Below are 86,762 nucleotides of genomic sequence, written 5' to 3' on the forward strand. Positions count from 1 at the left end.
GAGCCCGCCCGCGCAGAGCCCGCCGGCTGAGGCGCCGCCCGCCGAGACGCCCCCGGAGCCGGCGCCGACCGAGCCCGCCCCACCGGGCGCGACCCCGGGGCAGCCGCCGGCCAACCCATCCGGGCCGCCCGCTGCGACTCCCGGCAAGCCAGGGGGCCCGCCGGCCAACCCACAGCGTCCGCCGGACAACCCACCGGACAACCCACCGGGCAACCCACACGGGAGCCCACCAGGCAACCCACCGGGCAACCCACACGGGAGCCCAACGGGCAACCCACACGGGAGCCCACCGGGCAACCCACACGGGAGCCCACCTGGCAACCCACACGGGAGCCCACCGGGCAACGCGCCGGGCGACTCCCCCGGGCGGCCGGGCGGAGCCCCGGGGTAGCCGGCCTGGGCCGTCGGTGAACGCACTTGCGTCTTCCTAGGCCGGCGAGGCCGTCCCGGGAGGCCGGCCGGCGCCCCGGCCGGCTGGGGGAGAGGATTCGACCCACCGCCTCGGTGGGTAGCGAAAGGGCATGAGCCTGCTCCGTCGCCTCGCCAGGCCCCTGCTCGCGTCGGCCTTCGTCGCCAACGGCCTCGACTCGCTCCGTCATCCGGGTCCGAAGGCCGCAGCCGTCAAGGACCTCGCGCCGAAGATCGCCGACGAGGTCGGCCTCGAGCAGCTGGACGCGGAGACGCTCGTGCGCGTCCACGGCGGTGCGCAGGTGGCGGCGGGGGGCCTCCTCGCGCTCGGCCGCCTGCCACGGACGTCCGCCCTCGTGCTCGCCGCGAGCGTCGTGTCGGGGGCGTTCACCACACACCGGTTCTGGGAGCAGCAGGATGCGACCGAGCGTGAGCGCCAGCAGACCCTGTTCCTCCACAACATGAGCCTGCTCGGCGGGCTGCTCATCGCCGCGGTCGACACGGAGGGCCGGCCCGGACTCGGTTGGCGAACGAAGCACACCGCCGAGCAGGCGAAGAAGGCCGCGCGCCGCGGGCGGCGGGAAGGCCGGCTGGCCGCGAAGGCGGCGGCGGGCAAGGCGAAGGGCAAGCTCGCTCGCTAGGCCGGACGGGCGACTAGACAGCCGGTCACGTCACGTGGTGCCCTCGGTCTGCTGCGGCGCCGCCTCGACAGGGCTCTCCAACCCGAGCTTCGAGCGGATCTCGCTGAGCCGCGCTTGGGCCTGGTTCGCGTTGACGGCGAGCTCGACCTCGCGCATCCGTCCCTCCACGGAACCCTTCTGGAGCTCGGCCATGCCTTTCGCCTTCGCGAGACGCGTCTCGATCTTGTCGCGAACCTCGTTCAGCGTCGGCACGTCCTCGCCGAAGGCCGCACCGACCGACTCCATGGCCTCGCTCATCTGCTCGGCCATCTTCGCCTGGTCGAGCTGGCTGAGAAGCTTCTGACGCTCCGCGAGGCGGCGTTGCAGCTCCAGCGCGTTCTGCTGGACCGCGGCCTTCGCGCGGTCGGCCGCCTCCGTCGAGCTCAGTACGAGCTCGCGCAGACCCTCGACGTCGGCCTCCTTGGCGATGAGCTGGTTGGCGAACGCCTCGGCGGTGGAGGTGAGCTCGGCGGCTCTGGCCGTGTCGCCACGGGCCTCGGCGTCCGCCGCCATGAGCAGGGCCTGCTGGGTCGTCTCGTTGAGCTTCTCGAGCTCGGTCATCGCCCGGTCGAGGTCCATCTCGGCCTTCTTCTGGTTCGCGATGACGCTCGCGGCGGTCTCACGGAGGCGCTTGTGCTGGTCGCGTGCCTCGGCGATCGCCTGCTCGATCTGGATCTTGGGGTCCGCCACCTCCTCGAACCGTCCGGTGAGCGCAGCGGCCATGTACCGCCACATCCGTCTCAGCAGCTTGCCCATGTCGTGTCCTCTCCAGGGTGGACCGGTGCGCCGCGGCGGAGGCGCCGCACGCATGGTAGGTCGTCGGCGCCGGCGCTGTCAGGACCTTCAACCTCCCGCGGTCTGGCCTGCCGTCTCGTCGAGACCGCGTCGGAGCGCCTCGAGCTCGACGACGAGGGCGTCGACGTCCGCGCCGAGGCCCCCGAGCTCCACGGGGTCGTCGACCCGCAGACCCAGCTCCACAGCCCGCGCCACCGTCTCGTCGAGGCGCGCCTCGAGCACCTGCAGCCGGTCCCGCGCCTCGCCGACGGCCCCGCTGATACGCCGGTAGGTCGCGATCTGGCCGTGCAGGGCGGCCGCGAGCCGCTCGTTCGTCTCGGAGGGCGGCGCGTCGGCGAGCCCGCGCAGCCGGCGGGCGACCTCCGCTTCGGGGACGAGCTGGCGCAGGGCCCGCTCGAGCTGCTGGCCGCGGTTGGCGATGCGCCAGCACTCCTCCACCGCGTCGTCGACGCGCGCGCCGATCTCCCGCAGGCGCTCGCGCAGGGGTCCGGCGTCCGCACCGGCGAGCGAGCGCTCGTACCGGGCACGCGCGTCGAGGGCTTCCTTCACGTACCAACGCCACGGCTCCCCCAGCCGGCGCGGGTCTATGTCGGTGGCGGTCCGCCTCTTGGCACGCGGCATCCGCAGTGCCACCCATCCGGCGTAGACGGCCGCACCGGCCCCGGCTGCGACCGCGGCGGGTGCCCCGGCGAGGATGGCCGCCGCCGCTCCCGCCCCGCCGAGCATGATCGACGACGGCGCGGTGATCGCCTCGGCGGTCCGCCGGGTGAGGAACCGGTCTCGAAAGCTCATGCCGCGGTCAGAAGTTGCTGATCACGGCGTCGAAGACGCGGTTGATCGCGGTGGGATCGCTCGAGTCGTAGGCCGCGGCGTCGGTGGCCTCGGCGATGCGCCGGAGCACCGCGAGGTCGGCGTCACCGCCGTAGGCGATCGGGAAGATCCGCACCGGACGGGTCTGCTGACCCTCCCCGCCCGCGCTCAGCGCGGCGAGCAGGCCCTCCAGATCCTCGTTGCGCGGGTCCTCGTTGCGGCCGTCTGACAGCACGACGACCGCGTTGATCTTCTCCGGGTCGTAGCTCGCGAGCAGGTCCTCGTAGGACGCCTGCGTGGCGGTGTACAGCGGCGTGCCAGCCACGGGGGTCAGGCTTTCGATCCGGCGCCGGAGCTCGTCGCGCTGCTGGCCGATCGGGGCGATCGGCACGAGGTCGAGGTAGTCGCGGTCCTGGTTCGGTCCGAGGCCGGTCGAGAAGACCCGCAGGCCAACCTCGTCGGTGTCCTTGAACTGCTCGAGCGCGTCGCCGGCGGCAGCCACCGCGAGGTCGAGCTTCGTGAGGGGTCTGCCGTCCTCCGTCGCGCCGGCCGCGTCGCCCATGGAACCCGACACGTCGATGGCGAGCAGGACCCGTGCGTCCTTGCGCTGCTCCTCCCAGCGGCGCAGCAGCTCGACCAGGACCGGCGGGTCGGGCACGGCGAGGGTGGTCTGCGGCTGCTGGGGGTCCACGCCGAGCTCAGCCGTCAAAGGTTCGCCGAGCGGCACCTCCGGGTTGCCGGGACGGAACCCGAACTCGAGCACGCGCGCCTGGTTCTCCGGGCGCATGACGTACTCCTCGAACCGCTCGGCGGCGGCACGCTGCTCGTCGCTGACCCATTCCGCGTCGAGGATGATGAACGGGTTGTCGCTGAACAGCGTGCCCTCCGTCGGGTACACCGCGACGAGCGGCACGCGCGGCGGCACGAGCTGCTCACCGGGTTCGAGGACGCCGTCGGGGTTGCCGCGGTTGTAGTTCACGATGCTGACCTCCTCGACCGCGACCGCCGAGGCGTAGGTCAGGGCGGTGCCGCGCGCGTCGTTGCGCGCGAGGTTGTTGAGGAACGTCAAGGTCGTGTCGCCGTAGTGGACGACGGCGGACTCCACCCCCTCGGAGAACGCCACGACCTCCGGCCGGGCGAGATCCTCGGTCGTGAGGTCACGGACTTTCCCGGTCGCCGCGTAGTACTGCGCGATGAGCGCAGACAGGCCCGACGTCGAGTAGTTCGGGTTCGTCTTGCCGAGGCGGAACGGGCCCCACTCGGGGTGCCCGAGCGATCCCCAGCCCTCGGGGTCACGCGACAGCGCGAGGATGTCGGCGTAGCCGATGGGGGTGTCGGGCCAGCCGAGCGCCTCGGCCATTGGCCGGGGCATCGCGATGACGAGCGGGGTGAGCATGAACGGCGCCGACTCGGGCGCCATGGGCGGCTGTCCCTCATCGGCGCGCAGCTGGTTGAGGATCACCCCCCACGAGCTCGACGCCGGGGACCAGACCACGGGGCGGCGACCTTCCCGCTCCTCGTCGGGCCAGCCGTCGGCGAGCAGCGCCATGGCCGCTCCTGAGGCCTTCGAGTAGGGGCGGACGAACACGCACCGCCCGTCGACCTCGGCGTCGTCGGAGCCGTTGAACGCCCGCGCGAGGTCGGAGATGAGGTCGATCTTCTCCGAGCTGACCGCCACCTCGACGGGAACGCAGTCGCCGGGGTCCTCCAGCCCCACGTCGCCGCCGTCGTCTTCCCCCGTCGGTGGGCCGAGGCCGCAGGCGCTGACCAGCAGCGCAAAGACCCCGAGCGTCGCGAGGAACCGCTGGAGCTTCATCCCCTCACCTCCGTCCACAGGGCCCGGAGCGCCTCGAGGGCGACGGGCGAGGGCACCGCCCGGCCGTCGGCGGCGCCCGGTTCCCAGTGCCCGTCCCCGAGCAGGGCGGGCACGTCCCTGGTGATCCGTTGCGCGACGCCGGCCGCGGTGCCGACGGGCACGGCGACGACCTCGGCGGCCACGGGCGGAACGCCCTCCTCCTCCCGCAGCCGCGTGGTGCGCGCGGCGGCGCGTTCCCTGAGGGAGGCGAGGTCTGCGCCGATGGCCCCGACGACGTCGAAGCGGGCCGGACCGAACTGCACCATCGCCTGGAGCGGCGAGCCGGTGGGCGCCTGGGTGAGGTCCCGCTGGAATGCGGCGAACCAGCTGAAGAAGCCGGGGTCCTCGAGGTCGCGGGTGCTGTAGTCGGTCCTGCCGAGCCGGCTCCCGGTGGCCTGGTGGAGGACGAGCAGCCCCTCGGCGCTGCGGCCGGGGTCGGCGTGACCCGGCTTCACCGGACCCCACCCGGCCTCCCCCCCGAGGTCCGCCCACGGGTCTCCGGCGACTTCGCCGACGCAGTCCCACGCCACCGGGTCGCACCGCTGGCGCAGCGCATCCGCCCGCTCCTCCCAGATCGCCAGGATGAGCGGCGAGTGGCCGAGCGCCGTGCTGTCCTCACCGAGCAGCGGCGGGAGCTGGGCCCGCTTTCGACGGTCGCGGGCCATCTGCGGCCAGGGCCGCAGCGTGAGCCAGGCGTCGACGTCCGGTGCGTCACCCGCCGCGAGCGCGTCGAGGGTCGCGCTCGCGTCCTCGACGCGCACGCGCAGGTCGTCCGCGGCGAGCGCATCGCACACCGTCCGCAGCTCGGTCACGCAGAGGACGGTCCCGGGCCCGCCGGCGCGCTGGTCGGCCGGGCCGCCCTGGCCAGCGCGGTCGCGCAGGGCCAGGGCGCCTACGACGAGCCCGACCGCGACGACCAGGGCGAGCAGCCGGCTCACCACCCGCGTGCCGCTTCGGACCGGCATCCCCTCACCGTGCCCAGGCTATCGGCGGCAGCTAGCCGGGGTGGCCGGGGAGCTCGTCGGGGAGGTCCCGGGCGGTGAGCGCGACGAGCTCCGCGTCGGTGGGCTCGCCCCTGGCGATCACCCGGCTCGCCTGGCGGGCGACCGCCTGCTCGAAGAGGTTGCGCGCCAGCCGCGCGTTGCCGAACCCGCGGCCGCGCGGTGCCCCGTCGAGCAGCCTGCGGGCCTTCTCCCGGGCTCCTCGCGACAGGCGGTAGTGATGCCGCTCGCCGAGCGCGTCGATGATCGCGAGCAGCTCGCCGGTCGTGTAGTCGGGGAAGTGGATGGTCTTGGGGAAGCGCGAACGCAGGCCAGGGTTGGCGTCGAGGAAGACGACCATCTCCTCGGTGTAGCCGGCGACGACGACGACGAGACGGTCCCGGCGGTCCTCCATGAGCTTCACCAGCGTGTCGATGGCCTCGTGGCCGAAGTCGCGCTGGTCACCGCGGGCGAGGGCGTGGGCCTCGTCGATGAGCAGCACCCCGCCGTCGGCCTCGCCGACCACCTCGGTGACCCGCTGCGCGGTCTGCCCGACGTAGCCGGCCACGAGCCCGGCACGGTCGGTCTCCACGAGATGACCGCGCTCGACGACGCCGAGGGCCCGGTAGATCCCGGCGAGCAGGCGCGCGACGGTCGTCTTGCCCGTGCCGGGGTTTCCGGTGAACACGAGGTGGCGGCTCTGCACCGCGACGGGCAGGCCCCGCGCGCGCCGCAGACGTTCGACCTGCAGGAGGTCGGCGACGGTGCGTACCTCGGCCTTCACCGCGGCGAGCCCGACGAGTCCGTCGAGCTCGGCGAGCAGCTCGTCGAGACCGCGTTCGGGCTCGCCGGGGTCGACCGTCCCGAGCGCGGGGGGCTGGCCTGAGCCGGCGTCGGAGGGGTCCGCGCCGGGCGACTCCCCCCGCGTGGGCGGCAGGAGCTCGAGGAGCATGCGGCGGTGGTCCTCGAGCGCCGCCAGCTCGAGAGCGCCGGTGTAGCCGTCGATGGAGACGGTTGCGTGCGCCACGTCCATCGCGAGGTCGTAGTAGCGGCGCGCCGCGTCGTTGCCCGCGCGCAGGTCCGCGTCACGCAGGAGGCTGAACAGCGTCGAGGGCACCTCGAGACGCTGCGCGGCGGTGTCGAGGAGCCCCTGACGGCGCAGGTCGGCGGGGGTGAGTCCCGCCAGCGACAGGACCGGACGGCCGGCGAACGTGTCGAGCAGCGCCCGCGCCTCGCCGTCGGTGACGATGCCGTCGGCGGCCACGAGCCCGGCGGCGAGCTGGAAGGCGTCGAGGACCACGTCGTCCTCCGCGGTGTCCCCGCTCGTGCCCGCGCGTTCCGCGAGGTCGCGCACGACCGGGGCGAGCGCGGTGACGAACGCGTCGACGGCGCCCCGCAGGCGGGCCGTCACCCGTGCCCCCCGGCCGCAAGGCGACCGTCGCCCGACTCCCTGTCGTCCACCTGCCCGCCCTCCTGGTCCGCGGTGAGCCTCAGCGTAGCGGCGGGCGCGCCGACGCCCGGGCGGCGCGACGCTCGCTGCGCGCGACGGCGGCTCCCGGTACCGTCGCCGGGTGAGCAACGCCGGACCGGGGCGATCGCGGAGGTGGGCGCCGGCGGTGCGCGTGCTCCTCGCGTTGGTGTTGATCGTGGCCGGCGTCGGCCACTTCCTCGCCCACGACGCCTACCTCAGGCTCATCCCACCGTGGTTGCCCGCCGGGCCGACGATCGTGTGGGTCACCGGCGTGGCGGAGATCGTCCTCGGTGTCGGCCTCCTCGCGCTGCCGCGGCGCCGTCGCGCGGTCGGGTGGGCGCTGGCGGCCTTCCTCGTCCTCGTCTTCCCCGGCAACGTCCACCAGGCTGTGGCCGGGATCGACGTCGGGGGCCTCGACACCCCTGTCGCGCGTTGGGTGCGGGTGCTCCTCCAGCCGCCGCTCATCGCCGTCGCCCTCTGGAGCACCGGTGCGTGGCCGCCGGCCCGGCGGCGCCCTACGGCACGTACTGCTCCTCGATCGCGGTGATGCGTCCGTCGGTGACGGTGACCCAGATCGCCGCCTGACCCGTGAGGAACCGGATGACGTCGACCGTCAGGGTGCGCGCGTCGACCTCGATGCCGTGCAGGTACACCGCGTGGCGGCCGTCTTCGAGCGTGGCCTCGGCGTCAGAAGCCACCGCCGGCGGGGTCGGGAGCGTCCATCTGGAGCCAGTGGTAGAACGCCTCGGGGTCCCATGGGCCCGCGCGCGCCGTGCGACGCATCGCCCCACCCCCATCTCACGTCCCCGCCGCCCGGCGCTCGCCGGGCGTCCCGCGTTGGCAGTGTCCCATGGAGGACACCAGCGTGTCAGGGCCGGTCGGCCAATGCTCTGCGGGTCTCCAAACCCGAGGGCGTGCCTCATCAGGCAGAAGCGCTGCCCGAGGAGGCTGTGCGGCCGGCCGTGCGCGCCTTCGCCGCAGCGGTGAACATGGGCGGCGGTGCGCGAAGAAGCGGTCTCGGGCTCACGAATGCGCCCGCCCGCTGCGCCGGCACGGGAGCGGGGGGAGCAGCGCGACGCCCCGGTGACGCCGTCGGTCCTCGGCCGGCTGTCGACCGGCGCCCGCACCGCTCACACGGTCAGGCTGCAGCGCCTGGCCGGAAACAACGCCGTCGCGGCACTGCTCGCGCCGACCGCCGGGGTCCAGCGCGCGTGCGCCGGCGGGGGCTCCTGCTCCTGCGAGGGACGCGACGAGGACCGGACGGGCGTGCAACGGATGGTCGTTCAGCGCAGCCCAGAGAACGAGCAGCGCCTCGCCGACGTCCAGGGCAAACCCATGTTCGCGCTTCTGCCCGCGCTCGCCGCGCTCGACGCCGCGGTGCTCGCCGACACCGCAGCGGGCGAGAAGGTCGGCGGACCTCGGCTCGTCGTCGCGATGGCGGCGGTGCGCGCGAAGGGGAGCTGGGCAGCGTTCGCCGCCGCCCATGCCGCGCGCCTGGCCGAGCTGCCGGCCGACCAGATCGGCGACGTCATGCGCTTCGTCGGCGCGCCGACGGAGGTCAAGGTCTACGGCGGCAAGGAGTTCGACGGCCGCTTCGACGCGTTCGTCGAGCCGGTGTCCGGCGCGATCACCCTGATCTTCAAGGCCAAGGTCGTCCCCGTCGAGGCCAACCCGCCGGCGAAGCAGGAGATCGCGACGTTCAAGACGGAGTTCAAGGCCACCGTCGAGTCGACCTGGTCAGGCAAGGGCACGGTGGCGCCCTCATGCCCCGTCCTCGGCACGAAGGCGTTCACGACGCGCGTCGTGGTGCACTTCGTCGACGGCGGCGAGCACCTGCCGATCACCCTGTACAACGCGAGCTACGCCTACGGCCGCGTCGAGACGGACAGGGCCACCGGCGCCCGCAGCGCGAAGCTCGACGCCGAGGCCTACAAGACCAGCAGGCGCGAGTCCTACGCGCGCGGTGGCGGCGTGCCGCCGATGGTGTCCGAGCAGTCCACCGCGGCCCACGAGTTCGGTCACGCGATCGGCCTCGACCACGTGCACTGCCCGGGCAGCGACCTGCGGTGCTACGGCATGACACCCGAGGAGCACGGCGACGTCATGGGCGGCGGCTCGAAGGTCCAGAAGATCACCGTGCCGGGCCCCGACGGCAAGCCGGTGATCCACGACGACTTCGCGCCCTTCGTCCGTATCGGCGAACGCTACGGCACGGACCTCTTCCCCGGCGCGCTGGCGACGAAGTGCAACAAATGGGAGAGCAAGGGCTCCTAGCCATCGCCAAGGGCCCCGGGATGTCCGGCGGTCCCGCCGCAAACGGGACCACCGGACATCCTCCTGCCCGTGCCGTCAGGGCCTTTAAGGCTGGCTGACGATCGCTGCCGTCAGAAGACGAGCGTGCAGGTTCCGCGCTCGTCCAGCGACTCCTCGCCGTCACGCAGGGTGTAGGTCGAGCGAACGCGCTCGACATCGCCGTGGGGACCCACGAAGGTGATGTTTATCTGGAAGCGTTCGAACTGCGGGTTCTCCCGCCAGTGCGCCGTCCCTCCGCCCTGCGCTCGGTACGTCGTCTCGCCGTCCGTTGCCTCGGCGTTGCGGAGCTGGATCGTCAAATGCCCGCCGCCGCGCTGCTCCTTTTCGCGGAACGTCACCTCGCCCGCCGAGAAGGAGAACTCACGGCCGTCGCAGAGGAATGTGGGCGGATCAGAATCGACCACAGGCTCGGTTTCCACGTGGGGCTTGCCTGCCCACGGTGGGCGTGCGGCGTGGGCGGGGAGCACCAACCCTCCCACGAGCGCGACCGTCAACAGCAACAGCAACGTCACACGGGACTTGCTCACCATCACAACGTCCTTCCCCCGATTTTCCAACCTCGGATGCACGTGGCGACCCGGGTCCTGGCGACACGCAAGGTACATCCACCACCTCCCCCGGTCCACGCCCTTTTTCTGCACGTGTGGTCGGCAGACGTCGCGCTTCGGCCGCGGTTTGCACGGCCGGCGACGGAGGAAGTTGGATCGCAGGGTTGGCGGCCGCCCTCGCCTTCGCGCGGAGCGGGCATGATGTGCGGCTCGTCGAGCGCGACGGCGCGCTTCGGCGGCCGACGCTGACGAGGCGTTCGGCACCTGGGAGCGCACGGGCGTCGCGCATTTCCGCCAGCCCCACGCCTTCCTGGGACTGGCCCACCAGCGGCTCCTCGAAGACGCGCCGGAGTCCTGCAGGCACTTCTCGACCCCGGCGCGATCGACAACCACCAGTACGCGCTCGTCGCCGGCGGGCCGTCGCCTTCCGACGGCGCCCGTGTCGATCTGCGCGCGCCGTGCGGTGTTCGAGATGGCCCTGCGACGAGCGGCGCAGGACCAGGCGAACGTCTCGCTGCTGCCGCACACCCGTGCCGCCGGGCTCGTAGGCAAGGCCGACCCTCGGCGCATCCCCGCGCGCGTGACCGGGGTGCGCACCGCGCACGGCCGCGCGTGGCGGGGCGACCTCGTCGTCGACCGCTCGGGCGGACCTCCCGGTCAGCGGGTGGCTGCGCGAGCTGGGCGCCGCTCCCGGCGTCGAGCGCACGTCCCCGTGTGGGCTGGTCTACTACGGCCGCCACTACCGCTTCCGTGCCGGCGTCGACATGCCCGCCGTCGCCACACTCCTTCGCGGCCCACGGGCAGAGATCGGCTACCTCGCCTACTCGGTGTTCGTCGAGGACAACCGCACGTTCGCGCTCGCGTTGATGATCCCGTCATGGGACCGCGAACTCCGCGTCCTGCGGCACGAATCGCCCTTCACGGCCGCGGCGCTTGGCATGACGACGCTCGTCGCGTGGGTGCACTCCGACCAGTCCGAGCCCATCACGCCGGTGGTGCCAATGGGTCAGCTGCAGAACCTTCACCGGTCGGTGGTCGCGGTGGCCAGACGCGTGAGCGACCCGGAGCTCCTCACCCGGGCACAACGCCTCGCCAGGGAGTCGCCACCGCCGCCCACCGGGGCGCCGACACGCGCACAGCTGCTGGCGGCCCTGCCCGACGTGTGACGCGCCGTCCCGGTCAGCCGTCGAGCACCTCCATGAGCTGCTCGACGGTGGGCGCCCCCCCGAACCCTGCGTCGGGGAGCCAGACACGGCAGGAAAGCCCGCTGGGCAGCGGGGGAGCCGGGAATGGATCGCGCCCGTCCACGAGCACGGTCGGCGAGCCTCGGAACGGCAGTTCGTCGCTCTGCTCGCCGGTGAGCACCCGCTGTCGGGTGATCACGACATCGGACCGGCCGAGCCGCGCGACCGCTTCGCGGACCCGAGCTTCCGCCGTCCGCCAGTGCGGGCAGCCGTCGAAGTAGAGGATGGTCACCTGCACCGTACGGGCACGCTCCTCATGGAAGGTACCCGACCGTAATCCTTCCCGCGCACGGGAAGGTCAAGTGCCGCACCGGAAGGGAGCGTTGCCATGCGGATCGGCGAGCTGGCCGACGTCACCGGCGTCACGACGAAGACCCTGCGCTACTACGAGGCTGCGGGCCTCTTGCGCTCCCCCCGACGGGCCGCAAACGGCTACCGCGACTACACGCGGGAAGCGGCCGGCCGCGTCGCATTCATCGGACAAGCCCAAGCCGCCGGGCTGACGCTGCGCCAGATCGGTGAGGTCCTCGCCGTCCGCGACGGCGGCCATCCCCCGTGCGCGCATGCGGCCGATCTCGTCGAGCAGCGCCTGGAGGAGCTGGAACGGCGTCTGCGCGAGCTGGAACGCACCCGCACGGCGCTGCGGACGCTCGTCGACGGCTCGCGGCCATCGATCCGGCGGACTGCGACCCCGGCGCCGTGTGCTCGGCCATCGCACCGCCGGCTCCCGTTGAGGCACCATGACGGCGTACGGGCTGCCGAGGATCCGTGCCCGTCGGCGCGCTCGTCCGCGGGGTGTCGGGACTACGTCGTCCCTGGGGTGACGCGGTCCCGACACCTCGCGGGCCTCAGCGCCGCTCGTACAGGCCTCGGACGTAGCCGGCCTGCCCGAGGTGCGCCATGGTGTCGCCGATGACGCTCACGAGACGCACGACGACGGTCACGGGCGGATCGAACGAGCGGTCGATGATGCGCGCGAGATCGGTGTCGTCGAGCGCCGCAAGTATCCCGAGCGTCCGCTCCGCGACCGCGTTCTGGTAGCCGACGCAGGCGTCCACCGACTCCGGCCGGACCCGCGCGACCTGTGCGCTCGTATGGCCGTAGCCGATGTCGTCGTCTCCCGGCTGCAGCCCGAACCGCGCGTGCCAGCCCTCCTCCCGCCAGACCTGCTCACGCTCCGCCATCTCGGCAAGGTGATCGTCCTGCACGCGGGTGAGATGCCACAGGAGCCACCCGATCGGGTTCGCATCCGGGTCGGGGCGCCAGAGGAGTGCAGACGCGTCGAGGCCGTCGGCGATCGCCTCGGTGTGGTCGCGGACGCGTGTGAATGCGTCGGTGAGGACAACCTTTGCGTCCACGGCACTCCTCTGCGGCGGGCTCTCCCCCGGTTCTACAGGTGAACCGCGACGAGGGGAATCCCTCGGCCGCCGTTCCACCGTCGAGCTACCCGGCGGGCGGAAAAACCGTTCGCCCTGTCCGGCTGGTCGAGCCGGCAGTCGCCGGCCCGGAGCGGGCGAGCCTGCCGGCCGATTGAGGCCCGTCCTTCAGCTGCACCCGCTCGTCGTGCCGCAGGACTCGCAGACGTGGCAGGAGCCGGCGCGCTGCATCTTGATGCCGCAGGTGAAGCACATCGGCGCGTCGCCGTAGAGGTCGTCGACGGGGACGGGGCGCTCGACCGGCAGGACCGTCTGGCCCTCGGCGTCGACGGTGGGCGTGTCGTTGCCCGCGTCCGCCGAGGGGTAGCCGGCGTTGAGCGCCGCGTTGCGCTCCTCCCTGGTGTAGATGTTGAGCTCGTGTCGCTTGTCGGTCGGCAGGTACTCGATCGCGAGGCGCCGGAAGATGTAGTCGACGATCGAGCTGGTGAACTTCACCTCCGGGTCGTCGGTCATGCCGGCCGGCTCGAAGCGCATGTTCGTGAACTTGCGCACGTACGCCTCGAGGGGCACGCCGTACTGCAGCCCCAGGCTCACGCTGATCGCGAACGCGTCCATCACCCCCGACAGGGTCGAGCCCTGCTTGCCGAGCTTGACGAAGATCTCCCCGAGCCCGTCGCCGGGGTACTCCCCCGCCGTCAGGTAGCCCTCGGCGTCGCCGACCTGGAACGAGATCGTCTGGCTCGGCCGCTGCTTCGGCAGCCGCCGGCGCACCATCCCGTGCGCCGCGGCCTCCTCGGTCGTGGACGCCGGCTCGGACTTCCTCTTGTCGATCGCCAGGGGCTGCGCGACCTTGCAGTTGTCGCGGTAGATCGCCAGCGCCTTCAGCCCGAGCTTCCACCCCGCGACGTAGATGCCCTCGACGTCGGCCACGGTCGCGGACTCGGGCAGGTTCACGGTGTTGTGGTTGACGATGCCGTTGCCCACGAACGCGTGGGTGGCCGGCACGGAGATGTCGTAGACGTCACGCTTGCCAGCGTCCTCGATCGACTCGACGGGGCTGAAGTGCAACCCGTCGTCGAGGACGGACTGCAGCCACGCCGGCAGCGTGACACCGGGCTCGGCCGCGAGCCGCTCCAGTGTGTGCCGCGTGACGTGCCGGGTGCGCTGGTCGCGGAGGAACCGCCAGCGATGCCGACCGGTGCCCTTCGCCTTGCTTCCTGGACGTCCCCTGGGGATCAGCTCGTACAGCTCACGCCCGCTGATGCCGGGCACGACGTCGGCGGTCGCGTGGGCGGACGGCTCCACCGGCAGCCGGGCAGCACGCGCCGCCTTCTCCGGCTCCGTGAAGGGCACCAGGCGAGCGAGCCGACCGGCGTGCCCGCCGACGGCGTACACCTCGTCGTAGGTCTTGTCGTACTCCGCGTCGTGCTTGCTGATGCGGCCGTGGACGACACCGAGGTTCGTGAGCACGGCCTGGAAGTCGTCGAGCAGCTGGGGCGCGTCGAGGCAGATCGCGAGCTTGGGCATCTGCGTCACCGAGGCGTACGCGTCCAGGAACAGCCCCTGGAGGAAGGCCAGCACCATGTGCCGTGGCGAGCGCAGGATCGCGTCGGGGATCCGCTTGGCTGAGGCACGCCGGCCGCAGCCGAGGTAGTCAAGGAACTCCACGGCCCGCTTGGAAGACACCATCACGCTGGGGCACCGGTGGCCATGGCCCGGCACGATCTTCGCCGGCAGGCCGAGCTCGCTCTCCCACGCGGCCTTCAGGCGCTCGAGCACGCTCGGGGCCGTGTTGGTGATGGAGATCGTCCAGGTGGAGCACGCCGTGTGCCCCTCCGCGGCGTAGGCGCCGAGGAGGAACGCGAGCTCCTCGGTCATCTCGTCGGGGACCGCGATGGGCTTCTGGCTGCCGTAGGCGGGACCGGGTGCGAAGTCGTCGAAGCGCACCGGCATCTGTGACCACCGTTCGGCGCCGTACTGCACGGCGACGTATTCCCCCGGCTGCACCTCGTCGAGGTAGCGCCAGAAGGGGCCGACCTCGGTGGCCACCATGACGCGGTGGTTCTCCGTCCCGGTCACGGCATGCCCCGAGCGCAGCGTCAGGCGGCGCACGTCGCGCTGGCCACCGAAGTAGAAGGCATCGGTTTTCTGGCCACCGCCGAGGGACGCGACCTCGCGCACCTCTGGACGGAAGCTGTCGGCTTCCTCTCCCCGGTGCAGGCTCGCGATGCGGATGAGGCCGTCCTCGGTGGGCAGCAGCGTCTCACCGGTGACGCACTTCGAGATTGCGCCAGAAATCCATGGCTGGGCCGCCGCCATCATGCGGATGTGTCCGCCCGGGGCGATCGACCGCTCCCCCATGGCGCAGTCGAAGACCGGCAGGTGCTCGTCGCGGAACGCCGGCGCGCCTTCAATGGTGGCGTGTTCGTCGATGTAGGCGACGATCGCCTCGACCTGCTCGGGCTGGTAGCCGAGCTTGGCCAGGGCAGCCGGCACGGTCTGGTTGACGATGCGCATCGTCCCCCCGCCGACGAGCTTCTTCATTTTCACCAGGCCGAGGTCGGGCTCGATCCCGGTAGTGTCGCAGTCCATCAGCAGGCCGATGGTGTTGTGGCTCACGAAGCCGTTGGCGAGGTAGGTCACGTTGTCGGGCACCGAAAGGTCATAGGTGAACTCGTCCTCCCCCAGCTCCGCCGACGCGACGGTGTCGTAGAAGAACGTGAGCAGGTGGCCGAGCTCCTCGTCACCGGTGCGCTCGTAGAGCTCGGTGGCCAGGGTGCGGCTGACCCGACCGCGCTGGACGCCCTGCAGCAGGTTGCTGCGCAGACGATCGTGGTCGGGGGCGAGCTGCTCCACCATCGCGCGGGTGAGCGGGATGTAGTCCTTGCGCGACGACTGCTGCGTCCTGGTGCAGTTGACCAGCGCGTTCTTGCGCCCGCTGATGAACCCGATGTCGGCAAGCCACGCCTCGTTGTAGCCGAGGTTCAGCAGCCGCAGGACAGCGAGCTCCGAGTCGCCCCACCCCGTGCGGTCGTTCTTGCGGGTGGTGGGGTAGCCGAGGGCGAGCAGGAGCGACTGGACGTCGCGGCTGAACGCATAGGACGTCGTCGACCAGCGCGGGTAGCCGAGGGTGACCGTCCCGTCAGCCTCGTACAGACCGCGGAGAAAGCTCGTGTAGACCGCGGCGTCGTTGCTGTACAGCACCGCCTCGGGAATGTGGGGGTGCCAGCCCTTGCCGACGTGGCCGTCGGCCGGTGAGTGCTTGGCGAACCCGCAGGCCTCCCACCAGTGCACAAGGCGCACCGAGTGGAACGCGACCTCCGTGTAGCCGGTCTGCTGGGAGACATGCGCTTCGAGGTTGAACAGCTCCTTGCCCAGCTGCGACAGGTGCTCGATGACATCGAAGTCCTCGGCCGCCACGCACAACCGGACGCCCCGGGAGTGCAGCGACCCGTCACCCATGAAATAGCCGACGAACTCCGCGAGCTCAGGCGTCATCGTCCTGGGGACCTCGGCGTGGTGCTCCCCTGTCCAGTCCAGATCCCCGCCCCCCGGCGAGCCTGCGGCTCGCCCTCTCCCCGAGGCCTCCGCGAGCGGCGGCAAGGGGACGCGCTGGGGCCAGCCGACGAGCTGATCGAGGGCCAGGGGCACGCGGTCACCCTCGGTGATCTCGCTGAACCGCTTCCACTGCCACTGACCGTCGGAGCCGACGACCTTGATGCGGTGCCGAGGCGTGCCCTGGATGCGGTACCCACGAGCAGTGTCGACGGTCACCACCGATTCGAGCCCGTTGACGTAGAACTTCGTAGCCTGGCGGGGACCGTCGTCGGTGGCGACGTCGATGTCGAGATCCTGCCACCGGTCACCACCCGGCTCGCCGAGCGACGAGAGACGGACCAGGCCGCGCTCCGTCGCGACGAGCGAGCCGCCGACCAGGCAGCCGGTGGGTGCGAGGACGCTGGCCTGGGCGTTGCGAATCCCATGCTCGGTGCCAAGGGCCAACGCATCGCCCCACGACTCCTTCGCGGCGGCGAGGATGTTGGCAGGGGCCAAGCGGGTGTCTATGGCGTTGGCGGCGTCCTTGTGCTTGGCGATGACCCGCAACATGCCGTCGCGGTCGGCCGCGTAGCCCTCGAACGGGCCCTGCACCTTGGCCAGCTCCGCCGACGTCCGGTAGGCGTGACCGGTCATGAGCGCGGTGATCGTCGACGCCCACGCCCGTCCCTCGTCGGAGTCGTAGGCCAGACCCTGGCTCATCAGCAGCCCACCGAGGTTGGCGTAGCCCAGACCCAGCTGGCGGTAGCGCCGCGCGTTCTCGGTAATGTTCTCGGTCGGGTAGCTGGAGTTGCCGACCATGATCTCCTGGGCGGTGAACACGATCTCCACGGCCCGCTTGAACGCCTCGACGTCGAAGACGCCATCGGTCTCGAACTTGCGCAGGTTCAGGCTCGCGAGGTTGCACGCGGAGTTGTCCAGGTGCATGTACTCGCTGCACGGGTTGGAGCCGTTGATCCGCCCCGCGTTGGGTGTGGTGTGCCAGTCGTTGATGGTCGTGTCGTACTGCACGCCCGGGTCGGCGCACTCCCAGGCCGCCTGCGCTATCTGGCGCATGAGCGCGCGGGCCTTGACGGTCTTGACGGTCTCGCCGGTGGTGACGGCCTTCAGCTCGAAGTCGGCGTCGGCCTCGACGGCACGCATGAACTCGTCGGTGACGCGCACCGAGTTGTTGGCGTTCTGGTACTGGATGGAGCCGGCGTCCTTGCCGTCGAGGTCCATGTCGAAGCCAGCGGCTGCCAGCGCACGCGCTTTGGACTCCTCGCGGCACTTGCACCAGATGAACTCCTCGATGTCGGGGTGGTCGACGTTGAGGATCACCATCTTCGCCGCTCTCCTCGTCGTACCCCCTGACTTGATCGTGCCGGCCGAGGCGTCAGCCCCGCGCATGAAGCTGACCGGTCCCGAGGCCTCGCCGCCACCGGCGAGGTGCTCCTGCGACGAGCGGATGCGCGACAGGTTCACACCGGCCCCGGACCCGCCCTTGAAGATCAGCCCTTCCTCGGTGTACCAGTTCAGGATCGAACTCATCGTGTCGTCGACCGACAGGATGTAGCACGCCGAGCATTGCTGGTTGCGTCCCGGCACGCCGACGTTGAACCACACCGGGGAGTTGAACGCGGCGCGCTGGGTGACGAGGATCGACTTCAGCTCCTCGTTGAACACCCGTGCGGAGCCGTCGTCGGCGAAGTAGCCGTCCTTGCGCCCCCACCCGGTGATCCGGTCGGCGACGCGGTCGATCATCTGGCGCACGCTGCGCTCACGCTCCGGCGAGCCGAGCGGTCCCCGGAAGTACTTCTGCGCCACGATCGTCGTCGCGTTCATCGACCAGGACTTCGGGAACTCCACGTCGCGCTGCTCGAAGGCGACCGCGCCGGTCTTCCAGTCCTTGATGACCGCGTCGCGCAGCTCCCAGTCGATCTCGTCGTAGGGATGCGTGCCCTCGTTGGTGAAGAAGCGGTCGATCTTCAGGCCCATGCCGTGACCGGAGGGCACCGCCCGGAGCTGCGCGTGCGTGGTTACCATGTTGCTCCCTCTTCGCCGGGACCGCGAAATCCCATGGGTGTAAGTACGGCGGTGAGACTTGCATGCCGAGGGCGGGACGTCAAGGAGGTGACATGCAGCCAAACGCTAGATGCGGACCTGACTTTCCGTGCCATACACTATATCTTGTGGTTGGCTCGATTGCGCGGCCGGCCAGGTCGCGGCACCGTAGCACCCGGCTCGAGCGCTGTCCTGGCTTCCCGTCACGCAGGCCATGTGGACAAGGCGCGGGGTTCTCCCCGGTCTGGGGAGGGACTTCCCAGGCCGGTGGAGGGCCTGTGGACGGTGCCGACGAAGCCGGTGGACGACGATCCACAGACTGTGTACAGGCCCGTGGACAACCCTTGGTGGAGCCCCGGGGAGCCGTCGGGGAATCCACACCAAAAAACTTGGAGACGCGACATGCGCTGTCCCTACTGCGGCATCGACGACGACCGCGTGATCGACTCGCGAGCGACCGAGGAGGGCGCGGCGGTGCGTCGCCGGCGCGAGTGCCGGGCGTGCACGCAGCGCTTCTCCACGTACGAGCGCGCCGAGCAGCTCAGCGTGTCGGTCCGCAAGCGCAACGGTGCGCTGGAGGCGTTCGACCGCCGCAAGGTCGCGGCCGGCATGGCGAAGGCGACGAAGAACCTCCCCGTTGACGACGCGGCACTCGACCGGGCCGTCGCCCGCGTCGAGGCCCGGCTCCTGTCCCTTCGCACCCGGGAGGTCGCGAGCGAGGCCGTCGGCGAGGAGGTGCTCGAGGCCCTGCGCCAGCTCGACCCCGTCGCCGCCGTGCGGTTCGCGAGCGTGTACAAGGGCTTTACCTCCCCCGAGGACTTCGCCCGCGAGCTCGCCGCCATGAACCCACGAGCCGACGATCCGGGCTGAGGGGACTCGTCTACTTCTCTCCTGCCGGCAGTCGCAGGACCATCCCGGGGATGAGGGCCCGCGGGTCCACGCCGTTTCTGGCGGCCACCTCGGCGGCGTAGGCGGTGCGGTCGGCACCCGCCGGCGCGTGCGCGTCGACGAGGTCCCACACGGTGTCCCCGGGCCCGACGACGACGGTCACGGGCTCGGCGAGCGGCGGCGACGGACGCCCCTCCTGCGACGCTCCGCCGCCCACGACGAAGGCTGCCGCACCCGCCAGCGCCGCGGCCACCACTATCCCGATGACGACGGCCGCCGCCAGCCGACCGCGCCGGTAGCGCACCGTCGGCGCCGGCCGACCTCGACCGCCCGGCACGTGCGCGGAGCGGGCACGGGAGGGCCCGGCGACGCGCCTCGGCGCCGCCACTGACCGCACCGGCGGCAGGACCGGGACGTCGAGCTCGCGTGCGACGGCGACCATCGTGCTCCTCCTGTCGTGGCTTGGCGTGGTGTGCCTGGGCCGGCTCCTCGCGGCGGCCCCTGAGGCCGGTCCGAGGCTCCGGCGTCGGGTGCTTGACCAGAACGGTCGTTCGAGTAGACTATGCCGAACAGATGTTCGTCTGTCAACGACCGGATCGAACTTTTGTTCGCCCCGCATCGCTAGCGCAAGCCCCGCAGCACGAGACTTCGCCGAAGGAGCGACCGTGGCCACGTCCCTCACCCCCCGCCAGCAGCGCGTCCTCGACGTCATCCGCGAGGCGGTCGAGACCCGCGGCTATCCGCCCAGCGTGCGCGAGATCGGCGAGGCCGTGGGGCTGCGGTCGGCGTCGAGCGTCCACTATCAGCTCGGCACCCTCGAGCGCCTCGGCTACCTGCGTCGCGACCCCACGCGCCCCCGCGCGATCGAGGTGCGCTTCGACCCGGAGTCTGAGCAGTCGATGCCCGCGCACGCGCCCGTGCGCCACGTCCCGGTCGTGGGAGAGATCGCCGCGGGTGCGCCGATCCTCGCGGACGAGCAGGTCGAGGAGCTCTACCCGCTGCCCCGCGACCTCGTCGGCGAAGGCACGTTGTTCATCCTGCGCGTTCGGGGAGAGTCCATGGTCCAGGCCGGCGTGCTGCCCGGCGACCTCATCGTCGTCCGCCAGCAGCCGACGGTCGAGCAGGGCGAGATGTGCGCGGCGCTCATCGACGGCGAGGCAACGGCGAAGTTCTTCCGGCGTACCCGCGCCGGCAAGGTCTTCCTCGACCCCGCGAACGAGGGCTACGACCCCATCCCCCTCACCGAGGAGCAGGACGCGGCGATCCTCGGCAAGGTCGTGGCGGTCCTCCGCAGTCTGTAGCGGACGCCGCTATAGCCGCCGCTGACCACGCCGGAGCATCGTTGCCCTGAGGTCGCGATGAACAAGGCGGTGACGCGACGCGCCGCACACGCGGGCAACGACAGCCGACGCTCCCCGGAACCGCTCCCGCGCTTTGTTGAAGTATCTACCACCATAGTTGAGATGTCAACCAGCGGGTACGCTTGGATCATGCAGCAGGTCCAGTGGCTCAACGAGCGCGAGGCGACCGCCTGGCGCGGCCTGCAGGCCATGCAGATGCGGCTGGAGGCCGCGCTGTCCCGGCAGCTGGCCGCAGAGTCGTCGCTGTCGCTGCAGGACTTCGTCGTCCTCGTCGCGCTGACCGACTATCCCGACGGCCGCCTGCGCGCGTTCGAGCTCGCCCGCACCCTGGGCTGGGACAAGACCCGGTTGAGCCACCACCTCAAGCGGATGCTCGACCGGGGGCTGGTCGACAAACAGGCCTGCCCGACCGACCGCCGCGGCTACTTCGTCGCCGTCACCGCACAAGGTCGCGAGGCGATCGAGGCCGCCGCCCCCGGTCACGTCGCCACGGTACGGCGCCTCTTCCTCGACCTCGTCGCCGACGACGAGCTCGAGACGATCATCCGCGTCACCACACGGGTGCTCGACCACCTGTCGCGGGAGCCGGACGGACAACCCTGAAAGCCCATCGGCGGCCTGCTCGCGCCGAGGCGCGCCCAAGGGCGTCGACGTCCTGCTCCCCCGACCGTGAACCTCCACCGCACCCCTACGGCGGCCGGCACTTCGGATCCAGGGGCACGGGTTCCCGACCCTCACGCTCGATGAAACCGTAACCTCGGACTAACGAATATCGGCGGGCCGTCCCGAGTTGGGCCTGGGTAGCTCAGCCCATGTAGACCAGTTCGGAAAGGCCGTCGGCGACCTCGGTGAGGACCTCCGACAAGTCTCGACGGACGACCGCCCAGCGCATCATGTCCTCGTTGGACACCCCACGGGTGTCAAGGCAGCCCGGTCACCCGGACACGAACAAGCCGAGGCGGACGGCCTCGGCCATGTTCGTGCGCACCTGCGCGCCCTGCGGGCCGTCCGGCAGGCCGTCTACGCGCAGCGCCTTGACCGCGTCGCCGGCTAGGCGGACTTCGGTCTCCAGGCCGGCGCGGTGAGCGACGAGGGCGAAGTGGTAGGCGGTCCAAACCCGGCTGGCGTCGTCGGCTGGGTCCTTTCCGGCGAAGAAGATCAGTTTGCGTCGGGTCATCGGCTCAATCTCCCTGCTCATGGTCGGACCCGCCCCCGTCGGCCACGTGCCAGGCGCAGTGGTGGGCGCGGCGTGTCTCGACGAGCGTCGGCTCAGCGTCGACGCACTCCGGGCGGCCCGGATCGCAGCGTCCGTACAGCTGGCACGGCTGCCCACCGGGCGGGAACGGGCCCGGGTCCTCGGGTGGGGCGGCGAGTTGTTCGGCGGCAGCCAGGAGCGCGCCCGTGTACGGGTGCAGCGGCCCGTCGACGACGTCCTCAGCATTACCCAGTTCGACGAGGCTGCCGGCGTAGATGACAGCGATGCGGTCGGCGACGTGTCGGGCGACGGCTAGGTCGTGGGTGACGAAGATGATTGCGCGGCCAGCGCGCATGCGCTCGATGAGTTCGAGGATTCCCGCTTGCAACGATACGTCCAGCATCGAAACCGGCTCGTCGGCGACAACCAGGCGCGGCTCGCCGACGAGCGCCCGGGCGAAGGCTACCCGCTGGCGCTGACCGCCGGACAGTTGGTGGGGGTAGCGGGCGAGGAACTCGGCGGCTGGGGTCAGCCGGACCTCCTCAAGGGCCTGCTCGACCCGCTCGCGCCTGCGCCGGCGGGGGACGTCAGCGATCGCGAGCGGCTCAGTGACGAGCCGTCCGACGGTCATGGCCGGATGCAACGACTGGTAGGGGTCTTGGAGGATGAAGTGCGTGCGACGGCGCAGTGCCCGGCGTTGCCGCGCACCGAGCGTGGTTAGGTCGCTGCCTTCGAACAGCACTTGCCCGTCGTCGGGCCGCTCCAGGCCTAGGGCGACGCGTCCAGCGGTGGATTTGCCCGCCCCGCTTTCCCCGACAAGGGCCAGAATCTCGCCCTCGCCCACGGAGAGGCTGACCCCACGCAGGGCCGTAGCTTCGACGCGGCCCCCTAGCAGGCCCTGTCGCGACCTGAACTTCTTCGTGACATGGCGGAACTCCACGACGGTGTCGATCATGGCCGCTCCAACAGGCAGGCAGAGCAATGACCTGGCTTGGCCTCGTACTCGTCGGGGTCGACACGCTGGCAATCGTCGAACGCCTCGGCGCAGCGGGGATGGAAGCGGCATCCAGTCGGCGGCCGGCGCAGGTCTGGGGGCAGGCCGGGAATTGGGGCGATGTCCCGGTCCGCCCCGCGCAGTTGCGGGCGGGCCTTGAGCAGCTGACGGGTGTACGGATGGCGGGGGTCGGCGACGACCTCCTTGGCCGGCCCGTCTTCCACGATGCGCCCGGCGTACATGACAAGCAGGTCATCGACGACCTGCCCCACCAGCGGCAGGTCGTGGGACACAAGCAGGATGGCGACGTCAAGGCGCTCCTGGAGCTCGAGGAGCAGACGGACTATGCGCGCCTGGGTGAGGACGTCGAGGCCAGTCAGCGGCTCGTCGGCGACGACCAGAGCCGGCTCGTTCGCGATAGCCATCGCGATCACGACCCTCTGCTTCATGCCGCCGCTCAGCTCGTGCGGATAGGCGGTCGCCTTGGCCGCGGACAGCCCGACGAGCTCGATCAACTCGTCGGCCCGAGCTGCGGCGTCGTCCGGCTCGCGGGTCAGAGCAGCTGCCTCGGCGATCTGACGGCGCACGGTGTAGGCCGGGTTGAGGGCGTTCATCGCGCTCTGCGGCACGAGGCTGACGACCCGGCCGCGCAACCTGCCGACCTCACCGGGGCGCATGGCCGTCAGCTGATGGCCGTCCAGCACGACGGTGCCTCCCACGATCGCCCCCGGATGCGGGATGAGCCCAGGCAGGGCCATCGCCAACGTCGTCTTGCCGCAGCCCGATTCCCCGACGAGCCCCACGAGCCTGCCGCGGCCCACGGTAAGGCTGATTCCGTCGACAGCCCGCACCGCTCCATCGGGAGTGTCGTAGTGGACGTGGAGGTCCCGAATGTCAAGCACTACCTGCGGATCGGCAGGCGCCGCCGGGCCCCGCGCTGCGTGCTCAGCGGCCCAGCGGCGACGGCGGACCGACCCCGAGCCGCCGGTGAGCCGGCGATCCCCCCATTCCTCGAAGGAGTAACCCACGAAGGCAAAACCGACGACGGTCGCCGTCAGCGCCAACCCCGGCGGTACGATCCACCATCTCCACGCCTCCGTGACGATAGCGTTGTGGGCGTTGGCGAAGAACAGCATGCTGCCCCAGCTGATGCGCTGGGGATCGCCAAGCCCCAGAAACGACAGGCTGGCTTCGATCATGATCGCGACGTTGGCCGAGCGGACGAACTGCGCGGCCGCCAGCGGCGCGGTGCGCGGCAGGATGTGGACGGCCAGTATCCGCAGGGTGGACGCACCCATCGCCTGGGCCGCCTGAACGTGTTCGTACTTCAACACCTTGAGCACCTGCGAACGCAGCACCCGGGCTGGCTGCGCCCAGATAACCGCGCCTATGACGAACACCGTCATGAACAGCCCGCGGCCGAGGAAGGCGGCGACGACAAGCACGAGCGGGATGAAGGGAAAGGCCAGCGTCAGGTCGACCGCGCGCATGAGCGCGGCATCGACCGTTCCGCCGAGGTAGCCGGCAAGCAAGGCAACGGTCAAGCCAACCGCGAGGGCGAACAGAGCGGCGAGCAGGCCGATCGTCAGCGACACCCGTGCGCCGAACACGAGTTGGGCAAACAGGTCGTGGCCGACGTCGTTCGTGCCCAGCAGGTGCTCGGCGCTTGGGCGCCGGTTCGGCAGACCGGCGCGTTCCTGCGGGCCATAGCGTGTCAGCGCCGGGGCGGCGGCCGCCGCGGCGAACAGCATGACCAGGATTGCTGCACCGGCGCTGCCGAGCACGCCCCCGGTGGTCCGCTCACGCCGAGGGGGTCGCCGCGGCTCGACGGTCTGCGGGGCGGTTTCCTGGGTCGTCATGGGCTCGCGAACGGCCTCCGCACCCGCGGGTCCAGCAGCGGGTAAAGCAGGTCGGCGACGAAGTTGGCCGCCAGCACGGTGACGGCCAGGACGAAGAACGTTCCCTGCAGCACTGGGTAGTCGCGGGCGAGGACGCTTTCATACAGCAGCCGGCCCAGACCTGGATAGGAGAACACCGTCTCGATCACGGTCGCGCCGCCGACGACTGTGCCCAGGTTGATCAGCGCCATTGTCGTCACCGGCAGCAGCGCGTTGCGTTCGGCGTGGCGGCGGACTTGCCGTTTGGTCAGGCCCTTGGCCTGAGCCATCAGGACATAGTCCTCGCGCAGCTCGGACACGAGGGCGGGCCGGGCGACGAGGTAGATGGTGCCGAGCATCGCCGCGGTCAAGGAGAGGGCCGGCAGGATCAGACGCCGGGCGACCTCAACCACAAGCTCCACCCCCTCCGTCGGCAGGGTGGGCACTGCCCCGAAGATAGGAAACCAGCCGAGGTGCACGGAGAACACCAGGATGAGCAACAGGCCGACGAAGAACGGGGGCATGGAGTCTATGAGCATGAACGTGCTCATGGTCGACACGTCGGTGGCCCGGCCGCGCTTCCACGCCGAGCGGAACCCGGCGGCGGTGCCGACCGCCACCGCCAACAGCGTCGAGGTGCCGACGAGCAGCAAGGTCCACGGCAAACGTTCCAAGACGATGTCGGTGACCGGCCGGGAGTAGCGGGCCGAGATGAGCAGATCGCCGCGGACCAGGCCGGCCAAGTACTCCCGGAACTGCACCGGCAGCGGCTCGTCGAGCCCGTAGCGGGCCAGGATGCGCTCGCGTTGCTCGGCGGTGATGGCCCCGGCCTGTTCGGGAGGGATGAGATAGTCCGTCACGTCCCCCGGTGCAAGGCGGGGAAGGGCGAAGTTCAACGCCGCGGCGGCGAACAGCACCAGCCCGTACTGAACGACGAGCCGGACAATCCGCCACGTCATTCGCAGTGGCTCCTATTCATATTCATCCGCGCCCCTGCGACGCAGGAACACCGCGGCGACGACAACCGCTATGACCAGCAGGGCAACAAGAACCCAGACCCAGGGCTGCCGAGCCGCCTCTTCAACTCCGGTGCCCAGCGGCCCCTCGCCGACGCCCGTGCCGGCGTACTCGGCCAGAAACGACCGCTTCGTCAGGGGGCTGTGGCCGAAGTCGGCGATCCAGCCTGCGTAGCCATCGGTGCGGTGAGCCCAGATGCCATCCGGGTACATGACCACGATCATCGGAACGTCCTCGGCGAGAATGCGCTGAGCCTCCGCCAGCAACTCGCGACGCTCGTCGAGGTCGCCGCTTTCACCGGCGCGGACGACGATCTCATCAAACTCTGGATTGGCGTAACTGGTCTGGGTCTCGCCGAAGCCGCGCTCCCCGGGGGTATGGAAGAAGTAGTACAAGGCGTCTGGATCCACGTGGGCGTGCGCCTCCAGACCGCCGACACGGATGTCGAAGTCGGCCTCCTGACCCGGCTCCGGCGCGCGGCGTCGCTGTCCGATCGTGGCCGGATCCAGCGCCTCGACCTCCAGGTCGATGCCGACCTCACTGACCTGCTCGGCCACGATCTGGGAGGTCCGGATGCCCTGCGGGTCAAAGCTGGACACGAGCACGGTGAACGCGAGAGGATCGCCGTCGGGCGTGAGTCTGATGCCGTCCCCGTTCATCTGGTCGTAGCCCGCTTCATCGAGCAAGTCCCGAGCCTGGTCCGGATCGAACTGGCGGATCTCCTCGTCGATCGCCCAAGGCGACTCCGGGTGCATGTAACTGTCCCGGCCCGGCTCGCCGTTGCCGAGGAGGACCGTCTCCACGATCTCCTCCCGGTCGATCGCCAGAGCGATCGCCTTGCGCAGCTGGGGGTCGTCGAGCGGCTCGCGGGGGGTGTTGAAGTACAGCTGGATGGACTGGAAGATTGTGCCGCGCAGCACCTCTATGTCGTCGGCGCGGTCGAACGCCTCGATGAGTTCGGTCGGCACGTTCTGAGAGACGTAGTCGACGTCGCCGGTTTGCAGCGCCGCGAACGCCGCTGCGGGCTCCTGGATGATCGGCATGACAAGTTCGTCGACGAGGGGGCGGCCCTGGAAGTAGTCGTCATTGGCCTCAAAGCGGTACTGCTGGTCGGAGACGATTTCGGCGACCCGGTACGGGCCGGTGCCGACGGGCAGCTCCTCTGTGAACGCACCGGGCTCGGCGACGTCCTCCCATTGGTGACGCGGCAGGATCGGCAGGTCCGCGCCGGGCATGATGCGGAACTGCCCGGCAGGGTGGGCGAAGTCCAAGCGGATGGTGTGGTCGTCGATGATTTCCGAATCCTCGTACAGCGGCATGTCCCCCACGTGGTGGGCGTAGCGGCCGGAGTCGGCTTCGTGCTCGACGTAGTACTCCATGCTGAACTGCACGTCGTCGGCGGTGAAAGGCGTGCCGTCGTGCCATGTGACATCGTCACGCAGGCTGACCGTCCAGGTCGTGTAGTCCTCCGACGGCTCGGCCGACTCGGCCAGCCACGGCTCAGGGTCGTCGCGCGCCTGCGACCAGAACAGCGAGTCGTAGACGAGGTGGACAAGGTCGTGGGTGTTCGGGAACGCCCCGAAACTATGCGTGAAAGGGGTGATGTTGTTCTCGAAGCCGTTGAGGCCGATGGTGACCCGTGACGTCTCCTCAGTGGACGCGGTCGGGGACAGCGCGAGCAGAAGACTCGAGACGAGGAGCGCGACAAGCATTCCACGGCTTCGCATTATCAGCCCTTCCCTGGGGACGGAGTGGTCGGACAAGGGGTCGGACGCCCAAGCGGTCGACCCGGCGGGCATGAGCGGCGATGATAGCCACTTCGCCTGTCCGACTGGTAGATGCCAGAAGCATCTATCGCGGGTCGGAAAGGGCAAGCACACGGGCGGCCGGGAGTCGCGTCGGCGTGTCTCCCTCTGCGCAAGGAATAGGGAGCGGCTCTACGGCTAATGCAGGGGCCGAAGTCATCGCGGTGCTTGCGCCCAACGCCATGAGGAAAACGCCCGCCGCAGAAGGGCGTGGATCGTCTTCCAGGACGAATCGGGGTTCTGGCTGATCCCCTCGGTGCGGCCCAGCTGGGCGCCGCGCGGGCAGACCCCGGTGCTGGCCACCGTTCAGCTGGAAGCCGCTGTCGATGGCCGCCGCCGTCTGCTACCGGCCCGACGGCAGCGACGCCACCCTGGCGTTCCGGCTGCGTGCCGGCGCCTACAACGACAAGAGCCTGATCGGCTTACTGGAGGAGCTGCACCGTCACCTGAACGGCGACAAGGTCACCCTGATCTGGGACGGACTGCCGTCGCACCGCAGCAAACGCATGAACGCGTGGGTCGCCTCCCAGCGCCGATGGCTGGTGGTCGAGCGCCTGCCCGCCTACGGCCACGAGCCCAACAGGTCGAACCGCTGTTGGGCAACCTCAAGAGCCGGCCTCATCATCAAGGAGCGCGACTACTTCGACACCGTGTCGTCGCCATGCCAGGTGGGGCGGGTTTCAGTGGACCGTGTCGCACCTCGCCGGCGCACCGACCTCCGTCGGCTTCGCCGGCTCCCGGTCGAGCCGGCCTCCTCGGTCGTCAACGTCATCGGCGGATTCCGACCGTACGATTCGGGCGTGACCGCCATGCTCTGCCCCGTCGTCGTCGGGCGTGACGCGCAGCTCCAGCGGTTGACCGCGCGGCTGGAGGAGGCTGCAGGGGGACGGGGCGGCGTCCTTGGGCTGCTCGGCGAGGCCGGAACCGGCAAGTCACGGCTGGTGAGGGAGGCACGCGCCGAGGCGCACGCGCGTGGCCTGCTGGTCTTGACCGGTCGGGCGGTTGCCCGAGCGACGCCGACGCCGCTGCGGCCCCTCGCCGAAGCGGTGCAGTCCGGTTTCCGCGACGCGGAGCCGCCGGGCGAACCGTCGCTCGCCCCGTTCCTGCCCGCGCTCGCCCAGCTCCACCCGGGCTGGTCCGCCGCCGGGGCGGCGCCCGGAACCGGCATCGTGCTCGCCGAGGCGCTCGTGCGGCTCCTGTCGAGCGCCGGCCGGGGACGCGGCTGCCTCCTGGAGCTGGAGGACCTCCACTGGGCCGACCCCGACACCCTGGAGATCCTCGGGTACCTCGCCGACCATCTCGACGACGCACCCGTCCTGGTGCTCGCCTCCGCGCGCAGCGCGGAGGGCACCGCAGGCGAGCGCGTGTTGCGCGCTATCGCCCAGCGGCAAGCCGCCGAGCTGCTGGAGACCGCCCGTCTCGGACCCGCGGATGTCGAGGCGATGGTTGCCGCCTGCCTCGGCGCCGACGTGGACCGGCACGTCACCGAGCTCGTGGAGGGTCGAGCCGAAGGGGTCCCGCTGTTCGTCGAGGAGCTCCTCGCCGCCTTCGTCGGGATGGGCGCGCTGCGCGCCGACGAGGGGGTCTGGCGGGTGGTGGGGCGGTTGGACGCAAGCGGCGCCGTCCCGACGACCTTCGCCGAGACCGTCGAGTCGCGCCTGGCCGCCATGCCACCCCCGGCACGCGACGTGCTCGCGGCTGCCGCGGCCCTGGGCCGGCGGTTCGACTGGCGGCTTCTGCCCGCCGCCACCGAGCTCGCCGAGCCGCGCGTGCTCGACGCGCTGCACGATGCGGTCGCCGTCCAGCTGCTCGAGGCGCAGGGCGACGGCTTCCGGTTCCGCCACGCGCTGGGGCGTGACGTGGTCCTCGCCGGGCTGCTGCCGCCGGCGCGCGCCGAGGTCGCGCGGCGCTGCCTGTCCGCGCTCGAGCAGGCGCATCCGAACCTGCCCGACGAGTGGTGCGAGGTCGCGGCAGGCCTGGCCGTGCAGGCCGGCGACGTCGCCGGCGCCGTCGGGCTGCTGCTCGAGTCGGCCCGGCGCGCGCTGCGCCACGGCGCCGTGCGCAGCGCAGCCCAGACGGCCGACCGCGCGCGGGAGCTGGCCGGCGGCGACGCGCAGCTGCGCTTGGCCGTCGACGAGGCGGCTGGTGAGGCCGCCGCCTTCGCCGGTGATCTGGACACCGCGACGGCGCTGCTCGGTGAGGTCCTCGCCGCGCTGGCGCGGACCGCGTCGAACGTCGGCCGCCGCGCGCGGCTGCATCTCGCCCTCGCACGCGCCGCTGTCGCTGCCGGGCGCTGGACGGTGGCGGAGCATCACGTCGACGCGGGCACGGCTCTGGCCGGCGCGCAGGGCGACCGCGGCGCCCTCGCCGAGGCGCTCGCCCTCGGATCACAGGTCGCCTTGGCGCAGGACAGGCTCGCGGACGCCGAGCGCCTGGCACGCGAGGCGGTCGCGCACGGTGAAGCCGGGGGGGCGCCGGGCGCGGTGTGCGAGGCGCACGAGGTCCTGGGCCGCTGCGCGCGCCTGCACGACCTGGAGATCGCGGAGGAACACTTCCAGGCCGCCCGGCGCACCGCCGAGGCCCACGGTCTACGGCTGTGGCGTGCGCGCGCCCTGCACGAGCTGGGCACCATCGACCTGTTCACCACGCTGCGCACCGACCGCCTCGAGGAGGCGCGGCAGGCGGCGGTCGATGCGGGCGCCGTGAGCACCGTGGCCCTGGCCGACCTGCATCTGACCTCGGTCGCGCTGGCGCACTGGCGCGCCGCCGACGCCTTCGAGGCGATCAACCGCTGCCTCGCCCTGGCGCGGCCGCTGCGGCTGGACACCTGCGGCATGGCGCTCATCCACCTCGCCTGCGCCCACGCCGCCGTCGGCGACGAACCGGCCATGGAGGCCGCCGTCGCCGAGGCGCTCGACGTCGCGGGTGACAGCCTGGACGTCGTTGCCGGCGTGCCGGGGCGCGCGCGCAGCATGCTGGCGCTTCGTCGGGGCGACTTCGTCGCGGCCCGGCGCTATCTGGAGGAGGCCGTCGATCTGCTGCGGCGGGCGCCCCGCTTCTTCCCCTTCCTCGGCGTCTGGGCGCTGCTCGCCACCGTCCAGGACGAGCGGTCAGGCCAGCAGGCGCGCGCCCACGCCGCAGCCGCACCGGGAGCGTCCTACGACGTCATCACCTGGCATCTGGCGCTCGGCGAGGCCGTGGACCTCGGCCGCGCCGGCCGCCGCGTGGAGGCCGAGAAGCTGTGGGCCGAGCGCATGGTGAACCCGCCACCGGTCACCCGGCTGGGTCCCTGGCTCGCCATCGCGCAGCTCGTCGTCGCCGGACCGGCCGCCCGGGACGGTTGGGGCGACCCCGAGCGCTGGCTGCGTGCCGCGCACGCCGACTTCCAGGAGCGCGACATGACCGAGCTCGCCTCGGCCTGCCGGGCGGCGTTGCGCGATATCGGTGCCCCGGCGCCCCGACCCACCCGCGCCGCGGCGGATGTCCCTGCGGCGCTGCGGGAGCACGGCGTCACCCCGCGGGAGGCCGAGGTCCTGGAGCTGGTCCGCCAGGGCATGACCAACCGGGAGATCGGCGCGCGGCTGCACCTGTCGCCTCGCACGGTGGACCGCCACGTCGCCAGCCTGCTGGCCAAGACCGGTGCCGCCGACCGCAGGGCGCTGTCGCGCATGGCGGGTGCGTAGGCGAGATTGGGTAGCGATCACCGATGTGCGGTCCGTGCCGCCGGGTGACCATCGGGGCCTTCCGAGGAAAGGAGCACCGATGTTCGTGACCGTTCTGCACACCGTGCACGACCCCGTGACGTTCCAGGAGCGGGGCCACGCGATGACCAGCCGCGTCCCGGCGGGCGTCCGCGTGCACCACTTCCTGCCGTCCACCGACCTGACCCGGGCGATCTGCCTGTGGGAGGGGCCGGCCGTCGCCGGCGTCAGCGCCCACGTCGACGCCAACCTCGGCGACGCTAGCAGCCAGGACTACTTCGTCGTCGCGGACGAGTACGCCCTCGGCCTGCCGACGCGGCAGGAGGTGGCCTGATGCAGCTGCGGACCGACGAGATCGCCGACGGCATCTACCGCATCTCGGCCTACATCCCCGACATCGCCCCGCCGGCGGGGTTCACGTTCAACCAGTTCCTCGTCGCCGCCGACGACCCGTTGCTGTACCACGCCGGCCACCGCGAGATGTACCCGCTCATCGCCGAGCAGGTGGCCCGCCTGGTGCCGCTCGAGCGTCTGCGGTGGGTGGCGTTCGGGCACGTCGAGGCGGACGAGTGCGGTGCCATGAACCGGTGGCTGGACGCCTCAGCGCGAGCCGAGGTCGCGCACCTCGAGATCGGCTGCGACCTGTCGCTGCGCGACATGGCCGACCGGCCGCCCCGCGCGGTCGAGGACGGCGAGGTCATCGACCTCGGCGGCAAGCGGGTGCGGTTCATCGCCACGCCGCACGTGCCGCACAACTGGGAGACGCAGGTCATCTTCGAGGAGACCACCGGCACGCTGTTCTGCGGTGACCTGCTCGCGCACATCGGTAATGTCGCGGCGCTGACCGAGTCCGACGTCGTCGAGCCGGCGATGCACACCGAGGAGATCTTCCACGGCAGCTCGCTGTCCGCCCATGGCGGAGCGACGATCCGCCGTCTCGCCGAGCTCGAGCCGGCCACATTGGCGCTGATGCACGGCGCGTCTTACACAGGGGACGCCGCCGGCGTCCTGCGCGACCTCGCGGCGGACCATGATCGGCGGGTTCTCGCGGCGCTCGAGGCGGGGCAACCCGCCGCCGGCAACGGCTGCCCGCCGCTCGTCGGACACACCCACTGATAAGGCGGTAAGGGGATGCTGCCCCAGCTCATCGACACGCCGGTTGACGACCGGGTGGCCGCCCGGCGACGCTGGGACGCCTGGCTCGAGGAGGTCCGACAGGTCGACGGGTGGCTGGGAGCCACCGGCGGAGTCGCCCCCGCCGGTGTGCTCGTCGTCGCCTGCCGCTTCGCCTCCGCCGAGCAGGCCAGAGGCCACGACCTCGCCGCGGCGTGGCAACCCGACGCCCCGGTCGAACAGACCGACGACGTGCACCTGCACGACACCGACCGCGCTGTTCGCGGCGTTCGGCGACATCTCGGTGGACGTCCGGCATGTGGTCGTGCGCGACCGCTTGGTCGTCTTCGAACTCGTTCTCGAAGCGACCCACGACGGTCCTCTGGAGGTCGGGGAGCCTGACCGCTCCCACCCACGAACGCCAGTGTCGAGCTTCCCATGGTGTGGGTGTTCGAGCTCGACGAGGACGGCGAATCCATGCGAGCCTTCCCGACGGAACGCGACCCTTTGGAAACGGCTGATCCCCACCATGTCGGTACGGTCCTTGCGGCGGAAGGCCGCATTGTGACCGGCCTCACCATTGCGGTATACGCCTTCGCTCCTCTGGTTCAGCGGCGACCGCAACCCTCGTATCCGCTGATACGGGGGCTTGCGCGAAGCGTGCTGAACGCATCAGTGATCAACAGTTCGAACAGGATGTAGCGGTCCGCTGGCGAGTAGGACGCGTGGGCCACGGCGAACTTGCGCAGCCTCGCATCTGTGACCATGCGAGCGGTCCCGCGTACCCGGAACTCTCCGCCGCCACCGTCGGGATCCTCGACCGCGCAATGCAGCGCGTACCTGCTTCCACGCGCAAGATCTTGCCCCTTCGGCGAGGTCGGCTCCATGAAGACGAACAGATGGCCGGGAGAGACGATCGGGGTGACCGGGTGGACACGCGGCGCCCCGGCGCCATCCACCGTCGCGAGGTAGGCGACACCCGAGGCCGTGAGTCGCCGGGTTGATAGCCGCCGGTATCGGTAGCCACCATTGATAGCCGCCGGTATCGGTAGCCACCATCGAGGGCCGAGGCGGCTCCCGTGACCCTCGTTGGCATGCGGGAGATCACCCGTCACCCGGCCAGGCGGCCCATGACACGGGCCCCAGTTGCCAACAAGCCATGTCGCAGTAGCGAGGCTGTTAGCCCCAGACGAGGATGTCCGGCTGGGTACGACCCATGGCGCCGGCGATGATCTGGAGATCGCCTGGGTCAGCGGTGAGCACACGTTGGCTCAGCGCGGCTCCGAGGAAGACAACGTGCGCGTCCACCACATCACTGCCGTCACTCCTTGCGAGCATGGCGCCCACGGCGCGGCCGTCGTCCAGGGCATGCACCTCGATGGCCTTGAGGACTGCGGCCAGTCGGGCCTGTCGAGCCCCGTCACGCCACACCTGCGCCACCACGGCCTCGGAGGTGTGCAAAGGCTCCCCGGCCCGTTCGGCTGCCGTGAGGAACACGCGGGCACGTTCCTCGTCACGGTCGACGGAGACGAACACGCCGGCGTCGAGGATCAACGCCCCAATCCGAAGCGCTCGATCGCCTCGATGACTGCCTCCTCATCCACCGCGCCGCGCGCAGCTGCCCACTCATCCAGCGCCTGCTGCAAAGCATCTTGCCGAGCCTGCTCAGCAGCGAGCCGACGGACGGCGTGGCGAATGGCACCGGACCGGCCGCCGAACCGCTCGGCGAGCTTGTCCAGCGCTGCTTCTTCCTCTGGGCTGAGCCGCACGGTGGTGGTCGCCATGAAAGGACGATAGCACGGGGCGTGCTACACATCACGGAGGGCGCCGCTGAGGCCGGCGACCATGCGCTCCTTCGCCGCGATGCTGTATCAGGCTGATCTCCTATGCGGGATGTGCGCATGGGGTGTGCGCCAGCGGAACGTTTCCGGGCCAGGGAGGCGTTGGTCGGCCCGGCCAGCGCCATCGCGCCCCAGCGCGTCCAACAGCGCCTCGGACACCTCCCGCACCGACGCCTCGCCGCGGATCGCGCCAAGCAACCGACGCATCATCCGCGGCGACGGCGGCGGCACGACCGCGGCCATGAGCCGGCCCAGCCGCCGGCGCCACCCCGCTGCCGCGGACCCCCAGACCCTCGCCGCCGTGACAACGGCTCGGCAGAGACGCCGCACCGACCGCAAGGAACCGCTGCCACCACGCACGATCCCGCGTCAACGGGCTTCCCGCGGACAGCACAAGGGTCGCATGGTGGCCCGCCTCAACGTTGCGATATCCGGCTCGCTCCAGTGGTTCAAGAGGCGGTCACACCTTCGTAGATCCGCCGGCATCGGTAGCTGGTCGCCGCAGGCGACCAAGCGGCCAGCCCTGCTTGCCTCGGGGCGACGGCGGCTCGGTGCGGCCTGTCGTGCGCACCCCAAGGGTACTCACCGCCGCGACGCCGCAGCCCGGCGACGGGGTGTGATCGGGAACGGCTCACACCGAGTCGGCGGCGCCCTCCCCTGCCAGGGCCGCCAGCCGCGGGGCCGCCTGCAGGTGCCCGGCGTCGCGGGCGAGCGCCAGCGCCCGTTCCGCGACGGCGGCGGCGTCGGGCCGACCGCGCGCCGCCGCCACCTCGGCCTGAGCGAGCCGCGCCTCGAAGTGGGCCAGCGGCGGCCCGACAGCCAGGGCCCGGGCCGCGAGCCCGGCGGCCGCGTCGACGTCGCCGACGGCCAGGCGCACCAGCGCCAGGCGGGTGCACGCCCAGCTGGTGAACAGCGGCCACCCGCGGGAGCGATCGAGGCTGTCGCGGAACGCCCGCTCGGCCGCCGCCAGCGCACCCGCCGCCTGGTGCGCCACCCCCAGGGCCCGCAGCGCCGCTGCGGTCCACGCGCCGTGGCCGATCGCCTCGGCGGTGGCGAGCGCCGCGGCCGCGGCCTCGACCGCGTCGTCGTGGCGACCGAGCGCCGCGAGCGCCTCGCCGCGATGCCACTGCGCGTAGGCGATGCCGTCGGGGGTCCCGAGCGCTCGGGCCCTCTCGAGCGCCTCGTCGCAGTCGTCGAGCCCCTCCTCGGGCCGGCCGAGGAACACGAGTCCGTGGCCACGGGTGGAGCGGGGGGTGATGACGCGCAGCAGGTCGCCGGCGTCGTCGAACAGCCGCGCGACCCGGTCGAAGGCGTCCAGGGCCTCCCGGTTGCGCCCGGCGAGGCAGGTGGCCATCGCGCGGGCGTCGAGGATGTCGGCGCAGCCGCGCGCGTCCCCCAGCGACCGGTACAGCCGCAGCGCTTCGTCGGAGCGCTCGCGCGCACGGGCGTCCCGTCCCACGTTCAGGTCGACGATCGCGCCCGCGTACAGGGCGTCGGCACGCGCGGCGGGGTCGCCGCCCGCTTCGGTGAGCGCGAGCCCGACGAGATCCTCGGCGCTGGTGAGGTCGTCGGCGCCGGCGGCGAGTCGCGCCTGGCGCGCCAGCCAGCGGGCCCGGGCGGGTCCGGCGGCCCCCAGGCGCAGCGCCGCGCGCAGGTCATCGAGCGCCTCCCGCACCGCCCCCCGCCGCGCCCGTCCCTCGGCCCGGACGGCGTGCAGGTCCGCGGTGAGCGCGACGGCCGGGTCCAGGGCGAGGCCGGCTGCGGCGAGGGCGACCGCCTCCGCGTCGGCGTGGCGCTCCAGGCGGCGGCGGGCCGCCGCCAGGTAGGCCGCCGCCGCAGGCTCGTGCTCGCCGGCGGCGGCGAGGTGTCGTGCCGGCTCGGCGGGGTCGGCGTCGCCGCAGGCGAGGGCGTCGGCGAGGCGGGCGTGCGCCAGGGCGCGGCGGCTGGCGGGCAGACCGTCGGCCACGCTGTCGGCGACGAGGTCGTGCGCCGGTTGCCACCCTCGCGCGCCGGGGCGCGCCAGCCCGGCGCCGTGGAGGCGGTCGAGCGCGTCGAAGACCTCGGCCTGCGGCAGCGCGGCGGCGGCTGCGAGCAGCTGCGGCGAGGCCGGGCGGCCGAGCAGCGCGAGGTGCTCCATCACCGCCTGCGCGGCAAGAGGCTGGCGCCCCAGCCGCCGGCGGACCACGCGGCGTTGGCCGGCGCGCGCGAGCGCTCGGACCGCGTCCTCGCCGAGCGCCCGCTCGGCGGTGGCTCGGTAGCGGCCGTCCCGTTCGCCGGTGACGTGGCCGGCGTCGGCCAGGCCGGCGAGCACCTCGTGGAGGGCGATCGGCGTGCCGTCGGTCTCCTCCCGCAGGACGTCGCCGAGCCAGTCGTCGTCGACGAGGGCCGTCACCGCCGACGGCGGCAGGGCCTGCAGCTCCAGCTGCACCACGGCGTGGTCACCGCGCGCGAGGTCGGCGAGCAGCTCCCCGAGCGCGTCGTCGACCTCCTCGGGTCGGTAGGCGAGGACGAGCCGCAGCGCCGGCACACGCCAGTGCAGGTGGCGCAGCGCGTCGAGGCTCGTGGCGTCGGCCCACTGCAGGTCGTCGAGCACCACCGCAGCCAGGCCTGCCTCGACCGCGGCGGCGAGCCGGCGCAGCGCCCGCTCCCGCTCCAGGGCCCGTCGGCTGTCAGGGCGGACGGCGGTGTCGGCGGCGTCGTCCGCAACCGGCTTCCCCCTGGGGGGCACGGTGTCGAGGAGCCGGTGCAGGAGCGCGCCGGCGATCTGGGCCTCGGCGGCGAAGGCCCGGGCGGACGCGACCGTCGCCGTGCTGCGGGCAGCCGCCTCGGCGAGCAGCCGCGACTTGCCCGTTCCGGAGGCGCCGGTGACCACGGCCACGCCGCCGTGACGCCGCAGGGCAGCGAGCAGCTCGCGCAGCTCCGCGTCGCGGCCGACGAACGGCAGGGGCGCCCGGTCGGGCTGCGCCGGCTTCGCCGGGGCCAGCCGGGGACCGGCGACGGGCAGCGCCCCGCGCAGCAGCTGGCGGTGCAGCTCGTCGGCGTGCGGTGACGGGTCCAGACCGACCTCCTCGGCGAGGCGACGGCGAAACGCTGCGTAGGCGCCGTCCGCACCGGCGGCGTCGCCCGCCGCGGCCAGCGCGCGCAGCACGAGCAGCGCCGAGCGCTCCCGCAGCGGTTCCGCGACCGCCGCCGCGGTGGCGTGGCTGACCGCGGCGGTCGCGTCTCTCAGCTCCAGCGCCGCCTCGGCGGCGCCCTCCCACGCCTCGAGCCGCAGCCGGCCGAGCCGGTCGCGGTAGGGCCGCGCCCACTCGGCGTCGCGGTCCTCCACGAGCGGCTCGCCGCGCCACCACCCCAGCGCCGCGGCGTAGCAGCGCGCCGCGGCCGCGGCCTCCCCTCGCCGCAGCGCCTGGTGACCGTGTTCGACACCCTGCTCGAACGCCTCCCCGTCGACCGCGCAGCGACCGTCGAGCGGGGCCTCCAGCGACGTCCCGGCCGCCACGACGAGCCACGGCGCACCGGTCGCCCGCCGGATGCGGCTGGTCAGCACGGCGAGGTTGGCGGCCGGGTCGGACGGTGGGGCGCCATCCCACAGCACCTCGACGAGCGCGTCCCTGGCCACCGGGACGCCGCGCTGCACCGCCAGGACGCGCAGCAGCCGCTGCGCGAGCCGGCCGCCGAACGCCGCGGGCGCGACCGGTCGCCCGGCGCGCTCCACGGCGAACGCGCCGAGCACCCGCAGTCGGAGCTCCGCGCCCTCCGCCACGTCCGCAACCACCTCGCAAGGGCTTCGCAATGCCGCGGATGCAGTATGACCCCGAGCTTCCTCCCACGGCAACGGGGACACCACGGATGGCCGCACCCACAGGCACCCAGGCGCACACCGACGGCGGTGTGCTGCGCTACCGGCCCGAGCAGCGGGCCGTGCAGGACCGCTTCGACAGCAGGCGGATCGCCGACCGGATCAACGAGCGGCTCGCCCGGGCGACGATCGACGACGCCGCCCGCGCCTTCATCGCCGCGTGCGACATGTGCTTCCTCGCGACCGCCGACGCCGACGGTGTGCCCACCTGCTCCTACAAGGGCGGGGACCCCGGCTTCGTCAAGGTCCTCGACGAGCGCACGCTCGCCCTACCCTCCTACGACGGCAACGGGATGTTCCTGTCGATCGGCAACGTCCTCGCCAACCCCGCCGTCGGGCTGCTGTTCGTCGACTTCGCCGGCGGCGGGCGGCTGCGTGTCCAGGGACGCGCCGCCGTGGAGGAGGGTCCGCTGCTGCGCTCGTGGACCGGCGCGCAGCTGGCGCTGCGGGTGACCGTCACCGCGGTCTTCCCCAACTGCAACCGCTACGTGCACCGGCTGGTGCCGGCGGAGCGGTCCCCGTACGTGCCCCGCCGGGGTCACCAGCCGCCCGTGCCGGGCTGGAAGCGCGCCGCCTGGGCGCACGACGCCCTGCCCGCCGCCGACCCAGCGCGCCGGGGCGGGTCATGAGCCACGTCGTCGTCGCCGCCGTGCAAGCCGCCCCGGTGTTCTGCGACCGGGACGCCACGATCGAGCGCTGCGTCGCGTTCGTCGCCGAGGCGGCGGAGGCCGGCGCGCGCCTCGTCGTCTTCCCGGAGTCGTTCGTGCCCGCCTACCCGGACTGGGTGTGGCGCACGCGTCCATGGAGCGCCGACGCGGCGGCGCTGCACGCCCGGCTGCTCGACCAGGCGGTCGAGGTGCCATCCCCAGCGCTGGACGCGGTGCGGGTCGCCGCTCGGCGCGCCGGCGCCCACGTCGTCCTCGGCGTGACCGAGCGGGAGCCGCACGGCGCCACGCTGTTCAACACGCTCCTGCACGTCGACGGGCGCGGCGACGTCGTCCTGCGCCACCGCAAGCTCGTCGCCACCGGTGCCGAACGGCTCGTCTGGGGCACCGGTGACGGGTCGACGCTGCAGGTCGTCGACACCCCGTTCGGCCGCGTCGCCGGGCTGATCTGCTGGGAGCTGTACATGCCCCTGGCCCGCTACGCCCTCTACGCCCAGGGCGTGGACGTGCTGGTCGCACCGACGTGGGACACCAGCGACGTGTGGGTGCCGACGCTGCGCCACGTCGCCAAGGAGGGCCGGGTCCACGTCGTCGGCGTCGCCCAGGCGATCAACGGCGCGGACCTGCCCGCCGCCGTGCCGGCACGCCACCTGTGGGGCGGGGCGGACGACTGGCTGTCCCGCGGGCTGTCCACGGTCGTCGACCCGTCCGGCAGCGTCCTCGCCGGTCCGCTCGAGGCGACCTCCGGGCTGCTCGTCGCCGCCATCGACGTGGGCGCGGGCCGGGCGGCCCGCGCCCAGTTCGACCCCGTCGGCCACTCCGCCCGCCCGGACGTCTTCCGCCTGCACGTCGATGCCACACCGAAACCGGCCGTCACACGGAGCGGCCGACCGCAACCCGGGAGGGATCCCATGGACATCGTCGAGCTCCACCGCCGCGCCTGCGAGCTGTTCGCCCGCCTGGTCCACGACGTCGGCGACGACCAGTGGAGCGCAGCCAGCCCCTGCGACGGCTGGGACGTGCGCGCGCTCGTCAACCACGTCGTGGCCGAGGACCGCTGGACCGCCCCTCTGCTGGACGGCGCGACCACGACCGAGGTCGGCGGTCGCTTCGACGGCGACCTGCTCGGCGACGACCCTGTCGGCGCCTGCGACGCCGCCACCAAGGAGGCCATCGCCGCGGCGGCGCGCACCGACCCGGGCCGGCCGGTGCACCTGTCGTTCGGCGACGTGCCCGCCCGCGAGTACCTCGGCCAGCTGTTCGCAGAGCACCTCGTCCACGCCTGGGACCTCGCCCGCGCGATCGGCGCCGACGGCGAGCTGCCGCCGGATCTCGTCACCGCGTGCGCCGACTGGTTCGCCGAGCGGGAGGAGGCCTACCGCGCCGCCGGGCACATCGGCCCGCGGCCACCCCTGCCCGAGACCGCCAGCCCCCAGCAGCGGCTGCTCGGCGCGTTCGGCCGCGCCGGCTGACCCGCGCCTCAGCAACCGACCGTCACCATCTACGAAGGAGGAAGCCCCATGACCGTCACCGAATCCCGCCCGACCGGACAGGACGTCGTCTACGCCCTCGAGGGCACCCTGCTGGAGGCCTGCTCCTGCGGGGTGCTGTGCCCCTGCTGGGTCGGCGAAGACCCCGACGGCGGGAGCTGCGACGCGTTCAACGCCTACCACTTCGACCGTGGGGTCATCCGCGGCGTCGACGTGGCCGGGTTGAACCTCGTCAACGTCGTGCACATCCCTGGCAACGTGCTGGCGCCGGGCAGCTGGCGAGTCGTGACGTTCATCGACGAACGCGCCACCGAGGAGCAGGCGACGGCGATCCTCGACGCCTACCAGGGTCGGCTCGGCGGGCCGCTGGCCGACCTCGCGGGCCTCGTCGGCGAGGTGCTGGCCGTCATCCGCGCCCCCATCGGCCACGAGCTCGTCGGCGGCACCGGCACGCTGCGCGTGGGCGACGCCCTGTCCGCGCGGATGCGCCCCTACACCGGCCCGGACGGCACGACCACGACGCTGCGCGACTCGCTGTTCTCGACCGTGCCGGGTTCGCCGGCGTACGTCGGCAAGGCCGACACCCACACCGTCAACCTGCCCGAGCACGGGATGGTGTGGTCCTTCACCGACCGCAACGCCATCCAGGCCGACTACCGGATCGCGTATGCCGGCGACGGATGAGCGCGCGCTGGCGGCCCGGCGCATCAACGTCGTCCTGTGGGGCGCGGTCGCCGCCGCCTGGCTCGTGGCCGTGGCTGCGGAGCGGCTCGGCGCCGCCTGGCTCGTCGACCACGAGGTCGTGGCGGGTCGGCTCGGCTCGGGCGCGCTGCTGCCGTTCCTGCTCGCCTGGCAGGTCATGCTCGCGGCCATGATGCTGCCGTCGGCCGTGCCGACGATCCGGCTGTTCGCGGCGATCGGGGGGCACCAGCCGCGGGCGGGGCGGGCGGTGGCGTCGTTCGTCGGCGGCTACGCGGCGGTGTGGACGGTGTTCGGCGCACTCGCGTTCACCGGTGACCTGCTCGTCCACGAGCTGGTCGCCGCCGGCGGCTGGCTCGCCGCCCGCCCGCAGCTGCTGGCAGCGGGGGTGCTCGGCGTCGCCGGCGCCTTCCAGCTGTCCGGGTTGAAGGACCGCTGCCTGGACCGTTGCCGGCACCCCGCCGGGTTCCTGCTGCCGCGCTACCGTCGCGGCGCGGCGGCGGCGTTCCGCATCGGCCGCCAGCACGGGCTGTTCTGCCTGGGCTGCTGCTGGGCGCTCATGCTCGTGATGTTCGCCGTCGGCAGCGCCGACCTGCGCTTGATGGCGGGCCTTGCCGCGCTGATGGCCTACGAGAAGACCGGCCGCCACGGCCGGGGAGTCGCCACCGCGGCCGGTGTCCTCCTGCTGGCCACAGCGGCCACCGTCGCGGTGGCAACCGGTGCCGGTTAGGCCTTCAATCAGTTGTGGCGTCTGCGCTGTATCAGCCCGAAGACCGGGTAGCCGCCGGTACCGGTACCTGGTCGCCGCCGCAGGTGCTCGGGCGGCCAGCCCTGCTTGGTCTCCTTGTCGATGCGGTCCCTCGGGTGCGCCCAAGGTCCGCGTTGGAGCACACCGAAGCGACTCGAAGCGCACCCGCGCGGCGTCGAACGCGGCCTCGCTGGCCCGCGCCGGCGCGCTCACCGCCCCTTGGCCAAGCGGGCCACCAGCGCCGCCCGGCCGGCGTCGCCCGCCTCGTCCACCCGGGCCTTCTCGGCGCGGTGCGGACTGTAGCCGTCCCTGCGGCCCGGCGATGGCAAGCCCGGCGTGTGTCCGGTCGACTCGATGAGGACCTGCGTGCCAACAGCCGGCGCCGTCACGGCGACCGCCATGAGAGGCTGTCAAGCGGCATAAAGGGTCCTACGGCACGCTGGCCTGACGAGCAACTGCTGCGCGGTTCGCGGTCGCCCGGCACGCTGATCGCCCCCGATCCGCCGCTCCGCCCGGAGTGGAACCCTCCGCCGGCCGGCCAGGTGCGGCCAGGGTTGGAAGGTTCGTCGCTGCGGAATAGGTGTCGATGAGAGCGGACGGGCCGCTCCGAGGAGGCAGGTATGACCATCGGTGGCAGCATCGCCTTGATCGTGATCGGCGCGATCCTCGCATTCGCGGTGGATTTCCACCTCGCCGGGATCAACATCGACGTGATCGGTTTCATCCTCATGATCGGCGGGGTTATCGGCCTCGTCCTGAGCCTCACCTACTTCCGCAGAACGGTTGGCCCCGTCGAGGGCGAGCGCGTCGTCGAACGGCGTCGCGACATCTACTAGAGCGAACGGCGCGGGCGCCCCGCGAGGGGTTGCCCGCGCCTCTCCAGGCCTCCCCGCTCGTCCCCACGCGTCAACGGCTCCGGAGCTCAGGCATGGACCCCCTCACCATCATCCTCATCATCTTGCTCATCCTCGTGCTCGTCGGCGGGTTCGGTTACGGCGGGGGCGCCTACCGCGGACCCGGGATAGGCCTCGGCACGATCCTGCTCATCATCATCATCGTGCTGCTCGTCACCTAGACGGCTCAGGCCGGCTCGTCCCCGTTGTCGGGACGCTCCGCCTGCCACGCCCCGTGGACGGTGAAGGGAGCAAGCGCGTCACCCGCGGAGCGTTCGACGTTGGCGACCAGCCACGTCCCCTCGGGCCGGTGCTCCTCCTTGAACACCTCACCCTCCCGGTGCGCCTGCGCGACGAGGGCCGCCTGCTCGTAGGGCACGAGCGCCTCGACGACCCGCCGATCCGGCGGGATCCGGCCGGCGACCGCGGTCGCCAGCGCCTCGATGCCCTCGCCGGTGACCGCCGAGGCGACGATCGCCGACGGGAACGTGCGTGCGAGGCCGGCGAGCTCGTCGCGGTCGGTCGCGTCCGCCTTGTTCAGCACCAGCAGACGCGCCATGTCGCCCGCGCCGATCTCGTCGAGGACCCGGTCGACGGCCAGGATCTGCGCCTCCACGTCGGGGTGGCTCGCGTCGACGACGTGCACGAGCAGGTCGGCGCGCAGCGTCTCCTCCAGCGTCGACTTGAAGGCCTCGACGAGCTGCGTCGGCAGCTTCTTCACGAACCCGACCGTGTCGGTCGCCACCGCGTGCCGTCCGTCCGGCAGGGCCATGCGGCGGGCTGTCGTGTCGAGGGTGGCGAACAGCTTGTCCGCGACGAGCACGTCCGCGCCGGTCAGCCGGTTGAGCAACGTCGACTTGCCCGCGTTCGTGTACCCGACGAGGGCGACGACCGGCACGGCGTGACGCTCGCGGTCCTTCGTCTTCAACCGCCGCGTGTCGGCGAACTCGGCGAGGTCGCGCTGCAGCTTCGTGATGCGCCGCATGATCTTGCGGCGGTCGACTTCGAGCTGGGTCTCGCCGGGTCCTCGGGTGCCGATGCCGGCGCCTCCGGCGACACGCCCGCCGGCCTGCCGCGACAGCGCCTGGCCCCAGCCGCGAAGCCTCGGGAGCAGGTAGCTCAGCTGCGCGAGCTCGACCTGGCCCTTGCCCTCACGGCTCGAGGCGTGCTGAGCGAAGATGTCGAGGATCACGATCGTGCGGTCGAGCACCTTCACGCCGAGGCGCTCCTCGAGGTTGCGCTGCTGAGCCGGGGTGAGCTCGTCGTCGAAGATCGCCGCGTCTGCGCTCACCGACCGTGCGAGGTCACGAAGCTCGGCGACCTTTCCGCTGCCCACGAACGTCGCCACGTCGGGCTGGTCGCGCTTCTGCACGATCCGCCCGACCGTCTCCGAGCCCGCGGTGTCGACGAGGAGCTCGAGCTCGTCGAGTGAGGCGTCGACCTCCCGCGACGTGGTACCGGTCCGGTGCAGCGCCACGAGCACCGCCCGCTCGACGGGCCGGAAGATCGCCACGCCCTCCTGGGGCGCCCCCTCCTCGACGCGCCGGGCCTCCGCACGGCGGCGGTCCGCTCGTGACAGCTCGAGGTGCTCGCCGTCGGCTTCGCTCATCGGCTGTCCAACCATTCGGGACGCAGCCGGCCCTCGGCGATCTCCACGGCGGGGCCGGTGATGAACATCCCCTCGTCGGTCCACTCCGCGGCGAGCTCACCGCCGGGGAGCACGACCGTCACCTTGCGGTCGGCCAGGTCGAGGAGGTGCGCGGCGGCCGCCATGGCCGAGGCGCCGGTCCCCGACGCCTGCGTCTCCCCGACGCCGCGCTCCCATATCCGCCCGACCACCCGGTCGCGGGAAGGCACGGAGATGAACTCCACGTTCGTGCCGCGCGGGAACGCGTCGTCGTGCTCGATGACCGGTCCCCAGGCAGCCACGGGGGCCTGCTCGACGTCGTCGACGACCACGACCGCATGGGGATTGCCCATGCACACCGTCGTCACCTCGGTGAAGCGTTGCTCGGTGGTGACGGCCAGCTCGCCGAGGCCGGGTATGCCGAGGGGCGGCGACCACGGGCAGCCGACGAGCCGCGCCGGGCTCACGTCGACCTTCTTCGGGCCCGTCGACATCGGCATTCCCATGGCGACCCGCACGGCGGCGACCGTGCCGTCGGGGTGCTGGGCGGCGACCATCACGGGCTTCACGCCGTCGCGGGTGTCGACGTGCACGACGTCCCCGGGCGCAAGCCCACGGTCGGCGACGTACTTCGCGACGCAGCGCACACCGTTGCCGCACATCTCGGCCACGGAGCCGTCGGCGTTCCAGTAGTCCATGAACACATCAGTGCCGTCGCGTCCCGGAGCGAGGCGGATGACGCCGTCCGCGCCGATCCCGGTGTGGCGGTCGCAGAGGCCCCGGACCAGGGCGGGCGAGAGCGCCAGCTCGTTGCCGAAGTCGGGCAGCAACACGAAGTCGTTGCCGGCACCGTGGGCCTTCACGAATCGCATCAGTCGGTCAGCACCTCACACGCGGAGGACGGAGCAACCCATCGTACCCGGGGGTCCTGGGCGAACCAGCGCATCTGGCGGGCGGCGTAGCGGCGGGTCCGGACGCGGATGCGCTCGACGGCGTCGCCGAGGGTGCCGGCCCCGGCGAGGTGGTCGAGCATCTCGGCGTAGCCGATCGCCTGGCGCGCGGTGGCGGACAGGGACCGGGAGGCGAGGCGCCGGCACTCGTCGACGAGCCCACCGGCGAGCATGGCGTCGACCCGGGCGACGATGCGCACGGCGAGCTCGGCGCGGGAGACCTCCAGGCCGACGACGCGCAGCCGCGGGTAGACCGACCGGTGCTGGTCCCAGGCGCGCCGCCACTCGCTGAAAGGCCGGCCGGTGAGGCGGTGCACCTCGAGCGCCCGGACGCTGCGGCGAAGGTTCGCCGGGTCGATGCGGGCAGCGGCGGCGGGGTCGACGGCGCGGAGGGCGGCGTAGGCGGCCGTGGCGTCACCGGCGAAGTCGCCCTCGACCGCCGCCCGCACCACCGGGTCCGTCGGGGGGAACTCGAGCGGGTCGACGACGGCGCGGAAGTACAGGCCCGACCCGCCCACGAGCAACGGCACGCGCCCCCGCCCGGCCACCGCGGCGATCGCCGCCCGCGCGGTCGCCTGAAACCACTCCACGGTGCAGTCCTGCTCCGGTTCGAGCAGGTCGACCATGTGGTGGGCGATCCGCGCGCGGTCCGCACGCGAGGGCTTCGCCGTCCCGACGTCCATCCCCCGGTAGACCGTGAACGCGTCCACGGTCACGATCTCCGCTCCGAGGCGCTCCGCCACCTCGAGCGCCACCGTGCTCTTGCCCGACGCGGTGGGGCCCACGAGGGCCAGCACGAGGTCCGGCGATGTCACGCGCCGTGTGCCACGAGGTAGCCGACGCCTCGGGGCGCCGAGTAGTGCCGCCGGACGAGGCCTATCTTCCCGCGCGCCAGGGCCCCGTGCAGGACCGCCATCGGTGCCCACCCGAGCGCGCCGACACGCTTGGCCTCGGCCGGTCCGAGGCGTGCGAGCCCGTCAAGGCGTCCGGAGGCGACGGTCTCGACGGCCTGGGCGTCCCAGTCGCGCGCCCCCTCGACGAGGGAGAGGGGGGAGCGCTCCTCCAGGCCCGCGGACAGGTCACCCGCCGCGAGGACGACCGCGCGCACGCCCGCCTCCGTCAGCGCCTCGGCAAGACCCGCACCGGTCGCCGCGAGGGCGTCGAACCCGGCGTTGCGCGGCACCGCCATCGGCACGAGTGGCCTCCCGCCACCGTGCAGCAGCGCGAGCACCGACAGGCCGAGCGGCAGGGCGTCCTCCCGGTACATCGGGTACTGGCTCACACGCGTGACGCCTTCCACCGCTGCCCGGTGGACGGGGACGGCGCGGGTGATGTCAGGACGGCCGACGCCGGCCAGCGTGGCGGTCCCCCCGTCGTACAGGCCCTGGCCGTGCAAGGAAGGTCCGGGCTCGGCGGCCGCGAGCAGCACCGTGGTGTCCGACAGGGGCAGGGCCTCCATCGCCGCGTCGACGGCGTCGCACACCCGCCCGACACCGGGTGGCAGCGAAGCGCTCACGCCCGGCACGAGCAGCGGCGCGGTGGGGATGATGGCGGCGCCGACGATCACCCCGGCTCACCGCGGGGATGCGCCGACGACCGGCAGGGGCCGCCGGCCTCCCCCCTCGCCCGGGGCCGGGGAGGCGGCGAGGCGGGCCGCCGGGGCCGCGACGACGAGGTGGGCGACCTTGCCGAGCAGGTAGTGCGACGCCGCATCGGTGACGACGGCCTCGACGAGCGCCCCGGGGCGTGCCTCGGGCGTGCGTGGGACGTGCACGAGCCGGTTCGTGCGGGTGCGCCCGCTCATACGCGACCCGTCCGTCTTCGACGGTCCCTCGATGAGCAGCTCGCGGCTGCAGCCGACCTCGCGGGCGTTCGCGGCGGCGGACAGCTCGCGGGTGAGCGCGGCAAGGCGCCGGTAGCGCTCGCCGACGACCGCCGGGTCGAGATGGCCTTCCAAGTCGACCGCGGCGGTCCCCGGACGCTTCGAGTATTCGAACGTGAACGCGGAATCGAACGCGGCCGCGCGGGTGACCGCCAGGGTGGCGGCGAAGTCCTGCTCGGTCTCACCGGGAAAGCCGACGATGATGTCGGTGGAGATGGCCACACCGGGGACCGTGCCACGAGCCTCCGCGACGAGGTCGAGGAAGCGCCGTGCCGAGTACGCGCGCTGCATGCGCTTCAGCACACGGTCGGATCCGGACTGCAGAGGCAGGTGCAGGTGCTCGCAGACGTTGCTGACGTCGCGCATCGCCGCGAACACGTCGGACGTGAAGTCCTTCGGGTGGGGGCTCGTGAACCGGACGCGGTGAAGCCCCTCGACGTCGCCGAGAGCGTGCAGGAGCTCGGCGAACAGCGTGCGGTTGCCCCGGCCGGGCCCCGCCCGCCCCGCGCGCGCGAGGTCGCGACCGTAGGAGTTGACGTTCTGGCCGAGCAGGGTGACCTCACGCACGCCGTCGTCGACGAGCGCGCGCACCTCGCCGACGATGTCGCCGAGCCGGCGGGACTTCTCCGGGCCTCGAAGGCTCGGGACGATGCAGAAGGTGCAGGTGTTGTTGCAGCCGATCGAGATCGACACCCAGGCATGGTGGGCCACCTCTCGCCGAGCCGGCAGTGCCGACGGGAAGGTCTCAGTGTGCTCGAGGATCTCGACCACCGGCAGAGACGACGAGTCCGCCTCGGCGAGCAGGGCGGGTAGCCGGGCGATGTTGTGGGTGCCGTAGACGACGTCGACCCAGGGAGCCCGCTCGGCGACGCGGGCCTGGTCCTTCTGCGCGAGGCAGCCGCCCACGACGACGGTCTTCGTGGGCTGCGCCTCCTTCAACGGCTTGAGGGAGGTGAGCTGCCCGTAGAGCTTGTTGTCGGCGTTCTCCCGGATCGCGCAGGTGTTGAAGAGCACGAGGCCGGCGTCCTCCGCAGACGCCGCCCGCCGGTACCCCATCGTCTCGAGGACGCCGGCGACGCGCTCGGAGTCGTGCTCGTTCATCTGGCACCCGAACGTGCGGATGAAGTAGCTGCGGGGCGACACCGGCGCCGGTGCGGTTGAGGAAGGGGTCATACGACGGACAAGGATACCGCCGCGCGGCTGGCTACTCGCCTGCGCGGCGCTGCCGGTAGCCGACGACGTCGGGCAGCCCGGATCCTTCGTCCTCGGGCTGGGCAACCTCCATGTCGCCACCGCGCCCCGCGGCGAACAGCAACGCGATGAGCCCGCCGAACACCGCCGCCGACACCCGGTGGACCGCGGCCATGCCGGCGAACGCGGCGACGAGCACGAGGTAGCCCACGAGCGCGCGCGCCGGGGAGCGGACGAGGAACAGGCCCAGCCCGACGACGAGCCCCGGCACGCCGATGAACAACCACGCCTGAAGGAGGCTCACCGCTCGGCTCCTGTCGTGGAGAGGGGGCTTTCCCCCGCACTGCGATCGGAGTAGGCTGAGCAGACTAGTCCGCGGAGGGTTGCGCCCTGCATTCGCGCTGGCCGCGCTGTAGACCATAGCGCAAGGGGGGGCGTGGGCGCGTGACCCGGACAAGGGAAGCTTCGTTTGATGAGGAGTCAGCTGAACCCCACTCCTGATAGGCCCGCTCCCCGGCTATCACCGAACCGCTCGTCAGTGGAGGAACCGTGGCGCACCCGAAGTTGACCCGCCGAGGAGATCCCCGGACGCTCCTTGCCGCCGGAACCGCCGCCGCCCTCCTCACCGGTCCCGCGGCGCTGGCGCCCGCCGCGGCGGCCGTGCCCGCCGACGAGGCGGACGAGGTCACCAGCGCCGTCGACTGCTGCGTTGAAGCGGCGCTGCCCGCGGCCGCCCCCGCGCCGGCGCCCCCTGCTGCCCCTGCGGCCGAGCCGGTGGCCACCACGGTTGTCCCCGACCCCATCGTCCAGGCCGTGGTCGGGCCGATCGAGAAGGTCGTCGACGACGTGCTGCAACGGACCCCCGTCGGCGGCGACATCGCCGAGCAGGCGCCCGCCGTGGTCGACACCGTCACCGAGGCGTTGCCCGCGGCGCCACTGCCCACGGACCCCCGGGGACTGCCCGCGACACCCCTCACTCCCCGCGCCGCGCCGGAGTCGGTCGGCACCGCCAACGCACCCGCCCCGCCGGTGCCCACGAGTGGTGCCTCCCAGGGAACGAGCACGTTCACGGTGCCGTTCCGCGCGCGGGGCGTTGCCACTGACACGACGGCGACCCGGCGGGTGCAGCCGTTCGCCGCTCCGGTGATGAGCGGGCCGATCTTCGCCGACCTGCCACGGGTCGCCGAGGAGTTCCTCGCCAGCAACGCGCCGTCCAGCTTCAGCAGCGACACCTTCAACGCGCTGCGTGGCGGACAGACCGGCACGGTGCCCGGGCCGGACGCGGCGAGCTGGCTGCTCGCGACCGCGGGGGGGATGCTGCTCCTGCTCGGCGCCGGCCACCTCCTGCACGCCCGCCAGCGCTACGTCGCCAGCGTCGCGCGGTAGCCGCACCAGGACCGGGCGGCGGGGGCCGCCCGCCGCCGCACGCGGCGCAGCCGGTACATCCCCCGTCCCTGAGGTACGCGTCACCACCTGGCCGGGCGTGGTCAGCGGCGGGGGGAGTCGATGTCGGCCGGTGTGGTGTCCGCGGGGTTCGCGCCGCGCCGGCCGAGCGGCTGGGGCTGGCCGACGGTCGTGTCGGTGACCGTCTGCCGTTCCGTCTCGGCGTTGATCTCCGCGCCGAGCAGGACGATGAAGGCCGTCAGCATGAGCCACAGCATCAGGACGATGATCCCGGCGAACGCGCCGTAGGTCTCACCGAAGTTGCCGAAGTTGTTCACGTAGAGCGTGAACAATGCCGACCCGATCAACCACAGGACCGTGGCGATCACCGCGCCGGGGGTGACCCACCGGAACTGCGCGTGGTCGCGGCCGGGCCCGTACTTGTAGACCACCGCGAGCGACCCGACCATCACCGCCGCCAGGACGACCCACTGCATCACCTGGACGGCGATGTGGAGCCCCTGCGGCAGGCCGAGGCGGTCGAGCAGCGGCGGCAGCACGGCGATCAGCGAGAGGCTGAACAGCAGGAACAGGATCGCGCCGACCGTGAGCAGGAGTGCGATGCCGCGCCTGATCGGGAACTTGCGGGTGTCGATCTCGTCGTAGGCGGCGGTGGCGCCCTCCATCAGGCCCGCCATGCCCCCAGAGGCACCCCAGAGGGCCAGCGCGACCGAGATCCCGAGCGCGACCGACAGGGTGGCGCGCCCGCTCTGGGCGACGTTCGCCACCTGGTCCTCGATGAGCTGCCCGGCGCCGCTCGGCAGGGCCTGCGTGAACGTCTGCGCCTGCTCGACCATCTGCTGGGGGTCGGCAACCAGCGCCCATATCGATATCGCCGCCACGATCCCGGGGAACAACGCGAGCAGCGCCTTGAAGGCGACCCCGCCCGCGAGGAGCGACAGGTGGTCGTCCTTGATCTCGTCCTTGACGCGCAGCGCGATGTCTTTCCAACCGGCCTTCGGGATCTCGGTCGGGCGCTGTGCGGCGTGGGCGTTCTGCTCTCGGCCCACGCGTGCCGACCATGGTGGGGGGGGTCGGATGCCGGTGCTGGTGTCTCGGCTTTCGTTCACGACGGATGCTCCTTTGCCGTTGTTTACGGTCATCGGCGGAGCGCTGCGATGAGCTCTTCCTTCGTCATGGCGGAGCGGCCGACGATCCCTCGGCCGGCGGCCAGCTCGCGCAGCTCCCGGAGTGAGCGCTCCTCGTAGCGGGCACGACCGCGCCCGGCCGCGCGGACCCGGCCACCGTCGCCGGTCCCAGCCTTCCTCGACGACCTCGGGGCCGAGGCGGGCGTGGGCGAAACGGGCTCGCTGGCACGGAGGGCGGCGACGAGCTGGGCCTTCGTCATCGTCGAGCGCCCGACGATCCCGCGCGCGACGGCGAGCTCGCGCAGCTCCCTGAGCGAGCGCTGCTCGTACGCCTCCCCGGCGGCCGCCGGCACGGGCGGTGCGCCGGCACCGTGGGCGGCGTCCTGGGCCTCGCCCTTCACCTCCTGGGCGGCGTCCCGGGCCTCGCCCTTCACCTCCCGGGCGGCGTCCCGGGCGTCGTCCTTCACCTCCTGCACCGCCTCCTGCGCCTGCCCCTTCACCTCCTGAAGGGCCTCCTGCGCCTCCTCCTTCAGGTCCTGTGCCAGTTCGGCGCCGGAGCTCACGAGCTCGTTCTTCGCGGGCGCCAGCAGCTCATCGAGCCGGCGCGCCGCACGCTCCTCCGCGCGGGTCGGCGGCATGAGTGAGCCGGCCACGGCGCCGAGGCCGAAGGCGATGAGACCGGCGGCCAGGGGGTTGCCCCTGAACTGCTGCCGGGCAGCCTGGCCGGAACGGCCGGCGGCCTGGTCGACGGTGCCCTTCAGCTCCGAGACCGTGACTCTCGCGTCCTCCACTGTCCCCCTGACGCCCCCCTTGGCGTCCCCGACGGTCCCCACGACGCTGCCCTTGGCGTCCTCGACGGTGCCCATGACGCTCGCCTTGGCGTCTTCCACCTTGCCCATGACGCTCGCCTTCGCGTCAGACAGCTTCGCCCTGGCCTGGTCCTTCGTCCGCTCGACGACCCGGCTGGGGGTGACGCGGTCCTCGATCTCCTCGAGCGTGACTTCCGCCGCCCGACGCGTGGCTTCGATCTCCTGTCGGATCTGGTCCGGGTCCTCAGTCATTGCGGATGCTCCCCTCTCCCGTGCCCGGTGTGCCTCCCGGCTCACGCTCGTGCGGCGTCCCCGACGTTCTCGGCGCGCCCGGCGGACTCGTCCCGCAGCTCCTCTGCGGCATCGCGGGCGTCCTCCTTGACCGCCTCGGCGGCCTCCGACGCAGTGCCCTTGACGTCCTCGATCTTGGTCTGCGCCTCCTGCCTGAGGTCCTGCGCCACCTCCTGGCCGGCTTGCTTGAGCTCCTGACCGACGGGCGCCAGGCGCTGCTTGAGGTCGCCGGAGATCTTCCGTTCGGGCTGCGTGTCGGGCAGGAGGGAGCCGATGAGCGCGCCGGCACCGAATGCGACGAGGCCGACGGCGAGCGGGTTGCCCTGGTAGTGGCGCCTGCCCTTCTCCTCGAGTTGGTCCACGCGCGCGCTGATGTCGCCCGTCACGTCCTCGAGGCGCGAGCCGCCCTGCGCAGACCCGGTCTCGTTGATGCGCATCACCTGTGGGCTGCCCATGACCCGGTCCCGGGCGCCGCCCCACGCGCCCCGCAGGCGCGCCGTGCCCCGCCCGCCGATCCGGCGTGGGGAAACGCGTTCTTCGATGCGGCCGATGGTCGCCTGGGCGCCCTCCCGCGCGTGGGCGATGTCGTGCCTCAGCTCCTGCGGTTCTTGATCCATTCCGCGTCCTCCTTCAGGGTCTCGATCGTCTGCTCGGGCTTGGGGTTGACGCGGTCGAGCTTCTCCTTGCCCTGGCGGAACAGGACACCGGCCACCACGGCGTAGATGACACCGACGACGAGGAACCCGACCCACACCGGCAGGAACTCCCCGAGCGCGAAGGCGAGCGCGAACGACAGCATGACCGCCGCCATGTAGCCGGCGCCCCCGGCGCCGCCCAGCGCCCCGGCGGCCTTGCCCGCCCGCCGGACCTCCTGTTTGATCTCGGTCTGGGCGAGCTCGATCTCCTTGCGGAAGAGCGTGCTCAGCTGGTTGAGCAGCGTCGACAGCAGCTCGGAGAGCGACTGGTCGTCGTCGCCGGAGGGGGGCGGCCCCGCGGGAGGGGCTGCTGAGGGAGGCGGTCCCGCGGGACGGCCGGAGGAGGCCGAGGTGTTGGCCTTCGGCAGTCTCGGAAGACGCCCGGATGGTGCGGACATCACCGCACCTCCGAACCGCGCACGGGAGCGCCGGTCTGGGCGCCGGTGCTCTCCAGCGCACGGGGTGACATCACCGTTCTCCGTGGCGCGCGGGTTGCACCGAGACGCTGGACCCGCTCGTCGAGGGCAGGGTCGGGCGCTCCGGGTGGGGTGGCCGGGATGGCGTCGGGCGTCCCCTCGGCACCGTCACTCGAGTCGGCTCGGGCGTTGCGCAGGAGCCGGCTCGTGAGCAGCCCCGCCGCCGCGGCACCGGCGAGGAACGCACCCGGGCGCCGCCTGGCGAACTGTTGGAGCTCCTCGATGCTGCCGCGGGCGCCGAGCTCGTCGATGCGCCCGGCGATCTCGATGAGCGTGCCGGAGACCTGGTGGACGTAGCGGTCCACGTCACCGGCCTCCTCCGTGCGGCCCTCGGCGAGGGCCCGCGCCTGCTCGCCGGCCCCCCGCAGGGCCTCGGCGAGCTTGTGCGCCTGCTGCTCGGCCTGCTCCTCCAGCTGAGACGCGGCCGACGACACGAGGTCCTGTGCGTGCACGCTCACGTCCTCCGCGACGCGACCGGCCTGCTCCTGGACGGTCTCGCCGACCGAGCGCGCCTCCTGGGCCGCCGACTCGGCGAGCTGCTGTCCCTCCTGCTTCGCGGCGCCCCCTACCTGCTTCGCCTTGCCCCCGTCGCGCCCGTTGCCCCCGGTGGTGCCGGCGGCGGCCGCTGGCGGCGAGAGTCGATCGTTCGTGGTCACCGCGATCACCTGTCCTTGTCGAGAAGTCGAGAAAGCCCGGTCGTCGTGCGGCGTAGAGGTTCCCGCTCGCCTGCCCGCGTAATCGGGCGTCACCGGATGGGTGTCAGCCAGGCCGGGCGGGGGCTTCCCCGCGCGCCGGCTTTCTCCCCGCAACCGTCACGGCGACCGCAACCTCCGCCTGCCGTTCAGCCGGGATGAGCCTGCCCATGACCTCGATGAGGTCGGGAGTGAACAGCGGGTAGCGAGCAGCGTCAGCAAGGCCGAACCCCCGGCGCGCGAGCCGCTCGACGCCAACAAACCCCACGTTGGTCATCTTCTGGGCGAAGACACGCTCCGCCAGTGCGCCGGACACTCACCCGGCCCACGCGGAGGGATGGGTGAGCACCTCCGCGGGCAGGTCCTCCTCACGAACGGTGAGGTCCGCGACGCACAACCGGCCACCGGGACGCAGGATGCGGTGCGCCTCGGCCAGCACCCGGCTCTTGCGCGCGGACAGGTTGATCGCCCCGTTCGAGATGACGACGTCCACCGAGCCGTCCGGCAAGGGCAGCGACTCCATCTCCCCTTGCCGGAACGTGACGTTGGCGACCCCGGCCTCGCGGGCGAACGCTTCGGCGCGCTCGACCATCTCCGCCAGGAGGTCGACGCCGACCACGCAACCGGCCGGGCCCACGAGACGGGCCGCGAGCAGGCTGTCGATCCCGGCGCCGCAGCCGATGTCGGCGACGACCTCCCCCTCCGCGAGCTCCGCCCACGCGACCGGGTTGCCCACGCCGAGCGCCCACTCCCGCGCGCCGGCGGGCAGCTCCGCGAGCTGCTCGTCGGTGTAGAAGCGCGTACCCGGTCCGCCAGGATCCTCCAGCGACCGGTAGGCGTCCGCGACGAGCTGGCGGATCTCGTCCCTGTACATGAGGTCCTTCGTCACGACGACCCCCCCTCGAGGGTGTCGAGGAAGCCGACGAGGTGCTCCTCCACGTCGCTCGGCAGCTGCGGACCGCGGGTCTGCTGGAGCATGTCGCGCAGCGCGGCGGTGAACTCAGCCTCACCGCAGCAGCGACGGCACAGCGCCAGGTGGGCGTCGACGCGGTCGCGTTCGGGCGCGTCGAGGTCCTTGTCGAGGTACTCCCAGAGCCGGCGGACCGCCTCGCTGCAGCTGATCATCGCGGAGCCCCCTCCGGGTCGGCGAGCAGGTCCCGTTCGGTGGCGTACTCCCAGAGCTCGCGTTCGAAGTGCTTGCGGCCGCGGTGGAGCCAGGACAGCACGGTGCCCTGCGCGACGCCGAACATGCGGGCGACCTGCTTCGTGGAGTGGCCCTCCATGTGGACGAGGACGAGCGGCGCGCGGTACTTCGGGTCGACGCGGTCAAGGACGTTCCAGACGTCGTCCTCGGAGAAGGAGTTGAGGAAGTCGAGGTGGACGCTGTCGGAGTACGGCCAGGGGTCTTCCTCGGCGATCTTGCGGTACAGCGAGTAGTCCGGCCGGGGGTCCACCGGCTCCTCGCGTGGCAAGCCGGCGTCCTTCCGGTAGCGGTCCCGGACGCAGTTGAGGAGGATCTGGCGGAACCAGGCGGGCGCCGCCTGCACGTCCCGGAGCCCGTCGAAGCCCCGGTGGGCTTTGATGAGGCACTCCTGGACGGTGTCCTCCGCCCGGTCGGGGCCCACGAGCCTGCGGGCGAGCGAGTACAGCCACGGCAGCTGCTCTCGGGCTACTGCCGTGAAGGTTGCTCGCTGGGCTTCAGCCACCGCGTCGGCCACGGCTCACGGGGGCGTGCAAGGTCACCGCGGGCTCGGCGTCGACGTGGACGGGCGGGGTCGCGGGGAACACCTTCGTTCTCGCCTTCGGTCGTGGATCGCTCAGCGTTGAGGACGAAACCACACCGTCGATTATTGCAGTCGGCGCACGGTGGCCGGCGGGTCACCGTGACGGGCGCGCCCTGCCGCGGGTAGGGGCCGTCCTGACCGAGGGGGGCCGATGGGTGCGTGAAGCACGCGAACTCCCGATCAGGCTTCGCCGTCGTGGAGGGGACGCAATAGGAGCCCGTCGCACGCGTCCTACCTCGTGAGCCCATCGACGGAGAGGAGACACCTGTGAAATCGAGCGGAACGGCGAACGCCCCGGCGCCGCGAACGACGCCGGTGAACCCCGACGCGCTGCGGGCGGAGGTGCGACGCAAGTACCGCGAGGTGGCGCACGACCCCGCCGGAGCCCACCACTTCCACACGGGCCGTGCCCTGGCCCGCCTCCTCGGCTACCCCGCCGAGGCGGTCGACGCGTTGCCCGAGCGGGCCGCCGAGTCCTTCGCCGGCATCGCGAACCCCTTCTCGCTGCGCCCGCTCGCCGAGGGAGAGCGGGTCGTCGACGTGGGCTCGGGTGCGGGGTTCGACAGCATCCTCGCCGCCCAGCAGGTCGGGCCCGGTGGTGCCGTCGTCGGCGTCGACATGACCGCCGAGATGCTCCGTAAGGCACGACGCAACGCCGCCGAGCTCGGGCTCGGCAACGTCGAGTTCAGAGAAGGGCTCGCCGAAGCCCTGCCCGTCGAGGACGGCTGGGCCGACGTCGCCATAGCCAACGGGGTGCTCAACCTCTGCGTCGACAAGCGGGTCGTGCTCGACGAGCTCAGCAGGGTGCTCACCCCCGGCGGCTGGCTGCAGTTCGGCGACATCGCCAACGCCACTCCCGTCCCCCCGGACTCCCTGGGGGACATCGACCTCTGGACCGGGTGAATCGCGGGCGGCCTGCCGTGCGCAGGCTGGCGGATGATCCTCGAGGAGGCCGGGTTCGTCGACGTGGCGATCGGCCCGCCGATCGACACCTTCGGGGGAGCGCGTGGTGAGGACCGGGCCCGCGCGTTCGGCGTGTACGGCTACGCGTTCCTGGCCCGCAGACCCTGACAGGACGTGACGCGCCGACGCCCAGGGTTGCGCCATCCAGACTGCGGGTAGCCCTTCCTGGGCTGGCTGGCTCCGGCGCGCGTGCGCCACACCGGGCCTACCTGCGAGACGCGGGTGCGAGAAGGGGGGTGCCATGCCGGACAGAGGCGGCCGGGGGTCGTCGGGTTCGCTCCTCCAGGGTGGACTGTGGATGCTCATCCTCGCGGTCCTGCTGTCGTGGTTGCCGATCCTGGGCCCGCTGATCGCGGGGTTCGTGGGAGGGCGCATGATCGGCGAGCAGACGCGTGCCCTCGGCGTCGCTCTCGTGCCTGCGGTGATCCTCGCAGGCGTGCTCTGGGCGATCCTCGCGGCGTTCGACCTTCCCGTGCTCGGAGCCGTCGCCGGTTTCGGCGCGCTCGTCGTCGTGGCGGTTCAGGAGCTGCCGCTGCTCCTGGGCGCATGGTTCGGGGCCGCCACGAACGCGGGCTCGAGAGCCGCTGCATGACGCGGCCGGCGCGACCGCCGGCCAGGTGATCGGGTCGCCGGTGGCGCGGACGGGCCCAAAGACCGTCAAGGGTTGCCTTCGATGCTGAGCACTTGACGGTTGGAGTCAGGTTAGTCCCACTCGCGGTCGAGGCCGCTCGCGGTGATGGCCGCGCGCCGTGCGAGCCCCTCGGAGTACCCACGGCGCGCGAGGAACCCGACGAGGCGGCGGGCGACCGCCTCGGGCTGCAGCGAGCCGGGTAGCTGCTGTGCCCGCCGCAGGGCCAGGTCGGTCGCGACCGCGAGGTCGTCGCGGTCGTCCAGCCGCGCGAGCGCCGCGTCGACGATCCCGTCGGGCACCTCGCGGCGGCGCAGCTCCCGACGCAGCCGGGCCTGCCCGTAGCCCCGTTGGCGTCCCCTGTCCTCGACCCACGCCGCGGCGAAGGCGACGTCGTCCACGGCACCCACCTGGCGAGCGCGCGCCAGGGCAGCATCGATCACGTCCCCCGCGAGCTCCTGACGCTCGAGCTTGGTGATGAGCTCCGCCTCGGTCTGCGGCCGGTTGGCCGTGCTCCGCAGCACGAAGGACAGGGCTTCGGCGACGGCCTTGTCGAACGGCCCCGATTCGGCCACCCTTTCGCCGGCCGCTCCGCCGCCCCCGGGGTGCTTGCCGGCCGGAGCTTCCGCCGCGCGTGGGCGGCAGCGCCCCGCGAGGCCGGGGGCGGGTTCGTGGCGGCTGGGCGCGTCGGTCATTTCCTCGAGGGACCGGCGGGGGCCTCCCCGGGTGATCCTTCGGTGCCGGTGACATCGGTGGGCACGAGCCCGAGTGCTTCGGTGACCTTCTTGTAGATCTCCGCGCAGACGTCGTCGTGCTCCTTGAGGAACTGCCGCGCGTTCTCCCGACCCTGCCCGAGCTGTTCGCCGTCGTAGGTGTACCAAGCGCCGGCCTTCTTCACGATGCCCTGGTCCACCCCGACGTCAAGGACCGAGCCCTCCTTCGAGATCCCCTCACCGAAGAGGATGTCGAACTCCGCCTGCCTGAAGGGGGGGGCGCAGTTGTGCACCACGACACCGTCGGCAACGAAGTTGTGCAGGTCCTCGACCTCGAGGTCGAAGGTGCGCTCCCATCGTGCCGGCGTCACCGCGCAGACACGGTCGTAGTACACATCCTCGGCCAGCGCTTCCCGCAGGTACGCGCTGTCGAGGGCGTCGGCGAGCCTCTCGATCCGCTCACGCCGCAGTCGGCGCACACCGAGCACTGCGCCGATGCCGCTCTGGGCACGGTCGGCGGGCACACCGACGAGGCGCGCGACGAGCCCTGCCGTCACCCCCTGCTGCTCGAGGTAGGCGTGGACCGGTGCGGTCCAGGCCGCCGAGAGGTACGCGGGCCGCGCACCCCGGTGGTGCCTCCGCGACTCCGGACGGGCGAGCTGCTCGGTAAGCGCCCTGCCCTTCGGCCCCCACATCGGCAGCGCGTCCGCGAAGCGACGGATGTTGTCGATCCCACTGACGCGAACCTGCCAGCAAGGCTCCGTTACCTCGCTACGGGAACCCGGCTTCTGGCGCGATGTCGGCTCCTGTTGCTGCACCGCGGTGGTGACACCCCAGCGCAGGAGCAGCCAGTGGATCTGCCACGCCAGCTGCTCGGAGGTCGTCGCGAAACCGCACCGGACACCATGGGTCTTCCTCGCGTCGATCCACCCGCTGGATTCCCAGATGCCGAAAAGGAGGTTGGCCACCACGTCCGCGGCGACATCGCCCGAGAAGAACGCCTCGGGGACTCGTCTGCCCGGCGCGAGGGGTTCCCGGGGCGCCTCGACCGCACGTCCCAGGCCGGCGGCGATCCGTGCGACGTCCTCCCGCATGGCCGGCTCGGCGTTGCGCAACGCCACCGGCGTCCTCCCGTCGAGATCGCGCTCGCCGATGAAGTAGCCGAGCATCCGCGCGTGGTCCGCCGGCACGGGCTCGCGGTCCCCGAAGGCCCCCGCGCGGCGGGGTCGCGCAACCCGATCGCCCACTGCCAGGTCACCCGCCGCTCGCCACCCGTTCTCGGTGAGGACCAGGTGGCCGGGGGTGACGCGGAGCTCCGTACCGTCACGCAGACGCAGGCCGATCACCTCCTGCTGCCCCTGGTCGAGCCGTGCACCCACGGCGCGCACGTGAAGTTCGCCACGCTTGTCGGCCGCCCACACCGACCCGCCCGCGCCCCGGTCGACGATGTCCTCAATCGGATGAGTGACGCCGGTGCTGGGGTCGAAGACGCGGGTCCCCGCGGCGACGCACTTGTTCTTCACGACCTTCACCCGCACGCGGTTGCCGACGAAGTCGGTGCCGTCCTTCAGCGATTCGATCCGCCGAACGTCGAGGCGCACCGAGGAGTAGAACTTCAGCGCACGACCGCCGGGTTGCGTCTCGGGACTGTTGTGCACCATGACCCCGTCGACGAAGTAGTTGTGCGTGCCCTCCACCTCGAGGTCGTACCGGTGGGCCGAGTCCGGGCGGGGCCTGCGCTCGATCGAGGTGACGGGCGTCGGCAGGAGGTCGTAGCGCTGCTCGGCGAAGACCGGTTCGACCCGGAACCGGCCGCGGTAGCGCGGAGGCAGCATGTGCGCCATCGACGGGTGGACGCAGGGCGCGATGAGCGCGTGGAGCTTCTCGGTTCCCTCGTGGTCGAACCGCAGGGTCGCCTCGCCCGCGTGCGCGGTCAGTCGGGAGGTGATGCCCCACACGTCGCGCAGGTGCTCGGCGAGGCGGGCCCGTGACGTTGCCTCGAGCGCCTCGACGCCGATGTCGACCCATTCCTGTCCCCCATCAGCGCCCAGCGCCAGCGACGCGCGGTCCATGTACCAGATGGCGAGGGACAGGGGGGTCAGGCGCTTCAGGTAGTCGTGGCTCAGCACCGTCCTGTCGCCGATGACGACGGCCTCACGAAGCCCCGCGAGCTCCGGCATGGAGGAGAGGGGGAAGTGCACCCCGCCCTGCAGGTGCGTGCCGCTGCTGAGGCCGAGGTTCGCGAAGAGCGACGCCTTCCACTCTTCGTAGGCGACGTGTGGGGGATCCTCACGCCAACGCAGGTGGGCACCGTGGCCGCTCGATGCGGGTGACAGCTCGCCGCCGCCCATCACCGCACCGAGCAGGACCTCCTGCTGGAAGTCGGAAAGGTGATGGGAAACGGCCTGCAGAACCCGGTCGCCCACCGCCAGCTCCTGCGCCTCCCGCCAGCCACCGGGGGTGCGGATCTGGTGGTTCGGCGTGCAGGAGAACTGCGCACTGCCCCCTTCTCGCGCCACGGTGAAGGCCAGGAAGTCCTCGGTCGGCCCGTTGTCGAACCAGTTCGTCACGCTCCGGGGGACGACCGCGCCGGCCTCGGGGTCGTAGGAGAGGACCTCGACGGGCATACGCTGCTCGACGATCGCCCCGATCTCCTCCTGCGTGCCGTCGGCGAGCGTCACCTTCGTGTCGGCGGTGAAGCAGCCGAACATCACCCCGACCTTCTCGCGGATCTGGTTGACGAAGACCGCGCAGGTCCGCGAGCGGTTGAGGGTGCCGGCGAGCTTGCGCAGCGCCTGGCTCATGAGCCGGGCCTGGAGCCCGACGTGGGTGTCACCCATCTCCCCTTCGATCTCCGCGCGCGGGGTCAGCGCGGCGACGGAGTCGACGACGAGGATGTCGATGGCGTTGGAGCGGATGAGCATGTCGGCGATCTCGAGCGCCTGCTCGCCGTTGTCGGGCTGCGAGACGAGCAACGCCTCGATGTCGACGCCGAGCGCCGACGCGTAGGAGGGGTCGAGCGCGTGCTCGGCGTCGATGAACGCCGCGATGCCGCCCGCCTTCTGCGCCTCGGCGATGGCGTGCAGCGCCACGGTCGTCTTCCCCGAGCTCTCGGGGCCGTATATCTCCACCACCCGGCCGCGTGGCAGGCCGCCGATGCCCAGAGCGAGGTCAAGGCTCAGCGCGCCGGTGGGGATGGAGGCGATCTTCATCTTCGCCTGCTCGTCCATGCGCATGACGGCGCCCTTGCCGAACTGCTTCTCGATCTGGCTGAGCGCCATGTCGAGGGCCTTGTCGCGCTCCATCGGGTTCCCTTCGGTCGTCGGGCGGTCGTCGACCCAACTCGTGAACACCGTAGCGGTGGGGTGTGACAGGCCGGGTGCATCGGCGGTCGCGGGTGTTGACAAGTGCGCGGATCGTACCGAACCCATGTTCGGTTGTCAGGCATCCTCCACCGTTCCGAGAGCGCACACGGCGCGAGCCCGCACCCGGGTTTCGCGCACACGCGGGATTCTTTGCGACCTGGCGGTCGCCGCGCGCGTCCCGGGAGGGGGCGGTTATGGCCGGTCGGGCGTGGGAGCCCGGCGCCGGGGTCAGGCCAGGCTCGCGGGGAAGCCGGTCAGGGAAGGGACGTGAGGAAGCCGGTCAGGGCCGCCTCGTAGCCGTCCCGGTCGGCATTCCAGGCGGAGACGTGTCCCGCGCCCGGCGCGCGCAGGTAGGTGATGAGGTCCGGTCGGGCCTCGGCGAGCAGGTCCGACGACGCCACAGGCACGACGGGGTCATGGGTGCCGTGGACGAGCAGCACCGGCGCGGTCCAGGCGTCCACCCGCCGGAGCTGGTCGAGCTCCCGGGGGTCGCTGCCGGCGCGTAGGTGGGTGGCGGCGAGGGTGAGGGGGACGACGACGCGGGGCAGCCGCATGCGCCGGGCGTGGTGGCGCAGGACGAGGCTCCAGTCCAGAACCGGCGCCTCGAGAACCACCCCGTCCACCGCCGGCGCAAGCGAGGAGCGGTGCAGCAGCTCCCCCACGATGGCCCCACCCATCGAGAAGCCGACGAGCACGATGCGGTCGGCTCCCGCGTCGCGGGCGAAGCGGACCGCCGCTTCGACGTCGACCCACTCGCGCGCCCCCATGCCGTTGCGTCCACCGCCTTCCTCGACGGCTCCCCGGTAGGTGACCGCAAGGCCCGTCCACCCCGCTGCGACGACGCTCGGCAGCGCGCGGAAGGCCTGGGCGCGCCGCGATCCACGGCCGTGCACGAAGAGCACCCAGTCGCGGTTGTCGGGGCGCCCGAACAGCCAGGCGCGCCGACCGGCGACCCCAGCCTGATCACCCACCGCCTTGGCGGCGCCAACCGGGTGGCCGACGAGCACGTCCGTCCAGGGCAGGCCGAGGCTGTCGGGGCGGTCGGGCCACGCGTAGGCGCACATCTCGGCCCGGGCTCCCGCGTGCGGACGCCCCTCGATCGGGGTCAGGGGCCGCTCTGCGGTCTCCGGCTCGTCCGCCGGCGCCGGCAGCACCCGCGCATACCCGCCCGGCCACCACAGGCCCCAGGTGCCTGCGAGGGCCGCCCCGGGCCCCCGCAGGCTCACCCAGTCGGTCCCGACCGCCCGGACGGTCACCGGCCACCTCCGGATCGTCGAGGGGGTCGTCGTCAGGGCGCGCGACGCCCACCAGCCGGTGGCGCCGGCGCCGGCCGCAGCAGCGGCGGCCGCCACCGACCCGGCACGCCACAGCACGCGTGCAGCCACCTGCGCGGGCCGTGGGGCGGGCAGGGCGGGCGCAGCCATGGCGCTCAGCCGCCCGCGAAGGTGCCCCGCCACATGGCGAGGAGCGACACGCCCCCCGCGTGTCGCTCCTTGCCCGCCATGTGTCCCGCCTGGGTGTGCTCCTAGTGGGTCAGTGTGCACCCCCCGAACGGGGGTGTCTACAGCAATCTTGATGAAAGGCCGCTGCGTGGGGGAGCAGCCGGTCGCGGCGTCCCGGCCACCCTCACCCCTGCAGCAGCCATGCCCCCCGGGGGCTGTACTCCGCGCCCGTGCGGCGCAGGCGAGAGCGCAGAAGGACGAGCCGCTCGACCTCCCAGCCCGACGGCGGCCCGTCGTAGGCGCCCGCGAGATCCCGCGGCAGGCGCGTGGTCCTGCCCGCGCGCGCGAGCGTGAGGTGCGCGTGGAACGGGCGCTCCTCGACGGACAGCCCGCCAGCGACCATCGCCTCCCGCAGCGCCGCGGCGACGGCATGCAGCCCGCGGCTGTCCTCCAGTGCCGCCCACAGCACCCCGTTGCCGAACATGCCGGCGCCGCCGGTGAGCCGCAGCGCGAACGGGCCCACGGAGCCGGCGGCCTCCGCGCACGCACCCTCGACGGAGCGGGCCCCCGCGTCGTCGACCCAGCCGACGAACTGGAGGGTGAGGTGGTAGGCGTTCGGCGCCACCCAGCGCGCCGCCGGCTGCCGCCGGCGCAGCGGCTCGGTGGCGGCGTCCACGGCGTCGCGCACGTGTGCGGGGACCTCCACCGCCACGAACAGCCGCATCGTCGTCTCGGCCACAGGTGTGCCCTACCCACCGGGGCCGGCGGCGACCTCGCCCAGGCGCCGGCGGAGCCCTTCGAGCGCGACGCTCGCCGCCCACTCCTGAAGCTCGGTGCGGCTGCGGCTCGGCAGGACGACGGTGCGCGTACAGGGTGGGGCGTCCGGCACGACCACCCCGACGCACACGGTGCCGACGTCGCGAACTCCCTGCGTCGCCGGCCCGGCCACGCCGACCACGCCGAGGCCGACGTCGGCGCCGAGGCGGTCACGCGCCCCGGCGGCGAGCGCCGCCGCCACCGGTTCGCTCACCGGGCCGTGGCGGGCGAGCAGGTCGCCGTTCACGCACGCCACGCCGGTCTTGGCCACCTCGGTGTAGGCCACGATGCCGCCGAGGAACCAGTCACTGGCTCCCGGCACGGTGACGAGCCTCGCCTGCACCCCCCCACCCGTGACCGACTCGGCGACCGCGAGCGTCCAGGCCGTCCGGCGCAGCTGGCGGGCGATGGCGTGCTCGATGCCCTCGTCGTCGAGGCCGACCACGCCCGCACCGAGGCGGTCGACGATCTCCTCCACGACGGGGTCGGTCAGGGCCCGGGCGGCCTCGCGCGAGGCGGCCTTCGCGGTCACCCGCACACGGGTCTCGCCGCGGGAGGCGAGGAACGCGATGGTGGGGCTGTCCTCCCGGTCGAGGCGCTCGACGAGGTCGCCGCACAGCTCGGCCACGCCGGACTCGCTCATGCCCGCGGTGCGCACAACCCTGCTCACGGTCGTCGCGAGCCCGCCCCGCTCGACGAGGTCGGGCACGACGTCGCGCTCGATCATCACCTCCATCTCCGCGGGCACGCCGGGGACGCAGTACACGAGGGCGCCGCCGACCTCGACGGCGAAGCCGGCGGCGGTGCCGACCGGGGAAAGCACGCGCGCCCCCGCGGGCAGGTCCGCCTGGCGGAGGTTGCTCGCCGGCATCTGCCGGCGCCCCCGCGCGAAGTGCTCCTCGAGGTAGGCCGCGAGCTCGGGGCGCCGTTCGAGCCGGACCCCCGCGTGCCGGGCGACCGCATCCCGTGTGACGTCGTCCTGGGTCGGTCCGAGACCGCCGGTGACGATCACCGCGTCGGCCCGCACCGCGGCGCCGCGCAGCTCCTCGACGATGCGCTCGACGTTGTCGCCGACTGTGGTGTGGCGGAACACGTCCACGCCGATCTCAGCGAGGCGGGCGGAGATCCAGCCGCTGTTCGTGTCGACGCTCTGCCCGAGCAGGAGCTCGCTGCCGACCGCGACGATCTCCGCGCGCAGGCCGTTTCGGTCGTCGCCACGCTCGGCGACGTGCCGGCTACACCCCACGGGCGCGCCGTTCACCTCGCACGGCGTACTCCACACCGCTCGCGACGGTGAGAACGACCGCCACCCAGAGCCCCGCGTCGGCCACGGCACCCGGCACGGGCGGCAGCAGGTACAGGGTGACCGCGATCACCTGCGAGACGGTCTTGGCCTTGCCCCACACGCTCGCGGGCATGACGACGTCGCGGCGGACGAGCCAGGTGCGCTGCGCGGTCACCGCCGCCTCCCGCACGACGATGACCCCGACGGCCCAGCTGGGCAGCTCGCCGATGGCGGCGAGCACCGCGAGGCTGCCGATGATGAGCACCTTGTCGGCGGCGGGGTCGGCGAGCTGCCCCCACCGCGTCGCCCCGAGCAGCCGGCGGGCGAGCCAGCCGTCGACGGAGTCGGTCAGCGCGGCGAACACGAAGATGCCGAGCGCCCACCACCGCGCGGTGTCGCCTTCGAGCGTGACGAGCCACGCGATGACCGGCATGAGCAGCACCCGCAGGAGGGTGAGCGCGTTCGCGGGGTTGAGGAGCATGGCGCGCCCCGCGGGCGTGGCACGCCCCGCGGGGACGGCGCGCTCCGCGGCGTCCAGCGCTGGACGCCGCCCGTCGCCCGCACCGTGCGCGGCTTCCCCGGCGTCGACCGCGTCGGGGTCCTCGAGCGGCTGTGGTGCGGTCACGACCGGCTCACGCCACCACGTCGACGTCGCACTCGGTGTCGCCGCCGGGACAGGTCACGACGACGACCTGTCCAGCCGAGCCGAGCCGGCCCTGGTCACGGCCGTTCGCCTCGACCGCGACGGCGCTCGCATCGCCGATGCGCAGCCGCACGAGATCCTGGCCCGTGAAGGTTCGCCGGAAGCCGCTCGACTGCACACCTTCTAGGACCGTGTCCCCGTCGACCTCGACGCGCATCCACGACACCTCCCCCGTCACCGCGACGACGACCTCGATGCCCTCCACCTCCGGGTCGGTGGGGTCGACCGTTGCCGGCGGCGACGGCGCCGTCGTGGTGGTGGGCGGCGTGGGGGACGCCGCCTCCGGCGTCTCCGCCGGTGCGGGGCCCCGCTCCCCCACCGTGTCGGGGTCGCCGCCGCGCCCGAGGAACATCCCGAGGCCCGCCAGCACGAGCAGCAGCGCCCCGGCCGCGACGACGATGACCGCAGGGCCGGACCGGCGCTCGGGTGGGAGCATCGGCCCAACCGGCTCGCGGACCGGCGCGGTGTCCTCGTCGCGCTCGTACTCGGCGCGGTAGGCCTCGAGCAGCGGCTCGGGGTCGAGGCTCAGGAACTTCGCATAGCTGCGCAGGAAGCCCTTGACGTAGACGCCGCCTCCGAGGGCGGCGAACTCCTCTTCCTCCAGCGCGGCGAGGTAGCTCTCGCGCACCCGGGTCTCCGCGGCCGCGTCGGCGAGTGTGCGCCCGTGTCGCCGCCGGGCCGCCCGCAGGGTCTCGCCGATCCCGGTCGCCATAGGACTGACAAGTATAGGAAGTGGGGACCTGCTCACGGGGCGCTGGCGAGGAGGTCGAGCACGTCGGTGGCCACCGCCTCGTCGCCATCGACGGTGAGGTGCTCGGCATCCACCCCCTGCCAGGCCCAGCGCTGCTCAGCCACGAGCGCGAGCGTGCGGGCGTCGGTCCTCACCACCGCGTCGGGACGGGCCGTGACCCGCGGGCCGTACTGGCGGCGGGCGAAGTCGATCCCCCACGTCAGTCGCCGTCCCCCGCCGGTGTCCACGACGACGCGCGCCACGCCGCTCGTGCGCCGCGCCCGCGGCAGGCCGACGTGCGGCAGGACGCTCAGCACCGAGAGGGCGAGGACGTCGCCGACGGCGTCCTCGACGGCAACCGGCTCTTGACGGCTGGTGGAGTCCGTGGCCCACGCCACGTCGCACTCGTGCACCCACTCGTCGAGCACGCGGCGGTAGGCGAAGAACAGCAGCGGCTGGCGGCCGAGCCAGCCGGGCATGGGCAGACGGCCGACCACGGTCGGCAGGCGATCGGCCACCGTTGCGAGCCGTTTCCCCCAACGCTCGAGCTCCTGGAGCAGCTCGGCCGGCTCCCGGTCGTCCCAGCGCGTGGCGTCGTCGCCGTGGTCGAACTCCCACAGGTCGCCGGCACGGCGCAGCGCCTGGTGGATCTTTCCCGTTGCGAACGCCTCGTCGACCGCGACGAGATGCGCGGCGACGTCACCCACCCGCCAGTGCGGCAGGCACGGCGTGTGCCAGATGCCGTCCGGCAGCCCTGCGAGGCGGCGGACGGTCGCCACCCGCTGGGCTCGCAAAGCCGCGACGGCTGCCGTCTTGCGCATACCTCCTTCTTCCCCCCCGCCGGGGTCCCGACGCCCGCCGCACCCCCCAAATGGACTAGTCAACACTAGTTCCGGCGGCGCGGTGGCCGAATGGCCCTGTAGATGACGGTGCAGACCGCCGAAGACGTCCCTACGGCACGGTTGTCCCCGTGCGTGGCGAAACGAAGGGTAGGCGACATGACCCCCGTCCATCAGGCAACCGTCACCGGCGGGGCCGCTTTCCCGCGTCCCCGAGCCGCGCTGGCGGCGCTGGCCGTGGTCAGTCTCCTCGCGGCCCTGTTCGCCGGGGCGCCGATGCGCACGTCGACCTACATCGTCCCGTCCGACGCGACGCTGCCCGCCGGCACGCGCGTGCTCGACGCGCTGCCGCTCGTGGACGCGCTCCTCGTCGCGGCGCCGGTCGCGCCTGCGCGGGCCGTGGGCGCCGACGCGACCATCGGCTGGCGCTCCCTCGTCGAGGGGGCCGAACCCGGCGCCGGCGTGGTGCTCGACAGCGGTGTCGCCTCCACCCGCGCACCCGAGGTCTGGGAGACGACCACGCGCGGTCAGGGAGCCCTCGTGGCGCTCGTCGACACCGGGGTCGCCGACGTCCCGGCGCTGCGCGACGCCGTCGTCGCCGAGCTCGACTTCACGAACAGCGGCGGTGGCGACGGCTACGGCCACGGCACCTTCATGGCCTCGCTCATCGCGGGGCGCGGTGACGTCACGCCCGGGGTGGCGCCCGCGGCGGAGCTACTCTCCCTCAAGGTGGCGAGGGCCGACGGCAGCGCGGAGATCGGCACGGTGCTCACCGCGTTGCAGTGGCTCGCCGGTCCCGGACGCGACGCGGGGGTCACCGTGGCCACGCTGGCCCTCGGCGTCGACGCCCACACCCCGGCCGGTTACCTGCTCGACCTGGCCGTCGGCCGGCTGGCCGCCACGGGCGTGCTCGTCGTCACCGCCTCGGGCAACGAGAGCGGCGTGCTGAGCTCGCCGGCGAGCTCGCCCGGGACCTTCTCCGTGGGATCGGTCGACGACCAGGGCACGCCCGGCCGGGCCGACGACCGGATGGCCGCGTTCAGTGGTTCGGGAGTCGACCGGCTCGGCGTCGCGCAGCCCGACGCCGTCGCCTCGGGCGTCCGCGTCGTCGGCACGATGCCGTGCGGGGCGACGCTGGCCGTCGAGCACCCGGCGGCGTTCGTCGCCGGCGGCCGTGAACGGTGCACGGCCGGCGCGAGCGCTGCCTCGTTCAGCGGCAGCGGCACGTCGATGTCAACCGCTCTCGCCGCGGGTGTGGCCGCGCTCGCATGGTCGGCGAACCAGGCCCTCGACGCGGCGCAGCTCGACGCCGCCCTGCGAGCGGGCGACCCCGCCGGTGATCCGGCCGGCCTTCACGCCTTCGCCCTCGACGCTCCGGCTGCGGTGGGCGCCGGGATGGGCCTCGACCAGGGGGCGGCCGCCCGTCCCGGCAGGTCCCCTGCGGTCGGGACTCCCCCGCCGGCTCCGGCCGGGCGGCCGGTTGTGGCCGAGCCACAGGGTGCGAACGGGCGGAGCGCGGACTGGCGCGACAGCGACTGGCAGGGCGTCAACTGGCGCGGCGTCAACTGGCGCGAGACCGATTGGCAGGGCGTCAACTGGCGCGGCGTGAACTGGCGCGACACCGACTGGCTCGGCGTCAACTGGCGCGGCGTCAACTGGCGCGGCACCCAGTGGCAGGGCGTCAACTGGCGCGGCGTCAACTGGCGCGACGCCGAGTGGCAGGGCGTCAACTGGCGCGGCGTCAACTGGCGCGGCGTGAACTGGCGCGGCGTCGGCTGGCTGATGGTGACGCCCTAGGTGTCACTGCTTCCCGCGCGATGATGGTTCACGGCCCACCCCGGCTGCGGGAGCTCCCACTGCCCGCCCGCGGCCTCGTCGGGGTGACGGCGGTGCTGTCGGTGCTCGTTGCCGTCACGGCCGTCGTCTCCGGCGACGCTCCCGTGTCGCCGTGGCCCGTCCTCGCACTGTCGGCCGGCATCGCGGTGAGCGAGGGGCTGCGCGTCGACCTGCCCTTCCGGCGCGCCGGCACCGCCCAGTTCAACCTCAGCGACGCCGCGCTCACCGTCGGGTTGCTGCTGCTCCCGCCGGCAGAGGTCGTCCTCGCAGCCTGCCTCGGCAAGCTCTGCTGGCAGCTCGTCGACCGCGTGCCCTCGCTGAAGCTCGTGTTCAACCTCGCCTGGTACGTGACCGGCACGGGAGTCGCCGCGCTCGTCGTGGGAGCCATCGCCCCCCGCCCGGGCCCCGTGGCCGCGGGGAGCATGATCGCGGTCGGGATGGGCCTCTGCACCCTCACGGCAGTCAACGCCACAGCGGTCAGCGGGATCATCGCCCTGTCGGCCCGGCAGTCCTGGCCCGCGACCGCGCGCCGCATCGTGCCCACCCTCGCGCTGCTGACGGTGACGAATGCGGGCCTCGGGCTCATCGCGGTCCTGCTCGCCGAGACGCGTCCGTGGGCGCTGGTCGCCCTCGCGATCCCCGTCGCGCTGCTGTACGGGGCGTCGCGGGCGCAGGTGCACGCAACGGTCGACCGCGAGCGCTCGGCGGCGGTGGTGACCGTCGAACATCGCTTGTCCGACGCCACCGATCCGGCCGCGGTCGCCAGCGCCCTCGTCGAGGGCGTCGGCGAGGTGCTCGGCCTGCGGGCCGCGATCTGGCGCGACGGCCGATGGCTCACCCCACCCCCGGCGCCGCCGGGGGCTGGGTTGCCGGGGTCGGGAACCCAGCAGGCGCCCCTCGGTCGCGGCGAGGGGGTGCTCGTCGCCTGGCCCGGCGAGCTCGGCGTCACCGTCGACAGCGCCGAGTGGCTGGCGCGCCTGGCCCGGTCCGGGGGCGTCCACCTCGACCGGGCCGCGGCCCACTCGGCGCTGGAGCAGGAGCGGGCGACCCTGCGGGCGGTCGTGGACGGCACCGGCGACGGCATATTCGTCGTGGACGAGAGCGCGACGCTGCGCCTGTGGAACCCCGCGATGGGCCGCCTCGCGGCGAGGCTGCCCGAGCAGGCGCTCGGCCTACCGGTTTCCACGGTGCTCGGGCCGGGGCCGTGGCAGACCCCCGGGGTCCACGACGTGACGCGGCCGGGGGTGAACCCGCACACCTGGCGGGTGTCGGTCGCGACGGTGCGCGACACCGCCCACTCCAGCCTGCACGTCGCCGTCGTGCACGACGTCACCGCCGAGCGCCGCGTCGCCCGCATGAAGGACGACATGCTCGCCGTCGTGTCCCACGAGCTGCGCACCCCGCTCACGCCCATCAAGGCGAGCGCGCAGCTGCTGCGCCTGCGCGGCAACGCCATGCGCGAGGAGCAGCGGGAGGAGCTCCTCGCGCAGATCGAGGGGCGGGCCGACCACCTGACGCGCCTCGTCGAGGATCTCCTCCTCGTGGGGCAGCTGTCCTCCGCCAGAACCCGGCCGGCAACCCCCACCGCGCCGTCGGGAGCCCGGCCGCCGGTGACCGCCGCGCACGTGGATCTCGCGGGGCTCCTGCGCGAGGAGGTGGCGCAGCTCGCCCTCGCACGCCCCGGTCACACGCTCTTCTGCATCGCACCCGACGAGGAGCTCGCGGTCGTCGATCCGCGGCGCGTCCGCCAGATCGTCGACAACCTCGTCGAGAACGCCTGCAAGTTCTCGCCCACGGCGACGACGGTGCGCATCACGCTGTCGACGAACGAGCACACGGCGACGCTCGTCGTCGCCGACGAGGGCCGCGGCATCGCCCCCGACGACCTCGACCGCATCCTCGAGCCCTTCCAGCGCGGCGAGGACCCGCTGCACATGACGACGTCGGGTGCGGGGCTCGGGCTGTTCATCGTCCGCGAGCTCGTCGGTGGGCTCGGCGGGCGTCTCCACATCGCAAGCGAGGTGGGGGTCGGCACGGCCGTGACCGTCACCCTGCCGCTCATCAGGCCCGCCGCCAGGCCTGCGACCGCTGCCGCGGGCGGACCGCTGTCGCTCAGCTGATCCGCGTCGGCGGGGTGGCCCCCAGGCCGTCCCCGGCCTCCTGCCACCCGGGGGCGTCGGCCTCTTCGCTCATGCCGATGGGGCCCAAGGTCCGCCCGTGCAGGAACTGCGTCACGACGGCCTTGTCGGAGCCGAACAGCTCCTCGGTCTGGCCGAACATGACGAGGTTGCGCCGGAAGAGCATCCCGATGTAGTCGGCGATGTTCCGCGCGGTGGGGATGTCGTGCGTGACGATCACGAAAGTTGCCGCCAGCTCCTCCCTCAGCTGGAGGATGAGCTCGTTGAGGAACGACACGCGGACGGGGCCGAGGCCGGAGTCGGGCTCGTCGAACAGCACGATCTCCCGGTCAAGCACGAGCGCACGGGCGAGACCGGCCCGCTTTCTCATCCCGCCGGAGACCTCCCCTGGGAAGCGGTCGGCCGCTCCGGCGAGACCGACCCGCTCGAGGTTGCGCATGACGATCTCGCGGATCTCCCGCTCGCTCCTGCGGGTGTGCTCGCGCAGGGGTAAGGCGGTGTTGTCGTAGAGGTCCACTCGACGTCCCACATCCCCTCGCCGTAGCGGGTGTCGATCTTGATGTCGCGCTTGTCGACGACCGAGCTCCGCGCCTCCCGGGTCCGCCCGGCTCGAAGGACGCTCAATCGGCCCCGGCTCATCCCTGCCCGCCCTGCGGCGCGGCCGGCTCGCCGGGGGCGCCGGGGGCGCCGGGGGCGAGCGTGGGCGACGGCCCGAGCACCGCGATGTCGGCGACGAGCCACCGGCCCGCCTCGCGGACGAGCGTGAGCTCCATGCGGAGCTCGTCGACGATCGGCTCCTCGACGGAGGCGTTGAGGCTCGTCTGCCGCACGAGCACGAACACCTCGGCCTCGTCGCCGTCGAGCTGTTGCACGAAGCTCCGCGTCACCTCGCCGACGGACTCGACCTCGTTGTCGCGCAGGGCGTCGCGGAACTCGCCGCTGAAGAGCTCGCCGACCTGGGCCGCGTAGTCGTCCGTCGCCAGGGCGCGTAGCTCCTCGACGAACTCGTCGATCGCTGCCCCTTCGAAGGTCGTGACGCGGGCCGCCACCACCTCCGCCGCCTCGCGCACCTCCTCCCGCGCGCGCGCCTCGGCAGCCTGGACCTGCCACTGGAAGGTGGAGAAGGCGGCGGCGAGCACCGCGATGACCGCGACGGCCCAGACGAACCGGGGGTCGCGCAGGAGCCCGGTCGCGCCGGGCTTGCGCGCTTCACCCCCGCCACGGGGGGTTTCGAGCGTCTCGACACCGCTCGGGCCGGGCGCGGATGTGGGTTCAGCCATGGTCGTGTCCTCTGCGTCGCGTGCGCTGGCGTTGCGCCGCGGGAGGCCGGAGGGCGCGCCCCGTGCCGAGGAGCAGGCCGCTGCCGAGGATGAAGGATACTGTCGCGCCCCGCGCGGGTTCGCCATGCCGCACCCGCGAGCAGTCCGTCATGCCTTGTCAATGTCACCCGCAGTCACAACGACGTGCGGGGCTCCGGAGTCTCGCCGGGCCTCCCGGCGCCGGCGGGACCCGCTCAGGGGACGGCGGGCGGGGGGCCGCCGGCGTCCCCCCCGAGACGGCGCTCCAGCTCGTCGACGCTCATGAGGACCTGGCGGGCCTTCGGCCCCTCCGACGGCCCCACGACGCCCATCTGCTCGAGCTCGTCCATCAGCCGCCCCGCCCGGGCGAACCCCACCTTCAGCTTACGCTGGAGCATGGAGGTCGAGCCGAGGCCCGACCGCACGACGAGCTCCATCGCCGCGGTGGTGAGGTCTGCGTCGCTCGCGTCGTCGCCGGTGACGTCGAGGCGCGCCTCGGCGTCGGTCTTCACCATGCCCGCCGCGTACTCCACGGTGCGCTGCGAGCGGCAGTGGTCGACAACGCGTTCGATCTCCCCCTCGCCGATGTAGCAGCCCTGGATACGATGGGGCTTCGAGGCGTTCGCCGGCATGAAGAGCATGTCGCCGTCGCCGACGAGCTTCTCCGCTCCGTACTGGTCGAGGATCGTCTTCGAGTCGTGGCCGGTCGCCATGGCCAGGGCGATGCGGGAGGGCACGTTCGCCTTGATGAGGCCGGTGACGACCTCGACCTGGGGACGCTGCGTGGCGAGCACGAGGTGGATGCCCACCGCGCGCGCCATCTGGGAGATCCGCACGATGTGGCTCTCGACGTCCCGGGGCGCGACCATCATGAGGTCGGACAGCTCGTCGATCACGAAGACGATGTAGGGCAGCGGCTCCCAGACGGTGTCGGCCTCGCCGCTGATGGCGGGCGCCTGCCGCACCGTCTGGTCCCGGACCGCCCCGTTGTACGAGTCGATGTTGCGGTAGCCGAGCAGGGCGAGGCGCTCGTAGCGCGACTCCATCTCCCGGACGGTCCACTCGAGGGCCTCCGTCGCCCGTTTCGGATCGGTCACCACGGGGTTGAGCAGGTGTGGCGCGCCCTCGTAATGGTTGAGTTCGACCCGCTTCGGGTCGACGAGGATGAGCCGCACCTGATCGGGGCGGGCGCGCATGAGCAGGCTCGTCACGATCGCGTTCATGGTCACGCTCTTGCCGGACCCGGTGGCACCCGCGATGAGCAGGTGCGGCATGGTGGCGAGGTTGACCATGACGGCGTGGCCGGCGATGTCCTTGCCGACCCCGACGGCGAGCGGGTGGGCCTGGCGCTCGGCTTCGGGGGCGCGCAGCACGTCGCCGAGGGTGATGAGGTCGCGGTCGCGGTTGGGCACCTCGATGCCGATCGCGGACTTGCCGGGGATCGGCGCGACGATGCGGATCTCCGGCGTGGCGAGCGCATAGGAGATGTCGTCGCCGAGCTTCGTCACCGCCGCGACCTTCACCCCCGCCTTCAGGGTGACCTCGAACCGGGTGACGGTCGGGCCCCGGTGCATGCGGCTGACCTCGGCCCCGACGTTGAACTGGCGCAGCGTGCGCTCGAGCGCACCGCGCATCTGGTCGAGCTCCCGCTTGTTGCCGACCGCCTCGCGCCCCGTGCGCAGCAGCGACAGGGGGGGAAGCTCGTAGGCGGCCCAGTCCTCCGCCGGCGGTGCGAGCACCGTCGCCGTGCCCGCCCCGGCGGTGTCCACGCCGGCCGGCAGCAGCTGCGTGTCCGACAGTCCCGGTTCGGCTGCCGCCGCCACCTCGGGCCCGTCGGCGCCGTCGAGCGCGAGCTCGTCGTCGCCGCCCCCCATCGGACCCGTGTCGTCGTCGTCGAGCGAGGTCGCCGGGGCGTTCTCGTCGAGGACCACCGTGGGGCTGTCCTCTTCGGCGGCGGCCGCCTCGGCCCGTTCCTCACGGGCGAGCCCGCGGCGCGCGCGAGCCTCGGCGACCCGGTCACGCACCGCGCGGGCGCCCGCCGCACACCGCTCGACGACGACCCGCGGTGGGGTCGCGGTCGCGAGCAGCAGGCCCACCACGACGACCGCCACGAGCAGCACGACGGCGCCGCCGGTGGCGGCGGCGGCGCGCAGGGGCAGCGCGACGGCTGCGCCGGTCCAGCCGGCGGCGCGCTGGAGGTCGGACAGGCCCGCGTCGAACGGCGGGGCGCCGGCGGCGAGGTGCCACAGGCCCGCGGTTCCGAGGGCGACGAGCATCCCCCCAGCGACCACACGCCGGTCGGCCGGTCGTGGCTCGCGCAGGAGCAGCACCCCTCCCGCGGCAAGGGCAACCGGGGCCGCGAGCCCGAGCATGCCGAACAGCCCACGGAACGCGACGTCGAGGAACACGCCGACGACGCCGGCGGCGTCGGCGTAGAGGCCGAGGGCGCTCAGCGCGGCCAGGACGAGCAGCGCGATCCCCCAGATGTCGCGGAGGTGGTCGGCGACGGTCGGGCCGCCCGGGGGGGGGTTGCGCCGGGCCGGGCGCCGCCCCGCCTCCGCGCCCTTGCCGGCCTTGCCGGTCGCCGCCTTCCTGCGGTCGGTCCTCGCCCCCGCCACGGCTAGACCTCCACGAGCACCGGCAGGATCACGGGCCGGCGCCCCACCTGGTCGCGCCAGAACCGCGCGAGTGCCTGCACACTCGTGCGCCGCACGACCGCCTCGTCGCCCTCCCCGCCGTTGCGGTGCAGCTCGTCGGCGAGGACCTTGGCGGCGTGCTCGAGCATGACCGACTGCTCGGGCTCGTAGATGATCCCCTGCTGGAGCACCCCCGGCTCACCGACGACGCGGGCGTGCTGGTCGACGGTGATGACCGCGATGCAGATGCCCTCGCCCGCGAGGCGCTCACGGTCGCGCAGCACGGCGTTGCCGACGTCGCCCACCCCGAGCCCGTCGACGAACACGACGCCGGGACGGAACGACTCGCCCCGGCGCACCGTGGCGTCCTGGAGAAGGACCGTGTCGCCGTCCTCGCAGACGAAGACCTGGTCGGGGGGCGTGCCGGTCTCGCACGCGATGCGTGCATGCGCGACGAGGTGGCGGTACTCGCCGTGGACGGGGATGAAGTGCTCGGGCCGCACGATGTTGTGGAAGAAGCGCAGGTCGTCGGCGGCGGCGTGCCCGGACACGTGCACGTCGGCGATGCCCTTGTGCACCACGTCGGCACCCTGCCGGAACAGCCCGTTGATCGACCGGTAGATCGCGTGCTCGTTGCCGGGGATGACGCTCGAGGCCATCACGACGGTGTCGCCCGGCTCGAGGCGCACCTGCTTGTGCTGGCCCGCGGCCATGAGCGACAGCGCGGCGTACGGCTCCCCCTGCGAGCCGGTGCAGACGATGACCGTCTCGTGGCGCCCCATCCGGTCGACGGCAGCCATGTCGACGATGTCGTCGTCGCGGTAGTGCAGGTAGCCGAGCTCACGCCCGATCGGCATGTTGCGGACCATCGAGCGACCGACGAAGCACACCTTGCGGTTGACTGCCAGAGCGGCGTCGATGATCTGCTGCACCCGGTGCACGTGGCTCGCGAACGTCGTGACGATGATGCGCCCGCTCGCCTGCCGGAACACCTCCGCCATGGTCCGGCCGATGACCCGCTCCGTGGGCACGTGCCCGGCGGTGTCCGCGCCGGTCGAGTCGGCGAGCAGGAGCGCGACGCCGTCGTCGCCGAGCTGGGCGAGGTGCGGCAGGTCGGTGGGCTTCCCGTCGATCGGGGTCTGGTCGAGCTTGAAGTCGCCGGAGTGGAGGATCGTTCCATGAGGGGTGTGGAACGCGACCGCGAGCCCGTCGGGGATGGAGTGCGCCACCCCGACGAACTCGATGTCGAAGGGCCCCGTCGTGAGGCGCTCGCCCGCCTCGACCTCCCGCAGGTCGGCGTTGACGTCGGGATGCTCCTCGAGCTTGGCGCGGATGAGCCCGAGGGTCAGGCGGGTGCCGTAGACGGGCACGTCGGGGAAGTCGCGCCAGAAGAACGGCAGCGCCCCCATGTGGTCCTCGTGCCCGTGGGTGATGACCACGCAGTGGACGTCGGCCGCGCGGCCCCGCAACGTCGACCAGTCGGGGAGGATGAGGTCGATCCCGTGGTGCTCGGCGTCGGGGAAGATGAGCCCGACGTCGATGAGCGCGATGCGCCCGTCGACCTCGACCGAGGCCATGTTCCGCCCGATCTCGCCGAGGCCTCCGAAGAAGGAGACGCGGACGGGAGGGTGCGCCATCAGGCGGTCACCCCCACCGCCGCGAGCGCGTCGGCGACGACACCCTCGACCTCCTCTTCGGCGTCGGCGAGCGGCGGCCGCACGGGACCGCCGGGCAACCGCAGCTGGCGCAGCGCGGCCTTCAGCGGCACCGGGTTCGTGTCGACGAACAGCGCGGAGAAGAGCGGCAGCAGCGCGAGATGGTGCGCCCGCGCCGCGGCGGGATCCGTGGGGAACGACGCGATCAACGCCGCGAGGCGCTCACCGACGAGGTGCCCGGCCACGCTCACGATCCCCACCGCGCCGACCGCGAGCAGGGGCAGCAGGTCGATGTCGTTGCCGGCGTAGATCTCGAAGGTGTCGGGCGCGTTCGCGTTCACCCAGGCGGCCTTGTCCAGATCCTTGACCGCGTCCTTGACTGCACGGACGCTCGGTGCGGCCTCGTGGATGGCGAGCAAGGTCTCCGGAGCGATCTCGCACGCCGTGCGGCTCGGGATGTTGTAGAGCAGGATCGGCTGCTCGACCGCCCGCGCCACCGCCGTGAAGTGGGCGATGAGGCCCCGCTGCGACGGCCTGTTGTAGTACGGCGTGACGACGAGCAGGCCGTCCACCCCGAGGCCGGCGGCCTCCTCCGCCAGGCGCACCGTCGCGGCGGTGTCGTTCTTGCCGACACCCGCCACCACGGCGGTCCGCTCCCCTACCGCCTCCACCACCGCCGAGAAGAGGTCGAGGGTCTCGTCGTGCGACAGGGTCGGCGACTCCCCCGTCGTGCCGGCCACGACGAGGCCGTCGCTGCCGTGCTCGACAAGATGGGTCGCCAGGCGCTGCGCCCCGTCGAGGTCGAGGTCACGGTCGGCGGTGAAGGGGGTCGCCATGGCGGTGAGGACCCTTCCGAAGATCGGCAAGGCGGATCCTTCGTGGTCGGCAGGTCCGAACGTCAGGAGGCGCAGTATCCCTACTCGGTGGCTGGGGCATGGAATACGGGTGATGTGAGTCTAGCCACAACGTCCCGAGGTCTGTTTGAACGTCCTACCGCTTCGCTGCCTGAGGACGGTTGAACGTCCTACCGCTTCGCTGCTCGAGGACGGTTGAACGTCCTACCGCTTCGCTGCTCGAGGACGGTCGGCGGCGGTCGGCTCGTCGTCGGCGCTGGGCGCCGCCGAGGGGGACAGGCGGAAGGAGACGAGGAAGCGCGCGCCGCCGCGCGGTGCGGGCTCGTAGCGCACCCGCGCACCCATCGCCTCCGCGAGCTCCGCCACGAGCGGCAGGCCGACCCGGGGTCCGCCGCCCTCGTCGGGGGGGTCGAAGAGCCGGTGCGCGGCGGTCGAGGGCACCCCGGGGCCGTCGTCGGTGACGACGAGGACGCCGTGGCCGGCCGTGGTGAGCGCGGTGACCGTCACCGTGGTCCCCGACGGCGTGTGGTCGGCGACGTTCTCCAGCAGGTTGAAGACGATACGGCGCGCCCCCCGCCCGTCGGCGACGACCTTGACGGGCCCTACGTCGATGTTGACGGTGTGGTGGTCGAGGCGCCGGCCGAGCGCCACGACGCTGTCCTCCACGACCCGGCGGAGGACCACCGGCTCGAGGCGCACGCTCGTCTCGTCGAGGACCCCCACGTCGGTCAGCTGGGCCACCTCGGCGTCGAGCTTCGTGACGATCACCCGCAGCCGTGCGGCCAGCCGGCGGCGGTCCTTCTCGGGCAGGATCGCTGCGCTGTCATCGAGCTGGTCGGCGACCTCCTCGAGCTCGCGCAGCGGCGAGCGCACGTCGACGCTGGCCTGCCGGACGAACGACCGCCGGCGCCGGTTGCGCTCGCGGACGGTCTCGGCCTCCTCCCCGGCGAGGGCGATGAGCTCGTGCAACCGGCTCGCGTACGTGGCCGACAGGTAGCCCACCGAGATGACCCCGGCGATGCTGACGAGCAGGATCACGACCCGCTCCCCGAGGTCGGGGCGGTGCAGGAGCGCCGGGTGCAGTCCGAGCTCCTCCAGGCCGAGCTGGAGAACGGCGAGCAGGCAGGTGAACACCGTGAACGCGTAAGCGGCCTTGGGCCCGAGCAGGATGCCCGCGCTCACCACGACGATCGTGTAGAGCATGATGAGACCGGACCCCGTGCCACCCAGGAACGCCACCGCTCCCCCGAGGACCAGGGCGTCGGCCAGGAGCGAGGCGATGACCGCGGTGCGCGGGTAGGCGACCGACTTCTTGAAGTAGGCGGTCGTCACGACGGCGAGAACCGGCACGCCGAGGGCGAGCGGCCACACCTCGCTGCCGAAGATCCCGAACAGCACCCCGACGGCGATGAAGTACGCGGCTCCGCCGACCGCGCGGACGAGGCCGAACCGGCGCAGGAGCACGTCGTCGGGGGTCGGGATGCGCTGCCGGCGCGGTGGCGGGAAGGCCTCCGGAGCGGTCGTCATCCCCCCGATGCTACGCGTCCGAGGCTACCCTGCGGGCCTCGGCCGCCCGTTCGGCGTCGAGGCGCTCGAGGTGGCCGGGCGTGTAGTCGACGAACCGCATCATGTCGGCCACGGCCGGGTGGCCCGCCTCCGTGCCGATGAGCGTGTGCATCCGCTGAGCGATCCGCCGGTAGGAGGGATGGCCCTGAGGGCCGCTGCGCAGCTCGATGAGCTGCATCGCGGCGCGGGCGTTCAGCTGCAGGCTGTAGCGGACCTTCCACGCGAAGCCCACCGCGTACGGGGACTGGCGCGGCAGGTCGGGACGCAGCCGCTCCCACAGCTCCGCCTGCCGACCGAGGGCGCGGTGCCAGACGTCCTCCACGCCCGCCGCGACGAGCTCGGGCGGGGTGTCGTAGCCGTGGCGGGGGCTGAGCTCCTGCCAGTCGATCGTGAGCATGCGGTGCCGCTGGAGATCGCGGAATGCCCCGTAGTCACTGCACACGTCGAAGCGGTACCACACCCGCTCGAGAGCCCGGCCCGGCTTGTGCCGGCGGTTGCGGCGGTCACCGACGTACGCCCGCACGACGCGCAGACGCTCGGTCTCGGGCATCGCGCGGACGACCTCGCGCAACTGTCCTTCGGGCAGGTGGCTGTGCGGGTAGAGCATCCCCGTCACGAGCTCCACCTCGGCGTCGGGGCTGTAGGCGACCAGGGTGACCTCCTCCGCCGGAGCGGGCGGCACCCCCGCGAGCAGCTCCTCGGCGAGCGCGCGGCTGTCCGCGCGCGTCCGGGCGAGGTAGCGCGCCCACACCTCGCCGCGGTCCGGGCGGTCGACCCGCGTGAGGAACGACGGGATGACCTGGCGGAGCTCGGCGAGGAGTGCGTCGCCGACCGCGCGGGCCTCCGCGAGCTCGTGTCCGCGCAGCCGCAGCAGCAGCTGCTCGTAGGCCTGGCCGCTCGCGAAGACGCCGACGTTCGACACCGTCGCGGCCGGCAGGACACCGCGGAGCAGGTCGCAGACCTTCGCGGTCGTGGCGTTGCGGTAGACGACCTCGGAGGTCGTCTCGTCCCGGGGGAACTCCGCCTCGACCCAGCTGCGCACCGGTTCGAACATCGCGGAGTAGCCGGCGAAGACGGCGTCGAGCGCTTTCGTGTAGGCGTCGCTGTGGGGACTCGCCGCGATGTCGGGGTCGCGGTAGTAGCGGTAGCGCCCACCGGGCCGGTCGTCGTAGCGCATGTACCGGGTGGACTGCTCGAGGTAGGCGGCCAGCCGGCCCCATTCGAGGACCTTGGTGAGCAGGTTCGAGGCCTGCTCCACGGCGACGTGGGCGCCGCCGAGCTGGGCGACCGAGTCGTCGCCGTACTCGACGAACACCCGCTCGTACAGGCGCGCCGCCCGACCGGCGTCCGCCCGAGCGGGGGGCTGCGGGGCGCCCTCGGCCGGCGCGAGGTCGTCGGCGAACTCGTCGAGCAGCAGGCGGCGCAGGCTCTTCGGCGACCGAGAGTAGCGCGCGAAGAGCGCGCCCTTCACGACCTCGGGCATGTTCGTGAGGGCGAAGACCGGCCGGCTGGTGTTCGTGACGTGACGGCGGAGGACCGCCTGCTCGGCGTCGGTGAAGGACTCCTCGGCGTACGCGTGGGTGTGCACGCCCGCAGGCTACAATCCGGTGGTCTATGGAACCCCTCCGGTCGCCACTGCGGTTGGGGGAGGAGGCTGCACTGGCCTTGCACGAGCCCGATCTCTCGGCGGGCCAGGTCACCGACCTCCTCGTCGCGCTCGTGCGCGACCTCGGACTCGCGAAGGCGGTCTACGAGCCGGCCGGAGGCGGCACCACGCCGCCGGAGGAGGGCTTCGTGCCCGCGCCGGTGCACCGGGGGTCGGCGAGCTCGGGCAGGCCCGACCTCGCGGGCATCCTGTGGTACCGGCCGTGCGGTCCGGAGGTGGGGCGCCACGTCGAGTCGCTCGCGGCGCACGCGAGCCTCGCCCTCGGCGCCGTCGCCGACCGGCAGGAGATGGTCCGGCGCGAGGACAGCGTCCGGCGGATCGCCGAGAAGCTGCAGGACTCACTGCTGCCCCCGCTGCCCGAGCTCGAACAGACCCTGCTCGCCGTGGAGTACCGGGCCGCCGGGCGCGACACCCGCGTGGGCGGTGACTTCTACGACGTCTTCCCCATGCCCGACGGCCGGGTGCTCATCGTGGTCGGCGACGTCATGGGCAAGGGGGTGGAGGCGGCCAGCCGCACCTCGCGGATCACGCAGACGCTGCGGGCCCTCGCCATGCAGGGCCTCGGCCTCGACGAGCTGCTCGCCCGCGTCGACGAGCAGGTCAGCTTCCAGGACCCCGACATCATGGCGACCGTCTGGTGCGGCCTCTACGTGCCGGCGACCGGCGAGCTCGTCTTCGCCTCCCTCGGTCACCCTCCGGCGCTGCTCATGCGCGAGAGCGCGAGCGACCCTGTCCACCTCGCGCTGCAGGGCCTGCCCCTCGGCCTCCGCGGGTTGTCCGAGGAGCCACCGGAGTGCCGTGACCGCCGCCTCGCGCCCCGCGACCTGCTCGTGCTCTACACCGACGGGGTCATCGAGAGCAGCGGCGACGTCATCGCCGGCCTCGAGGCCCTCCACACCGCGGTGCGCGCCCGCCGCGACGAGCCGCTCCACCTGCTCGTCCGGGACTCGCTCGACGAGCTGCTCGCCCAGGGGGGCCACACCGACGACGCGGTCATGCTCCTGCTGCGCCGCCGCTGAGTTCGCGGAGCGGAGCGCCGCCTCGCTGCGCTTTCCCACCTCACGGTCCCGTCCGTTAGGCTTGCGCCCTCCATGCGCCCGTCGGGACAGGTGAGGACCCCGTTGACGAGCCCGCCGTGTCCGGCACGGGTTCTCCCACGGCATGGCCTTCCGGGGCTGGCCCTGCCGGGAGTCGCGGCGCCGAACCTGCTCGACCCCCGCGGGCCCGCCGCCGCGGACATCGCCGTGCTGTGGTGGGTGCTGCTCGCCGTCGGCGGGGCGGTCTTCGTCGGCGTCGCCGTCCTGCTCGGGGTGGCGTCGGTGCGCCGCCGCACGCAGGACGTCGCGAAGGACGCGCTCACGGGCGAGGGCTTCGTCGGCGGCGGCAACGTCCTCGTCGTGGTCGGCGGGATCGCGTTCCCCGCGGCCGTCGTCGTGGGCCTCATGGTCGCCACGGTCGTCACCGCCGAGCGCGTCGCCACCGTGGGCAACCCCGCGGAGCCGTTCGTCGTCGAGGTCACCGGCCACAAGTTCTGGTGGGACGTGCGCTACCCCGACCACGGCATCCGCATCGCCAACGAACTTCACCTGCCCGTGGGCCAGCCGGTGGAGGTGGTGGTCACCTCCGCGGACGTCATCCACAGCATCTGGGTGCCCCAGCTCGGCGGGAAGATCGACATGAACCCCGGCCACGTGAACATCCTGCGCCTCGTGGTCGACGAGCCCGGCGAGTACCGCGGGCTGTGCACCGAGTTCTGCGGCATCCAGCACGCCCGCATGCACTTCGTCGCGGTGGCGCACGAGCAGGACGACTTCGCGCGCTGGCTCGCCGACCATGCCGACCCCCCCGACGAGCCCGACGACGCAGGCGCCCTCGCGGGCCGCGACGTCTTCATCGGCGCCGGGTGCGGGGAGTGCCACACGGTCACGGGGGTGAGCCCCCGAAACGACAGCTACCCCGACCTCACCTTCCTCGCCGAGCGCCGCACGATCGCGGCGGGGATCCTTTCGAACAACCGCGGCACGCTCGGCGGCTGGGTCCTCGACCCGCAGGGCCTGAAGCCCGGCAACCGCATGCCGCCCGCCAACCTCACCGGGCAGGAGCTGCAGGACCTGCTCGACTACCTCGAGACGCTGCGGTGAGCGGGACGTGACGACGACCCGGGTCGACGTCGACCGCCTCCAGCGCCTGTGGGACGCCCCGCCGACCCTCCTCGGCTGGCTCACCATGGTCAACCACAAGACGATCGGCAAGCGCTTCCTCGTGACGGGCGCGGCGTTCTTCGTCCTCGGCGGGATCTTCGCACTCGTCATGCGGGTGCAGCTGGCGCTGCCCGAGCTCGAGATCCTCGATCCCCAGGTCTACAACGAGCTGTTCACCATGCACGGCGTCACGATGGCGTTCCTGTTCATCGTGCCGGTCCTCGAGGGCTTCGCCATCTTCATCCTGCCGCTCATGGTGGGCGCCCGGGACCTGCCGTTCCCGCGGCTGACCGCCTTCGGCTACTGGGTGTACCTCCTCGCCGGGGTCTTCATCTTCTCGAGCGTGTTCGTCGGCGCGGTGCCCGACGGCGGCTGGTACGCCTACGTGCCGTTCACCGGCCCGGAGTTCACGCCCGGCCTGTCGATGGACTTCTGGCTGCTCGGCATCACGTTCCTCGAGATCTCCGCGATCGGCGCCGGCATCGAGATCGCCGCGCTGCTGGTCAAGAACCGCGCGCCGGGCATGACCATCGCGCGCATGCCGCTGTTCGCCTGGTCGATGCTCGTCACCGCGTTCATCATCATCTTTGCGTTCCCGACGCTCATCGTCGGCTCGATCCTCCTGGAGGTCGAGCGCAAGATCGGCGCCCCGTTCTACAACCCTGATCTCGGCGGCAACGAGATCCTCTGGCAGCACCTGTTCTGGTGGTTCGGCCACCCCGACGTCTACATCTGGCTCCTGCCGGGCGTGGGGATCATCTCGATGATCGTGCCCACGTTCACGCGCACGCCGCTGGTCGGCTACACGTGGGTCGTCGCGTCAACGGTCGTGTCCGGCGTGCTGTCCTTCGGCGTCTGGGTGCACCACATGTTCACCGTCGGGCTGCCGCTGCTGTCGATCAGCTTCTTCGGGGGTGCGTCGCTGGTGTTCGCCCTCCCCAGCGGCGTGCAGGTGTTCTCCTGGATCGCCACCATCTGGCGGGGCAGCATCCGCTGGGCCACCGCGATGCTGTTCGCCGTCGGGACGCTGCTCACTTTCACCTTCGGCGGCATCAGCGGGATCATGCTGGGTGTGGTGCCCTTCAACTGGCAGGCTCACGACACGCACTTCGTCGTCGCCCACTTCCACTACGTGCTCATCGGCGGCTCGGTCCTGCCCATGTTCGCCGGCGCGTACTACTGGTGGCCCAAGCTCACCGGGCGGATGCTGTCCGAGCACCTCGGACGATGGCATTTCTGGCTCTTCGTGATCGGGCTCAACCTCACGTTCTTCCCCCTCCACGTCCTCGGCTTCCTCGGCATGCCGCGGCGCGTCTACACCTACCTCGAGGGCCTCGGCTGGGGCCCGCTGAACCTCCTCGCGACCATCGGCGCGTTCCTCACCGCCGCGGGCGTCCTCGTGTTCCTCGTCAACGCCGTGGTGAGCCAGCGCCGGCCCGTCGCCGACCCCGATCCCTGGGGCGCGGGCACCCTGGAATGGGCGGGGCCGACGTTGCCGCCGTCGTACAACTTCGCCATCTCCCCCGTCGTGCGGTCGCGCTACCCGCTCTGGGAGCAGGAGTCGATCGAGGCCGACGACGAGCTGACGCGCCGGTGGACCGTGCCGCTGGCCGACCCGCTGGAGGACGAGCGCGAGATCCTCGTGACCTCCGAGATCGACGCGGAGCCCCAGACCGTCGCGATCCTGCCGCAGCAGTCGGTGTGGCCGCCGACGGTGGCGGTCACGCTCGCGGTGGCGCTGACCGGCGTCCTGGCCGACATCTACTGGATCGCCTCGCTCGGGCTCGTCGCGTCGGTCGCCGGTGCGGTGGCGTGGGCGTGGTCGCGAAAGGACTTCGCTGCGATCACCTACCCGCAGAGCCCCATGGCTCGGCAGACGGGGGGCCTGTCCGATGAGCGCTGATCCCGCGCTCGACGCCGGCCCCGAGGAGATCCGCGCGGGCCGGGCGATCGAGCCCCGCCCGCTCGCGTGGTGGGGGATGATGCTCACCCTCGCGGTGATCGCCACCATGTACGGCGCCATGTACTTCAGCTACTTCTACATCCGCATCGGTGTCACCCGCTGGCCGCCCGACGGCATCGCTCCACCCGCTCTCGGCCTCCCGGCAGTGTCGGCCGCCGCCCTGCTCGCCAGCGCCATCGTGCTCTGGGGCGGTCTGCGGCGGTCCCACCGCGGCGAGCTCGGCGCGGAGCGGTTCGGTCTCCTGAGCGCGCTCGTGCTCGCCGGTGCCTCTGTCGCCCTGCTGCTGCTCGACTGGACCCGCGCGGGCTTCGGCGTCGACGTGCACAGCTACGCGGCCCTGTACTACGTGCTGCCGGCGATCCACGCGGTGGTCCTCGCCATCGGCATGCTCATGGCCGTGGTGCACCTCGCCCTGTCGTTCCGTCCCGAGGACCTGCCGCGGCGCGCCGTCGGCCTGCGGGCCCTCGGCGCCTACTGGTACCTCGTCGCCCTCGGCGGCGCCCTGCTCACCGCCGTCGTCTACGGCACCCCGCACGTCTGGCCGGTGGCGTGACGGATCAGAAGACGCGCAGCCCGCGACTGCCGGGGTGGCTCCCGCTGTGGTTCGGGGTCGCCGGCGGTCAGGCCGCCTGGGCGGTGGCCGTGCTCGTCGCCTACCCGACAGTCGCCGCGGTCTGCAACGCCGACGCCTCGCGGGTGTGGGTCCACCTCGTCCGCTGGACGGCTCTTGGGGTAGCCCTGGCGGCCACCGCGATCGCCTACCGATCCTGGCGCGCCGCGCAGGCCGCCGGCGACGACGTCCCGCCCGGCCTGGTGAACCGCGTGCGGTTCATGGGCCTCGGAGGGGTGCTCCTGTCGGGGGCGGGCGCCTTCCTGCTCTTCGTCGAGGACATCGCGACGTGGGTGATCCACCCGTGCCTGTAACCGCCGACCCGCTGCCCCTGCTCGGCGTCGCCCTCGCCGGCGGCGCGTACGCGCGCGGGACCGTGCGCCTCTGGCAGCAGGTCGGTCGCGGCCGGGTCGTGCGCCGCGGTCACGCCGTCGCGTGGGCCCTCGCCAGTCTGGCGCTGCTGGCCGCGTTCGCCGGCCCGGTCGAGGCGCTGTCGGGCCGCGTGCTCACCGCCCACATGGTCCAGCACCTCCTGCTCACCCTCGTCGCCGCGCCGCTCCTCGCGCTGTCCGCGCCGACCCTGCCGCTTCTCGCCGGCGTTCCGCACCCGCTGCGGCGGCCGGCGGCCCGTGCGCACGCCCGCCTGCGGGCGCTTCGGTCGTGGACCGCGCACGGGGTGTGGCCGTTCGCGGTCGTCGGCGTCTACGCGGTGACGGCCTGCCTGTGGCACCTGCCGGGGCCGTACCAGGCGGCCGTCGCCAACGACCTCGTCCACGCCGCCGAGCACGCGTCGATGCTCGGCGCGGCGGTCCTCCTGTGGTGGACCGTCCTGCAGTCGGGGCGCCGCAGCGCGTTCGGCTACGGCACGGGGATCGCCGTCGTCTTCCTCACCGCGCTCCAGCATGCCGCGCTCGGTGGGCTGCTCACGCTCGCACCGACCCCGCTCTACCCCGCGTACGGCGCCGGGCCGGCCCCCGGGGGGATGACGCCGCTCGCCGACCAGCAGCTGGCCGGGACGCTCATGTGGGCGCCGAGCAAGATCCTGCACGGCGTCGTGGTCGTGATCCTCGTGGTCGCCTGGCTGCGCGACGTCGACGCGCGCAGCCGCCGGCGGGAGGCGGAGCTGTCCCGTGGGGCGTAGCCCCTCCCTCACGGCCCGCTCCGCCCGCTCGCTGCGGGCCTGGCTCACCGTCGGGCTCGTCGTGACCGCGTGCGCCGGCGGGCAGCAGGTCACTCCCCCGGGCCTGCAGGTCCCCGGCGACCCCGAGCTCGGGCGCGCCGCCCTCGCCGAGTACGGGTGCATCGCCTGCCACGCCATCCCCGGAGTGCGCGGCAACCACACCGAGGTCGGTCCCCCGCTCGCCGGGTTCGCCCGGCGGCGGGTGATCGCCGGCCGACTGCCGAACACCCCCGCCAACGTCGCCGCGTGGGTCGAGAACCCCCAGGCGGTCGACCCGGGAAACGCGATGCCCGACCTGGGGGTGACACCCGAGGACGCCGAGCACATCGCCGCGTACCTCTACACCCTCCGGTAGGCGCGTTGCGGCGGCAACCCGCCACGCCCGCGCCCCGGGCTGGCGGCGCTGGGACCGCTAGCCCCGTCGCCCCGCCCGCCCGCCCGCCGGGGCGCGGGCGTGGCGGGTTGCCGCCGCAACGCGCCTACCGGAGGGTGTAGAGGTACGCGGCGATGTGCTCGGCGTCCT

At 72.6% G+C, this 86,762-nt stretch carries 80 protein-coding genes; 30 read left to right on the forward strand and 50 right to left on the reverse strand.

What is annotated here, in order from left to right; all coding sequences use genetic code 11:
- Positions 1 to 521: 521 nt before the first annotated feature.
- On the forward strand, positions 522 to 1,049 hold the full coding sequence (locus VM324_11130) for a DoxX family protein (protein HVL99832.1): 528 nt from the start codon (positions 522 to 524) through the stop codon (positions 1,047 to 1,049).
- Between the two features lie 30 nt (positions 1,050 to 1,079).
- Here VM324_11130 and VM324_11135 read toward each other — a convergent pair whose 3' ends face one another.
- From VM324_11135 to VM324_11155, 5 genes are all read right to left on the reverse strand, one after another.
- Positions 1,080 to 1,844 carry a PspA/IM30 family protein gene (locus VM324_11135; GenBank protein HVL99833.1) on the reverse strand — a complete coding sequence of 255 codons (765 nt, stop codon included), beginning with the start codon at positions 1,842 to 1,844 and terminating at the stop codon, positions 1,080 to 1,082.
- A gap of 87 nt (positions 1,845 to 1,931) precedes the next feature.
- Positions 1,932 to 2,675: a hypothetical protein gene (locus tag VM324_11140; GenBank protein HVL99834.1), complete on the reverse strand. Its 744-nt coding sequence runs from the start codon at positions 2,673 to 2,675 to the stop codon at positions 1,932 to 1,934.
- Between the two features lie 7 nt (positions 2,676 to 2,682).
- Entirely contained in the window at positions 2,683 to 4,509 is a 1,827-nt protein-coding gene (locus tag VM324_11145) for an extracellular solute-binding protein (protein ID HVL99835.1), read from the reverse strand.
- On the reverse strand, positions 4,506 to 5,513 hold the full coding sequence (locus VM324_11150; protein HVL99836.1) for a hypothetical protein: 1,008 nt from the start codon (positions 5,511 to 5,513) through the stop codon (positions 4,506 to 4,508). The genes VM324_11145 and VM324_11150 overlap by 4 nt, the downstream gene beginning before the upstream one ends.
- A 31-nt stretch (positions 5,514 to 5,544) precedes the next feature.
- Positions 5,545 to 6,939 (reverse strand): AAA family ATPase, encoded by a 1,395-nt coding sequence (locus tag VM324_11155; protein HVL99837.1) that lies wholly within the window; start codon positions 6,937 to 6,939, stop codon positions 5,545 to 5,547.
- Between the two features lie 205 nt (positions 6,940 to 7,144).
- Here VM324_11155 and VM324_11160 point away from each other — a divergent pair, with 205 nt between their 5' ends.
- Entirely contained in the window at positions 7,145 to 7,546 is a 402-nt protein-coding gene (locus VM324_11160) for a hypothetical protein (GenBank protein ID HVL99838.1), read from the forward strand.
- On the opposite strand, the gene VM324_11165 is transcribed toward VM324_11160, so the two are convergent.
- Complete coding sequence (locus tag VM324_11165; protein HVL99839.1) at positions 7,515 to 7,697, reverse strand: hypothetical protein; 183 nt, start codon at positions 7,695 to 7,697, stop codon at positions 7,515 to 7,517. The two genes, VM324_11160 and VM324_11165, sit on opposite strands and share 32 nt — an antisense overlap.
- Positions 7,698 to 8,028: 331 nt before the next feature.
- Between VM324_11165 and VM324_11170 the strand changes: the two genes are divergently transcribed.
- Positions 8,029 to 9,273, forward strand: a complete 1,245-nt coding sequence (locus tag VM324_11170; protein HVL99840.1) for a hypothetical protein — start codon at positions 8,029 to 8,031, stop codon at positions 9,271 to 9,273.
- A gap of 110 nt (positions 9,274 to 9,383) precedes the next feature.
- On the opposite strand, the gene VM324_11175 is transcribed toward VM324_11170, so the two are convergent.
- Positions 9,384 to 9,842, reverse strand: coding sequence for a hypothetical protein (locus VM324_11175; GenBank protein ID HVL99841.1), 459 nt, complete (start codon positions 9,840 to 9,842; stop codon positions 9,384 to 9,386).
- Between the two features lie 782 nt (positions 9,843 to 10,624).
- Between VM324_11175 and VM324_11180 the strand changes: the two genes are divergently transcribed.
- Complete coding sequence (locus tag VM324_11180; protein ID HVL99842.1) at positions 10,625 to 11,026, forward strand: hypothetical protein; 402 nt, start codon at positions 10,625 to 10,627, stop codon at positions 11,024 to 11,026.
- 13 nt (positions 11,027 to 11,039) lie between these two features.
- Here the strand turns inward: VM324_11180 and VM324_11185 are convergent, their stop codons facing one another.
- The 3 genes from VM324_11185 to VM324_11195 form a co-directional block, all read right to left on the reverse strand.
- Positions 11,040 to 11,342 (reverse strand): hypothetical protein, encoded by a 303-nt coding sequence (locus VM324_11185; GenBank protein HVL99843.1) that lies wholly within the window; start codon positions 11,340 to 11,342, stop codon positions 11,040 to 11,042.
- Positions 11,343 to 11,952: 610 nt separating this feature from the next.
- A complete protein-coding gene (locus VM324_11190; protein ID HVL99844.1) occupies positions 11,953 to 12,462 on the reverse strand; it encodes a DinB family protein in 510 nt (169 codons plus the stop codon).
- A gap of 186 nt (positions 12,463 to 12,648) precedes the next feature.
- Entirely contained in the window at positions 12,649 to 18,060 is a 5,412-nt protein-coding gene (locus tag VM324_11195; protein ID HVL99845.1) for a vitamin B12-dependent ribonucleotide reductase, read from the reverse strand.
- Between the two features lie 420 nt (positions 18,061 to 18,480).
- Between VM324_11195 and nrdR the strand changes: the two genes are divergently transcribed.
- On the forward strand, positions 18,481 to 18,948 hold the full coding sequence (gene nrdR, locus VM324_11200) for a transcriptional regulator NrdR (GenBank protein ID HVL99846.1): 468 nt from the start codon (positions 18,481 to 18,483) through the stop codon (positions 18,946 to 18,948).
- 10 nt (positions 18,949 to 18,958) lie between these two features.
- Here nrdR and VM324_11205 read toward each other — a convergent pair whose 3' ends face one another.
- A complete protein-coding gene (locus VM324_11205; protein ID HVL99847.1) occupies positions 18,959 to 19,408 on the reverse strand; it encodes a hypothetical protein in 450 nt (149 codons plus the stop codon).
- A gap of 223 nt (positions 19,409 to 19,631) precedes the next feature.
- On the opposite strand from VM324_11205, the gene lexA reads away from it, so the two are divergent.
- On the forward strand, positions 19,632 to 20,267 hold the full coding sequence (lexA, locus tag VM324_11210) for a transcriptional repressor LexA (GenBank protein HVL99848.1): 636 nt from the start codon (positions 19,632 to 19,634) through the stop codon (positions 20,265 to 20,267).
- 189 nt (positions 20,268 to 20,456) lie between these two features.
- Positions 20,457 to 20,930 carry a MarR family winged helix-turn-helix transcriptional regulator gene (locus VM324_11215; GenBank protein HVL99849.1) on the forward strand — a complete coding sequence of 158 codons (474 nt, stop codon included), beginning with the start codon at positions 20,457 to 20,459 and terminating at the stop codon, positions 20,928 to 20,930.
- 331 nt (positions 20,931 to 21,261) lie between these two features.
- Here VM324_11215 and VM324_11220 read toward each other — a convergent pair whose 3' ends face one another.
- Genes VM324_11220 through VM324_11240 form a run of 5 tightly spaced genes read right to left on the reverse strand, consistent with a single transcriptional unit; the run spans position 21,262 to position 27,122 of the window.
- Complete coding sequence (locus VM324_11220) at positions 21,262 to 21,525, reverse strand: hypothetical protein (protein ID HVL99850.1); 264 nt, start codon at positions 21,523 to 21,525, stop codon at positions 21,262 to 21,264.
- The gene (locus VM324_11225; protein ID HVL99851.1) at positions 21,509 to 22,477 is read right to left on the reverse strand and encodes an ABC transporter ATP-binding protein; all 969 of its coding nucleotides are present in this window, start codon (positions 22,475 to 22,477) and stop codon (positions 21,509 to 21,511) included. Before VM324_11225 ends, VM324_11220 begins: the two co-directional genes overlap by 17 nt.
- Positions 22,474 to 24,375 carry a dipeptide/oligopeptide/nickel ABC transporter permease/ATP-binding protein gene (locus VM324_11230; GenBank protein ID HVL99852.1) on the reverse strand — a complete coding sequence of 634 codons (1,902 nt, stop codon included), beginning with the start codon at positions 24,373 to 24,375 and terminating at the stop codon, positions 22,474 to 22,476. The genes VM324_11225 and VM324_11230 overlap by 4 nt, the downstream gene beginning before the upstream one ends.
- Complete coding sequence (locus VM324_11235) at positions 24,372 to 25,310, reverse strand: ABC transporter permease (protein ID HVL99853.1); 939 nt, start codon at positions 25,308 to 25,310, stop codon at positions 24,372 to 24,374. Before VM324_11235 ends, VM324_11230 begins: the two co-directional genes overlap by 4 nt.
- 54 nt (positions 25,311 to 25,364) lie before the next feature.
- On the reverse strand, positions 25,365 to 27,122 hold the full coding sequence (locus VM324_11240) for an ABC transporter substrate-binding protein (GenBank protein HVL99854.1): 1,758 nt from the start codon (positions 27,120 to 27,122) through the stop codon (positions 25,365 to 25,367).
- 413 nt (positions 27,123 to 27,535) lie between these two features.
- Here VM324_11240 and VM324_11245 point away from each other — a divergent pair, with 413 nt between their 5' ends.
- From VM324_11245 to VM324_11260, 4 genes are all read left to right on the forward strand, one after another.
- Complete coding sequence (locus VM324_11245; GenBank protein ID HVL99855.1) at positions 27,536 to 30,898, forward strand: AAA family ATPase; 3,363 nt, start codon at positions 27,536 to 27,538, stop codon at positions 30,896 to 30,898.
- A 79-nt stretch (positions 30,899 to 30,977) separates the two neighbouring features.
- A complete protein-coding gene (locus tag VM324_11250; protein ID HVL99856.1) occupies positions 30,978 to 31,250 on the forward strand; it encodes a hypothetical protein in 273 nt (90 codons plus the stop codon).
- Positions 31,250 to 32,032: a hypothetical protein gene (locus tag VM324_11255; GenBank protein ID HVL99857.1), complete on the forward strand. Its 783-nt coding sequence runs from the start codon at positions 31,250 to 31,252 to the stop codon at positions 32,030 to 32,032. The genes VM324_11250 and VM324_11255 overlap by 1 nt, the downstream gene beginning before the upstream one ends.
- Positions 32,033 to 32,467: 435 nt before the next feature.
- Positions 32,468 to 32,731, forward strand: coding sequence for a hypothetical protein (locus VM324_11260; GenBank protein HVL99858.1), 264 nt, complete (start codon positions 32,468 to 32,470; stop codon positions 32,729 to 32,731).
- A 477-nt stretch (positions 32,732 to 33,208) separates the two neighbouring features.
- Here VM324_11260 and VM324_11265 read toward each other — a convergent pair whose 3' ends face one another.
- The 3 genes from VM324_11265 to VM324_11275 all read right to left on the reverse strand — a co-directional run bounded on the left by VM324_11265 (position 33,209) and on the right by VM324_11275 (position 37,645).
- Entirely contained in the window at positions 33,209 to 33,583 is a 375-nt protein-coding gene (locus VM324_11265) for a PIN domain-containing protein (GenBank protein HVL99859.1), read from the reverse strand.
- Positions 33,580 to 33,813, reverse strand: a complete 234-nt coding sequence (locus VM324_11270) for a hypothetical protein (GenBank protein ID HVL99860.1) — start codon at positions 33,811 to 33,813, stop codon at positions 33,580 to 33,582. Before VM324_11270 ends, VM324_11265 begins: the two co-directional genes overlap by 4 nt.
- 688 nt (positions 33,814 to 34,501) lie before the next feature.
- On the reverse strand, positions 34,502 to 37,645 hold the full coding sequence (locus VM324_11275; protein ID HVL99861.1) for a BTAD domain-containing putative transcriptional regulator: 3,144 nt from the start codon (positions 37,643 to 37,645) through the stop codon (positions 34,502 to 34,504).
- Between the two features lie 74 nt (positions 37,646 to 37,719).
- Here VM324_11275 and VM324_11280 point away from each other — a divergent pair, with 74 nt between their 5' ends.
- Genes VM324_11280 through VM324_11295 form a run of 4 tightly spaced genes read left to right on the forward strand, consistent with a single transcriptional unit; the run spans position 37,720 to position 41,313 of the window.
- Positions 37,720 to 38,358 carry a pyridoxamine 5'-phosphate oxidase family protein gene (locus VM324_11280; protein HVL99862.1) on the forward strand — a complete coding sequence of 213 codons (639 nt, stop codon included), beginning with the start codon at positions 37,720 to 37,722 and terminating at the stop codon, positions 38,356 to 38,358.
- Positions 38,355 to 39,866, forward strand: coding sequence for a TIGR03086 family metal-binding protein (locus tag VM324_11285; protein HVL99863.1), 1,512 nt, complete (start codon positions 38,355 to 38,357; stop codon positions 39,864 to 39,866). Before VM324_11280 ends, VM324_11285 begins: the two co-directional genes overlap by 4 nt.
- Positions 39,867 to 39,914: 48 nt before the next feature.
- Entirely contained in the window at positions 39,915 to 40,568 is a 654-nt protein-coding gene (locus VM324_11290; protein ID HVL99864.1) for a DUF1326 domain-containing protein, read from the forward strand.
- Positions 40,552 to 41,313, forward strand: coding sequence for a DUF2182 domain-containing protein (locus VM324_11295; protein HVL99865.1), 762 nt, complete (start codon positions 40,552 to 40,554; stop codon positions 41,311 to 41,313). The genes VM324_11290 and VM324_11295 overlap by 17 nt, the downstream gene beginning before the upstream one ends.
- Before the next feature lie 227 nt (positions 41,314 to 41,540).
- On the opposite strand, the gene VM324_11300 is transcribed toward VM324_11295, so the two are convergent.
- Entirely contained in the window at positions 41,541 to 41,732 is a 192-nt protein-coding gene (locus VM324_11300) for a hypothetical protein (protein ID HVL99866.1), read from the reverse strand.
- Between the two features lie 219 nt (positions 41,733 to 41,951).
- On the opposite strand from VM324_11300, the gene VM324_11305 reads away from it, so the two are divergent.
- Positions 41,952 to 42,167: a hypothetical protein gene (locus VM324_11305; protein HVL99867.1), complete on the forward strand. Its 216-nt coding sequence runs from the start codon at positions 41,952 to 41,954 to the stop codon at positions 42,165 to 42,167.
- A 92-nt stretch (positions 42,168 to 42,259) separates the two neighbouring features.
- Entirely contained in the window at positions 42,260 to 42,406 is a 147-nt protein-coding gene (locus VM324_11310; GenBank protein HVL99868.1) for a hypothetical protein, read from the forward strand.
- Positions 42,407 to 42,411: 5 nt separating this feature from the next.
- Here VM324_11310 and hflX read toward each other — a convergent pair whose 3' ends face one another.
- Genes hflX through VM324_11340 form a run of 6 tightly spaced genes read right to left on the reverse strand, consistent with a single transcriptional unit; the run spans position 42,412 to position 48,178 of the window.
- Complete coding sequence (gene hflX / locus VM324_11315; GenBank protein ID HVL99869.1) at positions 42,412 to 43,833, reverse strand: GTPase HflX; 1,422 nt, start codon at positions 43,831 to 43,833, stop codon at positions 42,412 to 42,414.
- Positions 43,830 to 44,723, reverse strand: coding sequence for a diaminopimelate epimerase (gene dapF / locus VM324_11320; protein HVL99870.1), 894 nt, complete (start codon positions 44,721 to 44,723; stop codon positions 43,830 to 43,832). Before dapF ends, hflX begins: the two co-directional genes overlap by 4 nt.
- Entirely contained in the window at positions 44,723 to 45,616 is an 894-nt protein-coding gene (gene miaA, locus VM324_11325; GenBank protein HVL99871.1) for a tRNA (adenosine(37)-N6)-dimethylallyltransferase MiaA, read from the reverse strand. Before miaA ends, dapF begins: the two co-directional genes overlap by 1 nt.
- Positions 45,613 to 46,368, reverse strand: a complete 756-nt coding sequence (locus tag VM324_11330) for a hypothetical protein (GenBank protein HVL99872.1) — start codon at positions 46,366 to 46,368, stop codon at positions 45,613 to 45,615. Before VM324_11330 ends, miaA begins: the two co-directional genes overlap by 4 nt.
- Positions 46,369 to 46,374: 6 nt before the next feature.
- Positions 46,375 to 47,856 (reverse strand): tRNA (N6-isopentenyl adenosine(37)-C2)-methylthiotransferase MiaB, encoded by a 1,482-nt coding sequence (miaB, locus tag VM324_11335; GenBank protein HVL99873.1) that lies wholly within the window; start codon positions 47,854 to 47,856, stop codon positions 46,375 to 46,377.
- Positions 47,857 to 47,887: 31 nt separating this feature from the next.
- Positions 47,888 to 48,178, reverse strand: a complete 291-nt coding sequence (locus VM324_11340) for a hypothetical protein (GenBank protein HVL99874.1) — start codon at positions 48,176 to 48,178, stop codon at positions 47,888 to 47,890.
- 245 nt (positions 48,179 to 48,423) lie between these two features.
- Here VM324_11340 and VM324_11345 point away from each other — a divergent pair, with 245 nt between their 5' ends.
- Complete coding sequence (locus VM324_11345; GenBank protein ID HVL99875.1) at positions 48,424 to 49,260, forward strand: hypothetical protein; 837 nt, start codon at positions 48,424 to 48,426, stop codon at positions 49,258 to 49,260.
- 101 nt (positions 49,261 to 49,361) lie between these two features.
- Here VM324_11345 and VM324_11350 read toward each other — a convergent pair whose 3' ends face one another.
- From VM324_11350 to VM324_11390, 9 genes are all read right to left on the reverse strand, one after another.
- Positions 49,362 to 50,327: a YihY/virulence factor BrkB family protein gene (locus tag VM324_11350; protein HVL99876.1), complete on the reverse strand. Its 966-nt coding sequence runs from the start codon at positions 50,325 to 50,327 to the stop codon at positions 49,362 to 49,364.
- Between the two features lie 89 nt (positions 50,328 to 50,416).
- Positions 50,417 to 51,466 (reverse strand): DUF3618 domain-containing protein, encoded by a 1,050-nt coding sequence (locus VM324_11355; protein HVL99877.1) that lies wholly within the window; start codon positions 51,464 to 51,466, stop codon positions 50,417 to 50,419.
- Between the two features lie 41 nt (positions 51,467 to 51,507).
- Complete coding sequence (locus VM324_11360; protein ID HVL99878.1) at positions 51,508 to 52,122, reverse strand: hypothetical protein; 615 nt, start codon at positions 52,120 to 52,122, stop codon at positions 51,508 to 51,510.
- Positions 52,098 to 52,598, reverse strand: a complete 501-nt coding sequence (locus VM324_11365) for a phage holin family protein (protein HVL99879.1) — start codon at positions 52,596 to 52,598, stop codon at positions 52,098 to 52,100. The genes VM324_11360 and VM324_11365 overlap by 25 nt, the downstream gene beginning before the upstream one ends.
- The gene (locus tag VM324_11370; GenBank protein HVL99880.1) at positions 52,598 to 53,332 is read right to left on the reverse strand and encodes a hypothetical protein; all 735 of its coding nucleotides are present in this window, start codon (positions 53,330 to 53,332) and stop codon (positions 52,598 to 52,600) included. The genes VM324_11365 and VM324_11370 overlap by 1 nt, the downstream gene beginning before the upstream one ends.
- 103 nt (positions 53,333 to 53,435) lie before the next feature.
- A complete protein-coding gene (locus tag VM324_11375) occupies positions 53,436 to 53,684 on the reverse strand; it encodes a hypothetical protein (GenBank protein ID HVL99881.1) in 249 nt (82 codons plus the stop codon).
- Positions 53,685 to 54,257 carry a methyltransferase domain-containing protein gene (locus VM324_11380; GenBank protein ID HVL99882.1) on the reverse strand — a complete coding sequence of 191 codons (573 nt, stop codon included), beginning with the start codon at positions 54,255 to 54,257 and terminating at the stop codon, positions 53,685 to 53,687.
- Positions 54,254 to 54,493: a zf-HC2 domain-containing protein gene (locus tag VM324_11385; GenBank protein HVL99883.1), complete on the reverse strand. Its 240-nt coding sequence runs from the start codon at positions 54,491 to 54,493 to the stop codon at positions 54,254 to 54,256. Before VM324_11385 ends, VM324_11380 begins: the two co-directional genes overlap by 4 nt.
- The gene (locus VM324_11390; GenBank protein ID HVL99884.1) at positions 54,490 to 55,074 is read right to left on the reverse strand and encodes an RNA polymerase sigma factor; all 585 of its coding nucleotides are present in this window, start codon (positions 55,072 to 55,074) and stop codon (positions 54,490 to 54,492) included. Before VM324_11390 ends, VM324_11385 begins: the two co-directional genes overlap by 4 nt.
- A 345-nt stretch (positions 55,075 to 55,419) precedes the next feature.
- On the opposite strand from VM324_11390, the gene VM324_11395 reads away from it, so the two are divergent.
- From VM324_11395 to VM324_11405, 3 genes are all read left to right on the forward strand, one after another.
- On the forward strand, positions 55,420 to 56,055 hold the full coding sequence (locus VM324_11395; protein HVL99885.1) for a methyltransferase domain-containing protein: 636 nt from the start codon (positions 55,420 to 55,422) through the stop codon (positions 56,053 to 56,055).
- A gap of 33 nt (positions 56,056 to 56,088) precedes the next feature.
- Positions 56,089 to 56,223, forward strand: coding sequence for a hypothetical protein (locus tag VM324_11400; GenBank protein ID HVL99886.1), 135 nt, complete (start codon positions 56,089 to 56,091; stop codon positions 56,221 to 56,223).
- A gap of 133 nt (positions 56,224 to 56,356) precedes the next feature.
- On the forward strand, positions 56,357 to 56,707 hold the full coding sequence (locus VM324_11405; GenBank protein ID HVL99887.1) for a hypothetical protein: 351 nt from the start codon (positions 56,357 to 56,359) through the stop codon (positions 56,705 to 56,707).
- Between the two features lie 110 nt (positions 56,708 to 56,817).
- Here the strand turns inward: VM324_11405 and VM324_11410 are convergent, their stop codons facing one another.
- From VM324_11410 to VM324_11445, 8 genes are all read right to left on the reverse strand, one after another.
- On the reverse strand, positions 56,818 to 57,318 hold the full coding sequence (locus tag VM324_11410) for a regulatory protein RecX (GenBank protein ID HVL99888.1): 501 nt from the start codon (positions 57,316 to 57,318) through the stop codon (positions 56,818 to 56,820).
- Between the two features lie 116 nt (positions 57,319 to 57,434).
- The gene (gene recA, locus VM324_11415; protein HVL99889.1) at positions 57,435 to 60,761 is read right to left on the reverse strand and encodes a recombinase RecA; all 3,327 of its coding nucleotides are present in this window, start codon (positions 60,759 to 60,761) and stop codon (positions 57,435 to 57,437) included.
- 314 nt (positions 60,762 to 61,075) lie between these two features.
- A complete protein-coding gene (locus VM324_11420) occupies positions 61,076 to 62,245 on the reverse strand; it encodes an alpha/beta fold hydrolase (protein HVL99890.1) in 1,170 nt (389 codons plus the stop codon).
- Between the two features lie 202 nt (positions 62,246 to 62,447).
- Positions 62,448 to 63,002 carry an RNA 2',3'-cyclic phosphodiesterase gene (gene thpR / locus VM324_11425; protein ID HVL99891.1) on the reverse strand — a complete coding sequence of 185 codons (555 nt, stop codon included), beginning with the start codon at positions 63,000 to 63,002 and terminating at the stop codon, positions 62,448 to 62,450.
- Positions 63,003 to 63,011: 9 nt separating this feature from the next.
- Positions 63,012 to 64,325, reverse strand: a complete 1,314-nt coding sequence (locus VM324_11430; GenBank protein HVL99892.1) for a competence/damage-inducible protein A — start codon at positions 64,323 to 64,325, stop codon at positions 63,012 to 63,014.
- Positions 64,315 to 64,989 (reverse strand): CDP-diacylglycerol--glycerol-3-phosphate 3-phosphatidyltransferase, encoded by a 675-nt coding sequence (pgsA, locus tag VM324_11435; GenBank protein ID HVL99893.1) that lies wholly within the window; start codon positions 64,987 to 64,989, stop codon positions 64,315 to 64,317. The genes VM324_11430 and pgsA overlap by 11 nt, the downstream gene beginning before the upstream one ends.
- Before the next feature lie 7 nt (positions 64,990 to 64,996).
- Positions 64,997 to 65,779 carry a RodZ domain-containing protein gene (locus tag VM324_11440; GenBank protein HVL99894.1) on the reverse strand — a complete coding sequence of 261 codons (783 nt, stop codon included), beginning with the start codon at positions 65,777 to 65,779 and terminating at the stop codon, positions 64,997 to 64,999.
- 32 nt (positions 65,780 to 65,811) lie between these two features.
- A complete protein-coding gene (locus VM324_11445; protein ID HVL99895.1) occupies positions 65,812 to 66,618 on the reverse strand; it encodes a maleylpyruvate isomerase N-terminal domain-containing protein in 807 nt (268 codons plus the stop codon).
- A 177-nt stretch (positions 66,619 to 66,795) separates the two neighbouring features.
- Here VM324_11445 and VM324_11450 point away from each other — a divergent pair, with 177 nt between their 5' ends.
- Both VM324_11450 and VM324_11455 read left to right on the forward strand, forming a co-directional pair.
- The gene (locus VM324_11450) at positions 66,796 to 68,433 is read left to right on the forward strand and encodes a S8 family serine peptidase (GenBank protein ID HVL99896.1); all 1,638 of its coding nucleotides are present in this window, start codon (positions 66,796 to 66,798) and stop codon (positions 68,431 to 68,433) included.
- Positions 68,434 to 68,453: 20 nt separating this feature from the next.
- Positions 68,454 to 70,592 carry an ATP-binding protein gene (locus tag VM324_11455; protein HVL99897.1) on the forward strand — a complete coding sequence of 713 codons (2,139 nt, stop codon included), beginning with the start codon at positions 68,454 to 68,456 and terminating at the stop codon, positions 70,590 to 70,592.
- Here VM324_11455 and VM324_11460 read toward each other — a convergent pair.
- The 7 genes from VM324_11460 to VM324_11490 all read right to left on the reverse strand — a co-directional run bounded on the left by VM324_11460 (position 70,585) and on the right by VM324_11490 (position 80,207).
- Entirely contained in the window at positions 70,585 to 71,139 is a 555-nt protein-coding gene (locus VM324_11460; protein HVL99898.1) for an ATP-binding cassette domain-containing protein, read from the reverse strand. The genes VM324_11455 and VM324_11460 overlap by 8 nt on opposite strands.
- Positions 71,140 to 71,245: 106 nt before the next feature.
- Positions 71,246 to 71,890 carry a hypothetical protein gene (locus tag VM324_11465; protein ID HVL99899.1) on the reverse strand — a complete coding sequence of 215 codons (645 nt, stop codon included), beginning with the start codon at positions 71,888 to 71,890 and terminating at the stop codon, positions 71,246 to 71,248.
- 233 nt (positions 71,891 to 72,123) lie between these two features.
- Positions 72,124 to 74,526, reverse strand: a complete 2,403-nt coding sequence (locus VM324_11470) for a DNA translocase FtsK (protein ID HVL99900.1) — start codon at positions 74,524 to 74,526, stop codon at positions 72,124 to 72,126.
- A 2-nt stretch (positions 74,527 to 74,528) separates the two neighbouring features.
- Complete coding sequence (locus VM324_11475) at positions 74,529 to 76,181, reverse strand: ribonuclease J (protein ID HVL99901.1); 1,653 nt, start codon at positions 76,179 to 76,181, stop codon at positions 74,529 to 74,531.
- On the reverse strand, positions 76,181 to 77,065 hold the full coding sequence (dapA, locus tag VM324_11480; GenBank protein HVL99902.1) for a 4-hydroxy-tetrahydrodipicolinate synthase: 885 nt from the start codon (positions 77,063 to 77,065) through the stop codon (positions 76,181 to 76,183). Before dapA ends, VM324_11475 begins: the two co-directional genes overlap by 1 nt.
- Before the next feature lie 192 nt (positions 77,066 to 77,257).
- Positions 77,258 to 78,580 (reverse strand): ATP-binding protein, encoded by a 1,323-nt coding sequence (locus tag VM324_11485; GenBank protein ID HVL99903.1) that lies wholly within the window; start codon positions 78,578 to 78,580, stop codon positions 77,258 to 77,260.
- Positions 78,581 to 78,590: 10 nt separating this feature from the next.
- Positions 78,591 to 80,207 (reverse strand): FAD-dependent thymidylate synthase, encoded by a 1,617-nt coding sequence (locus VM324_11490; GenBank protein HVL99904.1) that lies wholly within the window; start codon positions 80,205 to 80,207, stop codon positions 78,591 to 78,593.
- 26 nt (positions 80,208 to 80,233) lie between these two features.
- On the opposite strand from VM324_11490, the gene VM324_11495 reads away from it, so the two are divergent.
- The 7 genes from VM324_11495 (at position 80,234) to VM324_11525 (ending at position 86,594) form a co-directional block, all read left to right on the forward strand.
- On the forward strand, positions 80,234 to 81,304 hold the full coding sequence (locus VM324_11495; GenBank protein ID HVL99905.1) for a PP2C family protein-serine/threonine phosphatase: 1,071 nt from the start codon (positions 80,234 to 80,236) through the stop codon (positions 81,302 to 81,304).
- Between the two features lie 72 nt (positions 81,305 to 81,376).
- Positions 81,377 to 82,426: a cytochrome c oxidase subunit II gene (coxB, locus tag VM324_11500; protein ID HVL99906.1), complete on the forward strand. Its 1,050-nt coding sequence runs from the start codon at positions 81,377 to 81,379 to the stop codon at positions 82,424 to 82,426.
- A 7-nt stretch (positions 82,427 to 82,433) separates the two neighbouring features.
- Entirely contained in the window at positions 82,434 to 84,389 is a 1,956-nt protein-coding gene (locus tag VM324_11505; GenBank protein HVL99907.1) for a cbb3-type cytochrome c oxidase subunit I, read from the forward strand.
- Positions 84,379 to 85,002 carry a hypothetical protein gene (locus tag VM324_11510; GenBank protein HVL99908.1) on the forward strand — a complete coding sequence of 208 codons (624 nt, stop codon included), beginning with the start codon at positions 84,379 to 84,381 and terminating at the stop codon, positions 85,000 to 85,002. The genes VM324_11505 and VM324_11510 overlap by 11 nt, the downstream gene beginning before the upstream one ends.
- A complete protein-coding gene (locus VM324_11515; protein ID HVL99909.1) occupies positions 84,999 to 85,373 on the forward strand; it encodes a hypothetical protein in 375 nt (124 codons plus the stop codon). The genes VM324_11510 and VM324_11515 overlap by 4 nt, the downstream gene beginning before the upstream one ends.
- Positions 85,349 to 86,200, forward strand: coding sequence for a cytochrome c oxidase assembly protein (locus VM324_11520; protein ID HVL99910.1), 852 nt, complete (start codon positions 85,349 to 85,351; stop codon positions 86,198 to 86,200). The genes VM324_11515 and VM324_11520 overlap by 25 nt, the downstream gene beginning before the upstream one ends.
- Positions 86,190 to 86,594: a c-type cytochrome gene (locus tag VM324_11525; protein ID HVL99911.1), complete on the forward strand. Its 405-nt coding sequence runs from the start codon at positions 86,190 to 86,192 to the stop codon at positions 86,592 to 86,594. Before VM324_11520 ends, VM324_11525 begins: the two co-directional genes overlap by 11 nt.
- The last annotated feature ends 168 nt before the right edge of the window (positions 86,595 to 86,762 follow it).

It is taken from the genome of Egibacteraceae bacterium (assembly GCA_035540635.1).
Lineage (GTDB): Bacteria > Actinomycetota > Nitriliruptoria > Euzebyales > Egibacteraceae > DATLGH01.

Bases quoted from the DNA above. Each gene is read 5' to 3' on its own strand.
- nrdR (HVL99846.1), top strand. From the start codon at position 18,481: ATGCGCTGTCCCTACTGCGGCATCGACGACGACCGCGTGATCGACTCG.
- VM324_11170 (HVL99840.1), top strand. From the start codon at position 8,029: ATGCGCCCGCCCGCTGCGCCGGCACGGGAGCGGGGGGAGCAGCGCGAC.
- VM324_11475 (HVL99901.1), bottom strand. From the start codon at position 76,181: ATGGCGCACCCTCCCGTCCGCGTCTCCTTCTTCGGAGGCCTCGGCGAG.
- VM324_11495 (HVL99905.1), top strand. From the start codon at position 80,234: ATGGAACCCCTCCGGTCGCCACTGCGGTTGGGGGAGGAGGCTGCACTG.
- VM324_11295 (HVL99865.1), top strand. From the start codon at position 40,552: ATGCCGGCGACGGATGAGCGCGCGCTGGCGGCCCGGCGCATCAACGTC.
- VM324_11400 (HVL99886.1), top strand. From the start codon at position 56,089: ATGATCCTCGAGGAGGCCGGGTTCGTCGACGTGGCGATCGGCCCGCCG.
- VM324_11175 (HVL99841.1), bottom strand. From the start codon at position 9,842: ATGGTGAGCAAGTCCCGTGTGACGTTGCTGTTGCTGTTGACGGTCGCG.
- recA (HVL99889.1), bottom strand. From the start codon at position 60,761: ATGGAGCGCGACAAGGCCCTCGACATGGCGCTCAGCCAGATCGAGAAG.
- dapF (HVL99870.1), bottom strand. From the start codon at position 44,723: ATGCGATTCGTGAAGGCCCACGGTGCCGGCAACGACTTCGTGTTGCTG.
- VM324_11290 (HVL99864.1), top strand. From the start codon at position 39,915: ATGACCGTCACCGAATCCCGCCCGACCGGACAGGACGTCGTCTACGCC.
- VM324_11485 (HVL99903.1), bottom strand. From the start codon at position 78,580: ATGACGACCGCTCCGGAGGCCTTCCCGCCACCGCGCCGGCAGCGCATC.
- VM324_11420 (HVL99890.1), bottom strand. From the start codon at position 62,245: ATGGCTGCGCCCGCCCTGCCCGCCCCACGGCCCGCGCAGGTGGCTGCA.
- VM324_11280 (HVL99862.1), top strand. From the start codon at position 37,720: ATGGCCGCACCCACAGGCACCCAGGCGCACACCGACGGCGGTGTGCTG.
- VM324_11285 (HVL99863.1), top strand. From the start codon at position 38,355: ATGAGCCACGTCGTCGTCGCCGCCGTGCAAGCCGCCCCGGTGTTCTGC.
- VM324_11150 (HVL99836.1), bottom strand. From the start codon at position 5,513: ATGCCGGTCCGAAGCGGCACGCGGGTGGTGAGCCGGCTGCTCGCCCTG.
- VM324_11205 (HVL99847.1), bottom strand. From the start codon at position 19,408: ATGGTCGCCGTCGCACGCGAGCTCGACGTCCCGGTCCTGCCGCCGGTG.
- VM324_11270 (HVL99860.1), bottom strand. From the start codon at position 33,813: ATGGCGACCACCACCGTGCGGCTCAGCCCAGAGGAAGAAGCAGCGCTG.
- VM324_11145 (HVL99835.1), bottom strand. From the start codon at position 4,509: ATGAAGCTCCAGCGGTTCCTCGCGACGCTCGGGGTCTTTGCGCTGCTG.
- VM324_11250 (HVL99856.1), top strand. From the start codon at position 30,978: ATGTTCGTGACCGTTCTGCACACCGTGCACGACCCCGTGACGTTCCAG.
- VM324_11305 (HVL99867.1), top strand. From the start codon at position 41,952: ATGACCATCGGTGGCAGCATCGCCTTGATCGTGATCGGCGCGATCCTC.
- VM324_11405 (HVL99887.1), top strand. From the start codon at position 56,357: ATGCCGGACAGAGGCGGCCGGGGGTCGTCGGGTTCGCTCCTCCAGGGT.
- VM324_11140 (HVL99834.1), bottom strand. From the start codon at position 2,675: ATGAGCTTTCGAGACCGGTTCCTCACCCGGCGGACCGCCGAGGCGATC.
- VM324_11260 (HVL99858.1), top strand. From the start codon at position 32,468: ATGGTGTGGGTGTTCGAGCTCGACGAGGACGGCGAATCCATGCGAGCC.
- VM324_11220 (HVL99850.1), bottom strand. From the start codon at position 21,525: ATGAGCAGGGAGATTGAGCCGATGACCCGACGCAAACTGATCTTCTTC.
- VM324_11465 (HVL99899.1), bottom strand. From the start codon at position 71,890: ATGGCTGAACCCACATCCGCGCCCGGCCCGAGCGGTGTCGAGACGCTC.
- VM324_11450 (HVL99896.1), top strand. From the start codon at position 66,796: ATGACCCCCGTCCATCAGGCAACCGTCACCGGCGGGGCCGCTTTCCCG.
- VM324_11215 (HVL99849.1), top strand. From the start codon at position 20,457: ATGCAGCAGGTCCAGTGGCTCAACGAGCGCGAGGCGACCGCCTGGCGC.
- VM324_11445 (HVL99895.1), bottom strand. From the start codon at position 66,618: ATGCGCAAGACGGCAGCCGTCGCGGCTTTGCGAGCCCAGCGGGTGGCG.
- VM324_11360 (HVL99878.1), bottom strand. From the start codon at position 52,122: ATGGATCAAGAACCGCAGGAGCTGAGGCACGACATCGCCCACGCGCGG.
- VM324_11455 (HVL99897.1), top strand. From the start codon at position 68,454: ATGATGGTTCACGGCCCACCCCGGCTGCGGGAGCTCCCACTGCCCGCC.
- VM324_11255 (HVL99857.1), top strand. From the start codon at position 31,250: ATGCAGCTGCGGACCGACGAGATCGCCGACGGCATCTACCGCATCTCG.
- miaB (HVL99873.1), bottom strand. From the start codon at position 47,856: ATGACCCCTTCCTCAACCGCACCGGCGCCGGTGTCGCCCCGCAGCTAC.
- VM324_11180 (HVL99842.1), top strand. From the start codon at position 10,625: ATGCCCGCCGTCGCCACACTCCTTCGCGGCCCACGGGCAGAGATCGGC.
- VM324_11310 (HVL99868.1), top strand. From the start codon at position 42,260: ATGGACCCCCTCACCATCATCCTCATCATCTTGCTCATCCTCGTGCTC.
- coxB (HVL99906.1), top strand. From the start codon at position 81,377: ATGCGCCCGTCGGGACAGGTGAGGACCCCGTTGACGAGCCCGCCGTGT.
- VM324_11365 (HVL99879.1), bottom strand. From the start codon at position 52,598: ATGTCCGCACCATCCGGGCGTCTTCCGAGACTGCCGAAGGCCAACACC.
- VM324_11195 (HVL99845.1), bottom strand. From the start codon at position 18,060: ATGGTAACCACGCACGCGCAGCTCCGGGCGGTGCCCTCCGGTCACGGC.
- VM324_11240 (HVL99854.1), bottom strand. From the start codon at position 27,122: ATGCTTGTCGCGCTCCTCGTCTCGAGTCTTCTGCTCGCGCTGTCCCCG.
- VM324_11130 (HVL99832.1), top strand. From the start codon at position 522: ATGAGCCTGCTCCGTCGCCTCGCCAGGCCCCTGCTCGCGTCGGCCTTC.
- VM324_11440 (HVL99894.1), bottom strand. From the start codon at position 65,779: ATGGCGACCGGGATCGGCGAGACCCTGCGGGCGGCCCGGCGGCGACAC.
- VM324_11135 (HVL99833.1), bottom strand. From the start codon at position 1,844: ATGGGCAAGCTGCTGAGACGGATGTGGCGGTACATGGCCGCTGCGCTC.
- hflX (HVL99869.1), bottom strand. From the start codon at position 43,833: ATGAGCGAAGCCGACGGCGAGCACCTCGAGCTGTCACGAGCGGACCGC.
- VM324_11230 (HVL99852.1), bottom strand. From the start codon at position 24,375: ATGACGACCCAGGAAACCGCCCCGCAGACCGTCGAGCCGCGGCGACCC.
- VM324_11300 (HVL99866.1), bottom strand. From the start codon at position 41,732: ATGGCGGTCGCCGTGACGGCGCCGGCTGTTGGCACGCAGGTCCTCATC.
- VM324_11510 (HVL99908.1), top strand. From the start codon at position 84,379: ATGAGCGCTGATCCCGCGCTCGACGCCGGCCCCGAGGAGATCCGCGCG.
- VM324_11355 (HVL99877.1), bottom strand. From the start codon at position 51,466: ATGACTGAGGACCCGGACCAGATCCGACAGGAGATCGAAGCCACGCGT.
- VM324_11385 (HVL99883.1), bottom strand. From the start codon at position 54,493: ATGATCAGCTGCAGCGAGGCGGTCCGCCGGCTCTGGGAGTACCTCGAC.
- VM324_11225 (HVL99851.1), bottom strand. From the start codon at position 22,477: ATGATCGACACCGTCGTGGAGTTCCGCCATGTCACGAAGAAGTTCAGG.